The sequence below is a fragment of the Microcoleus sp. AT3-A2 genome (assembly GCF_036705685.1).
In the GTDB taxonomy this organism is placed as follows: domain Bacteria; phylum Cyanobacteriota; class Cyanobacteriia; order Cyanobacteriales; family Microcoleaceae; genus Microcoleus.
Genome location: NZ_JAUBVF010000004.1, coordinates 8,781 through 124,123 on the forward strand (window position 1 = coordinate 8,781; position 115,343 = coordinate 124,123).

Annotated in this window: 87 protein-coding genes, 2 pseudogenes and 1 CRISPR repeat array; of the genes and pseudogenes, 42 read left to right on the forward strand and 47 right to left on the reverse strand. The window is 46.1% G+C overall.

The annotated features are described in order from the left end of the window. Positions 1–98: 98 nt before the first annotated feature. Complete coding sequence (locus QUB37_RS04015; RefSeq protein ID WP_333159336.1) at positions 99–4,376, reverse strand: PAS domain S-box protein; 4,278 nt, start codon at positions 4,374–4,376, stop codon at positions 99–101. Between the two features lie 353 nt (positions 4,377–4,729). Here QUB37_RS04015 and QUB37_RS04020 point away from each other — a divergent pair, with 353 nt between their 5' ends. Then, entirely contained in the window at positions 4,730–6,097 is a 1,368-nt protein-coding gene (locus QUB37_RS04020; RefSeq protein ID WP_333106075.1) for a TldD/PmbA family protein, read from the forward strand. Between the two features lie 255 nt (positions 6,098–6,352). Here QUB37_RS04020 and QUB37_RS04025 read toward each other — a convergent pair whose 3' ends face one another. The 7 genes from QUB37_RS04025 to bioF form a co-directional block, all read right to left on the reverse strand. After that, positions 6,353–7,744, reverse strand: coding sequence for an ATP-binding protein (locus QUB37_RS04025; protein WP_333159338.1), 1,392 nt, complete (start codon positions 7,742–7,744; stop codon positions 6,353–6,355). 157 nt (positions 7,745–7,901) lie between these two features. Then, the gene (locus QUB37_RS04030; protein WP_333159340.1) at positions 7,902–9,236 is read right to left on the reverse strand and encodes an ATP-binding protein; all 1,335 of its coding nucleotides are present in this window, start codon (positions 9,234–9,236) and stop codon (positions 7,902–7,904) included. Positions 9,237–9,433: 197 nt separating this feature from the next. Next, positions 9,434–9,805 (reverse strand): response regulator, encoded by a 372-nt coding sequence (locus tag QUB37_RS04035; RefSeq protein WP_333159342.1) that lies wholly within the window; start codon positions 9,803–9,805, stop codon positions 9,434–9,436. Between the two features lie 12 nt (positions 9,806–9,817). Beyond that, a complete protein-coding gene (locus QUB37_RS04040) occupies positions 9,818–12,742 on the reverse strand; it encodes an ATP-binding protein (RefSeq protein ID WP_333159344.1) in 2,925 nt (974 codons plus the stop codon). Between the two features lie 426 nt (positions 12,743–13,168). After that, complete coding sequence (locus QUB37_RS29765) at positions 13,169–13,438, reverse strand: hypothetical protein (protein ID WP_445251284.1); 270 nt, start codon at positions 13,436–13,438, stop codon at positions 13,169–13,171. Positions 13,439–13,841: 403 nt separating this feature from the next. Next, on the reverse strand, positions 13,842–13,991 hold the full coding sequence (pirA, locus tag QUB37_RS04050) for an arginine synthesis PII-interacting regulator PirA (RefSeq protein WP_172185012.1): 150 nt from the start codon (positions 13,989–13,991) through the stop codon (positions 13,842–13,844). 270 nt (positions 13,992–14,261) lie between these two features. Continuing rightward, positions 14,262–15,434, reverse strand: coding sequence for an 8-amino-7-oxononanoate synthase (gene bioF, locus QUB37_RS04055; RefSeq protein ID WP_333159346.1), 1,173 nt, complete (start codon positions 15,432–15,434; stop codon positions 14,262–14,264). Positions 15,435–15,500: 66 nt separating this feature from the next. On the opposite strand from bioF, the gene QUB37_RS04060 reads away from it, so the two are divergent. Next, positions 15,501–16,436, forward strand: coding sequence for an exopolyphosphatase (locus QUB37_RS04060; protein WP_333159348.1), 936 nt, complete (start codon positions 15,501–15,503; stop codon positions 16,434–16,436). Between the two features lie 123 nt (positions 16,437–16,559). Here QUB37_RS04060 and QUB37_RS04065 read toward each other — a convergent pair whose 3' ends face one another. Continuing rightward, positions 16,560–16,793, reverse strand: coding sequence for a hypothetical protein (locus QUB37_RS04065; RefSeq protein ID WP_333159350.1), 234 nt, complete (start codon positions 16,791–16,793; stop codon positions 16,560–16,562). Between the two features lie 11 nt (positions 16,794–16,804). Then, a complete protein-coding gene (locus tag QUB37_RS04070; RefSeq protein ID WP_333159352.1) occupies positions 16,805–17,926 on the reverse strand; it encodes a glycosyltransferase family 4 protein in 1,122 nt (373 codons plus the stop codon). 210 nt (positions 17,927–18,136) lie between these two features. Here QUB37_RS04070 and QUB37_RS29770 point away from each other — a divergent pair, with 210 nt between their 5' ends. Then, positions 18,137–18,256: a hypothetical protein gene (locus tag QUB37_RS29770; protein ID WP_445251274.1), complete on the forward strand. Its 120-nt coding sequence runs from the start codon at positions 18,137–18,139 to the stop codon at positions 18,254–18,256. A gap of 709 nt (positions 18,257–18,965) precedes the next feature. On the opposite strand, the gene QUB37_RS04075 is transcribed toward QUB37_RS29770, so the two are convergent. The 3 genes from QUB37_RS04075 to QUB37_RS04085 form a co-directional block, all read right to left on the reverse strand. After that, on the reverse strand, positions 18,966–20,093 hold the full coding sequence (locus QUB37_RS04075; RefSeq protein ID WP_333159354.1) for a type II secretion system F family protein: 1,128 nt from the start codon (positions 20,091–20,093) through the stop codon (positions 18,966–18,968). 94 nt (positions 20,094–20,187) lie between these two features. Continuing rightward, the gene (locus QUB37_RS04080; protein ID WP_190660384.1) at positions 20,188–21,282 is read right to left on the reverse strand and encodes a type IV pilus twitching motility protein PilT; all 1,095 of its coding nucleotides are present in this window, start codon (positions 21,280–21,282) and stop codon (positions 20,188–20,190) included. Positions 21,283–21,357: 75 nt separating this feature from the next. After that, positions 21,358–23,364 (reverse strand): GspE/PulE family protein, encoded by a 2,007-nt coding sequence (locus QUB37_RS04085; protein WP_333159357.1) that lies wholly within the window; start codon positions 23,362–23,364, stop codon positions 21,358–21,360. 1,290 nt (positions 23,365–24,654) lie between these two features. Between QUB37_RS04085 and grpE the strand changes: the two genes are divergently transcribed. The 9 genes from grpE (at position 24,655) to QUB37_RS04130 (ending at position 33,726) form a co-directional block, all read left to right on the forward strand. After that, positions 24,655–25,449, forward strand: a complete 795-nt coding sequence (grpE, locus tag QUB37_RS04090) for a nucleotide exchange factor GrpE (RefSeq protein ID WP_333159359.1) — start codon at positions 24,655–24,657, stop codon at positions 25,447–25,449. A gap of 292 nt (positions 25,450–25,741) precedes the next feature. After that, entirely contained in the window at positions 25,742–27,883 is a 2,142-nt protein-coding gene (gene dnaK / locus QUB37_RS04095) for a molecular chaperone DnaK (RefSeq protein WP_333159361.1), read from the forward strand. Between the two features lie 145 nt (positions 27,884–28,028). After that, positions 28,029–29,159: a molecular chaperone DnaJ gene (gene dnaJ, locus QUB37_RS04100; RefSeq protein WP_333159363.1), complete on the forward strand. Its 1,131-nt coding sequence runs from the start codon at positions 28,029–28,031 to the stop codon at positions 29,157–29,159. 291 nt (positions 29,160–29,450) lie between these two features. Further along, a complete protein-coding gene (locus QUB37_RS04105; protein WP_333159366.1) occupies positions 29,451–29,741 on the forward strand; it encodes a sulfurtransferase TusA family protein in 291 nt (96 codons plus the stop codon). Further along, positions 29,738–30,988 (forward strand): ribosome small subunit-dependent GTPase A, encoded by a 1,251-nt coding sequence (gene rsgA, locus QUB37_RS04110; RefSeq protein ID WP_333159369.1) that lies wholly within the window; start codon positions 29,738–29,740, stop codon positions 30,986–30,988. Before QUB37_RS04105 ends, rsgA begins: the two co-directional genes overlap by 4 nt. A 241-nt stretch (positions 30,989–31,229) precedes the next feature. Beyond that, positions 31,230–32,015 carry a MotA/TolQ/ExbB proton channel family protein gene (locus QUB37_RS04115; RefSeq protein WP_333159371.1) on the forward strand — a complete coding sequence of 262 codons (786 nt, stop codon included), beginning with the start codon at positions 31,230–31,232 and terminating at the stop codon, positions 32,013–32,015. Positions 32,016–32,030: 15 nt separating this feature from the next. Beyond that, on the forward strand, positions 32,031–32,759 hold the full coding sequence (locus QUB37_RS04120) for a biopolymer transporter ExbD (RefSeq protein WP_333159373.1): 729 nt from the start codon (positions 32,031–32,033) through the stop codon (positions 32,757–32,759). A 528-nt stretch (positions 32,760–33,287) separates the two neighbouring features. Beyond that, positions 33,288–33,485 (forward strand): NblA/ycf18 family protein, encoded by a 198-nt coding sequence (locus QUB37_RS04125; protein ID WP_006635253.1) that lies wholly within the window; start codon positions 33,288–33,290, stop codon positions 33,483–33,485. Next, on the forward strand, positions 33,475–33,726 hold the full coding sequence (locus QUB37_RS04130; protein ID WP_333159375.1) for a hypothetical protein: 252 nt from the start codon (positions 33,475–33,477) through the stop codon (positions 33,724–33,726). Before QUB37_RS04125 ends, QUB37_RS04130 begins: the two co-directional genes overlap by 11 nt. Positions 33,727–33,917: 191 nt before the next feature. On the opposite strand, the gene QUB37_RS04135 is transcribed toward QUB37_RS04130, so the two are convergent. The 6 genes from QUB37_RS04135 to QUB37_RS04160 all read right to left on the reverse strand — a co-directional run bounded on the left by QUB37_RS04135 (position 33,918) and on the right by QUB37_RS04160 (position 41,151). Beyond that, entirely contained in the window at positions 33,918–34,367 is a 450-nt protein-coding gene (locus QUB37_RS04135; protein WP_242722026.1) for a hypothetical protein, read from the reverse strand. Between the two features lie 80 nt (positions 34,368–34,447). Beyond that, positions 34,448–35,650, reverse strand: coding sequence for an anhydro-N-acetylmuramic acid kinase (locus tag QUB37_RS04140; RefSeq protein WP_333159377.1), 1,203 nt, complete (start codon positions 35,648–35,650; stop codon positions 34,448–34,450). Positions 35,651–35,703: 53 nt separating this feature from the next. Continuing rightward, complete coding sequence (locus tag QUB37_RS04145) at positions 35,704–36,435, reverse strand: PP2C family serine/threonine-protein phosphatase (protein ID WP_333159380.1); 732 nt, start codon at positions 36,433–36,435, stop codon at positions 35,704–35,706. A gap of 416 nt (positions 36,436–36,851) precedes the next feature. Continuing rightward, a complete protein-coding gene (locus tag QUB37_RS04150) occupies positions 36,852–38,618 on the reverse strand; it encodes an AarF/ABC1/UbiB kinase family protein (RefSeq protein WP_333159382.1) in 1,767 nt (588 codons plus the stop codon). A 111-nt stretch (positions 38,619–38,729) separates the two neighbouring features. After that, the gene (locus tag QUB37_RS04155) at positions 38,730–39,062 is read right to left on the reverse strand and encodes a DUF6825 family protein (RefSeq protein WP_333159384.1); all 333 of its coding nucleotides are present in this window, start codon (positions 39,060–39,062) and stop codon (positions 38,730–38,732) included. Between the two features lie 520 nt (positions 39,063–39,582). Further along, positions 39,583–41,151: a serine/threonine-protein kinase gene (locus QUB37_RS04160; RefSeq protein ID WP_333159386.1), complete on the reverse strand. Its 1,569-nt coding sequence runs from the start codon at positions 41,149–41,151 to the stop codon at positions 39,583–39,585. Positions 41,152–42,339: 1,188 nt separating this feature from the next. On the opposite strand from QUB37_RS04160, the gene QUB37_RS04165 reads away from it, so the two are divergent. From QUB37_RS04165 to QUB37_RS04185, 5 genes are all read left to right on the forward strand, one after another. Beyond that, entirely contained in the window at positions 42,340–42,954 is a 615-nt protein-coding gene (locus tag QUB37_RS04165) for a hypothetical protein (protein WP_333042238.1), read from the forward strand. A 672-nt stretch (positions 42,955–43,626) separates the two neighbouring features. Next, the gene (locus QUB37_RS04170) at positions 43,627–43,956 is read left to right on the forward strand and encodes a hypothetical protein (RefSeq protein ID WP_333159388.1); all 330 of its coding nucleotides are present in this window, start codon (positions 43,627–43,629) and stop codon (positions 43,954–43,956) included. Further along, positions 43,937–44,233 (forward strand): hypothetical protein, encoded by a 297-nt coding sequence (locus tag QUB37_RS04175; protein WP_333159390.1) that lies wholly within the window; start codon positions 43,937–43,939, stop codon positions 44,231–44,233. Before QUB37_RS04170 ends, QUB37_RS04175 begins: the two co-directional genes overlap by 20 nt. Positions 44,234–44,733: 500 nt before the next feature. Beyond that, positions 44,734–45,426, forward strand: a complete 693-nt coding sequence (locus QUB37_RS04180) for a YqiA/YcfP family alpha/beta fold hydrolase (RefSeq protein WP_333159392.1) — start codon at positions 44,734–44,736, stop codon at positions 45,424–45,426. Between the two features lie 32 nt (positions 45,427–45,458). Beyond that, positions 45,459–46,166: an ROK family protein gene (locus QUB37_RS04185; RefSeq protein WP_333159394.1), complete on the forward strand. Its 708-nt coding sequence runs from the start codon at positions 45,459–45,461 to the stop codon at positions 46,164–46,166. A 179-nt stretch (positions 46,167–46,345) separates the two neighbouring features. Here the strand turns inward: QUB37_RS04185 and QUB37_RS04190 are convergent, their stop codons facing one another. Then, positions 46,346–46,630 carry a WGxxGxxG family protein gene (locus tag QUB37_RS04190; protein WP_333159396.1) on the reverse strand — a complete coding sequence of 95 codons (285 nt, stop codon included), beginning with the start codon at positions 46,628–46,630 and terminating at the stop codon, positions 46,346–46,348. A gap of 292 nt (positions 46,631–46,922) precedes the next feature. Here QUB37_RS04190 and QUB37_RS04195 point away from each other — a divergent pair, with 292 nt between their 5' ends. Genes QUB37_RS04195 through QUB37_RS04205 form a run of 3 tightly spaced genes read left to right on the forward strand, consistent with a single transcriptional unit; the run spans position 46,923 to position 49,990 of the window. After that, positions 46,923–48,101 carry a histidinol-phosphate transaminase gene (locus QUB37_RS04195; RefSeq protein ID WP_333159398.1) on the forward strand — a complete coding sequence of 393 codons (1,179 nt, stop codon included), beginning with the start codon at positions 46,923–46,925 and terminating at the stop codon, positions 48,099–48,101. Positions 48,102–48,137: 36 nt separating this feature from the next. Continuing rightward, on the forward strand, positions 48,138–49,328 hold the full coding sequence (locus QUB37_RS04200; protein ID WP_333159400.1) for a DNA cytosine methyltransferase: 1,191 nt from the start codon (positions 48,138–48,140) through the stop codon (positions 49,326–49,328). Positions 49,329–49,366: 38 nt separating this feature from the next. After that, positions 49,367–49,990 (forward strand): Eco29kI family restriction endonuclease, encoded by a 624-nt coding sequence (locus QUB37_RS04205; RefSeq protein ID WP_333159402.1) that lies wholly within the window; start codon positions 49,367–49,369, stop codon positions 49,988–49,990. A gap of 62 nt (positions 49,991–50,052) precedes the next feature. Here the strand turns inward: QUB37_RS04205 and QUB37_RS04210 are convergent, their stop codons facing one another. Beyond that, a complete protein-coding gene (locus tag QUB37_RS04210) occupies positions 50,053–50,631 on the reverse strand; it encodes a hypothetical protein (RefSeq protein ID WP_333159404.1) in 579 nt (192 codons plus the stop codon). A 58-nt stretch (positions 50,632–50,689) separates the two neighbouring features. Between QUB37_RS04210 and QUB37_RS04215 the strand changes: the two genes are divergently transcribed. Together QUB37_RS04215 and QUB37_RS04220 are read left to right on the forward strand one after the other, a co-directional pair. Then, entirely contained in the window at positions 50,690–51,115 is a 426-nt protein-coding gene (locus QUB37_RS04215; RefSeq protein WP_333159406.1) for a DUF2358 domain-containing protein, read from the forward strand. Between the two features lie 165 nt (positions 51,116–51,280). Then, positions 51,281–51,694, forward strand: coding sequence for a fasciclin domain-containing protein (locus QUB37_RS04220; RefSeq protein ID WP_333159408.1), 414 nt, complete (start codon positions 51,281–51,283; stop codon positions 51,692–51,694). 189 nt (positions 51,695–51,883) lie between these two features. Here QUB37_RS04220 and QUB37_RS04225 read toward each other — a convergent pair whose 3' ends face one another. Then, positions 51,884–53,350, reverse strand: a complete 1,467-nt coding sequence (locus tag QUB37_RS04225) for a glycoside hydrolase family 13 protein (protein WP_333159410.1) — start codon at positions 53,348–53,350, stop codon at positions 51,884–51,886. Between the two features lie 745 nt (positions 53,351–54,095). Here QUB37_RS04225 and QUB37_RS04230 point away from each other — a divergent pair. Continuing rightward, positions 54,096–55,376 carry a transposase gene (locus QUB37_RS04230; RefSeq protein ID WP_333159412.1) on the forward strand — a complete coding sequence of 427 codons (1,281 nt, stop codon included), beginning with the start codon at positions 54,096–54,098 and terminating at the stop codon, positions 55,374–55,376. A 183-nt stretch (positions 55,377–55,559) separates the two neighbouring features. Continuing rightward, on the forward strand, positions 55,560–56,849 hold the full coding sequence (locus tag QUB37_RS04235) for a glucose-1-phosphate adenylyltransferase (protein ID WP_333159414.1): 1,290 nt from the start codon (positions 55,560–55,562) through the stop codon (positions 56,847–56,849). Between the two features lie 225 nt (positions 56,850–57,074). Here the strand turns inward: QUB37_RS04235 and QUB37_RS04240 are convergent, their stop codons facing one another. Continuing rightward, positions 57,075–57,278 (reverse strand): hypothetical protein, encoded by a 204-nt coding sequence (locus QUB37_RS04240; protein WP_333159416.1) that lies wholly within the window; start codon positions 57,276–57,278, stop codon positions 57,075–57,077. 890 nt (positions 57,279–58,168) lie between these two features. Here QUB37_RS04240 and QUB37_RS04245 point away from each other — a divergent pair. Further along, complete coding sequence (locus QUB37_RS04245; RefSeq protein WP_333159418.1) at positions 58,169–59,185, forward strand: J domain-containing protein; 1,017 nt, start codon at positions 58,169–58,171, stop codon at positions 59,183–59,185. 168 nt (positions 59,186–59,353) lie between these two features. Here QUB37_RS04245 and QUB37_RS04250 read toward each other — a convergent pair whose 3' ends face one another. The 5 genes from QUB37_RS04250 to QUB37_RS04270 form a co-directional block, all read right to left on the reverse strand. Next, positions 59,354–59,629 carry a DUF1816 domain-containing protein gene (locus QUB37_RS04250; RefSeq protein WP_333159420.1) on the reverse strand — a complete coding sequence of 92 codons (276 nt, stop codon included), beginning with the start codon at positions 59,627–59,629 and terminating at the stop codon, positions 59,354–59,356. A 266-nt stretch (positions 59,630–59,895) separates the two neighbouring features. After that, positions 59,896–60,186: a DUF1816 domain-containing protein gene (locus QUB37_RS04255; RefSeq protein ID WP_333159422.1), complete on the reverse strand. Its 291-nt coding sequence runs from the start codon at positions 60,184–60,186 to the stop codon at positions 59,896–59,898. Between the two features lie 235 nt (positions 60,187–60,421). Further along, positions 60,422–61,177, reverse strand: a complete 756-nt coding sequence (locus tag QUB37_RS04260) for a DUF2993 domain-containing protein (RefSeq protein ID WP_333159424.1) — start codon at positions 61,175–61,177, stop codon at positions 60,422–60,424. 128 nt (positions 61,178–61,305) lie between these two features. Continuing rightward, on the reverse strand, positions 61,306–61,899 hold the full coding sequence (locus QUB37_RS04265; protein ID WP_333159426.1) for a pentapeptide repeat-containing protein: 594 nt from the start codon (positions 61,897–61,899) through the stop codon (positions 61,306–61,308). 94 nt (positions 61,900–61,993) lie between these two features. Then, on the reverse strand, positions 61,994–63,403 hold the full coding sequence (locus tag QUB37_RS04270; RefSeq protein ID WP_333159428.1) for an HD domain-containing phosphohydrolase: 1,410 nt from the start codon (positions 63,401–63,403) through the stop codon (positions 61,994–61,996). A gap of 439 nt (positions 63,404–63,842) precedes the next feature. Between QUB37_RS04270 and QUB37_RS04275 the strand changes: the two genes are divergently transcribed. The 5 genes and pseudogenes from QUB37_RS04275 to QUB37_RS04290 all read left to right on the forward strand — a co-directional run bounded on the left by QUB37_RS04275 (position 63,843) and on the right by QUB37_RS04290 (position 71,137). After that, the gene (locus QUB37_RS04275; RefSeq protein ID WP_333159430.1) at positions 63,843–64,580 is read left to right on the forward strand and encodes a DUF2993 domain-containing protein; all 738 of its coding nucleotides are present in this window, start codon (positions 63,843–63,845) and stop codon (positions 64,578–64,580) included. A 237-nt stretch (positions 64,581–64,817) separates the two neighbouring features. Further along, a complete protein-coding gene (locus QUB37_RS04280; protein WP_333159432.1) occupies positions 64,818–65,393 on the forward strand; it encodes a DUF6658 family protein in 576 nt (191 codons plus the stop codon). Between the two features lie 1,013 nt (positions 65,394–66,406). Next, positions 66,407–67,195 (forward strand): annotated as a pseudogene (locus QUB37_RS29775) (cache domain-containing protein); the annotation flags it as partial. A gap of 222 nt (positions 67,196–67,417) precedes the next feature. Next, positions 67,418–68,560, forward strand: coding sequence for a PP2C family protein-serine/threonine phosphatase (locus QUB37_RS29780; protein ID WP_445300003.1), 1,143 nt, complete (start codon positions 67,418–67,420; stop codon positions 68,558–68,560). A gap of 348 nt (positions 68,561–68,908) precedes the next feature. Next, positions 68,909–71,137 (forward strand): SpoIIE family protein phosphatase, encoded by a 2,229-nt coding sequence (locus tag QUB37_RS04290; RefSeq protein WP_333159436.1) that lies wholly within the window; start codon positions 68,909–68,911, stop codon positions 71,135–71,137. A gap of 401 nt (positions 71,138–71,538) precedes the next feature. On the opposite strand, the gene psb35 is transcribed toward QUB37_RS04290, so the two are convergent. Beyond that, entirely contained in the window at positions 71,539–71,751 is a 213-nt protein-coding gene (gene psb35 / locus QUB37_RS04295) for a photosystem II assembly protein Psb35 (protein ID WP_333159616.1), read from the reverse strand. A 211-nt stretch (positions 71,752–71,962) separates the two neighbouring features. On the opposite strand from psb35, the gene QUB37_RS04300 reads away from it, so the two are divergent. The 4 genes and pseudogenes from QUB37_RS04300 to QUB37_RS04315 all read left to right on the forward strand — a co-directional run bounded on the left by QUB37_RS04300 (position 71,963) and on the right by QUB37_RS04315 (position 77,603). Beyond that, complete coding sequence (locus QUB37_RS04300; RefSeq protein WP_333159438.1) at positions 71,963–75,034, forward strand: glycerol-3-phosphate acyltransferase; 3,072 nt, start codon at positions 71,963–71,965, stop codon at positions 75,032–75,034. Between the two features lie 122 nt (positions 75,035–75,156). After that, positions 75,157–76,652: pseudogene (locus QUB37_RS04305) on the forward strand (IS5 family transposase). A gap of 453 nt (positions 76,653–77,105) precedes the next feature. Further along, positions 77,106–77,408: a calcium-binding protein gene (locus tag QUB37_RS04310; RefSeq protein WP_333159440.1), complete on the forward strand. Its 303-nt coding sequence runs from the start codon at positions 77,106–77,108 to the stop codon at positions 77,406–77,408. A 36-nt stretch (positions 77,409–77,444) separates the two neighbouring features. Further along, complete coding sequence (locus tag QUB37_RS04315; protein WP_333159442.1) at positions 77,445–77,603, forward strand: hypothetical protein; 159 nt, start codon at positions 77,445–77,447, stop codon at positions 77,601–77,603. 140 nt (positions 77,604–77,743) lie between these two features. Here the strand turns inward: QUB37_RS04315 and QUB37_RS04320 are convergent, their stop codons facing one another. Next, complete coding sequence (locus QUB37_RS04320) at positions 77,744–78,727, reverse strand: GNAT family N-acetyltransferase (RefSeq protein ID WP_333159444.1); 984 nt, start codon at positions 78,725–78,727, stop codon at positions 77,744–77,746. Between the two features lie 710 nt (positions 78,728–79,437). On the opposite strand from QUB37_RS04320, the gene pap reads away from it, so the two are divergent. Together pap and QUB37_RS04330 are read left to right on the forward strand one after the other, a co-directional pair. Beyond that, positions 79,438–80,925 (forward strand): polyphosphate:AMP phosphotransferase, encoded by a 1,488-nt coding sequence (gene pap / locus QUB37_RS04325; RefSeq protein ID WP_333159446.1) that lies wholly within the window; start codon positions 79,438–79,440, stop codon positions 80,923–80,925. 270 nt (positions 80,926–81,195) lie between these two features. Then, on the forward strand, positions 81,196–82,275 hold the full coding sequence (locus QUB37_RS04330; protein WP_333159449.1) for a YdcF family protein: 1,080 nt from the start codon (positions 81,196–81,198) through the stop codon (positions 82,273–82,275). Here the strand turns inward: QUB37_RS04330 and QUB37_RS04335 are convergent. Continuing rightward, the gene (locus QUB37_RS04335; RefSeq protein ID WP_333159451.1) at positions 82,272–82,616 is read right to left on the reverse strand and encodes a hypothetical protein; all 345 of its coding nucleotides are present in this window, start codon (positions 82,614–82,616) and stop codon (positions 82,272–82,274) included. The genes QUB37_RS04330 and QUB37_RS04335 overlap by 4 nt on opposite strands. A 449-nt stretch (positions 82,617–83,065) precedes the next feature. On the opposite strand from QUB37_RS04335, the gene glsA reads away from it, so the two are divergent. After that, on the forward strand, positions 83,066–83,992 hold the full coding sequence (gene glsA / locus QUB37_RS04340) for a glutaminase A (protein WP_333159453.1): 927 nt from the start codon (positions 83,066–83,068) through the stop codon (positions 83,990–83,992). Between the two features lie 357 nt (positions 83,993–84,349). Here the strand turns inward: glsA and QUB37_RS04345 are convergent, their stop codons facing one another. From QUB37_RS04345 to QUB37_RS04355, 3 genes are all read right to left on the reverse strand, one after another. Continuing rightward, positions 84,350–86,164, reverse strand: a complete 1,815-nt coding sequence (locus tag QUB37_RS04345) for an adenylate/guanylate cyclase domain-containing protein (protein WP_333159455.1) — start codon at positions 86,162–86,164, stop codon at positions 84,350–84,352. Between the two features lie 393 nt (positions 86,165–86,557). Continuing rightward, complete coding sequence (locus QUB37_RS04350) at positions 86,558–87,664, reverse strand: FecR domain-containing protein (RefSeq protein ID WP_333159457.1); 1,107 nt, start codon at positions 87,662–87,664, stop codon at positions 86,558–86,560. 243 nt (positions 87,665–87,907) lie between these two features. Beyond that, positions 87,908–88,234, reverse strand: a complete 327-nt coding sequence (locus QUB37_RS04355; protein WP_333159459.1) for a hypothetical protein — start codon at positions 88,232–88,234, stop codon at positions 87,908–87,910. A 99-nt stretch (positions 88,235–88,333) separates the two neighbouring features. On the opposite strand from QUB37_RS04355, the gene petP reads away from it, so the two are divergent. Both petP and QUB37_RS04365 read left to right on the forward strand, forming a co-directional pair. After that, positions 88,334–88,534, forward strand: coding sequence for a cytochrome b6f subunit PetP (petP, locus tag QUB37_RS04360; protein ID WP_333054278.1), 201 nt, complete (start codon positions 88,334–88,336; stop codon positions 88,532–88,534). A 239-nt stretch (positions 88,535–88,773) separates the two neighbouring features. Continuing rightward, positions 88,774–89,868: a Get3/ArsA fold putative tail anchor-mediating ATPase NosAFP gene (locus QUB37_RS04365; protein WP_333159461.1), complete on the forward strand. Its 1,095-nt coding sequence runs from the start codon at positions 88,774–88,776 to the stop codon at positions 89,866–89,868. Positions 89,869–90,235: 367 nt separating this feature from the next. On the opposite strand, the gene QUB37_RS04370 is transcribed toward QUB37_RS04365, so the two are convergent. The 4 genes from QUB37_RS04370 to QUB37_RS04385 all read right to left on the reverse strand — a co-directional run bounded on the left by QUB37_RS04370 (position 90,236) and on the right by QUB37_RS04385 (position 95,281). Then, the gene (locus tag QUB37_RS04370; protein ID WP_333159463.1) at positions 90,236–90,385 is read right to left on the reverse strand and encodes a hypothetical protein; all 150 of its coding nucleotides are present in this window, start codon (positions 90,383–90,385) and stop codon (positions 90,236–90,238) included. Continuing rightward, on the reverse strand, positions 90,385–90,699 hold the full coding sequence (locus QUB37_RS04375; RefSeq protein WP_333159465.1) for a hypothetical protein: 315 nt from the start codon (positions 90,697–90,699) through the stop codon (positions 90,385–90,387). Before QUB37_RS04375 ends, QUB37_RS04370 begins: the two co-directional genes overlap by 1 nt. 285 nt (positions 90,700–90,984) lie before the next feature. Continuing rightward, entirely contained in the window at positions 90,985–93,051 is a 2,067-nt protein-coding gene (locus tag QUB37_RS04380; protein ID WP_333159467.1) for an elongation factor G, read from the reverse strand. 316 nt (positions 93,052–93,367) lie between these two features. After that, positions 93,368–95,281, reverse strand: a complete 1,914-nt coding sequence (locus QUB37_RS04385; RefSeq protein WP_333159469.1) for a heavy metal translocating P-type ATPase — start codon at positions 95,279–95,281, stop codon at positions 93,368–93,370. A 161-nt stretch (positions 95,282–95,442) separates the two neighbouring features. Between QUB37_RS04385 and QUB37_RS04390 the strand changes: the two genes are divergently transcribed. Further along, entirely contained in the window at positions 95,443–96,543 is a 1,101-nt protein-coding gene (locus QUB37_RS04390; protein WP_333159471.1) for a precorrin-8X methylmutase, read from the forward strand. Between the two features lie 407 nt (positions 96,544–96,950). Then, positions 96,951–101,268: a CRISPR direct-repeat array (repeat unit 37 nt; unit sequence GTTTCAATCCCTGATAGGGTTTTATGGTTTTTCCGAC). Between the two features lie 279 nt (positions 101,269–101,547). Here QUB37_RS04390 and QUB37_RS04395 read toward each other — a convergent pair. The 6 genes from QUB37_RS04395 to QUB37_RS04420 all read right to left on the reverse strand — a co-directional run bounded on the left by QUB37_RS04395 (position 101,548) and on the right by QUB37_RS04420 (position 109,303). After that, complete coding sequence (locus tag QUB37_RS04395; RefSeq protein WP_333159473.1) at positions 101,548–103,665, reverse strand: DNA-binding protein; 2,118 nt, start codon at positions 103,663–103,665, stop codon at positions 101,548–101,550. A gap of 264 nt (positions 103,666–103,929) precedes the next feature. After that, a complete protein-coding gene (locus tag QUB37_RS04400; RefSeq protein ID WP_333159475.1) occupies positions 103,930–105,699 on the reverse strand; it encodes an NACHT C-terminal helical domain 2-containing protein in 1,770 nt (589 codons plus the stop codon). 359 nt (positions 105,700–106,058) lie between these two features. Continuing rightward, complete coding sequence (locus tag QUB37_RS04405; protein WP_333159477.1) at positions 106,059–106,751, reverse strand: hypothetical protein; 693 nt, start codon at positions 106,749–106,751, stop codon at positions 106,059–106,061. Positions 106,752–106,900: 149 nt separating this feature from the next. Further along, entirely contained in the window at positions 106,901–107,617 is a 717-nt protein-coding gene (locus tag QUB37_RS04410; RefSeq protein WP_333159479.1) for a hypothetical protein, read from the reverse strand. 38 nt (positions 107,618–107,655) lie between these two features. Beyond that, positions 107,656–108,429 (reverse strand): PP2C family serine/threonine-protein phosphatase, encoded by a 774-nt coding sequence (locus QUB37_RS04415; protein WP_333159481.1) that lies wholly within the window; start codon positions 108,427–108,429, stop codon positions 107,656–107,658. Positions 108,430–108,640: 211 nt separating this feature from the next. Next, a complete protein-coding gene (locus QUB37_RS04420) occupies positions 108,641–109,303 on the reverse strand; it encodes a VWA domain-containing protein (protein ID WP_333159483.1) in 663 nt (220 codons plus the stop codon). Positions 109,304–109,547: 244 nt separating this feature from the next. Between QUB37_RS04420 and QUB37_RS04425 the strand changes: the two genes are divergently transcribed. Both QUB37_RS04425 and QUB37_RS04430 read left to right on the forward strand, forming a co-directional pair. Continuing rightward, positions 109,548–110,150, forward strand: a complete 603-nt coding sequence (locus QUB37_RS04425; RefSeq protein WP_333159485.1) for a Uma2 family endonuclease — start codon at positions 109,548–109,550, stop codon at positions 110,148–110,150. A gap of 52 nt (positions 110,151–110,202) precedes the next feature. Beyond that, positions 110,203–110,457, forward strand: a complete 255-nt coding sequence (locus QUB37_RS04430) for a DUF6737 family protein (RefSeq protein ID WP_333046688.1) — start codon at positions 110,203–110,205, stop codon at positions 110,455–110,457. A 286-nt stretch (positions 110,458–110,743) separates the two neighbouring features. Here the strand turns inward: QUB37_RS04430 and carB are convergent, their stop codons facing one another. The 3 genes from carB to QUB37_RS04445 form a co-directional block, all read right to left on the reverse strand. Further along, the gene (carB, locus tag QUB37_RS04435) at positions 110,744–114,055 is read right to left on the reverse strand and encodes a carbamoyl-phosphate synthase large subunit (RefSeq protein ID WP_333159618.1); all 3,312 of its coding nucleotides are present in this window, start codon (positions 114,053–114,055) and stop codon (positions 110,744–110,746) included. Between the two features lie 593 nt (positions 114,056–114,648). Further along, entirely contained in the window at positions 114,649–114,888 is a 240-nt protein-coding gene (locus tag QUB37_RS04440) for a hypothetical protein (RefSeq protein WP_333159487.1), read from the reverse strand. A gap of 120 nt (positions 114,889–115,008) precedes the next feature. Further along, a complete protein-coding gene (locus QUB37_RS04445; RefSeq protein ID WP_333159489.1) occupies positions 115,009–115,206 on the reverse strand; it encodes a hypothetical protein in 198 nt (65 codons plus the stop codon). Positions 115,207–115,343 lie beyond the last annotated feature (137 nt).

The following is a 115,343-nucleotide window of genomic DNA, read 5'->3' on the forward strand; positions in this document are numbered from 1 at the left end:
TAAAATCTAAAATCTAAAATCTAAAATCTAAAATCTAAAATCTAAAATCTAAAATCTAAAATCTAAAATCTAAAATCTAAAATCGACTGACGCCCCTACTATTTATACACTTTGTCGATCGGAATCTCAATCTTAAAAGTTGTTCCGCATCCTATGGACGAAATACAGTCAATCTTGCCCTTGTGCTTTTCCACCACAATCGAGTGCGCGATAGACATTCCCAAGCCCGTACCTTTCCCCACAGCTTTCGTAGTAAAAAACGGGTTAAAAATTCGCTCGACTATCCCCTCGGAAATGCCCGTACCGTTGTCCGAAATTTCTACCCTAACAGTGTTTTGGGGGGTTACACCCGTGGAAATAGCAATCCGTCCACTCTTTGTCTCTGATTGTGGAACCGATAACTGGTGATATCGTTCTTCAATAGCATCAATTGCATTAGCAATAATATTCATAAACACCTGATTCAGTTGGCTAGCATAGCACTCCACAAGTGGCAGTTTTCCAAAGTCCTTAATTACTTCAATTTCCGGGTGGTTGTCCCGACTCTTCAAGCGGTGCTGCAAAATTAACAAAGTGCTTTCAATTCCCGCGTGAATATCGACCGGCTTCATTGCCGATTCGTCCAATCGCGAGAAATTTCTGAGGGACAACACAATTTGCCGGATGCGCTCGGTTCCTACCTGCATCGAGCCCACAACTTTTCTTAAATCCTCAGCCATGAAATCTAAATCAATCTCTTGAATGCGATCGACAATTTTTGAATTAGGTTCGGGATACTCATGTTCGTAAAGAGTAACCAGATCGAGCAACTGTGTTGTATACTGGTTGAGATAATCAATGTTAGCGTGAATGAAGTTAACCGGATTATTAATTTCGTGAGCTATGCCAGCCACTAATTGCCCCAAAGAAGACATTTTTTCTGTTTGAATGAGCTGAGTTTGAGTAGCTTGCAATTCCAGCAGCGCTGACTCTAAATCTCGAGCTTTTTCTCTTTCTCGTCCCTCGCTTTGCCGCAGTGCTTCCTCTGCTTGCTTGCGAGTCGTAATATCCTGGCCCACCCCAATTATTACCTTAGCCAGACCGTCCGCATTCCTACTAAAAATAGTATCCCGACTTTGCAGCCACAAAAATCGACCGTCTGCTGCCCGCATCCGGTACTCAATTTCCCTAGTTTCGCCATCTTCAATTCCTGCAAAGCTGGCGTGATGTTTCACAATTTTAGAAAAATCTTCGGGGTGTATTAACTGAGGCATCATTGACGAATCCATCGCTGTAATTTCGTCGCTGGTATAGCCCAAAAGCGCGAACATAGAAGTATTAGTGTAGATATTTCGCTGTTCTTCCAAGTCGTAGAGATACAAAATACCGGGAGTAGCATCGGCTACTTTTTTAATGAACTGCTGGCTTTCTTGCAACGCTAACTCAGCTTGCTTGCGATCGGTAACATCAACGGCAATGCCGTCCCAAAGAAAAGCGCCGTTTTCTTTAGCTTCAGGACGCGACATTATCTGCAACCAGCGAATCTTGCCTGAAGGTAGCACGAACCGTCCTTCCCACTGCCAAGGTTGCAAAGTCTGGGCTGAAATAGCAACTGATTCGTCATGATTTTGGCGGTCGTCGGGATGAATCAAATCTGTTATTAAAGCCGCATTTTGCAGAACAGCTTCTGCTTCTCGCTCAAACATTTCTCGGCAAGCCGGACTAATGTAAGGAAAACTGAAAGAGCTATCTGTACGCAATACAAATTGATAAATTACTCCCGGCACATTACCCGACAGCTTTTGGAATCTTGCCTCGCTTTCCCGCAGTGCTTCCTCTGCTTGTTTGCGCTCCGTAATGTCAGTAATTGAACCAACCATGCGGACGGCTTTTCCAGATGCGTCCCACAAAGCTTGTCCCCGACTCAATATCCATTTGTAGGCGCTGTTGTAGCACCACAAGCGGTATTCGGTGATGTAATGCGGCGTTTTTCTCTCCAAGTGTTCTTGAAGAAGTTGCTGAGAACTCACTAAATCATCTGGATGTAAACTCGTATTCCATTTGTTATTGTAATCGCTAATGTCACTATCTTCGTAACCAGTGATTTCCTTAAAGCGCTCGGACACAAAAAATTTCCCTGTTTGCAAGTTCCAGTCCCAAATGCCGTCATTGTTGCCTTTGAGCGCTAACTGCCAGCGTTCTTCAGTTTGCATCAATTGAGCAGTTCTCTGTTTGACTCTATTTTCTAGTTCTTGATTAAGCTGTTTGAGACTTTCTTCTGCCTGGTTGCGTTCGATCGCAATTCCTGCTAAGTTTATGATCGCCTCTATCAATTCCAGCTCAAAAAAATGGGGGTGACGCGGTTGGGAATAATACATTCCAAAAGTTCCCAAAACTTGACTCTGAGATGAGAAAATAGGAGTAGACAAGCAAGCTCTCAGTCCAAAACTCAAGGCTAAATCTCGAAAATTTTTCCACAAAGGATCGCTGGCAATATCTGTAACGATCACCTGTTGACGACTAAAGGCAGCAGTGCCGCAGGAACCGACATCCGGGCCGATGGCTATGCCATCAATAGCAGCATTGTAACTGTCGGGCAAACTGGGCGCGGCTCCGTGCAGTAAATGTTCGCCATCTGGAGCTAGAAGCAATATCGAACCGATGACATCTCTAGATTGCTGTTCGATAATTTTAACTAAAGTATTTAAAGTATCCCCAAGAGTTGCGCCCTTAGCAATCATTTCTAAAATTTGTTTCTGACCGGTTAACCAATTTTCAGCTTGCTTGCGCTCCGTAATGTCGCGGGCCACCCACAGAACCGCGTTTTCTTTCATTGGCGAAATGGTCGCGGCAAACCACGTTTGTACGCTGGCAAGTTCGAGGTTATATTCAAAAGTACAGGTTTGATTTGTAGCAAGGGCGGTGCGAATTTGCTCATGACAAAAATCTGCAATTTCTGGCTCGAATAATTCGCTGACTTTTTTGCCGACAAGTTCTGCCGACGGTTTGTATAAAAGTCCGGGATTTGTCGGGGCAATTTTCAGGTAGCGTCCCTCAATATCAATCACCAAAATTACGTCGTTCATGGCAGCGAACAAAGCTCGAAGTTCCGATTCAGAAGCTTGCAGGGCGATTTCAGCTTGTTTGCGATCGCTAATATCGGTCCCGATACAAAGCAGTCCTGCCACATTTCCCTTCGCATCTAGTAAAGGTTTATTTGTCCACGCTATCCACACCCTTTCTCCATTGCTGCGGATGTTTTCATTTTCGTTTTGGAAGTATTTTTGCGACTGTGCCAAACAGTCTCGAATCTTTGTCGCGAGGTCACTTTCAAATAACTCTGTTTTCGGTATAATTGTGCCGATCGCACTTTTGCCGATGATTTCTGCTTCTGAATACCCGAAAAAAGTTTCAGCAAACTCGTTAAAAAAAGTAATCTTGCCTTCACTGTCTAACTGCACAATCATGCTGTTAGCATTCTCAACTAATTGCCGGTACTTAACTTCGCTCGATCGCAGTTTCGCACGGCCGTACACCCAGTTAAAAACCGCCGCCCCGCTCAAAAGTGCCAGCAAGCCACCTCCAAAAAGCAGCCAGCCCCGAAACGGCGAATTCGCAGGCCATCCTCCCGCCGGAATTGCTGCCAACTGCCAGGAACCGTTGGGCAAAGTCACTTCCAGCAGCACGGGATGGTGTTGAAAAATTGACTCGTCACCGAAAAACACTGGGCCGGAGGCTCCAGTCCCGTCTTTGCCCCGCAGAGCGTATTGCAGCTTCGCTGAGGAGTCGTTGAGTCCTGCTTCCTCAATCAGGGAATTTTTGTCGAGGATCAAACCTGTCAAGCCCCAGTAAACTCCTGTTTCAGGCTTGGCGCCGGAGGGTGTGAGAAAAATCGGCGATCGGCTGATCAAAGTTTCGTCCCCCTCCAATAATTTCACGGGCCCGGCAAGCAAAGTTTTTCTGGTTCGGATGACCTCTTTGACCATTTGCCGCTGTTCGGGTAGCGCCGTCAAGTCAACCCCGATCACCGCTTCATTGCCCTCCCGTGGGTAAATGTAAGCGACCGTTGTGCCTTTAACTAAAGTTATGGCGCGGATGCCCGGTTGCTGTGCCACCAAAATTCTCGCCGTCGCTGCAAACTCGGCTTCGGTGATGTTTGGGTTGTTGGAAAGGTAAGCCCCCAAACCCCGCATCAAAAACAGGCGGGAATTCAAAGATCCTTCCAGCTTAGAACGGACTGTGCTGAGCCGATCGAGGGTGCTAGCGCGGTTGTACTGCAAAAACCGTCGCTGTTCCGATCGATCTAAAATGGCAACTCCGACCAAAATTGCTATTGATGCCGAAATAGCTGCTAAATACGGTGAAATTTGGAATTTTTTAACCTTAAAGTATTCCATCTGCAGGGGGTTAAGGTATTTTTTTACGTCTTTAGATAGATTTAGTTTAGTTTGATTTCTCTAGGCAAATCCAAAATTTTCGGAATACCGGGCTTTTCGCAAGCGGGCGCGAGTTTTGTGGGTTCTAGGATACCCGCCGAACGCGGGCGATCGGCAAGCTTCTAATCATCAGTTCTGTGGATCAAGTTTTAAATCTCAAATCGACTGACTCGGGATTTACCGAGTAGGGTGCGCCGCGCCAGCACCCTACTCGGTGCGGGAACGCGCACCCGAAAGACGGGAGTTATTAGCTAAAATAAGGTTAGCAATAATTTTTTTCAGCGCTACGGCTAATCATTCATAGGGGCAATTTGATGCAAGAACAGTTGATGGAAGCGATCGCACCTTACCGCGATCGCGTAGATTATCTAGAAGTTCGCCTCGAACAAAGCGAGTCAACTGCGATTAGTTTTCGCGGCCCTCAGTTAGATGCTGTCAACCGCAGTTTTAGTCTCGCCGGTGGCATCCGCGCCTGTCACAAAGGTGGCTGGAGTTTTGTAACTTTTAACGGTTTAGATGAATTAAAAGACCGCATTGAAGAAGCTGTAGTGCAGTCTCGCTTGGTTGGCAGCGAAAAAACTCTACTAGCAGATGTCACCCCTATTCAAGATTATGTAGCGGTGGAATTGGGTCGCGATCCGCGCTCTATTACTCTAGCCGAAAAGCGGAAATTGCTCGAATCTTACAACCAGTTGCTGTTAGATTATGACCCGCGAATTCAGACGACAATGGCAGGTTACAGCGACAGATTTGGGATTACTTATTTTGTGAATTCTCAAGGTACTTGCATCGCTCAAGAGCGCTTGGACGTGACCGGGCGTTTCGGAGCGATCGCCCGTGGCGAGGGTGGTGTCGTCCGCCAAGGGTTTGAGTCTATTCACTCGCGATCGGATTACGATGTCTTGACAAATATTGAAGATCGTGTTAAGAGTGCTGCCGTTCGAGCTGTAGGCCAACTAGAGGCAAAATCGGTAAAAGGCGGTCAGTATCCGGTGATTTTAGACCCTTATTTGTCGGGGGTTTTTATTCACGAAGCTTTCGGGCATTTGTCGGAAGCAGACGGCATTTACGAAAACCCAAAAATGCAGGAATTGTTGACTTTGGGCAAGCCTGTGGCGATCGAACAATTGAATGTAATTGACGATGCAACTGTGCCGGGATTGCCGGGAACTTTAAAATATGACGACGAAGGTGTGCCGGCTCAGTGCAAGCATTTAATTAAAAACGGAGTTTTAGCGGCTCGGATGCACAATCGCGAGACGGCGGGCAAAATGGGCGAAAGTCCGACGGGAAATGCCCGGGCTCTGAGTGCTACTTTTATGCCTTTGGTGCGGATGACTAATACTGCGATCGAGTCTGGCGAACACTCTTTTGACGAAATGGTTGCTGACATTGACGAAGGAGTGTATGCAGTGCGGATGTTGGGAGGACAAACCAACGGCGAAATGTTTACCTTTGCGGCGGCTCAAGGGTTTATGATTCGCGACGGCAAATTAGCCGAACCAGTGAGCGATGTCACTTTAAGCGGCAATGTATTTCAGACTTTAAAGGATATTGAGTCGATAGGAAACGACTCGGTTTATGCTTACGGCGGTTGCGGTAAAGGCGGCCAAAGCGGTTTGCCCGTAAGTGTCGGCGGCCCCCATCTGCGGATTAAAAATGTCGTCGTCGGAGGAAGATAATCATTAGTCATTAGTCATTAAATTAGTTCAAAACATACGCAACTGGCACATGGTGAAGGCGTCCTCGCGCCCTCACGCCTCACCTTAACCAGTGCGGGATACTGACAAGTTGACAAACCACTGAAAATCTATTATTTAGGGCTTCACTGAGGTCGTTCGGTGTTTGGAGACTTCAGAAATTACAGAGAAATTGGGGAAGTGCGATCGCGATATAGATTCTACCAGGCTTTACCCTAATTTTTTGTTTAATTCCTCTTAAGTTGCCTGCATCTGTAACCGAGCGCGTTGCCTAATGGGAACCTCAATCACAAATTCTGCACCTTCATCTGGCTGTGAAAAACACTTCAAATTTCCGCCGTGCTTCTCCACCACAATCTGATAGCTGATCGATAATCCCAAGCCAGTACCATCACCCACAGGTTTAGTTGTGAAGAAAGGATTAAACAGCCGATTTCTTACATCGCTTGTCATCCCCGGCCCATTATCTTTAAAACTGATTCTTACCCACTCGCTATTCAGCATAGAAGTACCAATCGTAATCGTCCTAGGCTCGTTTTTAACTTGCTCCGGGCTGCTTTTTTTGTCATAGTGATTCAAGGCATAAATGGCATTGCTCAGGAAGTTCATAAATACCTGATTCAACTGACAGGCATAACATTCTATTTGTGGCAAATATCCGTATTCTTGAATAACTTGAATAGCCGAAGAATTCGGCTTAGCCTTGAGCTGACTATGCAAAATTACTAGAGAGCTGTCGATTCCCTCGTGAATATTAACGGGTTTCATCTCAGCTTCGTCTAGGCGCGAGAAGTTCCGCAACGTCAGCACAATCTGACGGATACGTTCTGCCCCCAATTTCATCGAAGACAGCATTTTAGGCATATCCTCTTTGATAAATTCCAGCTCGATTTTCTCAATTAAAGCGTCGATCTCAGGGTATTTATGGGCATCGTGATCCTGGTAAAGGGTGATTAAACTCAATAGCTGATGAGTGTAATCATTGACATAATTTAAGTTGCCATAGATGAAGTTAACTGGATTATTAATTTCGTGGGCAATACCGGAAATTAGTTGTCCTAAGCTAGACATTTTCTCAGTCTGAATAAGCTGAGATTGGGTGCGCTGTAAATTTTGCAGTGCCAGTTCTAGTTGGATGGCTTTTTCTCGCTCTCGCGCTTCCGATTGCCGCAATTTCTCCTCCCTTTCTTGGCGGGAGCGCTCGTTTTCCTTTAGTTGTTGCACATGGGACAATGTTTTGTTAATCGTAATTTCTAAATCCTGAAAATCTATAGGCTTTGTCAAAAAATCAAAGGCCCCACCGTTCATCGCCTTTCTGATATTTCCCAAGTCGCCATAGGCAGATATAACTACTGTTTGAACCAGAGTAACTAGCTCGTTAAGTTTCGCGAGCAAAGCCATACCATCCATGACTGGCATATTAATGTCTGTCAGTACAATATCTATATCCGGCTGTTCTAGCAACTTTGAAAGCGCTTCTACGCCATTATGTGCAAAAAAAACTTGGTATTCTCCTGTGCGGATCTTGGTTCTAAATTTCTGGGAAATTAAACATTCTAAATCTGGCTCGTCATCCACAAATAATATTTTAGCTGGCATATTGCCAGCCCTTTCGGTGGTAGGCGACATTTTTTGAACTCCTTGGAGTGATTAATTTATCCGATGAGTAATTTTGATATACTTTTATTTATATTATAAATTATTTCAAGAGTAATGAAAAGGCTGATTTCTACAATGGCAAACCGGATGGCTGAAATAGGCTCTGAGTTTGGTAGAAGTCGATTGATTAGCTAAGGTCGAGTGTCGCCCTAGTTTGTTTGAGTGGAATTTCAATCCAGAACTCTGTTCCCTTCCCTACCTCTGAAAAACAGTTTAATGCGCCCCCATGCTTCTCCTGTACAATTTGGTAGCTGATATAGAGACCCAAACCAGTACCCTCACCGACAGGCTTAGTAGTAAAAAATGGTTCAAAAATACGGTCTTTCACGTCTGCCGTTATTCCCGGCCCATTGTCCCGAATTTGAATGACGACACGGGATTTTTCCTCTAGCAGAAAAGTGCGAATAGTAATGGCGAGTGGGCAAGCGAGGATGTCATCTAGCGATCGTTGTTTGTGGTACTCATTTAAAGCATCAATAGCATTAGAAAGGATGTTGATAAACACCTGATTGAGTTCTCCAGCATAGCATTCCACTAAAGGCAGATTGCTGTACTCCTCGCTCACTTGAATCTCTGGACGCGCTGCCCTTGCTTGAAATCGATTATGCAAAATCAGCAGACTGCTTTTTATTCCCTCGTGAATGTCAACAGACTTTATGTTAGCTTCATCCAGCCTTGAGAAGTTACGCAAAGACAAAACAATCTTCTGAATGCGGTCAACACCCCCTTTCATCGAAACCAAAATTTTGGGTAAATCTGCTATCAGAAATTCCAAATCTATGGCTTCGATTTCAGCTTGAATCTCAGAATTGGCAGGGGTGTACTGCTGATAGAGATGCAGCAGGCGCAGTAGGTCTTGAATGTAATCACTGACGTGGCTGATATTGCCGTAGATAAAGTTGACGGGGTTGTTGATTTCATGGGCAATCCCCGCAACCACTTGACCCAAAGAAGACATTTTTGCGGTCTGAATTAGTTGAGCTTGGGTCTTTTTTAGGTCTTGCAGACTATAATGTAAATGCTGAGCTTGTTCTCTAGCCAAAGCTTCTGATTGCCGCAAATGCTGGTTTTCTTTTAACTGTTGCACCTCGCGCAGCGTTTTGTTGAGGGTAATTTCTAGATCATGAAAATCTATCGGCTTGATTAGAAAGTCAAAAGCACCGAAGTTCATCGCATTTCTTATATTTTTCATGTCGCCATAGGCGGATATAACTATTGTTTTGAAAGGGAGGTTTATCTGATTAAGTTTAGAGAGTAAAGTCAGGCCATCCATTTCAGGCATATTAAGATCGGTCACTACGATATCTAGATCCGGATGTTGTTTCAATTTTTCCAGGGCTTGTACGCCATTATGGGCAAAAAAAAGCTGCCATTCTTCCGCCCTGATCTTTTTTCTAAATCTCTGGGAAATTAGAGATTCTAAATCGGGTTCATCATCCACAAACAGTATTTTTGCTGACATATTAATTTTTCGTTTCAATAAGAAATAAAAATTTAGCGCTCTAGAAGGACAGAAGGAAAATGCAATCGAGCAATTTTCAATCGAGTGAAGGACTGCTTTCAATTACCAATTACCAATTACCAATTACCAATTACCAATTACCAATTACCAATTACCAATTACCAATTACCAATCATTAAATATGTTTCCTTGTGAGTTTACTCCAAATTAATTATTTTATTTTTGAGTGTATCAAAATTAACAGGCTTAGTAATATAGTCATCAGCTCCATAAGCTATCGCGGTTTGGTAATTTCTCTCATCTCCATAAGCGGTAATCATAAAAACTTTTAGGTCAGGAAACTTTTGTTTGAGAATTCTCAGCAGTTCTAGCCCATTCATTCCGGGCATATTAATATCAGACAAAATCAAGACAATAGATGCTTCGTCCTGGTTTTCTAAGTAGGTCAAAGCTGCCTCTGCTGATAGGCAAAAATGAAATTGAATCTGCCCTGCTTTAATTTCTTTCCTAAATTTCTGCTTGAAGAGTGACTGAATATCTTCCTCGTCGTCTACAACCATTACTTTCATTTTTTTAACTCCTTAATTTCGGCTACTTTTTTTTGGCAATATGATGATAAACTCTGTGTAAGTTCCTACTTCTGTTTCGACTTTTAGTTCTCCTCGATGTTGCTGGACGATAACATCCTGACTAATAGAAAGACCTAGACCAGTACCTTCCGCTGGTGGCTTTGTAGTAAAAAAGGGATTGAAAATTTTATCGAGTACCTCTGGTTTTATACCTGAGCCATTATCGCGAATACGGATTTCAATCGCCGAACCAATATTTCGAGTTCTCACGTCAAGCAGCGGTGAAAATAATTCTCCGATTTCTTGTTTCTTTTTATAGGCTGCATAACAAGCATTGCTAATAATGTTAAGAAAAACCCTGCCGATGTCTTGTGGCACGACCTCTACTTCGCCAATATCATTGTCATAGTCGGTTTCTATGGTAATATTAAAAGCAGCTTCCTTGGCTCGCATCCCGTGATAGGCTAGATTAATATATTCAGCGAGTAAACTATTTATATCTGTAGGTTCCCACTGACCGCTTTGTCCGCGAGAATGCAAAAGCATATTGCCAACGATTTTGTCGGCTCTTTGACCGTGTTGATTGATTTTTATAAGATTCGCTTTGAGATCGGTTAATAGCTCGGCAATATCCTCACTGGTTTCAGGATCTAAACGTTCTGCTTGATGTTCAATTTTTTCAAACAGTTCTTGGGTTAATTCCGCAGAAAGTTCTGAGAAATTGTTAACAAAGTTTAAGGGGTTTCTGATTTCGTGGGCAATACCTGCTGTTAAACTGCCCAGAGAAGCTAGTTTTTCTTGGACAACAATCTGATTTTGCATCGCTCTGAGATTTGCTTCTATCCGCTGGCGCTCTTCAATCTCATTCTGCAATTGCTGCACCGTATGGGTGAGTTCAGATGTACGTTCCTCGACTTTGATTTCTAGTTCCTCATTAGCTTTTTGCAGTGCTTCTTGGGCTTGCTTGCGATCGCTGATATCGCGCAGAATCACCACATATTCTTGCATACCTTGATTTGAAAGCGAAGCATTTTGAGAAAATCGATCGGAGATAGCAACTTCCAGAATGCGCGATTCGCGATCGGGTTGGTTGAGAGTTTGTTCGCTGCGGCTGGGCCACCGATCTGGCCCAAAAGCCAATCCGGGGAGTAATTTGTTCAGGTGACGCGCGATTAATTGACCCGTGCTTAACTCAAATAGACGCTCAGATGCTGGGTTAGCCTGACGAATCATCCCATTTTCATCTAGCACTACAATGGCGTCTATGGCAATTACAAACAGTTGTTCTGCCGCCTCTCGTGCCTCGTCCATCGAGACGACTTGGGGTAAGCTAGTCCAGCAGGCGACGGCCACCCCGACAAAAGTGACTGTTAAGATCAGCACTGCCAAGAGATTAGAGCCAACGCTAGAGTTGGTATCTAATTGGGATCTAAAAACCCAGCCAAGACAGACGGCGCTACAGACTAGCAAAATCAGGACTACAACCTGAAATGCCACAAAATCTTCGATCTGGCTCTGGCGCCGGGCCCTGTAATGCCTAATCCACCAAGCCCAATGGAACGGCGCAAAGGAAATGCGACGGATAGCCGCATCCACTGCCAAAATAGCCACAGGAAACAGAACGCCGATCGTCAGGTCTTCCCAACCCCAGCCCAAGCCTCCGACCACCAAAACAACTCCATCGAAGATGAAAAAGCCTGCCGCCCACCAAGGCCATCGCACTTCTGGCGAGCCTCGCTGCAGCCACATTCCTAGATAGAGTACCATCAGCATAATCACGTAACTAGCACAACACACCACCACGATCCTGGTGACATCTCCCCAAACCAGACCGATCAAACCGAGTAAAAGGGAAAATACCAGGGCCGGTTCCAGGACGCCCCGTCTGGAGATAAAAGCGAAGACGGGTGAAACGTGCCCGTCTAGAGCAAGTTGGTATAAGACGCGGGGAGAGTTGGAAACGCAGGTGGCGGAAGAAAGAAGACTGCTTGAGGCCAGCAGAAGTGTGACGATCAATGAAGCTGAAGAGCCCCAGAATGGTGATGCTGCAGCTAAGAGGTTATTAAACGAGTCATCGCCCAGCCCTGGGGAGGTTGCTAAGCGCATCAGTATCCAGGAACTCCCCAGATACACCGGTGGAATCAGCCAAGCGGTTAAGCTCAGAACCCTCAAAGCTTCCCCGGGACGGCGGCTGTCGGCGACAAACGAGGAAGCCGTTTCACAGGCGCAGGGGCCGTAGATCGCAAAGAATGACCACTTGGCCCAGTCAATAAAGGTTAAAGTTGGCCAACTGCTGGGGAAAAGTCCGGGGCTATCTGGCGAGAAAGCTAACCATCCCATGCCTTGAATGGTAAACACCAGTAGGAATCCAACTGCCGGGATAATGAAAAATGAGTGCAGGATCGCTAAGGCGCGGCTGCCGCTAAATGCCAAAATGTAAGCGATTAGTGTGAATCCAATTCTTAGCACCGTTTCCGGACAGGCAATGCCCAAGGGTTCAAGGTTAGCTTGGATCAGCGCCGTCAGGACGATCGCGTTGACTGACGGATATACTGCCCAGCCCGCGAAGTAGGTGATCGCCGCATAGCGACCCAGAAGCGGATAATTGTTCAGCAGCCTAGTTATATAGTTGGGCGTTCCGCCTGACATTTCTGGCCACTTTTCCCCTAAGCGTTTCACTTGCAGGTTCAGCATCACCCCCATCAATACGGTGGGCAGCCAGACGAAAATGGCATTTGGCCCGAGGGCCGCGTGCATTGCTGGTGCAAGGGTAACCCATGCGATATGACTACTCATACCGAAGCCCAGCGTTTCAAGGGGACTCAGGGTTCTCGGCAGGCGCATGAGCGATCGCTCATTGAGATTTTCTCGTAGGAAAGGCTGAGCTGGTTCTGAGTGGTAGCCGTTTTCCGGCTGGTGCTGGATGTCTGTCGCCATCAATTTTACCTATATATATTTTGAATATTGCAGTCGCTACCCCATGCTCGGCTTTATATATCTAAACTTTTTTCTGTTAATAATTGTTCCTAGTCTTAAATTTTGGCCAAGCTGCCTTTCCCAGTGAACCATGACGAGCTATCTCAATCCATCTTCAATATCTTATTACCTTTTATTTCTAACTTGTGACTTTTGCTAATTTGGCGTTCTTTTAGCCATGCCGTTGATGGCTTCGCCTAACCCGTTCGGTATTTAGGGACTTCAGGCATTACAGAGAAATTGGGCAGGATTTAAGCAACAGTCACACCTTTGTGTACCAGCACCAAAATATTAGACAATAAATATCGGAACCTTGGCAAGTTTTAGTTGCTCACTTAAATAATTTGATAGCAGCCGTGTTTAATTTGATATATTGTTTGACGAGTTTTATCGGCTAAACTTTTGAGCGCCTACCCCACGCAACTTCATGGCAAGCAATATGATTTCTGGGAATTCTAGCTTGACGGCACTGGCAATATTCTCTCCCGTTAGTTGCTTGATTTCCCTAGGAAATTGCTCAATTTTCCAAGGAATAGCACACACATGAGTGTACGTTATTCGTGCTGGATTGAGTTTGGTTGTTAGTCGCGACTGTCCATTTGTCAGTACCCAGGACTGCTTTAGGTGATGGGTGAGGGCGTGAACACGCCTCACCATGTGCCAGTTTCGTAAGTCCTATAGTTATTAGTAGGGTGCGCCTCGGCGCAATTTACTACTATAGATAGATAGTGTTAAAAATACAAGGAATGCAGCGTAAGTCCTATTCTTCCTTCTTCCCTCTTCGTTCTGACTTCTTAACTTACGCAAAAAATGGTTCAATCCGCTATTGGTAGAGTTTCTGTGCCCCGATACGCACCCTACAGATAGAGTTTGTGCGTGCAGGAGTGTTCCCTCTTTCTTCTTCCTTCTCAGTAAAAAATCCCGGTTTCTTGAAGAAACCGGGATTTTTCCTACCAACTAAGAGAAGAGTCAAAACTTAACAGGTAGCGGTTGCGGGAATTCTGCATTTCTCGCACAACCCTCTAAACCAAACTACGGGCAAATTCTAGTTGCAGCTTCTTTAAAGCTGTCTCATTTCCTCTTCAAGCACCCGAACCAAATCTTGATTGCCACTGGATCTCGCTACTTCTATGCGGTGCATCAGTTGCTTGTGAATGTTAGCGCGGTGGGTTTCTGCTACTTTTTTTACGTTTTGACGATTTGTGTTCATGGTGGACGTTCCTTATATTAAATTTGGTGTACCTGCTACTTCTCTAATATAGCGCTAAATTCCAAAAAGTATCTAAATTTACAAAAAATTTACAGTTGTTGACCGATCGACAAAACTCCTGTATAAGATTGGTCATAAGTCAATAGCGATATCTTGACAATCAGAAGTCATTAGTCAGTAGTCATTAGGCTGATGCCCGATGCCCGATGCCCGATGCCCGATGCCCAACATTTACATTTAGTCAAGCGGTGCGCGGTACGTACCCAACATTTACTCCAAACTCAAAACTTGCTTCAGCGCCTCTACCAACTGCTGAAGGTGTGCGAGCTCGTGAGTTGCCATCAGCGAAATCCGAATTCGACTCACGCTTACAGTCGGAGGCCGAATCGCCGGAGCAAAAATACCCATCTCCTTGAGTTTGCTGCCGACTATTAAAGCGGAGGCTGCATCTTTTAACGGAAGACTGAAAATGGGGGAGAGGGAATTGCTAATTGGTAATTGGTGATTGGTAATCGCGCAATATTTGAAAGTTTCGATATTTTCTCGCAACCGAACTCGGCGTTCTGGTTCTTGCTGTACAATCCTCACAGCTTCCAAAGCAGCCGCCGCATCAGCAGGTGTCAATGCTGTAGTATAAATCCAACTCGCAGCTCGATTACGCAGAAAATCAATTAAAGCAGCAGAGCCCGCAACGTAACCACCTAAACTTCCCAAAGCTTTGCTGAGTGTCCCCACTTGAATCAGCGGTGTTCCCGTACACCCGAAATGTTCTGCACAACCGGCACCGCTAGCACCGAAAACTCCTGTAGCGTGAGCTTCATCTACTAATACCATGCAGTTAAAGGTTTCGGCCACAGCCAACAACTGTGGCAGCGGACACAAGTCCCCATCCATGCTAAAGACGCTATCGGTAATAATTAAACACTTGCGGTATCTTGCGCGATTTTGCTCTAACTTGACCGTTAAATCCTCAAGATTGCAGTGACTGTACTCTAGGCCAGTTGCACCGCTGAGTGTGGCTCCGTTTTTCAGGCTCGAATGGTTGTACTTGTCAGATAATATCAAATCGCGCTTGCCGACAACGGATGCGATCGCCCCTAGATTCGCCAAATATCCCGAACTGAATACTAAAGCATCTTCAGTTTGTTTTAAATTAGCAATAGCTTGTTCTAGCTGTCGGTGCAAATCGCGGTGTCCGCTGACCAACCTCGAACCCGTCGCACCCGTACCAAATTCCTTAGTTGCAGCCATAGCAGCTTGAATTAACCTGTCATCGGCAGCAAGTCCCAGATAATCGTTGCTGGCAAAGTTAATCAGCCGACGGCCTGCTAATTTTACCATCGGCCCAGGGGAACTTTCGATCGATTGTGGCGATCGATACCAATCGGCACGGCGAACTGTGTCTAGGGCCTTCTCTATCCAAGCGTAAGGGTCTGCGTTCATATTGGAAAGCGATCGGGTAATACGTTATATTAGCTGGTGATCAGTTCCTCCCTATCACAGAAGCATATGCCACTCACTAAAAAATACAGATTAGTCACCCGCAGCGATTTTGACGGTCTAGTCTGTGCCGTTTTGCTCAAAGAACTCGATATGATCGACGAGATTAAATTCGTGCATCCTAAAGATATGCAGGATGGGAAAATCGAAATAACAAATAACGATATTAGCACCAATTTACCCTATGTTGAGGGAGTTCATCTAGCTTTCGATCACCATTTCAGCGAAACTCTTAGACACGAGAAAATCAAAATTAACCACATCATCGACCCCTATGCAGCTTCTGCTGCTAGGGTACTGTACAAATATTATGGAGGCCAATCAAAGTTTCCTGATATTTCTGAGTCGATGATGGCGGCAGTTGACAAATCAGATTCCGCTCAATTTTCCCAAGAAGAGGTTCTGCATCCGCAAGAATGGGTGCTGTTAAACTTCATAATGGACGCCCGAACCGGCTTGGGAAGGTTTAAAGATTTTACGGTTTCCAATTATCAGTTAATGATGCAGTTAATCGATTACTGCAAAAATCATACCATCGATGAAATCTTGCAGCTTCCTGATGTAAAAGAAAGAGTAGACCTCTACTTCGAGCAAGAAGAAAAATTTAAAGAGCAAATACAGCGATGCGCCAAAGTTTATAATAATTTAGTTGTTTTGGATTTGCGTAACGAAGAGGTGATTTATGCGGGAAATCGTTTTGTAATTTATGCTTTGTTCCCCGAATGCAATATATCGATTCACGTACTTTGGGGACTGAAACAACAAAATACTGTTTTCGCAGTTGGCAAGTCAATCTTTAACAAAACTTCTAAAACTAATATTGGGGAGTTAATGTTAAGATATGGCGGTGGTGGACACCAGAATGCCGGAACTTGTCAGATTGAGAACGATAAAGCTAGTCAAGTTTTGAAAGAGTTAATTGCCCAGATAGAGCAAAATGGTTAAATTGGCTTTATCTTTTTTGCAGTCAGGACTTGAGTCTTTGATTATTTATTTTAATTTTCAGCACTAAAGTCCTTACTACAAACGGGGATTTTTAGGACGGAACTCCTTACTGCAAACGGGATTTTAGTCCTCAAGGTTTTTAGCTGGCGGGTTCTGAACAGTGAGATTTTCTGAACTGTTGCCTTTGACTGGTGGCAAATGGTCTACCAAACCCATATCAAAAGCGATATCCGGCAACTCATCAGCGTTATATTTTCCTGGCTCAAACAATCGCCCGGGAGTAAAACAAGGCTGTTTCAACCGCACCACCTCCCCGGGTGAAAACATTCCCCTAAACATTTTGCGTTCGAGTCCCATAATTTCTGCTCCTAAAACAACTTTCGCATTAATCCTAGCAATTTTTGAGCAGCAGCTTCCCAATTAAATAAATCCGCCGTCTCTTTAGCTTTGTGAGCTACCTGAAAACGCATCGGGTCTTCAACAATTTTTCGCAACTGTTCGCGAACAGACTGAAGATTTGGCTCGGCCCAATGAGGAGCATTTCTGATTTTTAGATACTCAGTATCGTAACACTTTCCCACGGGAATTAGATCGTAAGCAATGGGATAGCAGTTATCAGCATTGGCGTACTCAGTCGGGCCGCCGTACATAGTCATAGCAACGGGCAAACCTGCTGCAAAGGCATCCAAAATTTTAATCGCAAAACCCTCGCCGCGAAACGGAGCTAAAAAAGCATCGGCTGACAAGTATAAATCAGCTAGTTCTGCTTTAGTACAAAATTTAGGCTTTACTTGAACTTTTGACTTGAACTTGCCGAATTGTTTTTCGATATTTACGAGGTGTTCAACTATAACATCAGGATTTTTGCCACCATCTTTGATAATTAACTCTACGTTAGAATCATCTTTAAACTCTTGACAAAAAGCTTGAATTGCCAAATCCGTGCCAAATCTATACAAATCAAAAGAATTGGTCATGTGCAGAATATACTTTACATCTTTTTGGGTTTTTTGCGGTCTGGGCAAATAGAGTTGCGAGATTAAAGGATTGAAACCTAGAGGCATGACTGATACGTTGGCTGCCGGACATCCAGCTTTTATTAAAACGTTCTTAGAATATTGGCTGACGGCTAGTTTGTGAGATGAAGTGTTAACAGCATCGTAAATCCAGTAATCATAATCATCAGTGTTTTTGGCGAATTCGTAATTAATCGCAAAAAGTTCTAAGTTGAGATGTCCGTTGAGTTCTTTTAAAAAATAAGGTTTCCAGTAATGAGACCATTTGATATGAAATAAATCTGAGGGTGTGGTGTTCATCCACTTCTCTAGCAGGTCGTTTTCTTCCGCTGTCGAATTGCGGCTGAGATGAGAGGCTATTGTTGAAGGTTCGACAGAAATAGGAATTCCCATTTCGTGTAAAGTTTTCGCCAGGGATAGGGTAATATCGGTAAAGGAGTTAAAGTGTTGAAAGGCAACGTTAAAGTGAACCATATTTATTGGTTATGAGTGTAGGGTAATCGCATCTAATTTGGTATAAATCGTACTTGACAAATGACCGAAAATGCACCTGCCTCTGGCAGGGCTGCGGTGGAGACGGTATCGGCGACCAACAAGCAGTTAAACTGGGAATGGACTTCCGGCAGGTATCCCTCACTGAGGCAGATGGAAAAAGGCTGCCGTGAAATCTAGCGGCAACGGAACATAGTTGAACGTACTCTCAACCAACTCAAGCAATGGAGTCGGAGTGCTATTCGATATGAGAAGCTGCCTGCCAATTATACAGCCATGATTACGATCGCCTGCATTCTGTTGTGGTTATAGTTTGAAAACACGCCCTAGGCAAGAACACCTGATGGAGATAAATTAACTAGGTGGAACCCCAGCGAGCGTGCTTAGCTGGCTATCAGCATCACACTCAATTTTCATTCCTTAGTTTACGAGCTGCGCTTGAATGATGCTGTCAAATGTTTGAAAAATTTCCCTCACCATTATACCTTAATTAAGATGCGATTCCCCTGTAATATCTCTGAATATTTTTTTATTTTTTATCTTCTGGGAGCCTTCAAATTGGAAAATTTTTCTAAAAAACTGGCATTTAATATATTCACCGAAGGCAATGAATCTGTTTGTTTTGTTGGTGATTTAAAGTTAGAGTAAAACCTTTTGCCATTGATAGCACCCATTAACTACAATAACTACATTGAAATTTACTCGGATTTAACTGTAGCATATTTTGGGTTCAAATTAAGATGCGTTTACCCTGGAGCCTAAAGCCAGGATTAGGCAGCAGTTAAATCTGTCTGCCTATCCTACTTGACTTTTGTGGCATTTTCGTAATTTTTCACCAATGGGAAGACCCTGGTAAGGAAGATTTGGAGGCAGAGCCTCCAAATTGTTTTCTCCTTTTAATCGAGGATGTGCCTCCTCCAAAAGTCTGCCAAAGAAGAGCCTGGGGACGATTGAAGTAGTGATTGGTTATGCGTTACGTTAATTACTACTAACTAATAACTAATAACTAATTCGCCCTTTTTTACAACTTCTGGAACACTGCGAACATCGGCAGATACATCGACAGCAAAATCGAACCTACGATACCACCGACGACAACAATCATCAGAGGTTCTAGCATACTGGTAAGTCCTTTTACTGCTTCTTCCACTTCCGTTTCGTAGAAAGCGCCAACTTTCATCAGCATCTTGTCAAGTTCCCCAGTTTCCTCGCCAATTGCCATCATTTGAATAGCCAAAGACGGGAAAACAGCTTGTTCTTGCAAAGCAATACTGATCATGCCACCGCTTTGAATTTCCTGTCTCGCATATTCAATCGCATTAGATATCGCCTGATTCCCCGCCACATCTCGCACAATTTCCAAAGAATTGAGAATCGGCACGCCCGATCGCGTCAGCGACCCAAATATTACGCAAAACCGAGCCACAGCCGATTTTTCTATCAAATCGCCAAAAATAGGCAATTTCATCGCAATCCTATCAATCTGTAGGTGACCTATTGGAGTTTTGTAGTACATATCGAAGGCAATTTTGAGCGCTATAATTACCCCAATCACTGTTATCTGTTGGATCGGAGGCCAAGCCGTACAAAATGCACTAATTCCCAACATTATCAGCGTAAAAGTCGGCAAATCTGCACCAATATCCTTAAATATCTTAGCGAAAGTTGGTAGCAAGAATATGGTCATTGCGAAAAAAATCACGATCGCAATAAAGAACACAGTCTTCGGATAAGACATGGCCGAATTAATTTCAGCCTCCGTCTTGTGATTTTTTTCCATCATCACCGCCAGACGGTCTAGAGTTTCATCTAGCACCCCCCCGACTTCTCCCGCCGCCACCATACTGATAAACAGTTGGTCAAAAACATCAGGAAACTTAGCCATCGCCTCCGCCAAGTTTATCCCTTCCTGCACGTCAGCATTCATGCTCCTGAGCGCTCGCTTCAACTTAGCATTAGAACACTGCTCGTGCAGCACGGAAAGGCATCTAACGATCGCCACCCCTGCATTAAACATAGCCGCAAACTGACGAGCAAAAATAGCCATATCCTTAACAGTAAGGCTGGTAAGGTTATATTCAATTTGCTCCTGAATCTTACTGAAATCAAAGCCACCTTTCGGTTTTTGGCGGATAACGTTGGTAGCCACAGCTCACCTCTGAAAATTTATTAAAATTTATGACTCATCAGTCATCAGTCATTAATTCAGTCTGCTAACTCCTGACTAATGACTGCCGACTGAATTAATGAGCTCCTACCTTGGCGCCAACAGGTGCTGGACCAATCAAGCGTTCGAGTTCGTCAGCCTTAGAAGCCTTGGCCATTGCCGATTCCCAAGTGACTTTACCGCTCTTGTAAAGTTCAGCGAGGGCCATTTCCATCGTCCTCATACCCAATTTTGCCCCCATTTGGATTTGGGAGTAAATCATGGGAGTTTTGCCCTCCCGGATCAAGTTAGCCATAGCTGGAGTATTTACCATGATTTCCATAGCGCAGCAGCGGCCGCCCCCAACTTTGATTACCAAATTTTGGCTGCAAATTCCCACCAAAGAGTTAGACACCTGGGCGCGAACTTGGGGTTGTTGAATGGGCGGGAACACGTCCAAAATCCGATCTATCGTTGCAGCCGCCGAATTAGTGTGCAGCGTTCCCATCACCATGTGACCCGTTTCAGCCGCCGAAATTGCCAGACCGATCGTTTCCAAGTCCCGCATTTCCCCCACGAGAATTACATCAGGATCTTCGCGCAAAGCAGCTTTCAGCGCATTAGCAAAGCTCTTAGTATCTTCGCCCTTTTGGCGCTGGTGAAACAAACTCTTGATATTAGGAAACACATATTCGATCGGATCTTCAACTGTTAGAATGTGTTCCGCCCGCGTCCGGTTGACCAGATCCAACAACGCCGCCATCGTAGTAGTTTTCCCGGAACCCGTTTGTCCCGTCACCAACAGCATACCCCTGGGTCTTTCCGTCAGATCCCGCAAAATCTGCGGCACGCCTAAAGCATCTGCATTAGGAATCTTAGAAGCCAGAGCCCGCATACAAGCAGCCCAAGCACCCCGCTCCCGGTAGACATTGACGCGGAACCGAGCCAATCCCCGAACCCCGTAAGCGCAGTCGAGTTCCCACTCCATTTCCAACTGCTTGCGCTGCATATTGTTGAGCATTTGGAAAATTAGGATCTGCACTTCCTCAGCAGACAGAATGTCGCCGTATTGCGTCTGAGGAGTTAGTTTACCGCTGACTCGGAAGAATATAGGCGCGCCCGCTTGGATGTGTATGTCCGAACCCCCTTGCTCTACCAGGGACTCCAGTACATCTTCAATCATCAGACCCATAGATACCTCTCCTTGATCGAATTGATAGTTATTGACCAATCTAGCTCAGTTAACAGTCAACAGTTAACTGCTGAATCAATCCACAAAGCGTGGCGTCAAGCAGTACGGACAATCCAGCATCTCCGGCTTCAATTCCGCCTGACAAGTTTTGCAGGTAAGTCCCTGCTTCCGTTTGGCTTTCATTTCCGCCTCCAGGCCCGAGTCTGTAAACGTCACCCGCTCGACTTCTTCAAAGGTAGTCGCGCCTTCTCGCACCAACTGCAAGCTGTAAGCCAACAACGTTTTCATCCCTTCTTCTACTGCTGCTTCCTTAATTTGCTCTGTGGGAGCTCCTTGAGTGATCAGAGTTTGAAGCCGCTCAGTATTTTTCAGGTACTCGTAAACCCCTACCCGTCCTTTGTAACCTAGGCCGCCACACTTCCTACAAAGTTGCTCGCGTTCTGCCAGTTCCTTCCTTTCCTCCACCGGTACGGTGTTGGCTTTGTAAACAGTTAGATCAATTTCTTGAGAAGCCGACAGACCGTACTTGCCGAGTTCTGTGGCAGTAGGCTGGTAAGGAATGCAGCATTTGTCGCAAACGCGCCGCATCAGACGCTGAGCCAACACGCCCAACAGAGCGGCCGAAACCATGAACGGTTCTACGCCCATTTCTGCCAAACGCGCCACTGCCCCGGCCGCGTCGTTCGTGTGCAGCGTCGTCAGCACCAAGTGTCCCGTCAAAGCCGCTTCCAGAGCAGTTTTGGCTGTTTCCCTGTCCCGCGTTTCCCCCACCAGCATCACGTCAGGGTCTTGCCGCAAAAATGCCCGCAGAATGTTGGAAAAAGTCAAGTCTTTTTCCCGAATTACTTGACATTGCGTAATTCCTGGCAAAGCATATTCGATCGGGTCTTCCGCCGTACTGATATTAACCCCCGGATCGTTGCGTTCCGCCAGAATCGAGTAGAGAGTAGTTGACTTGCCCGAACCCGTCGGCCCCGTCACCAAAATCAGTCCGAACGGACGGCTAGCACTCTCTCGCACTAAAGCCAGAGTTTCTTCGTCGGAGATTAACAAACCCAAACCCAACTGAGTGCTGGAACTGTCCAAAATCCGCAGCACGATTTTTTCGCCGTACCGCGAAGGCAAGCAGTTCACCCGGAAATCCACCGTGCGTCCCTCAAACACCCGGCGGATGCGGCCGTCTTGCGCTTGTCGGCGTTCGGCAATATCCATGTTGGAAATAATCTTGAAACGAGCGGTAATCGAGGCGACTACCTGCTTGGGAAACCGGAAATACTCTTGCAGCACCCCGTCTTTCCGCATCCGAATCCGCATGAACTCTTCTTGAGGTTCTACGTGGATGTCAGACACCTTTTCCGACAAAGCTTTAGCCAAAATGATATTGACGGCCTTAATTACGGGAGCCGCCTCAGCATCGTCCAATGTGTTAGCGAGGTCTTCTTGATCGGCAGTATCCTCTTCTAGCGAGAGCTCGCCAAAATCTCCCTCCCCTAAATCCATCTTTCTCTGCTTTTCGATTTCAGCTTTTTTAGCTTCCCTCTTAACTTGGTCGTCTTGATAGGCCGATGTTATGTCCTGATAGTCGTCTGGCGTAATCACCCGTCGCTGCAAAGCCAAGCCGTGAGGCTGTAAAATCCGCCGCAAATCTTCTATGGCGTTGAGGTTGTCGGGATCTACCATTGCCACTAAAACCGCCGCCGGCTCAGTTTCAGTCTTCGCTACGGGTAAAAACCGACCTTGGTGACAAATGTCGATCGAAATCTTCAACGCATCGAGCATAACTCCGAGTTGCTCGTTAGACATTTCGCTCATCTCCGGGTCAAATGCTTCAACGCCGTAGACTATCTTCCGTTCAAACATCTGCTGCTTCTTGTAAAGTCGCAGCAATTCTGGGGGTAACGGCTGCCCCGTAAGTGCTTCTAATACCTCCGTCAAACGCTTGCCCGACTTCTGGCTTTCAATTTGAGCTTGCTTAACTTGCTCGCCGTTGACGTAACCCGACAGAATCATCTTGGTGAGAGCCGGAGGAAATTGGCTCACAGAAACTAAGGATGTGGAGCGAACCGGGGATGTGCTAGTCATAAAAAACACTCAATAGGTGGGAAACTCAGTCACAAATAGTGCTGAGAGGAAAACCAACGCGGGGTTTTAACCCCCGTATTCTTTGCTTATGGATCAGCTATCATGTTGTTGCTCAATCCCTATCTCTCAAGTGTAAGCTCGCAGCCCCCTCTAAGCTTCGTCCACCAATTGACGAGACCTTGGAAGGATTTGCCTGTGCTTGCAATCAAATCTTGTTCGTTGAGTGCTAAGTTGCTTACTTACCTGATCAACTGGCGGGATACTCTCGTTATAGCGTCAGGGCACATCACTTGGGGGTTCCCCGTACCGGGAGAGAAAAGCGGGGCGGGGTGTGTCCCCTTCCCAGGCTAATTCTATTTTCCCAAATTGTTTGCTCAAATTACAGCGCCCGTGGTGGCGCGGTTAGCTGTACTAAATTAAAGATGAGCTATGTTCTGTGATGATAGCTTTTACGAAAGCCTCGATCGCCCTTTTGAAATATATTTTGATTAATTATCTGCGACCTGTTACTGCCCGATCGTCGGCTGCATGAGCCCCCAGGGCAAATTTTGAGCAACTCTAGTTTTGGGTCAGTAAATATTACTTTGATTCTACCCTGGTGTCCGAACCTTTGTGACGTAAGCTTGACCGTTCAGAAATGTTGGAAAGAGACCATTAGATATCAATCGTATTTACAGATGAGCATCGCAGCCAAACCAACTAATCTCTCTCATTTGGCTGGAAAAAATTCGAGACTTCCAGCGAATTCGGCGGTATTGAATCAGAAAAAACACAGCCCCAATTCGCATCAAGAGTAACAACCTAGTATCTGAGTTACAAAAGCACACAGATAACTACTTAGTCACTCAATACAAATTCCTCTTTCTCCCGACTTTGGAAACTCCGCAAATGGTAAAAAATGCCAGCGTCAGCTTGCAACTAAAACAGCCTGAGCGATGATAACTTTAAGTCACTATCGTTTTAAGTAAACCTTGGAACATCAAGCCTCCTAAGTGGGAAATGTGGTAGTAGACTTAACAGCAAAATATACTTATAAAAATTGTTGTCAAGGCATCGCGTTAATTAAAATTTAGTAACTAACAAACCTTGGGTTTGCCCCATTACTGCCATATTATACGTAAATATTTAAACGGGGCTTTGAAGATTTTATGGAAAGCTTTGAGCAAAGTCTCCTGATCGGGCGAGATTTCCTCTTTTCACATTGTGGCATACACAGTCAATTCGAGTCCTCTAGATTTACCGGGTTAACTGTATCTGCTAGAATTGATAGGGTTCTGTCGCGCAGCTTTTATGATTGACGAGGAAAAACAGCAAGATCAAGATCCTAACTCAACTGGGGAAACCACCCCAGAGGGTTCGCCAATGGCAAGCGAAAATCCGGCGGTATCAGGAAACTCGAACGAATCGGCGGATTGGGAGCTCGAACTTGCTCGAGCTTATCAAAGTGCTCAAGGCGATCGCACCCCAGCAAACGCATCGGGGCCTACCGTCACCGGCAGTTCAACCAACAGTCCGACTGCAGACGCGGCGGAGCCTTGGAAGAAGGAACTGGCCCAGGTAACCGAGGAAAAAGAGGCTTTAAAAACTCAGTTGCAAGTCGCCTCCGCTCAACTAGAAGAACTGAAAAATCAAAATCTCCGCCTAGCAGCAGATTTTGATAACTTCCGCAGGCGTACCCAAAAGGAAAAAGAAGAGCTAGATTTACAGGCAAGGTGTCTGACGATCAAACCCCTGTTGCCAGTAATTGACAATTTCGAGCGCGCTCGATCGCACATCAAGCCGCAAACCGACGGCGAAATGAACATTCACAAAAGCTACCAAAGCGTTTACAAGCAAATGGTAGATAGCCTCAAGCAAATCGGGGTTTCTCCGATGCGCCCCGAAGGTGAACAGTTTGACCCCAACCTCCACGAAGCTCTGCTGAGCGAGCCAACTGACGAACACGAGGAAGGAACAATTATCCAAGAACTAGAACGCGGCTACATTCTGGGCGATCGCGTTTTGCGGCACGCCAAAGTGAAAGTTGCAGCGGCTGGGCTATCTGTGGTAGCCTCAGATGAAAATCCCGATAGTTCGGAAGGTTAATCGGGATACAAGCTACTGCATTCGTCAAAGTCACTGACCCCCGAATAGAATTCGGGGGTTCCCAGGTGGCAGATTCACCAACTTCTTAATTAAAGATGACTAAAAGCAGGTCAGCGCTTTCTCCAAAAATTCTGAAAAATGTTTTTACCCGTCTTTGATATTGCTTTAGGACATCAAGTTTATTTCCTACAAATCTAGTCGGGTGATGCTTGTTTGAACAAGCTGAGTCGTTTTTCGTCCCCCAACCTGTAGTTGGAGGTTTCCAACATCCCACAAAGTTTTATGAGGCGCTATGGGAAAAATTATTGGAATTGACTTAGGCACAACTAACAGTTGCGTAGCTGTGTTAGAAGGCGGTAAACCCGTCGTGATCGCCAATTCCGAGGGCGGTCGCACAACTCCGAGTATAGTAGGATTCGGCAAGGCGGGTGATCGCTTAGTAGGTCAATTGGCCAAGCGGCAAGCTGTAACTAATGCTGTAAATACTGTCTACAGTATCAAACGATTTATCGGACGGCGGTGGGACGACACGGAAGAAGAACGAGCGCGGACTCCCTATACCTGCATAAAAGGCAAAGACGATACCGTTAACGTCCAAATTCGGAACAAGGTTCACACTCCTCAAGAAATCTCGGCAATGGTACTCCAAAAGCTCAAGCAAGATGCTGAAGCTTATTTGGGACAACCTGTTACCCAAGCCGTGATTACAGTGCCAGCCTACTTCACAGACGCCCAACGGCAAGCGACTAAAGACGCCGGTACGATCGCTGGCCTAGAAGTCCTTCGGATAGTCAACGAACCGACAGCGGCAGCGCTTTCCTACGGGCTAGACAAGCAAAATATAGAACAGAAAATCTTGGTCTTTGACCTAGGCGGCGGTACTTTCGACGTTTCGATCCTGCAACTGGGAGACGGAATTTTTGAAGTCAACGCTACATCCGGGAACAACCATCTCGGAGGAGATGACTTTGACGACTGCATTGTACAGTGGCTGGTAGAAGCTTTCCGCACTCAAGAAGGCAGTGACCTCTCACAAGACAAAATGGCCTTGCAGCGACTCAGAGAAGCTGCGGAAAAAGCGAAAATCGAACTCTCCAATCGGGAATCCACCTCAATCAATCTACCCTTCATCTCTTCTGACGAGAAAGGGCCGAAGCATTTGGAAATGGAACTCTCCAAAGCTCAGTTTGAAAAACTGGTGGCTCATTTGGTGCAAGCGACGATCGATCCGGTGACTCAAGCCCTCAAAGACGCAAGTTTGACCCCCAAAGACATAGACAGGATTATTTTAGTGGGAGGATCAACCCGGGTTCCTGCAGTTCAAAAGGCAATTAGCAAGTATTTTGGGGGCGTTTCTCCCGATAAATCGGTCAATCCCGACGAAGCTGTAGCGGTAGGCGCGGCAATTCAAGCCGGGGTTTTGGGCGGTGAAGTCAAAGACTTGCTGCTGCTCGATGTGACGCCGCTCTCCCTGGGGCTCGAAACCTTGGGCGGGGTGTTCACCAAAGTAATCGAGCGAAATACAACTATTCCCACCAGCCGATCGCAAATGTACAGCACGGCGGCAGACGGGCAAACCTCGGTAGAAATTCACGTGCTCCAAGGCGAGCGGGCATTGGTTAAAGACAATAAAAGTCTCGGCAAGTTCCTGCTCAAAGGCATTCCCCCAGCCCCTCGTGGCGTCCCTCAAATCGAAGTTACCTTTGAAATCGATGCCAACGGAATTCTCAAAGTGGCTGCTGAAGACAAGGGAACCGGAAAAGAACAAAGCATCCAAATTTCCAATACAGGTGGATTGAGCGAAACAGAAGTCGAGCGGATGCGACAAGAAGCCGAACTTTACGCCGACGAGGACATCAAGCGTGCTCTACTCGTCGAACTCAAAAATCAAGCTGACTCCCTCGTCTATAATTGTGGTGTAACTTTAAAAACCAACGCGCAACTGCTGAGTGACGAGCTCAAGGCCGAAGCGGAAACAGCCGCAGCAGCCTTGCGGGCAGCGATGACTAACCCCGACATCACTGTCGAGGAACTCACCCCCGCAATCGAATCTTTCAAGCAACTGCTATACTCGCTGGGGACAGCAGTCTACGACCAAGCCCGCAGCGGGGTAGCCCCGTCAGGAGCTGTTGTTGAAAGCGAGATGATGTCAGAAGTAGAATCATCAGAACCAGAAGAGGTTAAAGCGGACGACGACAGCATTTTGCTGAAAGAAGAGCTGCTGGTGGCTCCCCAAGCTCCGCCGGAACCAAAGCCGGAACCAAAGCCGGAACCAAAGCCGGAACCAAAGCTCGAATCAAAGCCGGAACCAAAGCCGGAACCAAAGCCGGAGCGACAGTCAAAACGACAGTCAAATCCACAGTCAAGTCCACAGTCAAAACAAAAACAGAAGGTTCCCGAACCAGAAGTTGATGATATGAATCCTTTCCTTTAAAACTGAAAAGCTAAAAATTAAAAGTTAAAAATTAACAATAAGAATTTTTGATTTTTAATCTGTAATTTCAGGAAAGGTCGCCCGTTTCTTTTTCGTGTTTCTTTTTCGTACACTTTTTGTTATTTACCTCCAGGCAAGCAGCTCTATGGCCGGTGATTACTATGAAATATTAGGCGTTTCTCGCAGCGCAGACAAAGAAGAAATTAAGCGTGCTTACCGCCGCCTAGCTCGCAAGTACCATCCAGATGTCAACAAAGAATCCGGTGCCGAGGAGCGGTTTAAAGAAATTAACCGCGCCTACGAGGTACTCTCAGAACCAGAAACCCGCGCCCGTTTCGACCGGTTCGGCGAAGCAGGCGTCAGCGGTGCAGGCGCACCTGGGTTCCAAGACTTTGGTGACAGCTTTGCCGATATTTTTGAAAGCTTCTTTCAGGGCTTTCAGGGAGGCGTTGGTGGCCCACAACAGCAAGGTCGCAGGCGCAGCGGGCCGGTGCGGGGAGACGATTTGCGCCTCGATTTGCGGCTAGATTTTCGGGAAGCAGTGTTTGGTGGGGAAAAAGAACTCCGCATCAAGCATCTAGAAACCTGCGAAACTTGCACCGGGACTGGCGCGAAACCGGGAACCAGACCACAAACCTGCTCGACTTGTACCGGCAGCGGTCAAGTCCGACGCGCTACCCGCACTCCTTTCGGCAGCTTTACTCAAGTTTCTGTTTGCCCCACCTGCAACGGCACCGGGCAAGTGATTGAGGATAAGTGCGAAACTTGTGGCGGCCGGGGACAGAAAGAAGTGATGAAAAAGCTGAAAATCACAATTCCGGCTGGGGTTGACAACGGTACTCGCTTGCGCGTTTCCAATGAAGGGGATGCCGGCAAACTGGGTGGCCCGCCCGGGGATCTTTACGTGTTCTTGGCGGTGAATGAAGACCCGCTATTTAAACGCGACGGCACTAACGTTAGCTCGGAAGTTAAGATTAGTTATTTGCAAGCAATTTTAGGGTGCCGGTTGGAAGTGGAAACCGTAGACGGGCCGACGGAATTGTTGATTCCTAGCGGAACTCAGGCAAATACTGTTTTGACTTTGGAGAAAAAAGGGGTGCCTCGGTTGGGAAATCCAGTCAGTCGGGGCGATCATTTGATTACGGTGTCTATTGACATTCCGACTAAGGTGACGGCTGAGGAACGGGAATTGCTGATGCAGCTTGCTAAGCTGAAGGGCGATCGTACCGGTAAAGGCGGTATAGAAGGGTTTCTGGGCAATTTGTTTCAGAAATAAGCAATTTTTGACACCAATTGGTGTCAAAATTTCCTGTTTGAGGATTCCCCGGCAATTTGTTTTAGTATCTGTCAAAAAATTGTGTGCAATTGCTCACAAAAATGGCAGGTGGGCCTGTTGCTGGGCATTCGGTTTCAGCAGCGCTGAAAAAAGTGAACGCAATTGCGCTCACTTTTTTCAGAAAGAATAATAGTCTGTGTCCAATTGGACACAAAATTTTAGATTCTCCAGTGTCCAGGCAACTTGTTTAAAAAACTAAGGCTTTCAGGATTGGAGATTGCAAAAAGCATTATGAATTCAACATCGAAAATTGAAAGTCCCAAATCCCCAGATGCCAAAATCGATCTGCGGGGTACACCCTGTCCTCTGAATTTTGTCCGCACTAAACTGCGCTTGGAGCAAATGGCACCGGGTGCTGTGTTGGAAGTGTGGCTGGATGCTGGGGAGCCGATCGAACAAGTGCCCGATAGTCTCAAAATGGAAGGGTACCAGATTCTGGAAACGCAATTTGTCGCCGATCAGCCGGAGTCGGGCTTTTTTTCAATGAAAGTGCAGCGCCCAGAAGACAAGGAAGCAGGATGAGCCTCAATTCACCCTCGATCGTGGGTACTGTAATTGCTGTTCAGGCTAACTTCTACCAAGTGAGGTTAGATCCCGAAGTCTCCATTGACGGGCAAAATGCTCCCCTCGCTGATTCTCCGATTCTCCTGTGCACTCGTCGCACTCGACTGAAAAAAATTGGCCAACAGGTGATGGTGGGCGATCGCGTGGTGGTAGACGAACCGGACTGGACTGACCGCCGGGGTGCAATTTCTGAAGTCTTCCCGCGCCAAACAGAACTCAACCGCCCGCCTGTAGCTAATGCCGATCGCATTCTCCTCGTTTTTGCCCTTGCTGAACCCGACTTAGATCCCGCATCATTAACTCGGTTTTTAGTCAAGGCAGAATCAACAGGTTTAGAGGTGAGTTTATGCCTGAACAAATGCGATTTGGTCACGCCCCAGGAGTTGGAACAGTGGCGCGATCGGCTTTCAGGCTGGGGCTACGAACCAATGTTTATTAGCGTCCGCAGCGGCGAAGTAGTCCAGGAAGCCACGAAAGAAACTCAAAAAGAAGTTTCTGCCCAAGAACCAGCTTCCCATGACTTAGCGGAGAAAATAGAGGGATCTAGCGTGACTTTTGAGGAGAATTCCCTACTTCTAAAGTCGGTCGATAACTTAGATCCGTTAAAGTCCGTACATGGCCCGTTGCCGAACTTCCTTCTGCAGCACTTGCAAGGGAAAATAACGGTAATTTGTGGCCCTTCAGGGGTTGGCAAGTCCAGCTTGATCAACCAACTGATCCCGGCCCTGAATCTGCGAGTGAACGCTGTTTCCGGCAAACTCGGCCGCGGGCGCCACACGACTCGCCACGTAGAACTATTTGAACTCCCCGGTGGCGGACTTTTGGCCGATACTCCGGGCTTTAATCAGCCGGCTCTCGAATGCGATCCGTCCGAGTTAGCTGAATATTTCCCAGAAGCCCGCCAGAGGCTGGCTTTGGGTAGCTGCCAGTTTAGCGACTGTTCGCACCGAGATGAGCCTAACTGTGTCGTGCGCGGCGGTTGGGAGCGCTACGATTATTACTTGCAGTTTCTCGAAGAGGCGATCGTCCGCCAGCAACAAGAGCAAAACTCCAGCAGTGCCGAGGCGAGTTTGAAACAGCAAACCAAGTCGGATGGTACGCAGCATTACGAACCGAAGCTGCAAACTAAAAAATATCGCCGCTCTTCCCGCCGCCTTCAACACCAGTCACTCCAAGATATGTGTCAAGACTTAGAGGAATTGTGAGGAAGTCGCCGCCCATCACCCGTAAGCACTAGAAAACATTACCAAGACTTACCCAGGAACCGGGTTTCCTCAACGAAAATACTTCGTTGCACCCGGACGCCCCCTTCGCAAAACCGGCTTTCTTTAGTCGCGAGTGCGTAAGTCCTGAGTACATTAATAGCTAAAATTAAATGGCCTTAGATTTGTTAAAAAAAGTAGAACAGAAGCAAAAGTTAGTGGGTACTGCAGGAGCAAAAATATTGTGAATATTCAAGAACTGTTTGAAAAAGGTGGCCCCGCCATGTGGCCCCTGTTGGTGTTATCGATTTTATCTTTGAGTACAATTATCGAGCGCTTGTGGTTTTGGGCGAGCCTCCTGAGCAAAGAAAAGCAGATAGTTAACCGCATTCTTGAAGCGGCTCGCAGCGATTGGGGGGTGGCTAACGAGATGGCCAGACAAGCTAACCGACAGCCGATCGGGCGATTTCTTTCTGCACCCCTGCGGCTCTACAATCCCGAACCAGATTTATTTCGACTCGCTCTCGAAGCCTCCGCCGATGAAGAGTTGGCTTCGATGCGCCGCGGCGACAAAATCTTAGAAGCTACGATCGCTCTCGCGCCTTTGCTGGGCTTGCTGGGAACAGTTTTGGGCTTGATTAACTCGCTCAGTTCCATCCGTCTGGGCGACATTGGCACGGCGGCCACGAGTGGCGTGACATCGGGCATTGGCGAATCGCTGATTACTACTGCTACTGGGATGGTAGTAGCAATTTTTACCTTGGTGTTTTATCGCATATTTCAAGCTTTTTTGTTCAACCAGGCAAAAATATTTCGCAAAGCTGGAAATGAACTGGAATTGCTTTACAGGCAATACTGGCCTGCCGCTAATGCTAAGGGTCGAGCACCCGGTGCAGAATACAGCAATTCTTCTTTTGGTGCAGATGGTTTGAACAGGCGTTCTCTCAATTCTCAAGAATCGGGAGAACGGAATCGGGAGCCGAAATTGAAAGGTTCCGATCCGGCTGAAGATTCCCCTTCTAATAATTAAAACTCCTGAGAACTGATGAAGATTAATCTAGATACTCCTGCTGAAGAGGCTCGGATTGAACTGGTGCCTTTAATTGACGTGATCTTTTGCATTCTGACGTTTTTTCTCCTGGCGGCTTTGCAACTGACTCGCCAGCAAGCAATTAATGTCGATTTGCCTAAAGCGAAGACTGGACAAACGCAGATGCGAGAGATGCTGATTGTCAGCATTGACGATTTCGGGCAAACTTATATCGATCAATTGCCTGTTAATTACCAACAGCTCGATCGAGTTTTAAAGAGTTTCCAAAGCCAAAATCCTACGGGGTTGATGGTGCTGTACGCTCCTCAAAATGCGAGATATGCCAAAGTTGTGGAGGTTTTAGACAAATTGAGAGAGGTAGGGGGCGATAGAGTTGCTCTGGCAACTCTTCCTAGTTCGGCTTCCTCCCCATTGCCCAATCCCTCGGTTCCCAATTCTGGCATTCCTGCGGCACCTGCGATCGGCAATTCCGGTCAACCTCTGCCGTCTCCTGTGCCTCCGGGGCAGCAACAGTTCAACCCCAATCAGTTTCAATCCCCTCTCCCCGCTCCTGGGCAGCAGCAGTTCAATCCGAATCAGTTTCAATCCCCTCTCCCGGCTCCTGGGCAGCCTAGCAACTCTGGGGCAAATCAGGGCATTCCTCCTGTTTCGCCTGCACCCGCTGCTCCCAATATCAGACCCGGAATCGCCACTCCACCGCAGGGGGGCGAGTCCTCGAATTAGTTAGAAGGAAGAAGGGAGAAGGAAGAAGGAAGAAGGAAGAAGGAAGAAGGAAGAAGGGAGAACAGAGAAATAGAAATTCTCCCACTCTCCCCATCTTCCACTCTCCCCATCTTCCGCTCTCCTCATCTTCCACTCTCCTCATCTTCCACTCTCCTCATCTCCTCATCTCCCCCTCTCCCCCTCTCCCCATCTCCCCTTCGCGGAGAGAATCTCCGCCGGATTTGGTATAAAGGGCTTCAATTCTTTTGGTTCGTACTGAGCCTTTTTTCTCTTGACAAGTAGATACACTTGTATGTGCCTGCGGAAGGAACTTTTGCAGACATCTCGCCATCTCTATCGCTAAGTAAGTTATTTCCTAGGACAGATGGTAATTTTGTCAAATAATTGTTACCTTTTGTAATATAGACTAAAGCCAGATGGGCCATCGGGCATCCCGAAACCAACTGTCGATCGCTGAAACAACTTACAAATCTGGTTAATCCAGGTGTTCACTTTTAAGTCACCTTTACTTACAGAGGAGTCAAAGTCATGAGCCAACCAGCAGAATTGTCTTTGGAACAGCAATTTAGCCTGTGTTCCTTCAAAACACAGGTAAGTGACATGAGCCGCGAACAAGCTCAGGAGTTTTTGGTCAAGCTTTACGAGCAAATGATGCTGCGGGAAACGATGTACCGCCATTTTCTGAAACACCATTGGGGTTTAGAACCTAACCCAGGTGTTGAGTAGCAAAGAGTCGCAGTCGGCGACCTCCGTCTCTTACTCTCTTCCCTCAGGCGGAAAGGAGTTGGGGGTGATGGGGCGTCACTCGAAGGCAGAAGGTAGAAGGCATCTGTACAGACGTGAGGAAAATTTGACAATTCCTTTGTGGATTTCACTGAATGTGGAAGTCGAGGTAAGCAGTTTGTCTATCGACACCACCGGACAGGGTCAAGATAATTTATCGCGCCTCGACTCGAAAATTGGATAACTCTTAATAATAAGTGTTAATTTTTTAACCCATTAAAATTTTTAACAATTTAATATATTTGTCTTTAGTTGCAGCGGATGAGGTTTGACAGCAATGGCGCTAGTCGGACATCTGAGCGCGACCTCCGACTAGCAAAACCTTCACTTTTCACCTTAATCCCTAGAACTCGCAACTGTGGACTCTAGAAAGAGTTATTCCCCCTGACGTTCGAGAGTTGCTTCCATTGTACTCGTCAAGTAATGACCAGACATGATGCCACTAGATTGGTAGTAGCGGTTGTCATCAACCCGGTGCAGGGTATCAAAACCCGTCCGCCGCTGGCGTTCGTCTCCCAATACCCAATAACGCTGGACGATCGACTGCGGAGCAATCCAACCTTCGCCCTCGACGCGGGCGAGTTCGCTGTGTTGGAGTACAAAAGTATACTGCCGTTCATCGCTGTTGAGGTGTCCTCGGTACTGCAAAATAATCTCTTCGCGATCGCCTCCAGGAAATACAAGCTTTGTCACCATACTGAACCAATCTGTTCGGTTCCAGCTCACTAAAGTTTTGCCTTTAACCGTAATTGGCACGCCATTGCGCTCAATCCAGCTTCCTTCGAGCGTCCATTGGCCAGATTCCATTAAAAACGTGTGAGCCACAGTGCTGTTCCTATGCTTTTGCTGCTGGCTACAATGCTGGTGCAACAACGCACAGCCGTTGTCCCTCAGACTCTATGCTATCACGCCCAACTGTGCCAACAAGAGTTAATTTCCCCTAAAAGTACCGGTGCCCGGGCACCAGTAACTTGAGGTAGATTGCCGGGAATGCCCCGAACCCGCCATGCGGCTAAAACCGCGAAAGCGATCGCCTCTTTAAAATCTACATTCAAGCCTGCCTCAGAAGTAGTCAACACTTGCACTGGATGCAATTGAGATTGTAATCGGCGTTTTAAGTAGAGATTGTGGCTGCCGCCCCCGCATAGTAAAACTCGATCGGGCATAGCCGGTAAAAAAGTTTGGTAACTGTGAACGATCGAGGCAACAGTCAGTTCTGTCAGAGTAGCCAGCACGTCAGCAGGACTGAGGTTGTAACCTTGGGCCTCGACCAAACACCTGTCAAAATAGTCTACACCAAATAGCTCTCGCCCCGTTGATTTCGGCGGTGCTTGGCGGAAGAAATCTGATGCGAGCCAATCCTCGACTAAAGCTTGACAGGGAGTTCCCGATGCTGCCCAAGCTCCACCTTCGTCGATCGTCTTAGTGCCGCCTGAGAAGTGTTGTACTGCCAAATCTAACAGGGAATTCGCCGGGCCAGTATCCCAGCCTGATATGCCATCCCCAAGACTGAAAATCTCAGACTCGTCATTGTTTCCCCCTTTTCCTCTGGCCGGCAGATAGGTAACATTGCCAATTCCCCCCAGATTTTGGATGCAGAGGCTGATGTTGGGTTCCGCCAGCAGGCAGGCATCAACTATTGACACTAAGGGTGCTCCTTGACCCCCGGCAGCAATGTCTGCCGATCGAAAGTTACTCACAGTAGTAATTCCTGTCAATTCCGCAATTAGCGCGCCCCGCCCGAGTTGCAAGCTGTACCCCATTAACCCACCGGCGCTGTCTTTCTGGGATTTCCCAGCAGGTCGGTGGTAGACAGTTTGACCGTGAGAGCCGATTAATTCGGCATTATCATATTCTGCTTGAATTGTCAAGGCCGCCGTGGCAAATTCTTGGGCGATGGCATCATCTAATTGGGCTAGTTCAGCCATTGACAAAGCTGATCCACTGCAAACCGAGAGAATTTGCGATCGCAAATTAGCAGGATAAGAGAAAGTCTTGCCGGCTACCAATTGCACTTTCAAGTCTGTTTGGGAACCGACCACATCCACCAAAGCAGCATCAATGCCATCCACCGACGTGCCGCTGATCAAACCGATAACGCGGGTCATTCAATTTTAGATTTTAGATTTTAGATTTTAGATTTTCCGGGGGGTTGCCCGATTTATTTGAGGTCGAGCGTCACGATCACCACAGTAATATTATCGCGTCCACCTTTATCCTTAGCTGCTTGAATTAAAGCATTTGCAGCGCCCTCGCAAGCGCGAATCGACTTCAGAGGCGAAGCAATCAAAGGATCGGAAAGTTCTTCAGTCAAGCCATCGCTGCAGAGTAGCAAGCGATCCCCAGGCTGCACGTCCACCGGCAAAATATCTATTTCCCGCAAATCATCGCGGCCCAAACACTGGGACAAAACGTGACGCCAAGGATGACTGCGAGCCTGGTCAGGAGTTAGGGCCTTTCTTTTCACAGCCTGAGCCACCCAAGTCTGGTCTTCAGTAATCTGCTCCAAGCGAGAGCCGTGTAGCCGATACAAGCGAGAGTCACCGATATTAGCGCACCAGGGTCGGTCCTCATCCCTAAACATTAGAACCACCGCCGTAGTGCCCATATCAGCACGTTCGGGGTGGTCGAGCTGATCCGTCAAAATTGCTTGATTGGCAATTAAAAAAGCCTTTTCCAACAACAGCGGAGAATCCTCAGGCCCTTCCCAATGTTCGAGCAAATAAGATTGAATCGCCTGAGTCGCTATCCGGCTGGCTTCTTGACCTCCGGCGTGTCCTCCCATTCCATCGGCCACTATGAAAAATCGCCCGTCAGAGTCTATGTAGTACGCATCCTGATTTACGGAACGAACTAACCCTGTGTCTGTCTTACCTGCGAAAGAGCGTTTCATAGATTGGGTGATTGGACTCATCGAACTTGAAAGCTTGATTTAATTGGGTGCGATGCTTTCTCCCAAAACCTAAACCCCGAACGGGAGTTGAAATTTCTGCACCCGGCGATCGCGAGTTTTGGAAAAATTGCACTACCTTGACCTCATATTGTAGATCGTATGATGGTAATCCCATCTTAAAATTTCCGTAAATCCTGTAAATTAAGCAGCACCTGCAAAAAAAACTGGATTTATACCCAAAATTAGAGGTGTGGCTGGCGAAAAATCTAGGCAGCAAAGGGGTTTTTAGCCTCAAAGCGTGTAAGTGTTGTAAATTTCAGCAATCTGTGGTCAGCCAGCCAAAACTTAACATTCGATGTCAAATTTTGGCTGGCGAGAAATCTCAAACCTGAAATTTCCAGTCCTAAATTGCACAATTATGACATTCTGTCTAAACGATCGATCCGCTTGAACAAACGCAGCATAGCAAACCCTGCACCCGCCGCCAGCACGGCAACAGCGACAGCCGGCCAGACTTGATTGCTGACAAACAAAATTGTCGCCGACAAAGTAAAAGCACTCATCAGCAAAGCATAATTCGTGCCCATTTGAGCGCTGCTCATGCGACGAAGCAAGCGCTCTGTTTCGGCAGAACGGACGCGAATCCGCAAATCTCCCTGTTCGAGTTTATCAATAGTCTCCTCAATCCGGCGGGGCAAACCCAAAGCACTCGAACTCACCTGAGCCGCCTGACGGCCGATTTCGTTAAAAATGCTGCTACTTGTATCATGGCCATTTCCATTAGTCATAAGCTGCATGGCAAAAGGTTGTGCCACCTCCATAAAGTTGAACTCGGGATCTAAACCTCGGCCCACCCCTTCGATGGTAGAAAAAGCTCGCATTACAAAAGTAAAAGTAGCTGGGAAGCGAAAAGGTTGGTTGTAGGCAATATCGTAAAGGTCGTCGGTAATCGCGCTCACCGACTGATTTTCAAAAGGCTTGTCCATGAAGTTATCCAGCATATACTGGATGCTGCGGCGCACCGGACTCATATCACCCGTAGGCACCAAAGCTCCCAAATTGATCAGAGAATCCATAATCCGCTGTCCATCCTTGGAAGCAATGCCGTAGAGAGTCTCCATCAGTCCTTCGCGGACGTTCGACTGGATTTGCCCCATCATGCCAAAATCGTAGAAAATCAGACAACCGTCAGCACTAACAGCGATGTTGCCGGGGTGTGGGTCAGCGTGGAAAAAGCCGTCGTTGAGCAACTGTCGCAAATAAGCTTTTGCGCCCAACTGAGCGATTAATTTACGATCAATACCGGCCGCTTCCAAAGCTTCGTAGTGGCTGATTTTTATCCCCGGCAGGTATTCCAAAGTCAGCACTCGCGGAGCCGCATACCGCCAATAAACCCTCGGCACCCGCACCCAGTCACAGTTGCTAAAATTGCGGCGAAAAGTATCAGCATTGCGGCCTTCATGGAGATAGTCAATTTCCAGCCACAGAATGCGACAGCATTCCTCATAAATCCCCATCCAATCGCGGCCGCGGCCCCACTTAGGATGGTTTTGAAAGTAACGGGCAATTCCCTTAAGAATTTGCAAATCGATCTCGAACAGCTTCCGCAGTCCCGGCCGCTGCACCTTGACGACCACTTCTGGGCCCGAATGCAGTTGAGCTTTGTGTACCTGACCCAGACTTGCAGCGGCCAGGGGTACCGGGTCAAAGCTGCGGTAGAGTTCTTGAACTGTCTTGCCCAAATCTTGCTCAACAATTACCTCTAACTGCTGGTAGCTGAAAGCAGGCACTTTATCTTGCAGCTTAGAAAGTTCCTCGACAAACTCTGCCGGGAACAAATCGGCGCGGGTAGAAAATAACTGCCCCACTTTAATGAAAGTTGGCCCCAAATCCAAGAGTGTTTCTCGAACCCAGATAGCTTGAAAGCGGCGTCTGGCAACTTTCTTTTCTTCAGTCACGCCTCCCCAGTAGCTCCAATTTTTGCTGTCGAGCCACAGGGAAGCCAGCCAGAGCAAAACAAAGGCCCAAATGTCGAAGAAGCGCCGCTTCCGGGAGTATTTTTCGCGATTCCAGCGATAAGCTTTACTTTTGTAGGATTTACTAGCAGTTTTTTGCTCATCGGCTTCGCCAGTGTGCTTGGGGGAGCGCTGGCGATTAACAGAGTCATCAAGGAGAGCAGACACTTGGGTTCCCAAATTGCTTATTTTATGTTGTTGCTTTGATTGGAAGTAGGAGCGCAGGAGCGCAAAGCAATGCGCTCACGTAGTAAATAATAGTTGTGGTCGAATCGATCGCTAGGGCAAACTGCTGCGGTAACGCTGCAATTCCGATCGCACCAGAGCCACTTCGGCGCGCAGATCATCAATAGTCGCTTGCAAATCGGCGGGATGGATGTCTTGAATGGTGGTGGTGCTTGCAGTGCCAGTTCTGGTCTGCATCGCCTCATCCGAAGCTCGATTTGCCCGTTCCACAACTCGATCTGTGAACTGCCGCAGGCGTTCTCTTTGTTCTGCGTCAAATTTGCCGATTTCAGAGAAAGCGTTGGTTGCCGCGCTTTCTAATTGCTCGTACAGGGCTTCGGCAAGTGCTCTGCCTACAAAAAAAGCATGAACTGGGGGTTTACTCATAAAAAATCTCTGTGCGCTTCCGCAACAAATTATAACTTGCTTGTCCCCGATGATGCTTGCTCCCAAAGGAAGGAAGTTTGGGGGAATTGACACTCCCACCCCGAGTGTCGGGGATGGGATTGTTGAGAGTTAGAACAGACTAACGCGCCACCGCTTAGCCCAAAAGCCTCGCTTACACTGGCTCAAATTCGAGGTTGGGGTTGTTTTGTACCAAAATATTTGCAGCTTGGCAGTATTAATACGCGACATCACACCACCTCAGCGCCGCGCACATATTCTAACATAATTTAAATCAAAATAGAAAACAGTCCTGCATTTTTTTGCGGGCATTTGGATTGCAGAGGGAATAGGAAATATTCGATAAACTCAGACGGCGACTGTTGGGATTTTCAGATTCGACGGAAGTTTTTGGAAGATAGTCGTTGGCTAGGTATGGTCTTATTATCTCAACTACTGAGCGGATATTTGCTGACTTATAAAACCAAGTATTTGTCCGCACTTTTAACCAACAAAAACCCTACTAATTTGTCGCAGGTTCGGGAAAAGGCATCGTGGGATATGCCACAGGGGGTGGTGAATCAGGTGCGATCGAACTATCTGAATTGCTGCCACTGGGACTTGGTATCGCAGGCTCAGGCGATCGCTCGATCGGCGACGCTATTACTGGCGACGGGGATTCCGACGACGGCAGGGTTTCTGCGCTAGCACTCTCAGGGGCAGGCGGGGCGGGTGCGGCGGGCGGTTCTGCAGGCAGGGGCGCAACTTCTGGTACTGGTGCGGCTTCTGGTTGGGGATCTGGCTCGATTTCGGTTTGAGGCTCTGGAATGGGGGACTCAGAAGGCTCCTCTGCGGGTTCGGGCGTCGGGGAGGGCTCCGGTTCGGCTTCGGGATATGGGGCGGGAGTTTCCTGGTTTGGGGACTCAGAAGGTTCGGCGCTAGTTTCTGAGGGCTCTATCTGTTCGGGAATGTTGCTGCTGTCTAAGGGGGGTTTAGGACGCTTGTTGAGTTCGATCGGGTAGAGAGGGCTGCTTTCGACAGACGGCTGCCCGAACATTGGCCCTGACAAATCGCGGGATTTGAGCAAATCTTCCAGAGATGGGAAGGACTCACTTTTGGGTCGATTACTGAGAGTCGTGCTGTTGTAGTGCGATGCTAGGTCAAAACCCATCCAGCCTGCAATTACAGCCGTTACCACAAACGCCACAAAAGTCAACTGTGGCGGGGGAGGTGCGGGCAATCTTAGAGTTTGCTTGCCTTTTCTTTTTACTGATACTCGCTCTGTTTCTTGCAGCATGGTGAGCCAATTTTCCACTGTTTGAGGGCGGTTGTGGGGGTCGATTTCGAGTCCCTGAAGGATGGCTCGCTCGATTCCTGGGCTGAGGTTGGGCTGAAATTGCCGTAACTCAGTCAAGGGAATGCGATCGCGCAGGGGTGCTGCTACGGGCGCCACGCCGGAGAGTAAGTAGTAGAGGGTGGCTGCGATCGCGTAGATGTCAGTGGCCGGTGTACATTTACCGTCATAGAGGTATTGTTCGATCGGCGCGTACCCGGGGGAGAGCAAGTTAGTGTGGGTTTGTTTGGTGCCGGCGGTAAAGCCACGGGCAATTCCGAAATCTATTAACATTACTACGTGAGAATCGGCTCGCCGGATAATATTTTCTGGCTTGATATCTCCGTGCAGCAATCCGCTGTGGTGAACTGTACTTACGGCTGAGGCTATTTGCCGAATATAGTGCAGGGCCTGGGCTTCTGGCAGCGGCTGATCGGTTTCGACTATTTGGGCGAGAGTTTGGCCCGGAATGTAGTCCATTGCAATAAAAGACTGTCCGGCTTCTTCAAAAAAGTCAATTACCCTGACTATGTTGGAATGCTGACACCGCGACAGGCGTTGGGCTTCGGCAATAAACTGCTGCTGAAATTGGTCAGATTCTGGGTGTTGGCGCAGACTTTCGTTGAGGGTTTTGAGTACGACGGTTTGGTTTAAATGGGTGTGGATAGCTCGGTAAGTGATGCCGAACCCTCCTATCCCTAAAGTCGCGTTAATTTTGTATTTGCCCTGTTGCAGGACTGTTGCTGGCGCTAAGTTCATCTTCAGTTGATGCCGTTTCCCAAACTATGCTACCGCCTTTGGGTTATTTCGCAGAGTTAGGGGTGAGGTTTGATCGATCGGCGCCCTAGTTTGAGCTTTAGCTCTGCTATATCTTTAATCTTGGCATCCCCACGTCATTTTATCGAAAAAATGGGTCTAAAACCCCGTGCTTCTAGCACGGCTTTGGATTAAAGTAGAGATGGTTGAAATCCCCAAGGTGGGCGGTTGTGAAGCGACTTTTAGTCGGCACCCTCGAACCTGAAAGCTCTTTAAAAGCACAAAGAAGGGTAGCGAAAACCTTGTAAAACACAGCTAGAGAGTCAACGAATTCTCAATACCAGAAAATCCCTAATTCGGTTCAATCAATCCAGTAGGGCGGGGCACGCCCGAACTCTAGGTCGTATCCTAGTACGCTTTTGGAGATAGACCCTCTGGGGTTGCTGTAAGTCAGACTCGTCAATTGGTGTTTTTTCACGGTTGAAAGGTTTGAGAATTGCCTGCAAGGGATATGGTGCCTAAAGGTCAGTCGCTGAATTAAGAATCTCCGGACTTGATAGACGGAGAGTGTCAACTGTAGTAGGTATTGTGAAACTTAACCCTCCGGCTTTCCCATAATAAAAATCCCGCTCTTGTGGAACGGGAAAGCCATCAGGGTGCATCTATAATATCTGACTCTAACTTATGGGGGGTACAACCCCTCATTGCTTTAGCAAGTCTTTAAAATTAGTCGATTTTTGTAAAGATTTAGGTTTTATGTTGACTTATGATCAATCTTATGAGTTATAAGATTGCCGGATGGCGATCTTGAGCTTGGGGAATTGACACTCTCAGGTCTGATGTTGCTCCCAGAGTCACACCTTACAGACCTGATTACCTTTTTGGCTCAGATGAAGTTCAGGCGAGCGGCATAAAATAACAAAGAGGCATCGTATCGGGCTTAATCTTGAGGCTGCACATGGCTCAAACCTTGTAAATAAAAAGGCTGTAAGCATTCTCCCGACATTGGTAGCCCATAGCCATCAATGCTTCAATCGCTGTTCGCGTTACACAGCAAGGCCTGGAGGCAAGCTCAAGTTCTCCGAAGGGGGGAACTTGAGCTTAAGTTGCCACCAATGGGGTCTTCCTAGTAACGAGAAGCGATCAATTAGCAATTAGCAAATTAGTAATTACTTATTCTTTGGTTTGAAAATGTCTGTTAAACAATCACATTACGAGACTTTACTAGCAGAGTACAGCGAATCTTCTGCCGCGATCGCCCTGCTGAAAAAATATCGGGTTTACATGGAAATGATTCCGAGTATCCGCCGCGCTCATGAGAGTTTAATCACAATTCCTTTGCCAATTGCCCGCTTGCGGGACGGGGTTTCTTATGCGGGAAGCAGCGGCACTAGCATATCGCCCGGGCAGGCAGTTTGTTTGCCCTGCGATTTGGCGATTTTGATGTGTGATCCTGAATGGAAAGTTAAAATTGGAGTGGAAATTTTGATTTTCATTCATCGTCCGGGCGAAGAGTTTTCTGAGTTGCTTGGCCGCTGGCGGCAGTCTCAAGTTTGGCTGGATAAAGGTTACGAATGGGTGATGCCGCAGCGCTACAGACATATTTACAGCGATGAAGCGGAGGCTGTTCATCCGCTATTTGTTTTGTTTGAGGAAACGCCGGAACTGATTCAACGGGGTTTGATGGCGGCTGGTTTGCCGTTTGTGGTGGAAAGTTTCGAGTCTGGGAGTGAGGAAGTAGAGGAAGAAGAGTTTCTGGGTAGCGGGGAACTGGGAAGTATTGGTGAAGAGAGTTTTGATTTGTAGGCTATGTGCGATCGCACATAGCCATCCTATTACTTGAAAAAAAGTAGATTTTTTTTCATCACCTAGTATGCTAAAAATACAATTAAAAACCTAATGAAAATAAAAAATATATAAAATAATGACATCAAGTGTTGACAATACTCCGGACAGTTTTAAAATTAGGGCTGCGATGCCTTCGGCAAGCTTCGCTTACGAAATACAGCAGAGAAGTGAAAAAAATGAGTGCAATCTGAAACCAAAACAAACAGAAAAAAAGGCTCTCTTTTAATTTAAGCTATAAAAATAAGCTATAAAAACACACAAGGTTAACAGATTACATTATGAATATTATGCGCTCCATTTTACAAAAAATAGCCGGGATTAGTTAACCCCAAAAGAAGTTTTTAATCACTTTATTCTTAACCATTTTGCTAGTAAGAAGGCAAGATAAACTTCACGAATCTCAGTCGTTATAGTTATTTGAGCGAAAAACCTACCGGCGTCACTTTCTCAAAAGCTTTAACTTTCCAAAAGTTAATCAATATATCTTCAAAAAAGCCTTAAATCCTGAACACACGGTCATTGCTGTTATTGATTGTTCTTTTTTAAGGAAAACTGGAAAAAAAAACTGACGGTAAGGCTTACTTTTATAATGGTGTAGCGGGTAAATCGGAACAGGGGTTGGAAATTTCTGTGATTTCTATTGTCGAAATTGAGAGTCGTTTATCTTATAGCTTAAGCATACAACAAACTCCATCACGCCCTCAAATAAAGCCCGTGAAAAAAATGCCCCAAAATCGAATAATAGCTGGTTCAAAAAAATCTCGCAAAAAACCGGAGTCTCAAAGCTCAAAACCTGGCATTACAAGAGTCGAGGACTATGCACAACATTTGAAGAATACTCGTTATTTCTTCCCAAGTTCTGTACGTTATTTGGTGGCTGATGGCTATTACTACCGCTCTAAATTCTGGGATGCTGTGCGGGAGTGGAATTTAGACTTTATTGGAAAGCGAGCGAGTTGATGCTAACTTACGCTATCTCTATACCGGTGAACAAAAGAAACTGGGAACCCCTCGTAAATATGATGGTAAGGTTGACTGCCATGATTTGAGTCGTCTGAATTTTGTTAAAGAGATAAAATCGGGAGTTTCATTATATACATTGGAGGTGGGTCGTTTTTGTTTGAATTGCCCAATTAGTTTCGCTTGTATCTCTGAGGTTCAAGCCAATAGTAAAATCAAAAATGCTTTATTATTTAGCATTAATATTCATTTACTCCCTGAGCAAATTTGTGAATAATATTATTAGGCTCATTTCCAGATTGAATCTATTTTTCGTGAGACCAAGCAATTTACGGAATTGTCTGATTGTTAAGCTCGTCATTGGGTACGGCTTGATTTTCATTTTAATGCCAGTCTTATTGCTTTAAATGTAGCCAAAAATCAACTTTATAGTTGTCATTAATCGGCCAAGTCGTTTGTGTTTTCAATGACCTCTTATAAACGTCTGGAATTCAATAAAAACCTACTTTGTACCTTTGTTGGCAAGTTAGATTTAGACCCGGATTTTATTTTAAATCACCCTAACCTTCCTTCAGTCTTGTCTGATGGTACTCTGGCTGCTTAAAAGCTGGCCGGACTATTGTCTAAAAGCATATAATTTAAATCCATGCGACTCCTTAATCTCTGCCAAATATCAGTATATACTTTCTTTGAGTTAGTGTCTTAAGTTTTTTAGTTTAGTTGATGACTCATATTAAGTTAAAATAATTAGTTGGGAAGTCTCATAAAATTTTCTGGATGAATCTACAAAACGATTCGAGTTACATTTATTTACATGGATTTGCTTCAAGTCCCGATTCAGCGAAGGCTAAATATTTCCGAGATCGCTTTTCTTACCTAGGAATTGACCTAAAAACTCCCGATCTCAATCAAAACGATTTTTCGGGGATCACTCTCACCCGCCAATTAAATCAAATAGAAACAGACTTTTTGTCAAGCGAATCCTCCCAATCTCCAACAGAAAATGTAAGAGATATAGGGGGAGTCACTATAATTGGGTCTAGTTTTGGGGGACTGACAGCAGCTTGGTTGGCCCAGCGACAATTGTCAGTAAAGCAAATAGTTTTGTTAGCACCGGCTTTTGACTTTATCTCCCACTGGCTACCACTGTTGGGACAACAACAGTTAGAAAAATGGCAGTCTGAGAAATATTTGCCCGTTTACCACTACGGCGAACAAGGTTATCTGCCGCTGAATTATCAGTTTGTGGCAGATATGGCTCAATACCCTGAAGAAAAATTAATGCGTTCAGTGCCTACGTTAATTCTTCACGGCAACCATGATACAATAATACCGATTCAAGCTAGCAGAGATTTTGCCGCTAACCGTCCCTGGGTGCAATTAATCGAATTAGAAGACGATCATTCTTTGGGAAATGTCCTAGCGGAAATGTGGGAAGCGATTCAAAAGTTTTGCCCATTCAAAAATTAAAATTTGACCAACTTGCAAGTCTTAACAATCAAATGACTGAACAAGATCGATCAACTCGCACCTTAGCCGTTGACATTGGCGGAAGTGGCATCAAAGTTATGGTTTTGGACAATGAAGGCGAACCCCAAACGGAACGCAGCCGTGTAGAAACGCCTCAACCCCCGAAACCCGAACCCGTACTAGAGGCGATCGCCTCTTTAGCCAGCGGACAAGGGGAATTTGACCGAGTATCTGTCGGTTTTCCCGGCGTTGTGCGTCTAGGTGTCATCAAAACTGCAGTGAATTTAGATCCGTCTTGGATAGATTTTGACCTAGAAACTACCCTCAAAGATCGCTTGGGGAAACCTGTGCGAGTGGCTAACGATGCCGATATTCAAGGATTGGGAGCAATTGCTGGGACGGGGGTAGAATTAGTAATTACCCTTGGCACCGGTTTCGGTTCTGCCTTATTTGTCGATGGTGTCTTGGTGCCAAATCTAGAGTTAGGACATCACCCTTTTCGTAAAGGGGAAAGTTACGAACAGCAATTAGGGCGATCGGCATTAGATACAGTCGGTTCCAAAAGATGGAATCGCCGTCTGGAAAAAGCGCTCACCTCTGTGCAAAATCTCTTTAACTGCGATCGCATTTACATCGGTGGTGGCAATACTAAAAAGATAGTTTTTGAGTTACCGCCACAGGTTAAAATAGTACCAAATGTGAGCGGCTTATTGGGCGGGATTGCTTTGTGGCGCGATTGAATAAACTTTGTGTGTGGCAAAAATGGCTATCAATACCAAAGAAACCGGATTTTTTGCTCGGATTAAAGGCAATAATCCAGTCTTTCGGTAAAAAAACCGGTTTCTGAATCCATGAGGGTTGATTTGGTTTTTGGCTTGTGCGTTAGCGCAGCCCTCGAAGAGAATAGCCGTTTAAAAAATTATTCGCCCATCGGATCGCGGTAGCGTTTGGGTTCATCCTTGCGAAACAGATTCGCCAAACCGAGGATGCCCAACAAACCCAAAGCACCCCAATGATTGTTGTCGCGTCTGCTTTCTTGAAATGGAGTTCTGTCTAGAACAACTCCATTAGAATCAGTATTATTCTGTGCCGGAGCTGACTCCGTTTGAGCTGAGGCAGGCATAGCTGAAGGGAGAACAGCCAAACTCAAAGCTATGAGGGTAGCGGCGGTATTTTTAGATATATCGGAAGGCTTGACTTTCATACTCGGTTTCCAAATATCAGGAGTTACTTTATAAGAATAATCAATTGGCGACAACCGACACATCAATCGAGCGACAGAAACTTACTTCCCTCTCTTCTGTTGCTTTCGAGATAGAAAAGGCTATATCCTAAGTTTAGACGCCTTTGATACAGCATTCGTAAGTCGGCATTAGGCAGAAATTTCAGCAGGGAGGTAAAAAATGAAAATTTTTGCCTTCGTAATTTTTCTTGACTTTTGCCTTCAGCCTTGCTTTCTAAGGTGACAATCTAAATCAAAAGTTTAAAATCATACCATGCTTCCCTTTATCCGAAAAGACTTAGCCGAACTTACCGCATACACTCCCCATCCGGGGGGCGCGTCAGGAGAATCAGCGCACTCGGAAAGTGTACTCGATCGCCTCGATACCAATGAATGCCCCTACGACTTGCCAGAAGAATTAAAAAAAAAGCTAGCTTGGACTTACCAGCAATTAATTGAGACAAATCGTTATCCCGACGGAGGCCACGCAGCGCTCAAAGAGGCGATCGCCGAATACGTCAATGAATCCCTAAATGTCCCCCCGCTTAACCAGGGGAGTGGGGGCGGTACACTACCAAAAACCTCCATTACAGCCGACAATATTTCTGTGGGCAACGGTTCCGACGAACTAATTCGATCCATCTTAATAGCTACTTGTTTGGGCGGTGGCGGCTCTATTTTTGTTGCGAATCCCACCTTTTCGATGTATGGAATAATCGCCCAAACCCTCGGAATTCCCGTTGTGAGTGTTCAGCGGAAAGAGGAGAATTTTGAAATCGATATCGAGGCTGCTAAAAGGGCGATCTTCCAAAATCAAAATCCCCCCGTGCGCGCCGTTTTCGTCGTTCATCCCAATTCCCCCACAGCCAATGCTTTGACAACCGATGAAATAGAATGGTTGTCAACTTTACCCGAAGAGATATTAGTAGTAATTGACGAAGCCTATTTTGAATTCAGCCAAAATACTTTAGCAGACCAATTGCACTATCACCCGAATTGGATAATTTTACGCACATTTTCCAAAGCGTTTCGACTAGCCTCTATGAGAGTCGGATATGCGATCGCCCATCCCGAACTCACAGCCACCTTAGAAAAAATCCGCCTCCCCTACAACCTTCCCAGTTTCTCGCAAACTGCAGCCGAGTTAGCTCTAGCGCAGCGGCAGTTATTGCTAGCAACCATTCCCGAAACTCTATCAGAAAGAGCCAAATTAATTGCAGCGCTAACTCAGCATCAAAAATTGCAAGTTTGGCCGAGTGCGGCTAACTTCGTTTACCTGCAGGTGAAAGCCGGCGATCGTAATTTAGCCGAAACTGAACACAAACAAATCATGCAGCAGCTAAAAGAGGGAGGTACTTTAATTAGGCATACTGGCGGAGGTTTGCGAATTACGGTGGGTAGCCCGGAGGAAAATCAGCGGACAGTCGATCGAATTGGAGCGATTTTCGATTAAAATTAATATCCACCGTTGCTCAATACAATGCTAATAATGAACTCTGTAGAACTATTTAGCGGAGCAGGAGGCTTAGCAATAGGCGTATCAAAAGCAGGCTTTTGTCACAAAGCAGTTATCGATCTGGACAAAAACGCCTGCGAGACAATTCGCGAAAATCAGCGGCGGGGTGTAAAAGTGCTCGCCAACTGGTCTGTTTTTGAGACAGATATCGCTAAATTCGATTTTACATCCCTAGAAGTCAAAGGTGGGGTAGACCTCCTAACTGGAGGGCCGCCGTGTCAGCCTTTTTCTGTAGGAGGAAAACACTGCGGAAGTGAAGACGAGCGAAATATGTTTCCGCACTTTTTTCGCGCCGTGCGAGAACTCAAACCCAAGGCATTTGTTATCGAAAATGTTAAAGGTTTATTACGTTCCTCCTTCACTAAATATTTTGAGTATATTGTCCTACAACTCACTTATCCAGAAGTGGTACAAAGACTGGATGAGGATTGGCTCCATCACCTGTCCCGGTTAGAACAGCATCATACCGCCGGTCGCGGTGAGGGACTATCATACCGTGTAGTGTTTCGCTTACTCAACGCGGCAGACTACGGCATTCCCCAAAAGCGCGAAAGGGTTTTTATTGTAGGTTTTCGCTCGGATTTAGGATTAGAGTGGTCTTTTCCTGAACCAACTTGTTCTCAGGAAGCCTTGCATTGGGAGCAATGGGTGACTGGCAATTATTGGGAGCGCAATCAAATCTCTAACAGCGATCGTCCAGACATACCTAGCAAGCTTTCCTCGCGCATCTTCAATCTTCAGTTCAATCTGTTTCCACCTCAAAAACAGCCTTGGCGCACTGTGCGGGATGCCATTTCGGACTTACCACAAGAAGGCAATAAAGAAAGCCAAAACAGCGTACTAAATCACATTTTTATACCAGGAGCCAGAAAGTATCCAGGCCATACAGGCAGCTTGTTAGATGAACCAGCTAAAACTTTAAAAGCAGGAGTTCACGGGGTCCCTGGAGGAGAAAATATGTTAGTTGATCCCACGGGACAGGTGCGTTACTTTACGCTTCGCGAAGCTGCTAGACTGCAAACTTTCCCTGACGAATACTTCTTTCCTCACAGTTGGACAGAAACTATGAAGCAGTTGGGGAATGCTGTACCAGTCGGTTTGGCAGAAGTTATTGCCTCTAGGATTAGATCGCGACTGGAGACAGTTAGAACAGCGAGAGTGTAGTCAATGAATTTGAGATTTTAGATTTGAGAATTTACTCTATGCTCGAAGTATTTAGAGTCCCGCCAGATTTACAAGAAAACTTAATCGCTTTCTGTGGCAGGCAAAATTGTTATAATCTCCAGGAACTCGATCGTGTCAGGGAGGATTTGATCCAATATTGCGGAGCATATTTGCTGTACTACCAGGGCGACTTCTCAATGTATAACCTTATTAAACAGGCAAACTTGAGTAAGTGCTGTCTGCCAATTTATGTAGGTAAAGCAGCTCCGGGCGGTCGTCGGACGGGGCGTACAACTATTGGCAACACTCTTTACGGACGCTTGTCAGAGCATAGAAAATCTATTGAAGCTGTAGACAATCTAAAAATTGAGGATTTTGCGTTCAAAGTCGCGCCGATGGAAATTGATTTAGTTTCATGGGGAGAAGCAGTGTTGATCCGTCACTTCAGCCCTGTTTGGAATAGAGAAATATCGGGATTCGGGATACATGACCCTGGAAGTGGGCGAGCAGGGCAAAAACGTTCTGTATGGGATAGATTGCACCTCGGTCGCACTTTTGCCACCAAGCTTCCTGTAGGGAATACTCCGCTCGATATGGATGCTTTGTCGGTTAGTATAACACAGCATTGTCAGCGGATGATAGAAGAGTTAGGGTGTCCTTAATTTGGCATCTGATTTGATAGTTTGCAGCCACAGGCTAGAATTGGGAAATAGATAAAATATTTTCATCCTCGATCGTTTCCTTGCCGTGCCGCGCGAATGGTTTGAGGAAATACGCCTACTAAAAGTGCCAAAGCTTCATCGGAAATTTGTGCCACCGTTTCCGAATCCAAATATTGTTCAAACTGAGTTAAAACCATTTGTGCGCGTTCCAAAGCTGCCGGCTTTGCCGTTAACTGTTCCATTAACCGCACCCACTGCCGCCGAATTCCAAAAGCTTTCTGTATTTCTTCGGGAGAGTGAGGGCAAACCAAACAAAAATCGCCCACGGGAATAGCCTGCTGAGAGTCAACCTCAAAAGCGCCCCCAACGGCAGCCCCAGGCCCGGCAAACTCCGCGTGGAAGCGTTTAATCAGAATTAGGCCGTTCCGGCGACGGCTATCTACCATCAACAGCTTGCCGCTGTTGATTTCTGCGAGAATGTCAGAGGAGTGGGGGTGTTCTGTCAAATCTGTGCCAAGGTTTCGATGTCGCAAGTCCGGGTCAGCAGAAAGGCCGAGGGGGACAATATAATTAGAGGTAAGATTAGAGCTGGATGAAGTATCAATTTTTTTCTCCTCCCGCTGCCGATCGAGATTATTCATTTAAAGTTATAAATTAATACTGTCACAAGGTGGTAGTTTGAGCGCGAGCGAATATCAAATGCAGGTAGAACAAGCAGTAGATACCCTGAAAGCGGATCTCCCGACGCTTTTTGAGAAAGACATCTCCTACGACATCTACACAAAAGATGTTTATTTTCAAGACCCTGTTAACAAATTTAAAGGAAAAATCAACTATCGCATTATCTTTTGGACTCTGCGATTTCACGGGCAGCTATTCTTTAACGAGATTTACTTCGACCTCCACGACGTAGGTCAGACAGCCCCTGATACTATTGTGGCAAATTGGACTGTTCGCGGGACACTGCGGCTTCCCTGGAAAGCTCGGATTTTTTTTAACGGCTACTCTACTTATAAACTGGATAAAGACGGCTTAATTTACGAACATATCGACACCTGGGACAGAGATCCCGGAGAGATTTTAAAGCAGTTTTTCCGCAAGGGAGAGGAGGGGACCCAAGTATAAGCCAAAAAGGTCGATCGGGCCGAGGCATCAGGGTCGGCAACCGAGTTAACTTATAATGACTAAAATAATCATCATCCCTCCGATTCATTTTCTGCTATTTGTAAATTGCTAAAATGATTGTCGCCTCTGATTCATTTTCTGCTATTTGCACTCCTGAAAAACATCATGGCTGATATTGTTGAGACTGCCACAAATGCCGGTTCTTTCAAAACCCTCGTGACTGTTATTAAAGCGGCTGGTTTGTTAGATTTATTGCAAAGTCCGGGCCCCTACACCGTCTTAGCACCAACTGATGAGGCATTTGCCAAAATTCCTACGAACACTATTGCCTCTTGGCTGGAAGACATACCCAAGCTCAAGAAAATTCTGACTTATCACATTCTGTTTGGCGAGGTACTAACTGAGAACTTGCTTGAGTTAAGTTCTGCTGAAACAGTGGAAGGTTCTGTGGTAGGAATTGATACTTCTGACGGCATTAAAGTCAATGATGCTAAAGTTATCACTCCAGATATTCTTGCCGACAATGGCGTCATTCATATCATTGATGCGGTGCTAATACCAGCATTGGTTGCAGCATAATCAAACTTGTGGTATCTCTAAATTTAGTAGGGTGCTTATGGGCGCACCTTACATTTTAAACTAGAGAACTTACGCAAGTGTCACAATGAGTAAGATGCGTCAGAGTCCAAACCATCGCTCATCCGTCCATAACTCGGTCTGACGCACCCTACAAGTCGATTGGATCGTGACACTTGCGTAATTGCTGAACTAATTATCCGAACCTAAAATCAATCCTGAGCGCCCCGGCAGCATCAATTCTAAAAGGCGAGTTTCCCCGTCACCTTTCCAAACAAACTCGCCTTTACCAAACAGCAATTTATCGTGAGGAGATTTCAGATTAGCTGGCTCAAAGCTAATATTAGCTTCTTCTGTCGCGACATTGACAGCAACAACTATTTCCTCATCCCCCAAAATTCGGGCAAAAACGTAAACCGTTCCCTCAGCAAACAGAACTTGGTACGATCCAGTGCGGAGGGCCGCATATTTGTGCCGCAAAGCTATCAACTGCTTGTGATAATCTAAAACATCAAGTTCCCAGCGAGCTTGTAAGGGAAAACTGCGGCGAGAATCGGGATCGAGAGCACCGGGCAAACCAACTTCATCGCCGTAGTAAATGCTAGGAGCTCCGGGAAAAGTTAACAGCAGCAAAGTTGCGAGTTCGACGCTAGCTTTATCGCCTCCTGCAATTGTTAACAACCTCGCAGTATCGTGACTGGCCAACAAATTAAGTTGAGTTAGCTGTATCGGCCACGGGTACATTTCCAAAACCTGCTGAATTTTGTCGCCGTACTCTTTAGCAAAAAGCGGCGGATAGGGATGGTAAGCACGGCCTTCAATTTGAGTTAAATCAACCCTGTCGCCCGCTGCAAAAGCAATAGTCGGTGCAGCAAAAAGATAATTCATTACCCCGTCAAATTGAGTGCCGTCGAGCCATTCTGTCGCATCTTCCCAAACTTCGCCCACAATGTAAGCTTCGGGATTAACTGCTTTAACTCGGTCTCGAAATTCCTGCCAAAATCCCGGGGTTTTAATTTCAAAAGGAACGTCCAGGCGCCAGCCATCGACGCCGAATTTAATCCAATATTCGGCGATTTCCATGATGTATTCTCGCACTTCTGGATTCTCGTGATTGAATACAGGAAGGGCTCGATTCCCATCCCAACCGGCATAATTAGCAGGAAAATTGCCGTCGTAGGCAGATAACGGCCAGCCTTCAATTTTAAACCAATCGAGCCAAGGAGAACCGGGGCCGTTTTCGAGGATGTCGTGGAAGAAGAAAAAGCCGCGGCTGGCGTGGTTGAATACGCCGTCTAGGACGATTTTGATATTGCGATCGTGAGCTGCGTCTAGAAGCTCTTTAAAAGCTGGATTGCCACCCAACATCGGATCGACTTGATAGTAGTCGTGGGTGTGGTAGCGGTGATTGCTGGCCGACTGAAATATGGGGGTGAAGTAAATTGCGTTAATGCCTAAGTCTTGCAAGTAGTCTAGCTGTTCCATCACGCCCCACAAGTCGCCACCTTTGTAGCCTTGCAGGGTGGGGATTGCGTGCCATTCTTCCCACATGAAGTTTTGCAGCATGCGTTTGCGGGGCTGTTTGCTTTTGGCGAAGCGATCGGGGAATATTTGGTAGAATACTGCGTTTTTAACCCAGTCCGGCGTTTGAATTTGCATACACTTTTTCTAGCTTTTACGGCTTAGGCTACAGTAGCAGAGGTTTCTAGGGGATCTAACTTTTGGTAGAGAATAGACACTTTATCCCATTTTGTCGATCGACAAATTGTAAAAAATTACACAAATTTGCACTCAATCTAAGATGGAAAACTGACTCTACCTAAAAATTTATCGTCCCGGCGGGCGGTGCTTTCTGACTGGTGTGGAGTCGGACCAACTCAGATAACAGGAGCGCCAGCCAAAAGAACCGGATCAAATTCCAGCAGAACCAGAGTGCGAAGAAGGGCCCATACAGAGTGTCAGCGGGCGTGGCGGTGCGATCATCAACCTGCCTTGAAAAAGAACAATACCGCCATGAGCCTCGATCGAGAAATTGCCAAAACGGGGAATTTACCCAAAAAACTTGTAATTAACAGCCCAAACCCCGAACCTTATTCTTTTGTTAAACTGCCCTTATTTATTCAGGGGTGTTTTAACTCACACATCCCAATTTTTTTTAAAATCAATTATTGATTGAGGGGTATTTTAACTCACAACTCAAAAGCCATAACTCCAGCCCCGGACACACTCCAACTCTTCTAAACCGGTTTTTTTTAACTCTTATTGAGCAATACTTCGGACAGTTTTGGAACAGGGACGCTCCCCGAACAGAGACAAAAAATTCCTGGAATTTTAACCGAAACTCCCAAAAAAAGGCACTTTTTAGATTAAGCTCAAAAAATAGACGAACTTAAAAAAATGCCTGATGAATATTCTAGAATCAATTTTACAACAAATGTCAGGGATTAGTCAATCCCAAAAAAAGTTTATGGTGACCTTGTTTTCCACCATATTGCTTGTTTATGGCAAGGTAAACTTTACCAATCTGAGCCGTTACAGTTCGTTGAGTGAAAAAACTTATCGTCGGCATTTTTTGAAAAACTTTGATTTCGCAGAATTTAATCAATACTTTATCAATAAAGCCTTGGATTCTGAGCAAACTATTATTGCTGTAATCGATTGTTCATTTATTGACAAGAGTGGCAAAAAAACTGAAGGGAAAGCTAGCTTTTATAATGGTGTAGCTGGCAGACCAGAAGAGGGATTAGAAATTTCTGTAATTTCTGTGGTCGAAGTCGAAACTCATTTGTCTTATAGTGTGAGTGTACAACAAACACCCTGGCGTCCTCCCACAGAACTACCCAAAAATCCCCTCACTGCTCAAAGGAAAAGAAAATCAAAAAAACCAACTAAAAAAAAAGCACGACTATGCTCAACGCCTGAGATAACAAGAGTTGACGACTATGCTCAACATTTAAAAAAAACCCGTTCTTTATTGCCAGAATCTGTACGCTATTTGGTAGCTGATGGTTATTATTGCCGCGCTAAGTTCTGGGATGCTGTACGAAATTCAAATTTAAATTTGATTAGTAAATTACGCTCAGATGCCAACTTAAAGTACCTCTATACAGGTGAAAAAAATAAAATATGTGCACCTCGTAAATACGATGGAAAAGTAGAATGTAATAAGTTAAAAAACTTAACCTTCATCAAAGAATTTCAACCGGGAGTTAAGCTTTACTCATTAGTAGTATGGAGTGTTTCTTTAAAATGCAAAATACGTTTAGCTTGTCTTTCAGAACTCCAACCCAATGGTAAAATCAAAAATATTTTATTATTCAGCACTGATATCGAGCTGACGGGTGAGCAAATACTTGAGTATTATCAGGCTCGTTTTCAGATTGAGTTTATTTTTCGTGATGCCAAACAATTTACGGGCTTATCCAATTGTCAATCTCGTAGTGGTCAATGCCTTGATTTTCATTTTAACGCCAGTCTAATTGCTTTAAATTTAGCCAAATATGAAGCTTATAATCGTCATTCATCTCCCAAGCCATTCGTGTTTTCCATGACCTCTTATAAACGCCGTGAATTCAATAGGCATATACTTTACACCTTTATTGATAAGTTAGATTTAGACCGGAATTTAATTTTAAATCACCCTAACCTTCCGTCAGTCCTATCCTATGGTACTCTCGCTGCTTAAAAACTGTCCGAAGTATTGATTGAGGGTGCGAAGAAGTATTTGGATTAAACAACCCGGTTTGTGGGTAAGCGACTCAACTCATAACTCAAAACTCAAAACTTCCTTGCTCCCCCCCCTTGTCAAGAAGCCCTCACCATCCGACACTGTACTTGGAGAGTTAATCGACCCTAGGGAGAAAGTTCCTTGAAAAAAGTTTTAGCCATCATCCTCGGTGGCGGTGTAGGCACCCGCCTTTACCCCCTAACCAAACTGCGAGCCAAACCCGCAGTTCCCCTCGCAGGCAAATATCGCCTCATCGATATTCCTGTCAGCAACTGCATCAACTCGGAAATAGTCAAAATCTACGTCCTCACGCAATTCAACTCGGCATCCCTCAACCGTCACATCGCTCGCACCTACCAGTTTTCCGGCTTCACCGAGGGATTTGCCGAGGTGCTTGCTGCCCAGCAAACTCAGGAAAACCCCAACTGGTTTCAAGGGACAGCCGACGCAGTTCGCCAATATCTCTGGCTGCTAGAAGAGTGGGACGTTGACGAATACTTGATTCTTTCGGGCGATCACCTCTACCGCATGGACTACCAGAAGTTTGTGCAGAGACACCGCGAAACCAACGCCGATATCACCCTCTCGGTTTTGCCAATGGACGAGAAGCGGGCCTCGGATTTTGGTTTGACGAAAATCGACGACAACGGTCGCATTATTTCATTCAGCGAAAAGCCAAAAGGCGATGCGCTCAAACAAATGCAGGTGGATACTACTAAACTGGGACTGACACCGCAGCAGGCTCAGGAAAGTCCTTACATTGCTTCGATGGGGATTTATGTCTTCAAAAAAGAAGTTCTGATTAAACTCCTGAAGGAATCTCCCAACCAAACAGATTTTGGTAAAGAGATTATTCCGAATAATGCAAAAGACCACAACGTTCAAGCTTATTTGTTTGACGATTACTGGGAAGATATCGGAACCATTGAGGCTTTTTACGATGCTAACTTGGCTCTGACAAAACAGCCTAAGCCACCTTTCAGTTTCTACGATGAAAATGCGCCGATTTATACTCGCCCGCGTTTCTTGCCGCCGACTAAGCTTTTAGATACTCACGTGACGGAATCGATTATTGCTGAAGGCTGCATTCTGAAACAGTGCCGGATTGACCATTCTGTGTTGGGAGTTCGATCGCGGATTGAAGCTGGATGTACGATTCAAGACACCCTGGTAATGGGTTCTGACTTCTACGAACCCGACGCCGAACGGCATTCGAGTTTGGACAGCGGCGGCGTCGCCCTGGGTATCGGTGCAGATACTACAATTCGGCGCGCGATTGTGGATAAAAATGCCCGCATCGGCCGCAATGTTCAAATAATTAATAAAGACGGAGTGGAAGAAGCCAACCGCGAAAACCAAGGTTTTTACATCCGCAGCGGCATTATCGTAGTTCTGAAAAATGCCACGATTCCTGATGGAACTATCATTTAGTTATTAGTCATTAGTCATTAGTCGTCAGTCATTAGTTTTTTAAGTTAAAATCTGTTACCTCTCAGCAAGTGACTGATGATAAATAAGTAAATTAGTGACAGATCACCAATGACCGATGACTGATGACTGATGACGAAATTCATTCTTTTTTTTGTTGATTATTAATTTTCACCGCTGATGCGAGGTTGTCGAAATAGTTGGCTTTGTTTAAAGGCTCGCGCATTATCAATAAGCGACAGTCTCTGTTACTGTCTGCCGTGATATAGATATGTCCGATCGCCTGCGTCTGGCGAATAGCTTCTGATTCTTGTATTTGCGCTGGTAGCACGACTGACAAATGCGCTGCCCGTTTCTGAGTACAACCGAACTCTCGGAACTATCTTTCCAATCGTCGCAGCAGCCGCAAGGCCAACTTAGCAAATAATTCATAATGTTATGACCCTGGTACAGTTAAAAGCTTATCGCTCTACTATCCTATCTTAATGTTTTATAAAAGTGTGTGATTTAGCTAACAGACAGGGGAGAAATTATGTTATATTACTTGGATTTAAATCTCTTCAGAGGTTGTAAAAATAAAATTTTATAGCACGGGTCTGGGGTGAATAAAAAATATCTAGAAATTTTGTGGAAGAACGGCGCAATTTAGGGTATTATATAGTCACAATTCAGACACCAGATTTGACCGAACTTGCTGATGAAAACCTGCTAAGATTGGGATTGGGTGATCAACTCATATCGAGAAGTTCGTAGGCGTAAGCCGGGGCGTAGCCATCGCAACGCGCCCCGGAAAAAAAGACCAAAAAAAGCTCGATCGTCCGCGCCAGTCAACCATCCTGGGCTCGCGCCCGCAACAGCAGCAGCTTTCCCCGCCTCACCTCAATCGGGCTGCCGCCTCCCGAAAGCCCTAAACCTCATAACTCCCCAAAAGTTGGCGCCGCAGGAGTTTCACCGTCTCAAAGGTCACAGGTATAGCAACGGCCCAGATGGTAAGGACGTTCTTAATTGATGAAAGCATTGTTTTTGCTGTCGAATGCCAAAAGCATTTCTAGAGGCGGCTGCTCCGGCTCCCTTGTGCACGAGAGAGCCGAATGCTATAAAATCTTAAACAGCAGCGGAGTGCGGAAATTGCGATCGAACGCCAAGCAACAACCGAACTCGATCGAGTCCAAACCTTTGATAACCTATAATTTGAATGAGATGCCGCAGGCACTTCGGCTCCTGACATTATACTAATGCGCCATCCTGCGGCTAATTTGGGATTTATTCTTTCTAACAACTAACAACTAACAAATAACAACTAATAAAGAGGGGATTGGTTAATGGCTGCAACAGATTTTAAAGACTATTACGCTATTTTGGGACTCAACAAAAGTGCCAGTTCTGACGAAATTAAAAAAACTTTCCGCAAACTAGCCCGCAAATATCACCCGGACATGAACCCCGGCAACAAAGAAGCCGAAGCTCGTTTTAAAGAAGTAAACGAAGCTTACGAAGTGCTCTCTGACCCTGAAAAACGCAAAAAATACGACCAATACGGTCAATACTGGAAGCAAGCTGCCACAACTCCAGGCGGATGGCCACCAGGCGGGGGCGGTACGACTGTAGACTTTGGCGGGGTTGACTTCAGCGAGTACGGCAGTTTTGACGAATTTATCAATGCCTTGCTCGGCCGCGCAGGTAGCCCGGGCGCTAGTGGTGGTCGCAACGGTAAGTGGAATTACAGTAACTACCGCACCAGCAGCGGCGGGCCCACCGGGTTTGGCGGATTTGAAGATTTCGCGGGGTACGAAAACCGCACCGCCGGAAGCTCTCTCGACACCGAGGTCGCCATTTCCCTGACTCTAGGGGAAGCATTTCGGGGAACTTCTAAGCGAGTCGCCACGGGCGAAGTTTCGATTCCAGCCGGAGTGAAAACTGGCAGTAAAATTCGGGTAAAAGGCAAAGGCCAAGTTGACCCGTACAGCAAGCAACAGGGAGATTTGTACCTAAAATTAGAAGTTTTGCCTCACGCTTTCTTCCAGTTTGAGGGAGAGAATTTGGTCTGCGAAGTGCCGATAACTCCCGATGAAGCGGTGTTGGGAGCTTCCATTGAAGTGCCGGCGCCTGAAGGTATGATCACTGTGAAATTTCCAGCCGGGATTCGTTCGGGTCAGTCTTTGCGGTTGCGGGGCAAAGGATGGCCGAAACCGAAGAAAGACGAGCGGACTGATTTGTTAGTAAAAATTGCGATCGTGACACCGAAAGAAATTAGCACTGTAGAACGCGAATGCTATGAAAAAATCAAAGCCAATCGCACTTTTAATCCCCGGAGCAATTTAAACCAAGCGCTACTTTGAAAAAATTTGCATTGCTCGTACCAAACAAAATTAGGAAGAGGAGCGAATCATCCCTTGGGTTTAGGCGGGTTTACAAATATCCTGGCTCTGAACTCATCGATATTGGTGAACCCGCGCCCGAGGAGATTTAGGTTGAGCAACCTATTCATAGTTGAGCATTCCACTTTCTCAAGACTCTTCGCTAGCTTTTAGCTGACTTGGTTGGCGACCTTGCTTGATGTTGATGCTAATGTTTTTAGCTCCTTTCTTTTCCAAGTCTGTGATGTAGGCGTTAGTGTTATTAGAAGCTTCATCCTTGGTGTCGTAGGGACCAAAGTAATAGGTGTGCTTGGGCGAATCTGTGTCAACTTCCACCCACCACTCGCGACCTCTACCGCTGGCCATCGGTTGAGTCAGTATCGAAACCGCCGCCAGGAACATACCGAACATATAAATTTCAAACATAATTCACCTCTGCAACAAATTAAGCAGTGTTTACTCTTCTCAACTTATCCGGGCAAATAACTTGATCGGCTCGTCCTTAGTGCTGATTTGACGCAGGTAATTTTTGAGAGTTGGTGCTGTCTAAAATCAGCATTTCGGTGGAGAAGAGTTTTAGACTGGGTGGCTGTAAGTGACTGCTAGACATACAAAGTCGGCAAGGTAAGGAGTAGAAGAAGAGTGTGTTTATATTATTGTTGAGGTTTGAGTTAACTCAAAACTCAACATCCTTAAATCGCTACAGTTTCTGAGAATTCTTCTTCGCAAATGGTAAGATGCGAAGGCTGACAGCGTTTGATGCGGATGCTAAGCCTTTTGGCTCCCTCGCTTTCCAAGTCTTCTATGTAGCCGGGAGTATTGCTGGAAGCTTCTTTGTCGGTGTCGAAGGGGCCAAAATAGTAGGTACAGTGGGGCAAATCGGTGACAATTTCTACCCACCATTTCTCAGACCGGCGGTGGTTCGACCCGGCAAATACGGACAAGACTGCGACGTAGATACAAAATAAATAAAATCCGAGCATCTTTATTCTTGAGGGTGGTTTAATTTATTATTTAAATCTATCAAAATAATTTGCCCGACCGAATCAACCTCAGTGCTGATTTTGCGTCGATCGACTTTAGATGTGAGATTTTAGATCTGAGATTTTTCTTCCCATCTAAAATCTAAAGCAAAACCCGCCGGTGCGGGTTGTTTGCTAACTGAAAAATGCTCTTTTTCCAAACTAGATGGCTGGGCAAACCTCAGCCTGCTGAGGTTTAGCGCTTGCCTTTGGGGAACTGTTCGATACCAGCCCAACCGTAGAAAACCAGCTCGTCGTTCTGAACTCGGCAGCGGTCTACTCGCAGTTGAGTGCCTTCTAAGGCAAATTTGTCTAAGTCTAGCAAGTTATTTACGTGGGCAATTATAGCTTGGCCCAAGTCTACTGCTTGCTCGTCACCGCCGTAAGTAACGCTGACAAATTGGATTTTGCGTCTGTCTTCTACTTGCAACTGAGCTGTAATATCTATTGTGACCGGTTCGCTGGCATCGCCTACGGTAATTTCGGACTGAAGCCGAATTGATTTGTCGGTTCCGAAGCTGACTTCAGTGTTTTGAAAGTGCAGAGATTGCTCTTGGTACTTCAGCTTCTGGAGTTTTTCAACTACAAAAGGTGTATTGAATGAGGTGGTTAAATCCGATCGACTTAAGACTACTCGCATATTTGCCTGGGTAGGCTGCCGCAATTTCACTTGACCTGCAAAAATCGCCCCAAAATCAATTGAGACTGCTTGCAGATAGAGTTCCATCACTTCTATGCGGAGGCCGTTGTACATCAACATACCTTTGCCAACAAAGTCGAAACCGTCGATGCTTCCCTGCAAGAGTTTGGCTACTGGTTCGACTCGGATGTTGGCCTCGGCCTTTTCAGAACGCTTGAATAAGGCTGCGATCGCAGCTCCTGCTACTTTACTAACAAGGCGATCGCCACTTTGACCTTGAAAGGATGTACCGCTAAACAAAGCTGCTACCATTTATTCGTTTGCTCATCTACAGTCGCCATTATAACCCTATATTAAGAAATGTAAAAATCGCTTGTGCTTATTCACTCTATAAGCAGATCTTGTTTTTTTGTCTGTCTTCAAAACAACATTGTTGAAATTTAAAGGCTCAGGGGGGTGCCTTCGAGACAAGCGCGATCGAGCAACGCTCCATCCCAAAGGGTTTGTTCGATCCTGGCGCAAAGCAAATTAGCCCCCGTCAGGTTAGCGCCCCGCAGTACGGCTCCATTCAGGATCGCTTCTTCCAAGTCAGCTCCCGACAAATCAGCGCCGGACAAATTGGCATGGCTCAAATCGGCACCAAGCAAAATTGCCCTAGCCAAAGCAGCGCCCCGCAAATCGGCACCGCGCAAATCGACACCGCTCAAATCCAAATTGCCGATGGATGCCGCCGTCAAAAAAGCACCCCCAAAACTTGCGTCGCGGACTAAAGCGTTAGCGAAGGAAGCGCCCCGCAAATCGGCATTGCGAAAATCTGCGCCTCGCAAGTCAGCGCCGCTCAAGTCAGCGCCTCGGAGGTTGGCTCGCAATACGGCCCGCTGCAAGTTAGCGCCGGCGAGATTAGCTCCACTCAAGTTGGCTTGAGACAAGTTAGCACCGGCGAGATCGGCTCCGGCTAAGTCTTTGCCGGCTAAATCAGCGCCGGCCAACATCAAAATTTTGCCTTTGCGTATGGCTTCGAGGTCATTAGTCATTAGTCAGTTGTCAGTTGTTGGTTGTCAGTTGTTGGTTAACAGTCAACAGTCAACAGTCAACAGTCAACAGTCAACAGTCAACAGTCGAGTTATTTTATAATGCCGGAGCGGCCGAGGTCGTTCGATCGCCCTCCTCCAACCACACGTTAGGCAGTTGGCTTGGGCGAGTTGGTAACTCCATCAAACCCATTTCTGCCAGCCTGACGACGTTGCCCAGAGTTTCCACCAAAGCCGGATCGAAGCGAGTGCCGCACAGTTCGCGGCACTCTTCCAAAGCTTCGCTCAAACTCAAAGCCGCACGATCGCCACGCGGTTGAGTCAGTTCTTGAAAATAAGCGACCAACCCCAAAATCCGCGAAGCAATCGGTATCGCTTCCGCTCGCAAACCCTCTGGCCTGCCGCTGCCGTCCCAATATTCAAGTTTGTACTTGACAATTTCGGCAACAGGTGCTAACTCCGGCATTGCTTGCAGCAGTTGGGAACCGATGAAACTGCGATCGCGCCAAAATGAGAAAGTTGCTTGGTCAAAAGCATCGGGAGTGCGATCGAACACCTCATTCGGCGCCGAAACTAAGCCGACTCGAAATAGCAGTCCAGCCAGCCGCAGCCTCCGCAACTGCAAAGCCGGCAAATCCAGCAGTTGACCCAAAGTTTCCGACAAAGCCGCCACCTGCAAAGACGCTGTAGGATTTGCGGTATCGCGTTCGTCCACGCGCTGGGCCATCCGCAGAAAAGCTTGAAGTTTGTTAGCGTTCAAATTGCGGCTGACGCGCAAAGCTTGACCTTCCAATTCCCACAACTCGCGGGTTTGGCGGTTAATTGCTACCATTTGCTGCTGAGAACTTTGCAGGTAAGTGACTATCCGCGATACCACGCCACTAATGTCTGCCAAGGGCGGGCCTTTGGTAGCCAGGATTTCGTGGTACATTTCCAGCAAACTGTCGGCCAGGGGGGAGTTGTAATGTCGCGTCTGTTCTATAAAAATTTCTGCAGCAGCCGACACCAAAGACTGGTCAAACGACCACAAACCGTAGAACTTTCGTTCTGTATCTACTTCCGGCTTGCCTTCTGGCAAGTATTCCTGGTCTGAAAGTTCGCGGCAAAGCACCATTGCTTTGTATGTCGGGGCGAGGATGATTAAATTCCATTCTTGGATTAAGGGGTCGATCTCATCGAGATTTATTAAAGATACATTTTCTAATTGCCCGGTTTTGTGGGTAGCGAAACCGCTGTCGGCTACTGCACCGATGACAACGCGCCGAGAGGCATTAGCAATATCTAGGTAGCGATCGGCTTCCTGTAAATACCATTTACCCTGCTGAAACGTTACCAAAACTAAGGGTTGGAGTTCGCTTTTGTCCCCGCCACTGGTTTGCAAAATGTGGTCTTCTAGGGCGTGACATAGGGCTACTAGGGTGTTTTTGAAGTATACCCCGTAGCTAGAAGGCAGTTTTCCGTCGGGAAGTGTAGCTTGTAGTCTAGCGAGAGTTGATTCTGAATTCATTGCAAAAAGCGGTGCCGGCTCTTACTTATTGTAGCGGGCGATCGAACTTCTCGAAAAGACTTTTGGCAAAAATCCGAGTTTTTGATTTTTCACCGCTTCGCCACCGAGTCAATCGATTTTAGATTTTAGATTTTAGATTTTAGATTAAATAATTGAAGCATTGACCCCACCGATAAATTCGGCGACTTTTTTATCGGATACAGGTTTTTTATTTCGGGGTCCTGAGTCTCCGAAGGAATGAATCCGGGGGCTTGTATCCTGGATGCTTGATTGTCAATGTAGAGTGCGCCGAAGAGTACCTGATTAATTTTAGCAATTTTCTGGAAACCCTCTGTCTTTGGCTGAGTTTTTTTCAGACGTGAAACCTACCGAGAGGAAGACGCTAACTTTATTAAGTATTAACTACTATTTTTAAACAATATTATTAGGAATTCTGAGCGTGCTTCAACAAAATAGAAGTTTAGGGGAACAGGCGATCGACAAAGTGGCAGAGATTGCTATTGCGAGCAAATTAGACGAATCCGAAACTTTGTCTGTCACAGTTAACACCGATCCTGGCCAGCTAGCCCAGGGAGAAGTAGAGGCCGTTGCCGTTGAGGGCAAAGGATTGGTAATGCAACAAGATTTGCGCGTGGAAGAATTGCAAATTCACGTCAAGGATATTGCTGTCAATCCCCTCACCGCTATGTTTGGCAAAATTGAACTGAACGGGCCTGCCTTTGGTGGGGCGCGCGCAGTTTTAACAGAAAGCGATATCAACCGCGCTTTTAATTCCGAATACATCAGCAGGAAACTGAAAAACTTACAAGTTACTGTTGACGGACAACAGCGGACAATAGACGTTAAAACTATTGAGTGCCAATTGCTAGCCGGAAAAATCGCTTTAAATGCTGAGGTATTGGTGCGGGAAACTTCCTCCACAGAAAAAATTTATTTTACATCACAACCTCAGATTGCAGCGGGCGGTTGGGCAATTTCTCTTCAAGATGTCGAGTATCCCGAAAACAAGGAATTTTCGCCGGAGTTAACAGCAGCTTTGGCGGACAAAGCTGGTGAAGTTTTAAACTTGCGAAATTTTGAACTTGAGGGAATATCCCTGCGAATTCAGCAGCTAAATGTGGAAGCTGGTGTGCTGACTTTGCAAGCTGAAGCGAAAGTCGAAAAATTCCCAGATTAGGAGCTTGTAGGGTGGGTCAAAAACAAGAAAGCTCTTCAATTCCAGCAACTATTGGAACTGGCGCACCCTACCATTATTATGCTTGGCTTTGGAAAAATCTCCGCAGTTGATGAAATCCCTCTAAAGTTATAAAAAAGTCGGTAGCAACCCGCACCAAAATATCACCGCCGTGAGAGGCAGGCATGGGGAGTTCACTTTTACTCTTGACAAGTAGTAGTAAAAAATTGGAAAAATTTTGTGAACACTGTAACTGCTTTTTTTAAAAGACTGCGTATCGGTCAATTTTTGACTGTATTGATGGCAGGTGTGCTGCTGTTTACCAGCACTGCTTGCAATGCGGGCGATGTTCGAGGTGCTCGGCCTGAGAATCCTCCCGTTCAAGCTGGAGGAATGAATAACCCTCACAAGGGTGGCGGTGATGGATACACGAATTATAAAACATCCACCGATCCTAAAGTCAATCAATCGCCTGCTCAAGCACAAAAGAATCGTGCTGATTTGTCGTCGATCGTAGGCGATCGTCTCCTGGCCTCGACTACGGGTGAATCTAATTCCTCAAAGCTGCTTTATCCGGGCTCTGCACCGATGGAAACTGACAAGTTCGACCTCGAACTCGGCGGAGATAAAACTCTGTTAGAATCGCCAGACGGACAGCCGGCTAAGGCTCAACCCGTATTCGATCGCAGCGATCCCGATGCCAATATTTTAGAGAGAGTAGGCGCCGCCTTTAAGGATGCTTCTGGTTTCCTGAAAGATAGCGCTGAAGATGCCAAGGAAAGCTCGGTTACGAAACTCAATCCGCTGCAAAAATAAGCCAGTGGAACCAAAAATGGTGTAGGGGCTGTCTGAAATTAGCCCCTACATAAATAATATAATTTATTGAAACTAGATAAATGCTTGTAGAGCTGCTTTCTGCTCAACCTGACTTACACTATTTCTGTATTTTTGATAAATTCCAGATTAAGATTTTTTAAATTTTAGGTAATTTCTGGTGCGAATTCGGGAGAGTATTTAGGGTAAATTTAATCATGTTGGAGAAATATAAAACAGATGGATGAAAATGAACTATTTTGCTGTAAATAAAACTGGCTGGATTCTTAATGTCGTGAACTCTTTCTGCTACCAACTGTGCTAAACTCGAATATCTTGAGTAAATTATCTCAAAATTCCCAGGCAAGTTTCGTTACTAAACTTAAATTTTGGGGTCGTTCTGCATAGCCAGGAAAAATCCTAAACACTTTTAGGCGTAAAGAAGCGTTGTAATGATAGATAAAATACCAGATATCCCCATATGATGGGACAGCTTTTTATAAAATGACAGAGTTTTTATTACAATAGCGAGGTATCCTGGGAAGCAGGGTGTTATTAAATCTTTCGATATCAAAATTTTTGCCCGTATCTCTCCAGCCAGATTAGTGTCGCTTGCGAGGAAAAGCTTTTTCATATATGACCCAAATATCTGTATAATACAGTACATATTGCCTGTAAACTGCTGAGAGCAAATCCCATAAATATGCTGGGTACAAGAAAACAGGGATTTCTACAGCTTCCTATAAAGCCAGTGTAGGCTTTGTTTGGGCTTAAAACGCAGTTTGTGTCCCGCTAAGCCAGTGATGATCTTCCCATGCTGGTTGTGAAGCAACAGGTAGAAACTCCTAATAACGTACTGCAACAACTGGAACCCATGGTGAACGGGTGAATTATTTTTAGCTAATCACTATAGCAATCCTAAATCAGTCGCAAAATTGATTGAGACCAGAATCCTTGCAATGTGAGCATCTTGCTCATGTATAATTTTGCAAATCATTTAGGATTGCTATATCCCCATGAAATCTGTGAAAAATACTTCTCGTAAATTGCGTCTCCGTACAGCCCTCGTCGTTCCCTTCGTTTTGCAAATTGTAGCGGCTGTTGGGTTAGTTGGTTATCTCTCCTTCCGCAATGGGCAAAAATCCGTTGAGGACTTGGCAAACCAACTCAGTAATCAGGTGAGTAGCCGCGTCAGTCAGCAGTTAAGTAACTACCTAGCAACACCCCAACAAGTGAATGGAATTAATGCACAGGCGATCGAGCTGGGGATGCTAAACCCAGAGGATTTCGATACAAACAGACGATTTTTTTGGCGGGAAATGAAGTTGTCTGAAAAGCTCAGTAATATTGTGTTCTGTAGCCAGCAAGGAGAGTGTGTCGCCCTTGAACGAGGAGACGATGGTTCTTTATATACAGAAAGGATAGAAGCACCCGATGTAACGCACACCAAACGCTATTCCCTTGACGAAAGGGGCAATCTAAAAAAACTTTTGTCAACGGGGGGAACCTGGAATCCCAGGGAAGATGGATGGTACAAAAATACGGTAGCTAAGGGTAAACCAACCTGGAATCCCATCCATCAATGGGTGGATCGCCCTGACATCATTTCCGTTGTTTCTACCTACCCGGTGTATGACTCATCGAAGCGATTGAGGGGTGTACTGACAGCAGATTTCATTCTGTCCCAAATCAGTGATTTCCTACGTAATTTACACATCAGTTCGTCTGGCAAAATTTTTATCATGGAACGGGATGGCATGATTATTGCCAGTTCCAGCCAGGAGAAATCCTACAGGGAAGTTGATGGCAAAGCCCAACGCCTGAATGTATTTCAAAGCCAAGAACCCCTGCTGCGCGAGTCGGCTCAACAGTTGCGCGATCGCTTTGGCACTTTTGGTCAGATCAGCACTCCCCAAATGCTTTCAATGAAAATTAACAATGAAAAAACGTTTGTGTCTGTCACACCTTGGCAAGATAAGTTGGGACTCAACTGGGTAGTCGTCCTAGTGATTCCAGAGTCCGATTTTATGGGGGAGATTAACCTTAATACTCGCAACACAATCTTACTGTGTTTAGCAGCACTAGCTTTGGCAATTGTACTCGGTGTCCTGACTGCCCGCTCGATTACCATTCCCATTATCCGAATCACTAAAGCTGCTGAACAAATTGCTGCTGGTAACCTCGACAAGCGAGTAGACACTACTCACTTTATGGAAATTCAAGAAATTGATACACTGGAACGTTCCTTCGACAGCATGGCAGGGCAACTGAAGGAATCGTTTGAAACACTAGAAGATAAAGTTAAAGAACGCACGGCAGAACTGGCAACTGCCAACGACGAAATCATTGTCCTCAACGAGAGACTCAAGGAAGACAATCTTCGCATGGGTGCTGAATTGGATATCGTGCGTCAAATGCAGCAAATGATTCTGCCCAATGCTGATGAACTGGAAATTGAAGGACTCGATATTGCCGGATACATGGAGGCTGCCGATGAAGTCGGAGGCGACTACTATGAGGTGTTAAACAGTGATGGTGTTGTTACTCTGGGCATCGGTGATGTTACTGGACATGGACTCGAAAGCGGTATATTGATGCTGATGGCGCAAACAGCCGTTCGTACCCTCAATGAGATCCGCGAAACTGATCCGGTTCGGTTCCTAGATGCGCTCAACCGCACCCTGTATAAAAACGTGCAGCGCATGAAATCTGAGAAAAGTCTCACCCTAGCGATTTTAAATTATTCCGAAGGACGGGTCAGCATTAGCGGTCAGCATGAAGAAACAATCATTGTGCGCCTTGGCGGACAGGTTGAGCGAATAGACACGATGGATTTAGGTTTTCCGATTGCTCTTGACGATGACATTGCTGAGTTCATCAGTCAAATTTCAATAGAGCTACAGTTAGGAGATGGTATCGTGCTATATACCGATGGTATTCCTGAAGCCAAAGACATTAACAAAAAACAATATGGCATTGAGGCGATGTGTGAAGTCATCAGCAAAAACTGGGATTTGTCTGCTGAAGAAATTAAGCAAGCGGTGATTGACGATGTGCGGCGACATATCGGCCATCAAAAAGTGTTTGATGATATTACCCTGTTGGTTGTGAAGCGGAGCCAATTAGGTGTAGAAAAAAAGTCCCAGCCTCAAACAGCCACTTTGGTTTAGAGCGATCGCCAATACCTCGAAACCATAAACTTATGGCATCAAAGTGGAAATGGTCGTCGGGGCGATCGCCTTAGCAGTCAAATTTACGAGGAAGTGGTAGGATATCTCAAACGCAGTGCCACAAAAGAGGCTGAATCTCAAAAGAACTCCAAAAGCCGTAGTCACCGCCTCAATTTCTATAATTAAATCTATCCGTCCTTATAAATCAAGTCTTTTAGTCAATCTAAAATCCCGTAGTTGAGAGCAAGATGCTATCTCGTCCGACTTACGAAAGCCCCTAGTGGCAGCTTCGCTAGAGCCACGCCAACCTATTGTTTTTAAACTCAGCCAGGAAGGAAAAGTTATCCCATGCTAACCAATATTCAAAAAACCCAACTTTCTGAACCGCCCCTTCCCCAATCACCTGAGAAAGCTTCTCCCACCAAAGTAATGCGGTTGAACAAGTTTCCCCTCCGTACGGTTCTAATTATTCCCTTCATTATTCCTATCCTTGCTTCAACGGGATTGGTAGGATGGCTGTCTTTTCGTAATGCACAGAAGGCGATCGATGACTTAGCAAAACAGTTAAATAGTGAGATTAGTAGCCGTATAGAACAACAGGTCTTGACCTATTTCAACCAACCCTATGATGTATTACAAACCACTTATGCAAGTGTCCAAAGTGGCAATCTCAAGCTCGACGAATTTGACGGATTGAGGCGCTATTTCTGGCAAGTGGTGCAAAGTGAGTTGGCAAATTACCCCTCCTTTGGAAATGAACAGGGTGAGTTTGTCGGAGTTGAACGTTTGGAGAATGGAACTTTTCAGCTCAAAATAAGGACAAACGCCACCGCACCCGATCGAGAAATATACGAGCTAGACGGTGAGGGCAATCAAAAAAAATTCCTGAAAAGTTCAAAATATGATCCCCGCGAACGACCCTGGTATAAAGCCGCCAAGCAGGCTGGTAAATCCTCTTGGAGTCCCATTTTTCCAGCCTTCTCTCGCCAGAATACCTCTCTGGAGCTTGCGTCAGTCAAGCCCATTTACGAATCAAACGGCAAGCTTTTGGGTGTTCTATGTATGAACATTACCTTGGTGCGAATCACTCAATTTATTGAAAAGCTATACATCAGCCCGAATGGCCAAAGTTTCATCATTGAGCGCTCAGGCGATTTAGTCGCTAGCTCAACCATTCCGCAGCCGTTTAAAGTAATTGGTCAGGAGAACGATCGCAAAATCGAGCGTATTCCGGCAGATAAAAGTTCAAATGCTACCCTGAAAGCGACTGCTCAGCATTTACTTGAGCGTTTTGGTAACTTTAAGGCTATCAACGGCAGCCAACAGTTGAAAGCTCAGATTAATGGAGCATGGCACTATATTCAAGTATTACCCATTCAAGATGGCCGGGGAATTGATTGGTTGGCAGTGGTCGTTGTTCCTGAAAACGACTTCATGGCTAGAATCAATGCCAACACACATACTACAATTCTACTGTGCTTGTTGACGTTTGCTGGAGCGACGGTGATTATAATTCTGACTGCTAGTTCAGTGACTCGTCCCATTCTTAAACTGACTAAAGCCTCAAAAGAAATTGCTGCTGGTAAGCTCGACAACCAAGTAGACATTACTAACTTTATTGAAATTAAGGAAATTGATACACTGGAAAATTCCTTCAACAGCATGGCATGGCAACTGAAGGAATCGTTTGAAACGTTAGAAGATAAAGTTAAAGAACGCACGGCGGAACTGGCAAGTGCCAATGAGGAAATCATTACCCTCAACAAGAGACTTAAGGAAGACAATCTCCGCATGGGTGCGGAATTGGATATCGTGCGTCAAATGCAGCAAATGATTCTGCCCAATGCTGATGAACTGGAAATTGAAGGGCTTGATATTGCCGCATACATGGAGGCTGCCGATGAAGTCGGCGGCGACTACTATGATGTTTTAAACACCGATGGCGTTGTCACTCTGGGCATCGGCGATGTCACAGGACATGGACTCGAAAGTGGCATCTTGATGCTGATGGCGCAAACAGCCGTTCGTACCCTCAATGAAATCCGCGAACTAGATCCGGTGCTGTTTCTAGATGTAATCAACCGCACCCTCTACAAAAACGTCCAGCGGATGAACTCCGAGAAAAGTCTCACCCTAGCGATTTTAAATTACTCAAAAGGATGGGTCAGCATCAGTGGTCAGCATGAAGAAACAATCATTGTGCGAAACGGTGGACAGGTTGAGCGAATCGACACTATGAATTTAGGTTTTCCGATTGCTCTTGACGATGACATAGCGCAGTTCATCAGTCACATTTCAATTGAGCTACAAGTAGGAGATGGTATAGTGCTATATACCGATGGTATTCCCGAAGCAAAAGACATTAACAAAAAACAATATGGCGTGGAGGCGATGTGTGAAGTCATTAGCCAAAACTGGCATTTGTCTGCTGAAGGAATCAAGCAAGCGGTGATTGACGATGTACGGCGACATATCAGCACTCAAAAAGTATTTGATGATATTACCCTGTTGGTTGTGAAGCGGAGCCAATTAGGTGTAGAAAAAAAGTCCCAGCCTCAAACAGCCACTTTGGTTTAGAGCGATCGCCAATACCTCGAAACCATAAACTTATGACATCAAAGTGGAAATGGTCGTCGGGGCGATCGCCTTAGCAGTCAAATTTACGAATAGGTGGTGAGATATCTCAAACGCAACCCCCCAAAAGAGTCTTAATTTCAAGAGAACTCCAAAGCTGTAGTCAACTTCTAAATTTCTATGATTAAATCTATCTAATGATATATTGCATCAATGTAAAGAAAGCGATCGATCGCGGGATGAGCGCTCCCTTTATTGACATTAGTGCTTGCGGTCAATTAAAACTATTCACTCAAAGCCTTTCTACATAGCGTAAGGCGCGCCAAGGCGCACCCTACCGGAGCGATCTGCAAGGGTAATTCCTATTCCTCTCAAAGCTTTTTCCGAGCTAAAACAGCTTTATTCTATTTTTTATTTGACTCAGAAACATCAGCAATCAAATCGTCTTTATCAACTTTCGGTACAAAATCAGGGCGTTCTTTGGCTTCCCAACCGGGTGGGCGCTTGGAGTTGTACCACGCGATCGAGCCGATCGTAACTGCGGCAAGAAAGCCAGCAACAAGAACTAATATTGGAGTGGTCAAGCTGACACTTGATTCCGGCACTGGCTGCTGCATCAGCAGCTCAATCATTACTCGCTTGATGGGTGCAACAACAACTGCCATGGGAGTGGTCAAGCTGAGATCTATCATTAGGCTAAATCCTTATCTACTCTACTTTTACATTATTTTAAGTGCTAAGGGCGGTTGGTTGATATATCTGAAGGCTGAAAAAGTGGCAGAATTGCGGTCATAATGTTTAGAGCTTGAAAATAGGAGAGCTGATTTTATGCCGTTGGGGACAATAGCATTGCTGTTGGCTGCTAGTTTCAGCCTGGGTGCTTTACCGCTAACGGGATGGGCGGTGCGAGTCTTTACCCGCCGAGATTTGAGGGCGCTGGGCACGGGGAATGTGGGGGTGTCGGCAGCTTTCATTCACGGGGGGAAATTAGCGGGAATTGTGGCGGTGTTGGCGGAAATTGCCAGGGGTATTTTGCCGGTGTTGGCGGGGCGATTTTGCTTCCCGGATGCACCTGCGATCGCGATCGCCCTGTTAATTCCTCTAGTTGCGGGCAGATATGCGATCGCCCGAGGTGGAGGCGTGACCAACGCTGTTTGGGGTCTTTTGGTATTTTCGCCGCCGGTGGCTGTATCATCGGGGATTTGGGGGCTGCTGGTGTGGGGTTTGGCACAGCGGTGGTGGGGTGAGGGCGATCGGGCGAGACTCTTTGCTTCCCGTTGCGGGTGTCTGTGTACGCCAATCTGGGTTTGGGTGTGGCGACAATCAATGCCAGAATTTTTAGCAGCAGCAGGATTAGCTTTGTTGTTAGCAGCAATTAACTTCACTCAGGGTGATGATATGGCTTTATCTAAATCAGAGCAATTGTTTTCTCTTGATGACTCGTTAGATGCTGCAATCTGCGGCGATAAAGCGGCTAAATTGTCTCAACTCAAACGCGCCGGTTTTAATGTACCCTCTGGTTGGATATTGTCATCGAAGGAAGAAGGAAGAAGGAAGAAGGAAGAAGGAAGAGGGAAGAAGGAAGAGGGAAGAAAGAATGAGGAAAATCCCGCTCTACTGTTAATCAGTAATTCTGTAATCCAAATTCTAAAATCCAAAATCCAAAATCGAATGATTGTGCGTTCTTCTGCTGCGGGAGAAGATGGCGATACGAGTTCTGCCGCCGGACAATATCAAACTATTGGCCCAGTTTTCACTGAAGCAGAATTGCTCGATGCAATTAATCGCTGCCGCCAGTCTTATTGGACTTCCGAAGCTGTGGCTTACCGCCGCCAACGGCAACTCCCCGATACCCAAATGGCTGTATTAATTCAGCCTTATATTGACAGCGAATTTGCGGGAGTTATGTTCAGTCGCAATCCTTTAGATGGTGGTTCCCAGGTAATTATAGAAGCTTTACCGGGAGGAGCAGAAGCGGTTGTCGGCGGACAATCTACTCCGGTTCATTTAGAAATTAATTTTAGTACACCTGAATTATTAGAAAAAAAATTAACTGAAATTAACAGTAATTCACTTATTGCTCAATCCATTTTAGCAGAATTGGTGAAACAAGCCCAAGCGATAGAAGCATTTTTTCACGGAATCCCGCAGGATATTGAGTGGAGTTGGGACGGGGAAAAAGTTTGGATTTTGCAAAGTCGCCCGATTACTAATTTGCAGCCATTCTGGACGCGAACTATTGCAGCCGAAGTGATTCCTGGTGCAATTCGTCCGTTAACTTGGTCGATTAATCGGCCGCTGACTTGCGGGGTTTGGGGAGAGATTTTTCAGGTGGTTTTGGGCGATCGCGCCAGCAATTTAAACTTTAACGAAACGGCAACTTTGCTTGGTTCTCACGCCTATTTTAATGCGACTTTGTTGGGCGAAATTTTTCGGATGATGGGATTGCCGGAGCAGGGTTTGGAATTTTTGCTCAGAGGGCAAAAAATGGGCAAGCCGCCTTTGGGGAAGATTTTGCCTTCTTTGCCCGGTTTGTGGCGTCTGGTGCAGCGGGAGAGGGCGCTGAATGCAGAATTTAAGGGCGATCGTACTTCTATTTTCCTCCCGGCACTCCAAAGTCTGGAGAAGGAAGAAGGAAGTTCGGCAACGAGCACTGTACAAGATGTAACGGATGTAACGGATGTCCGTCCGATGGAAGTCGGAAGAGGGAAGAAGGAAGAAGGAAGAGGTTCGAGCGAAGAAGAAATATTAATGCCCAATGCCCAAGGCGCAATGCCCGATTATCAATATTTAAAGGAATTATTGGAGAGAGCGGAGCAAATTCAGGAGTGGCTGAAACCGATTACTTACTACAATATATTAGGGCCGATCGGGTTGGCTATTCGCAAGGCAATTTTTCGCGTTTCCGATGACTGGCTGGTTAATGATAGCGCTCCTGAAATTGCTTCGGTGCGAGCTTTACAGCAGTTGGCTCACAAATTGCGGCAAGCTGCTGTTTCGCAGTCTGACAAAACTGTTTCTGTCGCAGATTTAGCACAGACATTTGCGGAAACTCCGGCTTTACAAGCAGATTTTGAAAAGTGGCTTGATATTTACGGATATTTGAGCGAGGTGGGAACGGATATTGCTGTTCCTACTTGGCAAGAACAACCGGAAATTTATCAAAAGTTGCTAATAACTATGGCTCAAAAAGCCGAAACTAATTTAGTTGAAAAGCGTGAAATAAAATTGACTTTTTCGCAGAAGTGGCGATTAGATAAATGTCAAGAAAGAGCGCTCGTCAAAAACGAAATTAGCGAAATTTACGCGCGGTTGTTGGCTCATTTACGGTGGAGTTTTTTGGAGATTGAAGCTTACGGATTGGCAATGCAGGTGTTTCAGGAAAGCGGGGATATTTTTTATCTGGAATTTGGGGAAATTCAGCAGTGGATTCGTAGCGGTGCGAGTGTTTCTCTTCAGGATACAATTAGAGAAAGGCGCGATCGCCTGGTAGCCGATCGCGATCGTCCGATTTCCCCTGTGGTTTACGGCAATTTGCTGCCAAATTCTCAGACAAGGGCGATCGAACTGGCAACATCGGAAACTAATATCATGCAGGGAATTCCAGCAAGTATTGGTCGTGTCGAAGGCTTTGTCAAGATTTGCCGCACCGCGAGCACAGATTTAGGAGAAAATGCGATCGCAGTAGTCCCATACACCGATGCAGGTTGGGGACCCCTGCTATTAGGAGCAACAGCAATTATCGCCGAAGTTGGTGGACAATTATCTCACGGAGCAATAATCGCTCGCGAGTACAAAATTCCCGCAGTTATGAATATTGCTGAAGCTACAACTCGCTTGCGAGACGGTCAAAAAGTGCGAGTAGACGGGTATCTCGGCACTGTAGAACTGCTGGAATAATTAGGGTTTGCTGAATCAGTGAGAAAAGTAAACAGTGTAGGGATTTTCCGACCAAAAAAGTAGTAAGGGTGCAAGAAAAACAGGTATAATAACTCAAAACCCGTGCATCACCACCTGCGATCGTGTATAGAAAAGCTGAGCTTGCCCTAAGCCCACCATCCGACTTTGAACTCCCATTTGAAGGAAGATTGTCAAAAGATAACCGTTGGGTGAAAATGGCGCAACTAATCCCGGGCGTCAGAGTTTGAATCAGAATATGCTGAAAATTTCCCCACCGAAATGGGAGCACCCGCCAAATTATTGAGGATGGCATTAGGGGCATTAATTATTAAAGAGAAGCTGGGAATCAGCGACATAGAAATAGTAGAACAGATCCGAGAAAACCCATACCTGCAATACTTTATCGGTCAATTAGCCAAAGCGTAATGAGCCCCCATTTGACCCATCACTATTAGTCCACTTTCGGCAGCGGATTAGTGGGAATTTAATCAAGAAAGTCAATGAAGGAATGGTCAATAAAATACGGGAATCCACCTCAAAGCCACCCGAAAAAAAAAGGATTCGGAGGTAAAAAATGAGTCAGCAAATATAGGAAAATTAATCGTAGATGCGACCTGTGTTCCAGGAGACATTAGCTATCCGACGGACTTAGGACTATTAAACCGAGCCAGAGTTCACACCGAAAAAACCATCGACATTCTCTATAATTCTCTCAAAGTAAAAATTCCTAAAAAACCCAGAACCTACAGTAATATTGCCAGAAAAAACTATTTAGCAGTAGCCAAACAACGACGACCTCAACGAAACAAAAAAAACCAAGCAATTAAAAAACAACTGCAATATATCAAAAGAAACCTCGCTCATATTGAACAACTAATCGAGTCAGATGCCACCCTACAAAGTCTGAGCCAAAAGCAGTATAAGACCTTGCTAGTCCTCACAGAAGTATATCAGCAACAACTGTGGTTATTTGAAAATAAGAAACAGAGCAGGACAGTTGGGGTAAGTTTAAGACAACCGCACATCCGTCCTATTGCCAGAGGAAAAGCAGGGAAACCCGTAGATTTTGGAGCCAAACAGGAGCGCGAGTTGCATTAAAGGATATGTATTTTTAGACCGGATAAGTTGGGATAACTTTAACGAATCAGGAGACTTAAAAGCACTCATTTGAAGCATTTAAAAGTTACACAGGATACTACCCAGAATCAGTCCATGCGGAGCGAATTTATCGAACAAGAGAAAACCGAGCGGGCGTGTAAAGAAAGAGGAATTAGAATTAGTGGCCCCCCTTGAGGAAGGCCACCAGCAAATGTTAGTAAGGAAACAAAGAAACAAGACTGCTTAAGATGAAAGAATTAGAAATGCAATTGAGGACAAGTTTGGAGAAGGAAAAAGAAGATTTAGCTTGAACCGAGTGATGACAAAACTTGATAATACTTCGGAAATAGCCATTGCTATTACTTTTTTAGTAATGAACCTTTCTACCTGGTCAAGACGGGTTTTTTGTGTGTTTTTATGTCAAGAACCGAAAATCACACCTATTTACGATTCAATGATTATTAAAAGCTATAACTGGGCAAGTTATAGTCAACAAAAAGTCATGTTTCGCCGAGTCTGAATTGCCCATCAAGTGCGATGCCTACGGCTGGCTACGCCTACGCGATTTTTCCTAACTTATTCAGCAAGCCCTAAGTATGTTTTGTTTTCTAAATGTTAGTAATACTTCTCTTTCCGAAATAACACGTTATCTGTTTTCAGTAAAATGTCTTGAACTATTACCTCTTCATAACCCTTAAATTCTGAATCGAATGGTAGTTCTGCTTCAGGATACTCCAGGATTTTTTCTAGGTCAACTTTGACCAGAGATTTTTACTACTTTTAATGTGCTTTTTTGGTGCTTTTCGCTCTTTTTCGGATGAGTAGTTCTCTTTTAACTTTTTCGCTCCATTAGCTTTGACCTCTGGTTTGCCTTGTTCTCCTTTCAGGCGATTGTTTTCGTCTTTTAATCTTTGATTTTCTGACCTTAATTCTCTGGTTTCTGCTTGTAATTGCTCGAATTAGGTTCAGCAATATGGAAACTGTACGACGCAATGAAGGGAATGACATAGTGCTTGGTAGTCAGGGAGATGATTACCTGTTTGGAAACCAGGGCTCGGATACTATCTGTGGCGGTGAAAGTAATGATTTCATCAGTGGTAACGAAGCAGCAGATATCCTGGGAGGGTGCGAAGGAAATGATACTCTTTACGGAGGGCTAGATAACGATACTCTCATGGGTGGGAAAGGCTCTGATATTCTTTACGGAGACTTGGGGAATGATAGTTTGATTGGCGGTAGCGGCAACGATATCTTTGCCTTAAAAGCTGGTCAATGATTTGATATTATCGCTGATTTTACCATCGGTCAAGACTTGATTGGATTAAGCGGAGGTTTGAGTTTTGGTCAGTTAGCAATCACTCAAAATACTCAGGGAACTCTCATCAAAAATGTCTTGACAGGAGAGGAGTTAGGTGTGATGATTGGAGTGAGTGCCAATGCGATTACATCCGCTAATTTCCGGTTGATTTAGGAAAGGAAGGAAAGTGCGAGATCCCCTTGAGTAAAAAAGAGATCTCGCATCAAAACCAAAGAAACCGGGTTTTTAACCGAATTTGCAGGCTGTAACGCAGTATTTTCGCAAAAACCCGGTTTCTGACCACCCTAACGAATTTACGCTGTCTTAGCCCACTCGATCCAAGTTTCCATCGGGCGGAAACCGACTGATTTGTAAAGCTTTGTGGCCCCCGTCAAACTGTCAGCATCGACGCTGAGTTTCGCAGTATTTGCACCTGCTGCTTTTAAGGAGTGCAAACCCGCCAGCAGCATCGCTTTTCCTAAACCCATTTTCCGAAACTCGCGCCGCGTACCCAACAATTCAATCCAACCGTCTTTTGTGCCGCTGCGGGCGTTTTTTTGGGGTTTTATTTGACAGTCGCAAAAAGCAGCAAATTTGCGTGAAGCGAAGCTATCCCGCAGGGAATCGCCCGAAACAGCAATCAAATCTAATTCGGGTTGATAATTCGGATCTTGCATCCAATAACGCACGGTTTCCGCAGTTAAATCGTGGTGATTCCAGTGATCGATAAATGACTGGTTGAACATCTCTACCCAAGGTTGGATGTCTTGTTCTCCTGATACGTGTGTCAGCGCAAAATCTGCGGGAAATTCGGGCGTGGGAATCGGTTCCGCGAGGGATCTGGCCATTGTCCAAAAATAGCGATCGACCTCAAAGCCCTGTTTTCGTAACAGCCGCATTTCATCTGTTTTATCCTCCCGGCTGTAGGTACGCAATTTCGCGGGCAAATTCCGTTCTTTTCCTACTTCGCCCAGCCGCTTTTCGCCCCACTTAATTATGTCTTTTTCTAAACCTTCGCCGCGCAGGTTTGGATGCACGTAAAACCAGAGACAAGCGTCTATTTTCTCTGGGGAATCTGGCATATCTAGGAGTGCTAAACCGATTAGTTTGTAATTACCATCTTCCCACAACTGCACGTCGCGGGCTTGGTCGAGTTTGGGTGCATCAAGTATTAGCTTGAGTTCAGTTGCTGAGACTTCTTCGCCGAGTCGATCGACTGCTTCGCAAGCATCGATTAAATTTGCGATCGCGCACCAGTCAGTTTCGCCCTTGTAGGAGCGTGTTGTCAAGATATTCATAGAAAACTTGCAATCCGTAATTTCGGACTGTTCCTCTTAATTGGTATGGGCAAACAAGTACAGTGAATTTCTTGCAAAAATCCGAGTTTTTGATTATTAACCGCAGATGAACGCGGATAAACGCGGATGCAATGCAGATTTATTGTGGTGTCGATAAAACTCAGAAACCTGTTTATATCACCCAGGCTTTCAGGTTTTATCTCATAGCGCAATCATAAAAATTGGTTTGCCCTTTTGGGCTAGTTTTGTATGGGAGTTTATGGCTGGATGTCGATGAGTCGCGCTCTCTTTCGTTACAAGCTTGGTGCTTAAGTAACTACTATTGTTTGAATAAATTTTCTACAGCTAAGTAAAGAAGTTGTCACCCCCACCGGGTAGTTGATTTTTACTTTTGCTCTGTTTTACAATAAATCCTTTTTCAGGGATTTGTGGCTCCTCCTGTTAACTCGCCCGATCGGGGGAGGGGAGAAATTGAACTTATTTAAAAGTTCCCTATTTCAACTATAACCTGAGCTATTTTTTTTTGCAAGTTTGAAATCGAGGGATTCTTGCTAGTATTAACGAGGCTGGCATTTGATTGCAGGAGCGCTCCGGCTTTTAACCAGCCGTAACTGTAATTTTTATAACGTTTTTCCCGGAGGTAAGGATTTAATTTTATCCAAACGTTAAACTAACCTTAAACTGTTTTTTCAGATTTATATGAGGTAAATATGCTCGACAACCTCGATTTAGATATCTCCCTCGATAAAGAAACCTACGAGGCCAAGATAGAAGTTTTAATGAAACAGTTGCGATCGCTCCAACTGGCCTGCAGGGAAAAAAAATTGCCTGCAATCATCGTCCTCGAAGGCTGGGCCGCCGCCGGTAAAGGCGCGCTGGTCAAAAAAATGGTGGGGTATATGGACCCGCGGGGGTTTGCCGTCCACCCGATTTGGCCGCCGTCAGATGCAGAAATGGGCTATCCTTTCCTGTGGCGGTTTTGGCAGAAACTTCCTGCCCGTGGCAAAATTGGTTTTTTCTACCACAGTTGGTACACTCACATTTTAGAAGACCGATTGTTCGATCGAGTCTCCGACGCAGAAGTACCGACAGTTATCCGGCAAATCAACGCCTTCGAGCGGCAGATGGTTGATGACGGCGCAGCAATTGCCAAATTTTGGATTCACTTGAGCAAAAAAGAACTCAAGCATCGGCTCAAAAAACTAGAAGACGACACCTTACAAGCTTGGCGAGTGCGGCCCGAAGATTGGAAACAAGCCAAAAAATACCAAGAATACACAAATTTGGCAGAAGAAATGATAGCCCAAACCGGCACGGGCCGCGCACCTTGGACGGTAGTAGAAGGCGATTGTCAACGGTGGGCGAGAGTCAAAGTTTTAACGCAAATGGCAGCGACAATTACAGAAGCATTGGACAGACTGCCGATGCAATCTGCACCCGTGGAATTGCCACCTCAAGAAAGCTTGCAACCCACCGAACCCGACTTGCTGGCCCAAGTAGATTTAACTCAATCGCTGTCGCCCGACGAATACAAACAGCAACTTCGCGAGGAACAAACCCGTTTTGGGAAACTGCAACAAAGCATCTACGAAGAGGAAATCCCCGTATTAGTGCTGTTTGAAGGTTGGGACGCCGCCGGTAAAGGAGGAGCAATCAAACGCTTGACCGACATATTAGACCCCCGCAGTTACATAGTTAATGCCTTTGCGGCGCCGACAGACGAAGAAAAAGCGCACCACTACCTCTGGCGGTTCTGGCGACGGCTGCCAACGGCTGGTAAAATCAGCATTTGCGATCGCAGTTGGTATGGTAGAGTGCTGGTCGAGCGAGTCGAAGGATTTGCCACCGAACCCGAGTGGCGCCGAGCTTATCAGGAAATTAACGAATTTGAGGAGCAACTCACCAGTTTCGGTTGTGTCTTAGTTAAATTCTGGCTGCACATCAGTCCTGACGAGCAACTAAAGCGGTTTACAGAGCGACAAAACAATCCATTTAAACAATACAAACTCACCGAGGAAGATTGGCGGAATCGCCAAAAGTGGAATTATTATGAAGTGGCGGTGAATCAAATGATTCAGCGCACCAGCACGCCGCTTGCTCCCTGGACGCTAATTGCGGCGGATAACAAGTATTATGCTCGTGTTAAAGTAATTCAAACGGTAACGCAGGCAATTCGGAATCAACTGAAGCGCCGATAAATTGGGATTGGTGAATCGGTAACAGGTAATGGGGAAAAAAATAGGCAGAACAAAGCAGGGTTGAATTGTCAATTCCACCTGCGGCGTGCTCGATCCATTACCAATTACCAATCAACTATTACCAGTTATCAATTACCAATTAACTGTCAGCAATCTGTGACTGGAAGTAGCGGGTTTCACCCTGCAACCAATGGTTGATAGCTGACAGGAAGCGAGCATTAGGATAAATGCGATCGGACTGCGTTATTCGCGAAAGTTAAAAACCCACCGATGCCCGTATTTCCTCCCGCAGCTAAATTCGCGCTCGTTTCCAAAACTTCTGTACTAATTTATGAAGACACAGAATATTGCAAGATGCCAGAACTATTAGCTCGCATTCTATTTCTATTCCTCCTGTTCTCATTGATCAAATCGTGGTGGGATCAATCAGGGGGCAAAGACAATCCGTTATTAGACCGGCTGCGCGTTTTGCTACTGATCAGCCTTTTGATCCTAGCTTTTTTTGCGCCAGACACCCCGGTCGGAGCAGCGATTTTCGGCCTAATAGCCTTCTTCTTTAAGCCGCTGGGTTTTTCCATCACTCTGCTGGTGATTGCATCGGCGCTGATCACGAATGGAGGCATCCGCAACCCGGCGCCGAGAATGATCCTGGCAGCGCTGCTAGTTTTGATCCTTTCGAGTATGCCAGTTGTCGCTTACTGGTTCGCCGAACAAGCAGAACGGGACGCCGCTGCCGCCGTCCGCACAGCTTGCTGCGATGAAACTGCCGCGGCGATAGTTCTCCTGGGCAAGGGAACCACTCAGCCTCACATCCCCAACCGAGTAGCGATTCAACTGACAGATACAGGCAATCGCCTGCCCTATGCTGCCGTTTTGTACCGCCAAAAAGTGGCACCGATGGTCATCGTTACCGCTGGCCCTAGACCAGAATTGGAGGGTTATGTTGGCGAAGCGAAGGATATCGAGACTTTGCTGGCAAACAACATGGGCGTGCCGCGCAGCAGTATCGTTCTCGACGATAACGGCAGCAACATACGCACCAGCGCCCAAGAGGTGAGAAAGATACTCGACAGCCGTGGCGCCCCGCGCAAAGTCATCCTGGTAACATCTGCGATTCAGATGCGCCGTGCCAGCCTCGCTTTTGCCAATATGGGAATCCAGGTGATTCCTAGGGCTACCGACTTCTACACTTTTCAACCCACATCAGGAGGGAAATCCAGTAGACTCCGCTTAGACGCGGGAGATTTTTTGCCTAGTGCAGAAGCTTTGGTAACTACGACGCGAGTATTCGATGAATATTTCGGGTCTTTCTATTACTATTTGCGCGGCTGGCAGGCTCCCAGGGCCTAAAGTGGCAAGTTGCTGGTGTTTTTCTTAGCCAACAGCGACTGCTCCCCAGATTGGTTTAAAATCTGATGAGAATGAGACCTTTGTGGGGAGCTGTATTTTTTTCTCATTCCGGCGGGGTCACCGACGATCAAGTTTGCCATGAATGCAAACAAAACCCAAAAGATAACTGGCTCCCACTGGGATTTTTTGGGCGTTGCTTCTGGGGTGGTGACAGATTCGACATTGACTTTGATATCTAATTTGCCTTCAATTTCTTTGCCTTTGAGAACTCCCTCCTTGCACACACCCTTAAAAATCATCGGAGCGGGCTTTGGTGCTTCTGCTTTCGCTTCATCTGCCATTTTTTTATCCTGGTTTTGGTGAATCCGGTTGGATAGTACATTCTTAAAGGTTCGGGGGTTTTCCGGACAGGATTTGACGAACTCTGAAAGAATTAAGTTAAATATGCACCCCGCCCCTTGCTGGGGCTTAAATATAAGAATCTGAAGGCATTTCCAGCTAGTGCTTCTTTGTTTTGGCTAGCAGCGTTGCCTTGAAGCTGCTACTTATATATCGGGGTGAAGGGGAGATTTTTATGCAAAGTACAGGTTTTTTATGAAAAATTTATTTGCTACCGGCGGGCCGAAACGTCAATAGCCTGAAGTTCGAGCTTGGTTTATCTCCCCGAAGAAACCCAGTTTCTTTCCGCAGCGGGCCCAAGTGACGCAATTCGGTTAATAAACGGGGTTTCTGGCTCACTATTGCGCCAGGAATGCCAATCTAAAATTTAAAGTGATCGAAATAATCGAGAGTGAAAATCTCCAGCAGCCAACTATCTTCCTTGCAACCGGAACAACTGGAAGCTTGGGCAAAAGAGGCAATTAATCGCAGTAAATCTGGTCAAATCCCTGGGTACATACCTCTCCTAGCGCAAGCTGACAGACAAGGGTTTGCAGTGCAAATTCGGGCAATTGACGGTCAATTTTTGAGCTGGGGTAGTATTCCTCAAACATTCCCGCTGATGAGTGTAGTCAAGCCTTTTGTGCTGCTTTATTTGCTGTGCGAATTGGGCGAAAAAAGGGTATTTGACTGCGTTGGCTGTGAACCTTCGGAGCTGCCTTTCAATTCCCTAACTCAACTCGAAATAGACCAAGGAAAGCCGAGAAACCCGATGATTAATAGCGGGGCGATCGCCCTAGCGTCTTTGATTCCCGGTCAAAATGCTGTGGCGCGCTGTCAAAACTTGCTCGAATGGTTAAATCAACAGGCAAACAGTCAGTTATTTCTTGATGAGTTAATGCTCGATTCAGTGAAGACAAATCCGAATCCAAACAATTGGAATCTAGCCTTGAGAATGGTAGAATCTGGTTATATTCAAAATGCAGAAATTGCTTTAGAAACCTACAACCGCGTCTGCTGTTTGTCGGGAAGTGTGGAGGATTTAGCTAAGCTGGGGATGGTTTTGGTAAAAAGTGGCGATCGACAAATCGGCGAAAACAGCCGTACAGTCAAAGCACTGATGGCAACTTGCGGTTTGTACGAAGCATCCGCCCGCTTTGCGCTGCGGGTGGGGTTGCCGGCCAAGTCGGGAGTTAGCGGGGCTTTGCTGTCGGTAATTCCGGGCCAGGGGGCGATCGGCTTTTACAGTCCGCCCCTGGATAAAGACGGAAATTCTGTCGGTGGCTTATTTCTGTTAGAAAAAATAGCTAAAACTTTGCGGCTCAGCGTATTTGATTAGATTGGGAATTGGGAATTGGGAATTGGTCATTGGGAATTGGTCATTGGTCATTGGGAAACAATATAATTCCGTAGGGTCGGGTTTTACGACAATATCTAATCAGTAAAAACCAGCTTTATAAACCTGCCCCCACACCGCTAATAATCTACCTCAACCAACACGGGCGATCGCCTGAAAAAATGTATATTTCGATTTACCGTGGGGCGACGGCGGGTTTTTGAGATTATTTGTTTGAGGCGTAGATTCTCGAAAAACCCGCCCCTACAACCAATATTTTAATTCCCCAGTATGAAGTAATTGGGCCTAATTAACAGGACATAATATCACAACTAATGCCCCATGCCCCATGCCCGATAACTAATGCTTTTCACCCAAAATAGCATAAACCACAGTCTCTTCTTTTTTGCCGCGCAATTGAATAGATCCAACTTTTTGGCCTTCGTAGCGATCGCGCACGTAAGAAAAAGTCCTCGCCGTCACCAACAAATTAAAAGGACTGTCAGAAACAATTTCCTTATTCATCGCCTCCAATCTAGCAGCAACGTTGACAGCATCGCCGATCACAGAATAATTCAAACGCCGGGAACCGCCCACGCTGCCAGCAACTAACTGCCCGGTATGCAAACCGATGCCAAACTTAATTAAAGGTTTGTGTTCACTTCTAAGCTGCTGATTAAGTTGGTGCAGCCGTTCGTGCATCGCAATACAAGCCGCAACTGCATTCAAAGCATCTTGTTGAATTTCTGCATATTCGGTATGACAAAAAGGCACTCCAAAAACTGCCATAATTGCATCACCGATGTATTTATCTACAACGCCACCGTGATCCATAATACAGTCAGTCATCGCTTCCAAATAATTGTTCAACCAGGTGAGTAAATCTCGCGGTCGCATTTTTTCGGAAATCGAAGTAAAACTACGAATATCCATAAACAGCACCGTTGCTGTAAGTTCTTGAGGTTCCAGTTCTCCCTGTTCAAATATCTCAGCTTTGCGTTGCCAAATAAGCTGAGCAGTCTCTGGATCGACGTGCTTTTCAAATAACCTCATCAACTGCTGCTTTTCGTACTGTTCCCGCAGTTGCAAAGCAGTGCCAGATAAAATGAGGGTGCCGATAGGCGCGGCAATCGGCACCCACCAAAAAAAGAAGCCAAATAACAAAGCTGCAGCCCCAATCCAAATTATAGGCAAACCGAGAGCGATCGCAATTCTCTCTTTAACACCTCGGTTGCCCAGAACCAAAGCGGTAAGCGGGCCAATCCCCAACAATAACAAAATTTCTAGCAGTACCGGCAGCCGCCGTAGCAAGCGTTGATTGAGCAAATTGTCAACCAATGCTGCATATAAATAAACCCCAGCCGTAGTCTTGTTGAGAGGTGAAGATATCGGATCGAAACCGGTAGCAACTATGCCCACTAAAACTAACTTATTGGTCAGAGCATCTGGGGGAATTCTGCCTTCTACGACATCAACAAAAGCATAGGTAGATAGATTTTCTGTTTTACCCGGCCAGTTAATCCAAACTTTTTTTGCCTGCTTATTTTTTGACTTTGGAAGCAATACTGGATCTTGGGGATTAGCAGCATTGTACCTGTGAGTCATTGCTAAACCGAAATTAGGAATCCCGTTGAGAAAGATTTTTGACTCGCGGGTAATACCGTCGCTATCAGCTTCTTGGCCGATGTGGCCGACACCTGCGGCGGCTGCTTTTAAAGATGCTACGGGTTCTTCTTTGATGGTGCTGGCGAGTACAACTTTGCCGTTAGCAGCGATTGCAGTGGCTAAAATATCATCTTTCGGACTGGGATCGAGGAAAAGAATGTCAAAACCAACTGCTGTAGGGGGAGATTTTTTCAGCGATTCTAGGAGTTGGGCGTAGCGGTTGCGGGGCCAAGGAAATTGACCGTATTCTTGCAAGGAATTCGGTTCGATCGCAATTACCACAATTCTCTGATCCCATCCGGGATTTGGCAAAATTCCCGATTCTCGAATTTGAAATAGCGTTTTGTATCCCAAATATTCAAGGGGTTTCCACATTCCCAATTGCAGCATGGCGACAGACATTATACCTACTACTGCCCCTGTTATCCAGGGAGGGTTTGTTGCTATATATTGCCGGAGGCCGATTAGTTGATTGTGTTTTAGATAATCAATCCATTCTTTGAACTTCATGCAATTAATTTGACGCAATAATTCACATTCGAGTCCGAACTTCGAGAGGAGTGAGAGTCAATCGATTTTAGATTTTAGATTTTAGATGTTAGATTTTAGGGGCGACCCCACGGATAAATTCGGCGACTTTTTTATCGGATACAGGTTTTTTATTTCTGGGTTCTGAGTCTGCGAAGGAATGAATCCGGGGGCTTGTATCCTGGATGCTTTCGGTCATGAAGTTTTACAATACCGTAAGGGCGAAGGGTGGGGGCAAAATTGATTTATTTTGACTCCCGATATTCACCGCAAAATGCTTCGCACCTACACAAAATAATCAACCCAGAAAGGACTTAGGATCTAACTCACGTCCTCAGAGACTGCCCGCGTATATTACTCGCGACGATAGGTTGTTTAGCGAACTGCGAAGCTGTAATGCCTTTCTGTGACTGACGGGCCTCGCACTACGATTTTGAGGCGACGGCTTGGAGGTAAAATTCCTTGGATTTTGAAGTTACCATTTCGATCGATCTTAATTTCTTCGTTGTTGACATAAACCGTGTCGATCGGGTTAATTTGAGCGCTGAGGCGATAGATATTGCCGCTGAGTCTCAACAACCTGCGGACTTTGAGTTGAGCTAGGCGAGGACTCGCGGAGGGCACCACGGGCGAGGTTTGAGGGAAAATTGTCGTGGCGTTGCCGCTGTTGACAACTACTTCCGAGTCGGTGTTGTCCGATACTACTACTGCACCTTCAATGGTTTCGACTGCGGTTTTGCCGCCACCGACGCTGACGCCAAAGGATGTGCCGCGAACTCCGGCAACACCTTCTGGGGTTTCAACCCTGACTGGGGCAGTTTTGGCAGAACGGGTTTTTTGGGCAATTTGACTGGATTTGCCGAGTCCGCTGAAGGTATTGAGGGCTGCTATTTGGTTCGGCGGGATAATTGTTGAGGTGTTGGCTGCGGGAGTTGCAGCAGCAGTTTTGCCGATCGACAACCTGACTCGCCCCCTGCTGACAAAAATCGCTGTGTCTTTTTCGCCACCTGCACTGCTTGACAAATTGGATATTCTGACTGCGGTTTTTTCGCCAACTTCCACGGTGCCAACGTTATTGTCGATGCCTAAACGGGCTGTGGAATTGCGGCCGGTGATGATTTCGTCTCCGGGGGCAAGTAGCCGATCGCCCACGACCGCTGGCCGCCCTTTAAAACTGACTGTACCGCGAATTTCTTCTATTTCGAGCGATCGCCCCGTCGCTGTTCCCTGAGCCTTTATCGTCTCTGCTGGGGATGGATTCGCTGCCACTGTTGCCGGATTTTTGGGAGATTTTGAGCCTATTGGCAATGCTGGCGGTCGATCGACTGAGACAATTTTAGTAGTGTTGGACGGCTGTTGGGGGGATCGAGAGAGCGGACTGGCGATCGTCCCACGAAAGGGCGACAGACTCGCCAGTACAGCCAAGGACAAACTTAGGAGGGGAATTTTGGTCGATCGCCCACACGTAAAAATTTTATTCATAATTTCAATTTTCTCATATTGAAGTTCCTCGACTTCATTTCCTGTATCAGACGGCATACATCCGGAAATCGTTCCATTTTTTATGCCGTAAAAAAGCCGCAAAAATAAACTTTATCAGCCTGAAAGTTTAGCATTAAAACTTTTTTTTAGGGTCATATTTTAGTAAACTGTTACAACATGGCAGTTTCCTAAACTCTGACCTTCGGAATTTTGTGCCAAGCTGACTCAAAGTGTTCTGCAGCATCAACTTTCGCCGATGTCAACGTTAGAGAGCGCAGATTTATATATAGCAAACATAAAATTAATTACTGCCTGTGAATGCCTTTTGGCTTCTGCCGGAAGGATGACTAATTGGGGATAAATTGTGTAGTTGTGGCAATTAATGAAAAGATGCTTTTTGCGAAGCAATAAAAAATAATTATCTAAGTGGTGAACAGCCTCTGCCAGTGGAGCTTGCCGCTGTGAAACTTTATGAAGCAAACCCAAGCGAATCAGGGTAGACGATCGACGCACTCCGACTAGAATACCGTCTTTTAGGGAAAGTTGGTGGAAATTTCGATGGAAAATCATAGGGAGCGATCGCCTGCGGGTGTTGCTGTTCCGAAGTAGACGCCAAACTGTAAAATAAACGGTTGTATATAGGTTATATAGAGCAGGAGAACAATTTCAGTGGCAATAGAAGTAGGTCAGAGAGTTAAGGTGCGCCGTCTCAGAGATCGGATACCTGCAAATATGGTGGGCAAGATAAAGGAGAATCCAGTAGGCACTGTTGACGGATTCAGAATGGTTGACGGTAGCGGAGTAGGCGTGGTTGTCAAGTTTGACGGTTTTGCGACTTGGTTCTTTGAAGATGAGCTAGAACCCGTTTAACAGATGTAGAAGGAAGAAGGAAGTTCGGCAACGGATTCTGTAACGGATGTAACGGATGTAACGGATGTAACGGATGTCAGTCCGATGGAAGAAGGAAGAGGAAAAATTTTCCCAATTCTTCCCCTCTCCCACTCTCCCACTCGCCGACTCTCCTCTTCCTCCACTCTCCCCCCTCCCCCACTCTCGCTGAAGGTTGCGCTTAAATGTTAAAGAGTAAGCTTTGGCAGTGAGAACAGAAAATGGCTTTGATTTTGACATTTTTGGGCAAAGGCGGCACTGGCCGCAGTACGATCGCGATCGCAACAGCTAAAAAATACGCGGCTCAAGGCAAGCGAGTTCTGCTGCTCGGTCAAGATCCGGGCCCTGCATTAGGTATTCTGCTGGGGGTTCCCCTGACTCTCAACCCCCAGGAAATCGCCCCCAACCTCAAAGCAGTTCAGGTGCAAAGCGCGCCGCTGCTAGAACGCAGGTGGGACGAAGTTAAACAACTAGAAGCTCAATATGTCCGCACTCCGTTTTTCAAGCAGATTTACGGTCAAGAATTAGGAGTATTGCCGGGAATGGACAGCGCGCTGGCGTTGAACGAACTTCGGGAATACGAGGACAGCAAACAATACGATGTAATTGTTTATGACGGCAATGGCGGCATGGATACGCTGCGGATGCTGGGAATGCCGGAAATTCTGAGTTGGTACATCCGCAGATTCCGTCAAGCTTTGGTAGATTCGGATTTGGGGAAAGCGCTTTCACCTTTTATTCAACCGGTTGTCAGTACCGTGTTGACGGTGGATTTGTCGGGAGACAATGCTTTTCAATCTACTAAGCAAGTCGATAATCTTTTGGATAAGGGTAAGGAAGCGCTGGCAGATCCGAACCGCACGGCGGCTTTTTTGGTGACGACTGGGGATGCAAGTGCGATCGCAACTGCTCGTTATCTTTGGGGAAGTTCTCAACAAGTTAGTTTGACTGTGGGCGGTGTCATTGTTAATCAAGCACCGGTTACAGAAGCTATTACTGGCGATTTTGATCCTTTGACGGCTGTTTCGGTTCCGGCGCACAGTGACAATAATTGGCAGCCGCTAATTGATGCTTTGCCAGATTTTTCGGAGGCTGCAAAAGCTCCTAAACCGATTAACATAAACATTGCACAGCGTCAAGTTAGTTTGTTTTTGCCTGGGTTTGACAAGAAAGAAATTAAATTGATTCAATCCGGGCCGGAAGTGACGATCGAAGCGGGCGATCAGCGGCGCAATATTTTGCTGCCTCCGGCGCTAACTGGAAAGTCTGTTACTGGTGCTAAGTTCCTAAACGGTTACTTGATTATTTCTTTTTAGGGTAAGGAAGAAGGCACTCTAAGAGATTTTGACACGGAGACACGGATGAATTATCGAGTTCTCTAATATCCTGTGTTGTTGATTCGCGATCGTATAATTTGTGCGATCGTAGTGGCGGGTTTCACAAACCAGAATCGCTGAGAAAAAACAATCTCGAAAACCCGCCCCCACCCAACGAACAATCGAAATGTACATTCAGATTGGCCGTGGGGCGGGGGCGGGTTTATTTATCCTTTGAATGATTGCCAATATTTCTGGTGAAACCAGCCCCTACGAACGACGGAATTGATATCATTTACAATACAATATTATTAGCAGGCAATTTGGGGAAACAGTAATGGTTACACAACAGCAATCTCCCGACAAATCAAATATTATCTACCCGGATGACGTGGTTGCCGTAGCGATTTAACAAGATTCCGATTAATGTTGAGTAATCGCCAACTCCAGTATTTGCAAGCAGTTCATCGGCTAGAGAAACGAATTTAGATGGCATTAATGCCCGAACTTGTGCCATTAAAATTGCTCCTCTTCATCATCTAAATTTTCTTTTGCTTTCTTTCCTTTTGCTTTCTTTTCGTAAGTAATTTCGCTAACAACTTGATTGACCATCATCAGACCCAGAATTGCAGATTCTACGCCGTTAAGCGCTTGAGTAATGGCATTTTGACCTTCTGATGTATTTGAAAGTTGAGAGTTCTGATTTAAGCGTCTTTCCAAATTATCCAAAAAGGTAATTGCTTGATTGATTTCGTCAAGGTTACAAAAATCACTACCCTCCTCTATTTCTACAGTTTCAGCGGTTCTTGTGCGGATGTATTCAATTGTCATTAGTTTTGCTCCTTGTTTACACCGTAAAGATTAAAAAACTGAGCTTTCGGAGCGGTTTTAAAGCGCCCTTTTGATGCAGCACACATTGGCTATAGCAGGTTTGCACTACGACCAATGATGAGCAGTTCTCCGATGAGGCACAAACTTTGCTGGAACAAGAACGATCGCGATCGCAAGCTTTAGAATTAAGACTCCGAGAAATGGGAATCGATCGCAATGAATTGTAATTGCAACTCGTGCAAAAACCCGGTTTATTCAAGAAACCGGGTTTTTTAAGACAATTACCTAACTTTTGCCGTTACCATTCCCATTGCCGCCAGTCGTTAGCAAAACCCGCTTAGCTAAAGGTTCCGGCACTTCTTGCAATCGATCGAACTCCCAATTAAAAAATCCGACTCCCATGGTCTGCGATCGCAATTCTACGATCAAATTCTGCATTTCTGCGATCGGCAAATAAGCAGAAACTGCATCCCATCCCTTCCAGCCTTTTTTACCTTCGTAGCCGAGAATTTGGCCGCGGTGTCCGCTGACCAACTGCAACACCTTTGATGTACACTCGTTCGGAGCGCAAATTTCAACTTTGGCGATCGGCTCCAGCAATGCCGGTTCGCACTTGGCCATTCCCTCCTGCATCGCCAAACGCGCCGCTTGCTTGAAAGCTTGTTCGGAACTGTCCACAGAATGATAGGAACCGTTCGTCAGCGTCACCGCTACGTCTACCACCGGGAAACCCAGCGGGCCGCGATCCAAATACTCGCGCACTCCCACTTCCACGCCGGGAATGTACTGTTTTGGGACGACGCCGCCGACTATTTTGTCGCTAAAGGTGAAACCTTCTCCGCGAGGCTGCGGTTGAATGTCGAGGTACACGTCGCCGAATTGTCCGTGTCCACCGCTTTGGTGTTTGTAGCGCCCGTGGATGGAAGATGCAGGTTTGCGGATGGTTTCTTTATAGGGCACTTGCGGTAAGTGAGTTACCATCGGCAAGTTATACTTGCGGCGCAACCTGTCTAAAGCTACTTTCAGGTGGATTTCGCCTTGACCCCAAAGTATACTTTCGTGAGTGTCGCCGTGCTGTTCCCAGACTAAAGATGGGTCTTCTTCTAGCAATTTAGCTAAAGCAGAGCTCAGCTTAACTTCATCGTTGCGCTTTTCTGGGACGATAGCCAGTGCGTAGACAGGCGGGATGATTTCGGCTTTTGGCAATTCTTCCGATCGGTCTAGGGCCAGCGTATCGCCTGTTTTCAAACCTTCTAGCCTTCCCACAGCCACAATTTCCCCCGCGCTGACGGATTGCAAACTTTGCGTTTGCTGGCCGGTCAAGCGATACAAACCGTTAACTCGAACGCCGTTCAAAATTGCTCCATCTGCCAGCGTCCCCCGCCACATTCTCACTAACGATAGTTTCCCTCCCTGCGGTGTGTAATAGGTTTTGAGGATTTGAGCCAGAACTTTGTTTTCACTTTGTATAATGCCACGGCGATCGGCTGTAGTTTCCGGTGTCGGCGCTTCCCTCAGCAAAGCTTCCAGCAGAGGCCGCACGCCGAAATCTTGTTCGGCCATGCCGATGAATACTGGCACAATTAAATCTGCGCCTAATTCCATCTTTAAATCGCGGGTAATTTCTTCGGCGTCGGGATTGATTTCTTCGAGCAATTCTTCGAGTAAATGGTCGTCAAAATTCGCCAATTCTTCGAGCATTTGCTGCCGCGCTGCGCTTTCTTGTGCTTTGAGGTGTTCTGGAAGCGGGACGGGATCTGCGGCGGCGCCCGGATGGTAGTGATAAGCTTGTTCGGTTACTAAGTCGATAAAACCGATGATTTGTTCGTTTTTGCCGATCGGATATTGGTGAGGTACGATCGGTCTGCTGGAAACGGATTTGAGCGCGTCGAGTACCTCGGTGAAGTTGGTGCCGCAAGTAGTTTCGTCTGTGTAAGCTCGATCGATCTTGTTGATGAAAACTAAGTGGGGAATTTCCCAATCGTCGAGGAATTTAAACAGGGGTGCGAGGGTTAAAGTGCGATCGGCAACGGGTTCGCAAACAATTATCGCCGCATCCACACCAATCAGCGCATTGTAAGTTTCTTGGGCAAATTCTACCGAGCCCGGACAGTCGAGAAATGTGAAGCGGACGCCTTCATATTCAGCGGTGGCGGCGTTTACTTCTACGCTCATTTGGCGATCGCGCGCTTCCGGCGAACTATCACCTATTGTGTTGCCATCTTTGACATTTCCTTTGCGGGTAATTGTCCCTGTCACCGACAGCAAACTTTCGAGCAGTGCGGTTTTACCGCTTAAATAAGGGCCAACAATTGCAACGTTCCGCGCGGCCCCAATGACTTTTTCGTTCATAATAGCCTCCAACAGAAAACTTGTTTTCCATTGCTCTTGGTGCAATCTGTTCTATACCATTTTCTAGACTTTTTCTAGGTTAATTTTTATTGCAGTGTCGAGCAATTTCAGATTTTGGTATGATTCTATACTTTTGACGCTAGCGTATTTTGAGGGACGCAAACACAAATTGTAGTTTTTCTTAATGTTTTGAATTTTTAACCGCAGATGAAGGCAGATTGACGCAGATGAACGCAGATAAAACTCTCGTTCCCAGGCTCTGCCTGAGAACGCATTTCCAGAGGCTCTGCCTCGATTAAATCGCGGTTTTTGGTGTCTAATTTCTCAGGAGGCGCAAACCGCTTAAGGTTACTATTACTGTAGAGCCTTCGTGACCGATGACGCCCAAAGGCATGGTGATATTTCCGAAAAAATTAGCCGCCAATAACAGGACAATGCAACTGAGTGCAAAAACAATGTTTTGTTTGACAACTTTTTGAGCGCGGCGGCCCAAACTAATTGCTTTAGCTAGTTGCTCTAACTTGTCTGCCATTAATACTATATCAGCAGTTTCTAAAGCAACATCGCTGCCGGAAATTCCCATCGCAATGCCCACGGAAGCTTGGGCGAGGGCGGGGGCGTCGTTGATGCCGTCTCCCACCATTGCTACAGTTTGATACTGGGTTTGCAGTTGTTTAATTGCCTGCACTTTGTCTTCTGGCAAAAGTTCGGCGTACACTTCTTTGATGCCTATTTGACTGGCGATGTGTTGAGCTGTTTGCTCGTTGTCGCCGGTTAGCATAATTATATGTTCTACGCCTAATTTTTGCAAGCGTTTTACCGTTGCTGCTGCTTCTGGGCGGATGGTATCTGCTACTGCAATGATTCCCAAAAGCTGCTCGCTTTTTGCCACCCAAACAACGGTTTTACCTTCGGCTTGCAACTGCTGGCTGATTTGAGCTAATTCGGAAGTTGCTTCGACAAATCCGGCTTTACCAATGGCAATGATTTGATTGTTGACTTTGCCTATAATTCCTTGACCGATTTTTGCTTGTACATCGGTAGCGGTTGACAATTGTAACTGTTGCTGCTGGGCGGCGCTGACAATTGCAGAGGCGATCGCGTGTTCGGAATGAGCTTCTAGGGCTGCTGCCAATTGCAGAACTTCTGTTTCAGTATATCCGGCTGCTGGTACAATTTGGATAACTTCAGGTTTTCCCGTGGTGAGAGTTCCGGTTTTGTCAAAGGCGATCGCCCTGACTTTACCAATCATCTCTAATTGCGCGCCACTTTTAAACAAAATCCCCTGTCTCGCCCCATTAGCAATTCCCGAAAGCAGCGCGGGCATAATCGAAGCCATCAGCGCGCAGGGGGATGCTACTACTAGGAAAATCAGCGCCCGATAGATTGTCTCTTCCCAATTCCAGCCCAAAACAAAGGGCGGCAAAGTTGCCAGCAGCAAGCCTAAACAGACAATTAATTTGGCATAACCGCGCTCGAATTTTTCCACAAACATTTGAGAAGGCGGCGCTGCTGTTTGCGCTTCTTGAACTAGCCGAATCACTCGCTGAATCAAGCTGCTTTCTGGAGTTTTATACACTTCGAGTTTCAGCGCGCCGACACCGTTAATTGTACCTGCATAGACTTCATCGCCGCTGGTTTTTTCCACGGGCATCGATTCGCCGGTAATCGAGGCTTGATCGATCGCACTGTAGCCTTCAATAATTATCGCATCTGTGGGGATGATTTCTCCGGGCTTGACTAAAATGTAATCGCCAATTTCCAATTTGTCGATCGCCACGAACCGTTCCCCGCCGTACATTACCACCCTAGCAGTATCCGCAGTCAAACTCATCAAACTGCGGATGCTGCGTTCAGTCCGCTGCATAGCATAACCTTCAAGCGCGCCGCTAATTGCAAAGATTAAAATCAACACCGCACCGTCAACAATTAAATGATATTCTTGCCGCCACAGCCCCAAACCGGCCGCGCCCAAAGCAGCGACAATCATTAACAAATCTACATCTAATTCGCGTTCTTGAAAAAGCGTAGTTAAGCCTTCGCGGGTACTGGAATAGCCGCCGATAACATAAGCTGCGGGCAAAATTAACACGGCTACACCCAGCCAGCCGAATTGCAGCGCTAGCGAACCCAAGATTACTAGAATTCCGCACAGGGCGGCAGTCACAGCATCTGGATGTTCTTCGGCTACGTGGGAGATGCGAGAAAGTGACAAAAAATTAGAAGTCATTTGTAAAGCTTGATTTGGTAGAATGACTCCTGTAGCCTAAACATTGACATCAATGTCAATGTCAAGAGTAAAACCAAACAAAATTACAAAACTCAATAACCATCCATACCCATCTGCGTCCATCCGCGTTTATCCGCCCATATCTGCGGTTAAAAAATCCAATGCAAGAATACCTGACAATCAAACAACTTACAGAAGCGGTAAAAGGCACAATTACCCCTCGGATGGTGCGACATTATCACGCTTTGGGGCTGCTATCTCCGGCTGTACGATCGACCTCTAACTACAGACTGTACACCCGCAGCGATGTGCAAAGACTGCAAAGAATAGTTGCACTCAAGCAGCAAGGCTTTCAACTGTCTCACATCCGCAAACTGTTAGAAACTGACGCGGATGCTTCGCCAGACCCGCTGATGGCGACTCTGCAACGGCAATATCTGTCGGTTATTCAGCAAATTGTTCGCCTCAGAGAAACGGCTTCGGCGCTGGAAGGATTGCTGGGGCGGGATATTTTCTGTCAAGCGGTGCAAGCGGACGCCTTGGCGCAATTAAGGCTGTTGCAGGCGGAAACTGAGGGGGGGTTGGATGAGTTGGAACAACTTTGGGAGGGTTGGGATGCGGGGGCGCACACTCACCCGGAGGATTTTGGGGAGTCGTTGCAGCTTTTGTTGCCGGATTTGCCTGATCGCTCGGAAATTGAGGTAGACTTGCTTTCTAAACTGGTGTTAGCTTGCGGAGATTGTTCGCTGCTGCCGTTTGTGAAGTTGAGCGCAACGGCGATTAAATCGGCGCGGGAAGCTTTGAAAAATCAGTGTCAAATTGTGGCTGATGTGCCGCCTGTTTTTGCTGCTTTGGATGGGACAAGATTGGCGCATTTGGGAACAAGTATTGCAACTTTAATTGATGATCCGCACATCAATGCTGCGGCAGAAGCTGAACAGGAATTCTGGCGGCAGGGTGAGTGGTTTGATAAGTTGTTGAAACTGGAAAAAGGATGTATATTAGTGATAGGATATGCGCCGTCTGTGCTGATGGCGGTTTGCGAGGCGATCGAGTGTGGGCAATTGCAACCGGCTTTGGTAGTTGGAATGCCGATCGGTTTTAGTCATTCTCCGGTGGCGAAACGGCGGTTAGTGCGATCGGGTGTTGCTTATATTACGACTGTGGGAACTTTTGGCGGCGGATTGTTGGCGGCGGTTGCTTTGAATGCTTTGGTTGAGTCTTTGATTGAAAAGCCGAATTGTCACTGTCATCTCAATTGAAAATGGGATTTAGGTTTATTGTGGCTTAATTTGTATTTTGCTGCTGCATCTCAATTCCCGATGCGCCGGAATCATATCAAATCCGCGCTTCATAGTGCGTCCTGGTAAAGTCGAGTCAAGCTGCCAAAAAATATCAGCCCAATTTTCAGTTTTTCGAGTCACAGTCAACAGTCATGTCTGAGTGCAACCGCGAATGATATCATACCCGATTTAGTTTCAATCTTTGAGAGGGATTTAGGTTTATTGCAGCGCGCTTGGACTTTGTTTCAATCCCTGATAGGGATTTATGGTTTTTCCCGCTACATTGTCCGAGGCGAAAGCCTTCCAATACAGGGTTTCAAGCCTTATATCGGGAAATATGGTTTTTCCGACACGATTGGCAGGCGATCAATACAATCTTCAGTTAAGTTTCAATCCCTGATAGGGTTTTATGGTTTTTCCGACTTTAAATGTTGCCGATCGCGCGGATGAGTTGATATTGTCGGTTTCAATCCCTGATAGGGTTTTATGGTTTTTCCGACACTTTACAAGTGACGGCGGATCGCCTATGCCTAAAGTTTCAATCCCTGATAGGGTTTTATGGTTTTTCCGACTTACTACAGGAGCGTCGAGTCGTCCGGGGATGCCTTCGTTTCAATCCCTGATAGGGTTTTATGGTTTTTCCGACGCTAAATCGTCCACACCGTACATATTCCTTTCAGAGTTTCAATCCCTGATAGGGTTTTATGGTTTTTCCGACCTAATTTCCTCCTTGCAAGTATTACTCATTATACTGTTTCAATCCCTGATAGGGTTTTATGGTTTTTCCGACTTCTGGTTGGGTATCAATCAGCCGCCAGAGAAAGTTTCAATCCCTGATAGGGTTTTATGGTTTTTCCGACGGAAGAAGGTAGATTGTCTTGTGTCTGGCATTCCGGTTTCAATCCCTGATAGGGTTTTATGGTTTTTCCGACTTTATTCGGGTAAGCTTACAGCTTTACAAGCAAGTTTCAATCCCTGATAGGGTTTTATGGTTTTTCCGACTTGTGTCTGGCATTCCGAACGTCGCCAGATTGTGTTTCAATCCCTGATAGGGTTTTATGGTTTTTCCGACTTGTCTCAGTTTCCTAGACCGTTTGACACTGAACGTTTCAATCCCTGATAGGGTTTTATGGTTTTTCCGACTTTCGACCCTACCAATCATGCTCAAATCTTTACCCCGTTTCAATCCCTGATAGGGTTTTATGGTTTTTCCGACCGGTTTTGCTGCTGAAAGCGCATACCAAATGGCAATGTTTCAATCCCTGATAGGGTTTTATGGTTTTTCCGACACCCGAATCTAATCCAGAAATCTGGGCAATATTGCGTTTCAATCCCTGATAGGGTTTTATGGTTTTTCCGACCGACAGGATATTCCAAAACATTTAAAAACGCCAATGCTGTTTCAATCCCTGATAGGGTTTTATGGTTTTTCCGACGTCAAAGCAAGAGCCTACGCCATTGATGATAATGCTTTGTTTCAATCCCTGATAGGGTTTTATGGTTTTTCCGACGCAGTCCAATCACCTTTATAATTGCGATAACCGAGTTTCAATCCCTGATAGGGTTTTATGGTTTTTCCGACCTGGGGCGGAGATGCCGCACCATATCAAGGAGTGATTGTTTCAATCCCTGATAGGGTTTTATGGTTTTTCCGACATATGGATATTGAGTGCAGAGCAAACACTCCGCGTTTCAATCCCTGATAGGGTTTTATGGTTTTTCCGACCAATTTTATAAAATTTCGAGCCTTCCTTCCATTCGTTTCAATCCCTGATAGGGTTTTATGGTTTTTCCGACACTGATTGAAAATCAGACCGATTCTCAGTTGCAGGTTTCAATCCCTGATAGGGTTTTATGGTTTTTCCGACCGTATATCATTTAAGCACTCACTAGCTTCATCTGACGTTTCAATCCCTGATAGGGTTTTATGGTTTTTCCGACCTGACAATTACTAAGGCGGATTTAGTTCCCCCTACGGGTTTCAATCCCTGATAGGGTTTTATGGTTTTTCCGACTTCAAGATATCGGTGTAATACACGTCTAACCCGGTTTCAATCCCTGATAGGGTTTTATGGTTTTTCCGACATTTGCTGGTAGAATTTTTGGCTCGCCCTGAGCGAGTTTCAATCCCTGATAGGGTTTTATGGTTTTTCCGACACGATTACCGTGAATGGTCAAGCGCAGGGCGGTGAGCCTGGTTTCAATCCCTGATAGGGTTTTATGGTTTTTCCGACACGTTGACCCTACTCCGCCTCCAGCACCATTACCAGTTTCAATCCCTGATAGGGTTTTATGGTTTTTCCGACACCGTGAATGGTCAAGCGCAGGGCGGTGAGCCTGGTTTCAATCCCTGATAGGGTTTTATGGTTTTTCCGACTTGTCATCTTCGGCAGTAGCAACTTGATCCGATCCGTTTCAATCCCTGATAGGGTTTTATGGTTTTTCCGACTCTGAGAGAAAAAGGTTTCAACAATTTTATAGTGTTTCAATCCCTGATAGGGTTTTATGGTTTTTCCGACTTAGGTATGGCTTCGCTCGGACTATCAATTTTGGTTTCAATCCCTGATAGGGTTTTATGGTTTTTCCGACTTTTCGGAGCCTGGTTTTTTAGCTGAAGTTGGATTTAGTTTCAATCCCTGATAGGGTTTTATGGTTTTTCCGACTATAGATCGTGGGAGATCCATTAATCATTTTTGCAGTTTCAATCCCTGATAGGGTTTTATGGTTTTTCCGACTCATCAGAATGCAATCAGTTAATTGGGCGATCGCGTTTCAATCCCTGATAGGGTTTTATGGTTTTTCCGACTGCAGTTATCCCGTTTTGCGACGATGGACTGATTGTTTCAATCCCTGATAGGGTTTTATGGTTTTTCCGACTTCTGTAACAACGGGCTCGACTGCTAATTCTGTGTTTCAATCCCTGATAGGGTTTTATGGTTTTTCCGACAATATTACGCTGGTGATGGTAGCACTCAATACATGGTTTCAATCCCTGATAGGGTTTTATGGTTTTTCCGACGCGACTTACATAGACTTCCGTAGCGATTTCATCCTCGTTTCAATCCCTGATAGGGTTTTATGGTTTTTCCGACGTTCGTCCACGATTCTTTGGCTGACAACCGGTAGTTTCAATCCCTGATAGGGTTTTATGGTTTTTCCGACTTTTCCCCTTGTGCTACCCACACCTAGCCCTACTCCTGTTTCAATCCCTGATAGGGTTTTATGGTTTTTCCGACTCAGATAATCTTTAATAGATTCGTCTACCTTTACTTGCGTTTCAATCCCTGATAGGGTTTTATGGTTTTTCCGACACCAGGGCTGTGAACACTGGTTTTAGTAAAATCGTTTCAATCCCTGATAGGGTTTTATGGTTTTTCCGACCTGGGCAGGCACTCGCCGGAGGATTTAGCTACCGTGGTACGCGTTTCAATCCCTGATAGGGTTTTATGGTTTTTCCGACCTTTGTCGCTTTGCAACCAATCAGTATTTACAATGTTTCAATCCCTGATAGGGTTTTATGGTTTTTCCGACGTGATACCCCTTCAGTCGAAAATGCCAGCGCGCTATCGGATAACGTGTTTCAATCCCTGATAGGGTTTTATGGTTTTTCCGACCCGCAAGTGTATAGTTTCAGTTCTTACAAAACGGGTTTCAATCCCTGATAGGGTTTTATGGTTTTTCCGACTCATTCGTTCGCAACAGTTTGTACCGTTTAGTTGCTTGCGTTTCAATCCCTGATAGGGTTTTATGGTTTTTCCGACTGGTCGGTTTGCCCGATCGCCTTCCCTTGCGAATTTTGTTTCAATCCCTGATAGGGTTTTATGGTTTTTCCGACATTAGCAAGTTAACTGGGTCGTTAAGTTTCACCGGGTTTCAATCCCTGATAGGGTTTTATGGTTTTTCCGACTCCTTTATTTCGTAAGTGTCTATTTCATCACCGAAGTTTCAATCCCTGATAGGGTTTTATGGTTTTTCCGACTGGGCTTGGTACATCGCGACGAGCGCCCTCAGTGTTTCAATCCCTGATAGGGTTTTATGGTTTTTCCGACTTGGCAAGGAGTTGATTGCGATCGGCAGGGTCGAGGTTTCAATCCCTGATAGGGTTTTATGGTTTTTCCGACTATATATATATGTATTTCATCATATATTGACATGTTTCAATCCCTGATAGGGTTTTATGGTTTTTCCGACTATCAATGGAAGCTCGATCGCGCGTAATGGGTCTGGCTGTTTCAATCCCTGATAGGGTTTTATGGTTTTTCCGACCGGTGAAAAACAGATCCGGGAAGGCGATCGCATTCCGTTTCAATCCCTGATAGGGTTTTATGGTTTTTCCGACAGTAATGTCGCGTCTACTTCTTCCAATTTGTTGGTTGTGTTTCAATCCCTGATAGGGTTTTATGGTTTTTCCGACGCAGTGTACTAGGTAGCAGTTTCAGGGCTTCGGCGTTTCAATCCCTGATAGGGTTTTATGGTTTTTCCGACTCCGCCATGCTCTAGCAGCGCAAGGGAAGCCCACACAGGCGTTTCAATCCCTGATAGGGTTTTATGGTTTTTCCGACAAAACTCAGAAAAACTGTGAATGCGGCTAGGTTGGTTTCAATCCCTGATAGGGTTTTATGGTTTTTCCGACACAGCCGAAATTCCAGGAATGACGGGAATGGGTTGTTTCAATCCCTGATAGGGTTTTATGGTTTTTCCGACAGCCCGTTCCAGAAGCCTTGCTGTATTTGGTTTTCAACGTTCATTTGCGTCTGCATAAAACAAAAGTACCATTTCAGCCTTCGACTTGTCAATACCCAACTTTTCAGACAGCCCTCAAACCCTTGCCCCGCATAGATTTCAGCGATTGCGTCTACCATTTTATTGCTTGAAGTGCCTCTAACCCTTACAGCATCTACATTATAGCCCCCCAATTTAACACCTCGATTTTTACACCTACTCATAGACGCATTTTCAACCCAAAAACAGACATCAACCCGATCACCACTTCCCCAAAGCCCCCCAAACAGTACCCGAAACCACGCCCCAAATCGCCCCCAAACCAGCGCCCACGATCGCCCCCGCCACAGGCCCCAACTCCACTGGCACCCCAGCGCTAACAGCCGGAAACATCGCAGACACCCCCGCCCCCAACACAGCACCCGCAAAAGTCCCCAAAAAACTACCCCAAATCGCCCCCAAAGCCCCACCCTTCAAGCCCGAAGGCTGAAACGAAATTGGCAGCTTCGGCGAAAACCCGCAAAAGCCCAACAAACCCCCAGAAACCACACCTCCAACAGAACCCACACCAGCAGCCACGATCGCCACACCCAGCAGCAAACCCGCAAACTCATTCACCGGCCGCATCTGGACACCGTATTGCTGCCAAACCACCAGCCCAGCCCCCAAAAAAACACCAGCCAGAGTCCCCACAAACGAGCCCCAGACCGCCCCCAAATACCCTCCCCGCCGGCCCCACACCCTCCCCGCCGGCAGCGCCAGAGGAGGCCGAAAACTCGCCCAAACACAGCCCCAGACAGCACCAACCACCGCCCCAGCCAAAATCCTCTCACCGATCCCCGGAGTGCTATTAATCGCCCCAAACACCGCACCGCCGATCGCCGCCAACAAAAAAGCCCCCCAAGACGCCCCCACCAAAACTCCGCCCCACTTCCGCCAAATCTGATTCGGCGGCAAAGTAAAAACGCCCCACATCACCCCAAAAAAACAGCCCCAAATGGAACCAACAAAAATCGCCCCCAAAATAGCACTGCCGCCCTCAGCTATTACCGAATAAATCCCCCCAATCGCCGCCAAACACAAACTACCCCAAACACCTCCCCAAGCAGCATCCTGAAAAATGCGCTCAAACTTGCCCACCGGAAGCTGAGGCGCAGGAGTCCGACTCCGAGGAGACATCGGCATCGGTAGCAACGGCACTGCGTACTGGCCGAGGGGACGTGGCAGCCCCGTGGCTGGCTGTTGCCGACGCATTGCGGGCTGGGCCACGACAGGCGGTGGTTGGGGCTTTTTACGCTTGATTTTCGCAGGCTGCAAGTGCAATCCGTTGTTGACTGCTTGCCGCGAAGGAAACGGATCGCGCCCTTTCAGGAGTTTTGCCCGATCGCACCAAGGACACCGACTGAGATGATTTCCGTATTTATGCTGACTGTTTTTGCTGCAAGTTACCAAAGCATCTTCCGCTTCCCGAATCGCATTCACCCAAGTTTTCGCATCCGGGCGCGCCGAAGGATTGCCGTGCCCTTCCTCAAAACAGCGGATAAACATCTGCCGCAGCCGGGGATGCAGCATCTCAAAAGGAGGCGCAGCCGGCATCGGGCGGTAGGGAATCCGTTTCGTACCTGTGGGGAAATGGCCCGATCGAATTCTCGCTTCCAAAGACGGCGGTTCATCGCTACCGAGATAAACTCCCGCAAACGGGTGCGTACCTTCCATCAGCAATTGAAAAATTAATACCGCTAAACCGAATAAATCGTGCTCAGGAGATCGATCGATATCGCGGAAAGTCTGCCCCTGCAACTCCGGCGGCGTAAACTCCGGTTTCCCCACGGGACACCGATAAACGTAACCCGTATAAGGATCACGCACTTGAAACGAATCCGTGTCTACCAGCGTTACCAACGCCGTATCCGTCACGAGAATGTTCGACTCGTTTACGTCCCCGATGACGTAACCCCTGATGTGGAGGGCGTTTACAGCCGAGGCGAGATTTCGGGCGGTACGGTGGAGGTAAAGATAGCTAAATAGCGGTTTTTGTTCGCGCCTGGTTTTGGGGGTGTAGAAAGTGTGTACCGGCATCACTTTGTTGACGCGCGGCATCACAAAACCGACGATTTTTTCTCGCCCGCCCACAGTATGCAGCAAATCGATCGGCCAAGCAATGGAAGCGTGCCCGGGTTCTGCGATCGGCGCATCCGGCGGCATACTGAACATGACTGTGAGTTTGTCGCCGTCTTCGTCTGTCGGTTTGTGGTAGATTTTTGCTACAAGGGACGAGTCTTGGGCGATCGGGTAGATGCGACCTTCACCCCCACTGGCGATCGCGTTTTTGGTGTCGATCGCAATCAGTTGTCCGCTAAATTGGCGCTGCAACTGCATAGAATTCCGTTATGGGATACAGGATTTGGAAGCCATCACTCAATAAATTTGACTTGCCCATTAAATCTTACCTTTCTTAGGACTTAGGCACCGGTGCGTCGAAACCGGGTTTTTCACCAAAAGACGGGTTGCAGCCCGCAGATTCGGTTAAAAACCCGGTTTCTTGGGTGGGAGTGCGTAAGCCCTGTTTCTGTTAGTGGGATGGGCGTCCCGCCCGTCCATCCATTAGTGGGATGAGCGTCCCGCCCGTCCACGCTATCAAAATTAAATGTGAACCAGCTTCAAATCCACCGACAATAACAACATTTTATCCTCAATTTTTTGTCTGACGGCCGGTGTCACCTGACAATTATCGCTGTTGAGGCATTCCACCAGCAAGTTGTGGGCATAGTAATACTGTTTCAGCAAAGTTTTCTGTTGGGGGCAAAAGTTTCGATTGTAGCCGATCGCAGTTTTGAATTTTGCCAGCCAACAGCCACCGAATTCTTTGCGCCAGTTTTTCCAGTTTTGCAAATCCGGCATCTCAGTCTGAAATTGTGCCAGCAGTTGTTTAAGTTCGGGTTCAATATCCAGCGCCCAAATGTCAACCAAGATACCCGCCACATCATTATTATCAAAAGCCAATTTCAGAGACTCGTTAACCTCTGCAAATTCTACATTTTTTCCCACCTTTACCAAACAATTCCGCAACTTGCGAACTTTCGATCTATCAAACTTCAAACTCGGATCGAGGACGCTAGTCAAAGCCAAATCGAGCACGCAAACTAAGGCAACATAAAAAGCCCTAATTTCCGCCGGTTTAAAATTCCTTTGCACTAACTGAGACTTGTGATTTGCCCAGATTAGCAACTGCTGCAAGGTTTCATCCTTAGCCACCATACTGTCTAATTTTTGTTGCATCAGCAGCAAAAGTTCGTCAGCAGGTTGCAAAATGCTGACAACTCTCACAAATTCATTTTTCCACTTTTTGTCTGTAATCCGGCTGACCAATTCTGGCAGCGATTCCGGGTTCGCACTGTCAATCACATATTCTGGTTGAGTGTCGGTTTCCTCTAGCAGTTCGTCAACTGCGCTTTTGATAAAGTTATCCACCAACCAGTCGCGGGTACGCGAGAAATTGCTCTCCAATTCTAGGTAATGACTGCCTAATTTAGCCTTAAAGTCTTTGGGAAAACTCTCTTTGGCCACTAACATATTTTTCCAGCGAGTTAGCTGGCTGGCGTTGCGTTCTGGAAAGCGGTTGTACAAATAGTCGATCGCGATCGCATCTAGAATATCCGCACCCAGGATTTCCCGCCGTTTCACCTCGTTTGCGGGGCCTATTTGTCGCCACTGAGTTAGATCCCCATGCTGGCTAACATTTGGTTCAATCAAGTGCTGAATCAGCCAGTTTCCCCCACGGGAAAAATCGCGATCTAACTCTAAGTAAATCGCCGCAAACAAAGCCTCAAAACTTTCGGAGAAAGATATATTGTACTCGCTTTTCTCTGTTTCTTTCCCGTTCCATACTAGCCAACTAAGCTCGTTTAATTTCAACTTTTGTGCAAATTCCGCAGTTCTTTTCGAGTCTGCTAAACGAGCTTTTAAGGTTGAGATAGCATCTGGATCGAGTTCTGGATATTCGCGGTAGAGGTAATCGGTAACAACCGCACCGAAAATCGCTCCCCCTAAAAGTGACAGCCGTTTGTACTTAACCTCTTGCCAAGCGGCAGACTCCTCGGGGCGATCGGGGTAATAGTTGGTAGAGTAACGGCAATTCAAGGCAATTTCCAGCAGTTTTGTCTGCTGAAATCTGGGAATGTCGATCGCTGCTTTGACTGCTTCAATATCTACCTTTTTATGTTTAATTCGCTCTAATTCTTCTTCACATTTTCCCCACTTTTCCAACCAATCACCGCCCGCATCTTCCACATACAAATCCACAAAATCAACCCCGTAATTCATCCATTCATCCTGCATTTTTCTGGCGGCTTCCAGTTCTTCCCAAACTTTCTGCAAGTTATTTTCAACGGTGTGTGTACCTTGTACTGTCATAGTATTTGATTTTGATGTAATTAGATTTTATTTCCAACAATTTCACCGCACTTAAATCAAATCTCATCTCACTTCAATTTAGGCCGAGTTGCTAGTTATTTCACCCGATTGATTGCTGCGGTAAATGTTCCCATTGCTTAGCCTTCGTCTCAAGCACCTATTGCCAGCGTCTGGCAGACTCCTCCCGGAAACAGAAAAGGGGAGGGAAAATCTTGGTCTGTTTTACCTTTTCCAGAAGCAGGCTGGGGGTTAGGTTTTTGGCATTGTCGAAAATTGTGCAATATGTGAGTTAGTCAAAAAATTTTTTTTTCACAGAGTTTGGAGCAGTCGAACTATTCTCAGCAGCAGATATGCTTGATTTACGGGAACTTGAGGTAACGACCTGCGGGCAAATTATCACTATTATATAATGCTATATTAACTAACTGGTTCAGGAAATTTGCATCGTTTTTATCATAACTTAAAAATAATCCTCTGTCAATCCCCCAATCTTGAAGAGTTTGTTGCCAATTTTGATATTTTAGTTCAGAGAATTCATCCGAAAGAGTAGTGACTTGAATGCAGAGGGGCTGCTGTTGGCGGTTGCTAACGATGGAATCGGTTGCCATAGAAAGATCGGCAACATATCGATACAAAACAGTGCCTTGGCGATCGACAATTCGGGCTGCGATCGCACGAATGACGAGATCGTCAGCCGGATCAAATTTACCGGCTTTCAGTTTTTGTTTCCAGATGTAAAATTTGCGATCGTTTTCGCTCAGCCATTTAGGAAATAGATAGCTGTACCAATACCTCTCCCCCGGAGTCATTAACTCAAAAGCGGCTTTTTTTTCTATTTCCGAAGGTATAGATTGAATAGCCAGCCAAACCTGAGAATCTCGGATAAGCTGCAGCAAAAAAGCCATCACAAATTTTTTAGCCGTTAGCGAACCGGGTTTAACATCTTTCACCCAGCGATTGATTTCATCCAATCTTCTCGCCAAACTCGGATCTATTGGATCTGCTGCGCTAATTAGGGAGTTGAGCTTATCCTTAATCTCTTGTGCTTGCAAACGACGACCTACTGTACAAACTAAAGCAGAATTGTTGACACCTCGATTTTATTATAGAACCGCACCAAATTTTCACCGCTCATTACACATCTCCCAAAATTGTTGTGGGTAAGTATCCTGCCAGCCCTTGACTTTATTTGAGTAGATGCCTATTCAATAGTTGCTGCCGATTCCCGCAGCTCCTTGTACAATAAAACCATATAAACAGTCATCAACGGCCCGACTAAGAATCCCAGTAGGTTACTCACCATCTGAGATGCTAGCGAATTCCCCAATCTTGAACCGATTAGTCCCAAAATCAAGATGGCTGGCACAAGAGCCACAATAGATATCAGAAAGTTGGCGCGAAATAACAACCACCAGCGCCCTTGAGTTAATTTCCAACTGCTGTTAAGACTATCCTGTACTGAAGAGTTATTAATGACCGTAACGTAAGATGAAAACATTAAACGATATAATATATAACATCCGAAAATTACTATTAGGAGTAGAATCAAGCCTGGCAAAAACAAATGGAACAACCTAATCCCTATCATCCCTGCTAAAATAAGAACCATAGGAATAAAATAAGCCAAGATGAGTTGCAGCAATCTCCTGTTTGCTTGATTAAAAGCCTCACTCACAGTTACTTGATTTCCTGTCAAACTTCGGTAACTGTAGAAAATCATAGCTCCCGATAAGAAGGGAATTAGCACGAACAAGTAGATAATATTCAAAGGAATAGCTGCCGAACCCAAACCCAAATTATTCAGCAGCAGAATTATCAAACTGGGAGAGTTGATTATCAACAGAGGAGCGTATATAGCTCCCATCTTAGCAAAGGTTTCTCGTAACAAGTATATTGCACTAATTGGTTGATCTATCATTATTGTGTAACCACACTTTATCAGTGGATTTAAACAGATTAAACATTGCTCGAAAAACTTGCTAACAATAATGTTAAGTCATCATCGGTGCGTTCGGAAACGCGGGGCGATCGCAAAAATGACTCTAACTGCTGTTTCGCATCTTCCTCTTCTTTCCACTCGCCAGAAAACCGAAACAAAGGCGCAAAAAACGGCTTGTGCGGCGTCCCTTCCGGGATTTTGAGCGCTAGCATTTGCAAGCCGTCGGAAAACACGGCTAAGTGCTGCAGTTTTTCCCGCAGTACCTGAAATTGTGCTGTTTCTATCGCATTCGGCGAAATCAAAAAGATAGTTTCGTTGATGTATTCGCCGCAGGGAGGTACAGTCAGGGCGATCGCATTTCCTGCACTATCACCTGCTACCGCCGCACCGTCGCCGATTTGAGCAACTGCGATTAATTCCGGCGTAGCAACAACAGCAATTAAAGTGCAGGCTAAATCTCTCGGCGCCACTGCCCGCGCTGCCGCTTCTGCTTCCACCTGTGCCCGCGCAACTTGCAGTGATGCTGTCAAGAATACCTGCCATTCGTCGTCATTTTCAGGTAGCCTTTCCTGTTGCTGGCAAATCGTTTCGACAACCGCTTCCACAGCAATTTTTGCCCCAACTTCCGCGAGTGCTGCCGAGCCCGCACCATCGGCAACCGCTGCCGCTAAAATACCGTTTGGCAATAGACGCCAGCAGTGGGCATCTTGACAAGGCTGCGATCGTTTTTCGTGGCTCGTACCTATCACTGACGCCCCTACAACTTGCCAATTAAAGGATGAATTCTGCATTAATAACTCTTTAACTCAAAACTTCGTAAATTCACAACTATGCAAAGTCTGGACGGGTTTATTTATCCCTAATTACAGCACTTTTCTGGGTTCGTAGGTACTAGCCATTATAGGGACACGACAGTGCCGTAGGGACACGGCACTCTTACTAATGACCAATGACTAATGACTAATGACCAATGACCAATGACTAATGACCAATGACTAATAACTAAACAGTTCCCCATCCGGGTGGCGGCAGTGCTACTTGTTCATCAATTTTTGAGTGAGAAACTCTCTGCATACTAGCCGACAGCCAGATGAACATCTCTCTAAAGTCTAATCCTCTCAATTTTACAGGCGTGCGCTCCACAATTTGCGCGAGACGAGGGATATTAGCACCTTCCACTCCGACTGCAAAAAATGCGACGCGCTTGTTAGTTTCTTCCTCTTTAATCCGCTGTGCTGCTATTTCCACAACATCGTCGGATTCACCTTGAGGTTCACCGTCAGTAATCATAAATACCCACGGGCGGTAGTAGGTAATGCCGTTGTTGCGGTAGTCGGATTTGCGGGCTGCAATGGTATCTAATGCTAGCTGAATGCCTGCGCCCATGTGGGTTTGTCCTTGAGCTGTCAGCAGTGGCGTCTCGAACTGGTCGGCGGTCACGAAGTCTTGTACGACTTTGATATGATTGTCAAATGAAATAATCGCGACTTCGACTCGCTTTTTAGCTAGTTCGTCTTTAATTAGGTCATTCCTAAAGATTTCCAGCCCCTCATTCAAGGCATCTATGGGTGCGCCTTGCATGGAGCCGGAGGTGTCCAGCAGGAGGACGCAGGGACAGCGCGGCTCTGGGTTTTCGGCAAATTCTACGGCTTCGTCTAGTCTCATGGTTCGGGGTTGACCTGGGAGTGGCTCGATTTCTAGGTTTGTTACTTTACTGTATCAAGTTAGTAACAAATTTAAGTGCAAATTGCTAGGGCGATCGTATTTTACCATTTACCTGAATCGATTTGAGATTTTTAATTGTAGATTTTAGATTTTAGAATTGGATGTCTGCGGTCAAAAAAACAAATTCCTTCCTGCCTGTGGTAATATAGACTAATAGTATTACTGCAAAATAAGGATAAATCTTATGATTGCAACAGTCACGCAAAAATTAACCTTTGACCAATTCCTTGTAGAATGTCCCGAAGATGGACTCTATGAACTGGTAAATGGAGAAATTGTAGAGAGGAATGCCACAAGAAATCATGATGATGTTGCTAATTTCATGTTATTTGGCTTCAATGATGAAATCCGGCGACTAAATTTGAATTATGTAATCCACACTACAGCCGTTATCAGAACTGTAAGTAAAGCCGGCATCGAACAAGGGCGAAGACCGGATGTCAGCGTAATCGATCGCGATTCGTGGCGATCGAACCGTTCTGCTTATGCTGCATTGCGGGAACCAATTCAACTGGCAGTGGAAGTAACATCAACAAATTGGGAGGACGATTATATAGACAAATTGGACGAATATCGGCGCCTCGGAGTTCCTGAGTATTGGATTGTCGATTATTTAGCAATTGGCAGCAGGGAATTTCTGGGCAATCCCAAAGTTCCAACTGTATTTGTCCACCTTGTGGATGCAGATGGCAACTATCAAAGAAGCGCGTTTAAAGGCAGCGAACTAATTGTGTCGCGGACTTTCCCCGAATTAACGCTGACAGCAGAAGAGGTGATGAATGTTTAACTTCTGCTAATCCAGGTAGCCAGACTATTTTCCATAAACAATCACTAAAAATATGAAATCTATTTCTGATAAAAAACTTTCCAATCAAAAAGCTATTAGTCCTTGGAGTTACAAACCTTGGTGGTGTCAACCTTGGTCGATTCTTTTGACAGGCACGAGCCTGATTAGCGGTAGTTGGTTTTTATTAAAAACTGTTTGGATAACTGTTTTAGTCGCGATTCCTTTATTAGCTTGGATGGGTTTTTTCTTGTTAGTTTGGCCGAGGTTGATGCTGTCTAGCGGAGTTTTAGATTCTGATGCAGATTAGGTTTTGGTGGCGCGCACCTTATGTTTAGGGTAAGGTGCGCGGTCATTGGTGTCAACTTAGCGTTAAACCCTCATTCCGGCAGCGTTTGAAACAAGAGCCTCAAAGCGAAAGTCCTCGCTATGAGGACTAATGAGTTCTTCAGTCCTCTTCGAGAGGACTTTCGCTATAAGACAGGGAATTCATTCCCTGGCGGACTGCCGGGTGAACGCGAGGACTGGCGGACTAAAAGCTTCATTTGACACTAATAGTCCGCGCTGCACACCCTAAACATAGGGTGTTTCGCCCTCTAGGTTTGCGGGTAATAGTCTTGAATTGCTTTTACTTCCATTGGGTAGGATTTGAGCGATCGAATTCCCGCTGCTGTGGCTTTGGCACCGGCTATTGTGGTAATAATCGGGATTTTGTAAGTCAAAGCTGTGCGGCGGATAAAGATGCCGTCGGCGCGGGATTCTTCCCCGGAAGGTGTGGTGATAATTAGTTGAATTTTCTCATTCTTGATCGAATCCAACAAATTCGGCCGCCCTTCGTGCAGTTTCAATTCCAAATCTACCTCTAAACCTTGCTCTTGCAAAACTTTGCGTGTCCCGTGGGTTGCGACTACTCTGAAACCCAATTCTAAGAATTCCTTGACAACGGGTACAACCGCTAGTTTGTCGCGATCGCGCATCGAAACCAGCACAGTTCCAAACAGCGGCATCATTTGTCCAGCGCCGAGTTGAGCTTTGGCAAATGCTTTGCCAAAATCGGTGTCAATTCCCATGACTTCACCGGTCGATCGCATTTCTGGCCCTAACAAGGTATCAGTTCCCGGAAACTTAGCAAAGGGCAATACTGCTTCTTTTACCGAAACATGAGTGGGTATAATCTCTTCAGTAAAACCTAAAGCTTCTAGAGTTTTGCCAGACATGACTCGCGAGGCCATTTTTGCTAAGGGAACTCCGATCGCCTTGGAGACAAAAGGCACTGTTCTAGAAGCGCGCGGGTTAGCTTCCAAAATGAAAACTTCTTCCCCTTGAACAGCAAATTGAATATTCATCAACCCGATTACTTTCAGGGATTTTGCTAATTCTACAGTCCAGCGGCGGATTGTTACCAAAGCTGCATCAGAAAGCGTTTGGTAAGGGATAGAACAAGCAGAGTCGCCGGAGTGGATTCCCGCTTCCTCGATGTGTTCCATAATACCGCCGATCGTCACATTGCCAGTAACATCGGCGATCGCATCGACATCAACCTCGATCGCATTCTCCAAAAACTTATCAATTAAAATCGGATGATCGGGTTCTACTAGCACGGCATAGGTCATGTAACGTTCCAATTCAGCATCGGAATAAACAATTTCCATTGCTCGCCCGCCTAATACGTAACTGGGTCGCACCACTACCGGATAACCAATCCGTTGAGCTACTATTAAAGCATCCTCAAAACTACGAGCCAAACCGTTAGCAGCTTGCTGAATATCCAACTCCCGCAGAATCTTTTCAAATCGCTCCCTGTCTTCAGCAGTATCAATGGAATCCGGCGAAGTTCCCCAGATTTTTGTTTGTACATCGGGGTGATTTTCCAGAGCTTTTTGTAAAGGAAGCGCTAATTTCAGTGGGGTTTGTCCGCCAAACTGAATAATTATTCCTTCGGGATTTTCGGCTTCGATGATGTTGAGAACATCTTCTTTTGTTAGCGGTTCAAAATACAGGCGATCGCTCGTATCATAATCCGTCGAAACCGTTTCCGGGTTCGAGTTGACCATAATTGTCTCAAAGCCATCTTCTCCTAGGGAATAGGAAGCGTGACAGCAGCAGTAATCAAACTCAATTCCCTGTCCGATCCGGTTCGGCCCGCCACCTAAAATCATCACTTTTCGCTTGGTAGAAGGCAAAACTTCCGACTCCGGCGCGAGACTGTGGCCTACAGACGAAACTTTCTTTTCTTCATCGCCCACTTCCCAAATTGCCGCTCCCGCTTCGTAGGTGGAATAATAATAGGGTGTAAACGCTTCAAATTCAGCGGCACAGGTATCGACGGTTTTGTAAATCGGAATTACGCCTAACTGTTTGCGGTAAGCGCGGACTTGATCTTCCGATGTTTTGGTGGCATAAGCAATTTGGCGATCGCTAAAACCCAATTGCTTTACTTCAAACATTGTCTCTTTTGTCAACTCTTCCAACCGCGTTCGTTTCAAGAACTTCTCAGTTTCCAGCAATTCCTGCATTTTATCCAAAAACCAAGGATCGATTCCTGTAAACTCGAAGATATCTTCCACCGACATTCCCATCATCATCGCGTGGCGAACTGTAAAAATGCGATCGGGATTTGGCGTCCGCAATCCGGCGCGAATTTGTTCCAAACTCGGCAATTTTTCCGGTTTGTCGCACCCGAAACCTGCGCGGCCTGTTTCCAATCCCCGCAGGGCTTTTTGGAAGGATTCATTGAAGCTGCGCCCGATCGCCATTACCTCCCCAACAGACTTCATTTGCGTTGTTAGAGTCGGTTCGGAACCGGGGAACTTTTCAAAGGCAAATCGGGGAATCTTCGTCACCACGTAGTCAATTGTCGGCTCAAAAGACGCCGGAGTTTTCTTGGTAATATCGTTGGAAATTTCGTCTAGGCTGTAACCTACCGCTAATTTTGCCGCCATTTTTGCAATAGGGAAACCAGTTGCTTTCGAGGCCAAGGCGGAGGAACGGGAAACCCGAGGGTTCATTTCAATAACGATGAAATCTCCGTTAACAGGATTGACGGCAAATTGAATATTGGAACCGCCGGTTTCAACTCCTATCTCGCGAATAATTTTCACCGAAGCATCCCGCAGGCGCTGATATTCTTTGTCTGTGAGAGTTTGCGCCGGGGCGACGGTGATAGAATCGCCGGTGTGGACGCCCATCGGGTCGAGATTCTCGATCGAACAAATAATCACTACATTATCTGCCAAATCCCGCATTACTTCCAGTTCGTACTCTTTCCAACCAATCAAAGATTGTTCGATCAAAATTTGCGATACTGGACTGGCGTCAATCCCGCCTTGTGCCATTTCTTCAAACTCTTCTTGATTGTAAGAAATGCCGCCTCCCGTGCCGCCCATTGTAAAAGCAGGACGAATAATTAACGGATAACTGCCGATTTGGTGACCAATTGCTTTGGCTTCGTCGAGAGTGTTGGCAATTCCAGAAGGGCAAACAGCGACCCCAATTCGCGCCATGGCTTCCTTAAATAATAGCCGATCTTCTGCCATTTCAATTGCTGGCAACTTAGCCCCAATCAACTCGACGTTGTATTTTTCTAAAACGCCATTTTTAGCCACGGCAACTGCTAGATTTAGCGCGGTTTGGCCGCCCATAGTCGGTAAAATTGCTTGAGGTCTTTCTTTAGCGATAATTTGTTCGAGGATGACCGGCGTTAGAGGTTCGATGTAAATGCGATCGGCAGTTTCCGGATCGGTCATAATCGTTGCTGGGTTGGAATTAACCAACACTACTTCAAAACCTTCTTCTCGCAAAGCTTTGCAAGCTTGGGTTCCTGAATAGTCAAATTCGCACGCTTGACCGATAACAATTGGGCCGGAACCAATAAGAAGAATCTTTTTTAAGTCTTGACGACGGGGCATAGGTTCGTAATTAGTAATTGGACAAGGTGGAGGATTAATTTGATATTTTGCATCAGTCTTAGAAACAGGCTTTCTAAGCTGTTCCCCCCAAAGCTTACTCAAAATAGTGCAAGTTTTGTTGTTAATTTGAAATTGTGCACCATTCTCAGCATTTTGGAAGCAGAACCTCGCAACTCCGGCCCACAGACACCCCCAGCTAACCAGAAATATTGATGAGAAAAGGGTGCAGTCGATCGGTAAATCAAGACTATTTTAAGTGTTGCGGTCAAATCGTGTTCTAAAATACACAATCCCTGTATTCCGCACGATTAATCATTGTAGAGACACTCCAAGAACCCATTGGTGCCAACTTAACGTCTAACCCAATCACAGACTGTTGTTTGAGTATTAAATCTAGATCCCCCCTAGCCCCCCTTAAAAAGGGGAGTAGGGGGTGGGACAAGAGTATTCTCAAAGTCAACCCCTACTCCCCTTCTTAAGGGGGATTTAGGGGGATCTAGACTTAGCTAAAAGCGAGATTTATCAATGGTTTCAGGCGATTGTTGACACGAAGAAGGGATCTTGGAGTGTCCCTACCGCATTTGATCCTATTTTTAGGCTTTGCGCGATCGGCGAATGAGTAGGCTTATCACTTGTCCCGGCTTTGCACCTCGCTGCGGCGGACTCCAATCGCCGACTTGGGCAAATCCTAGTCGGTACAAAGTGTGGATGGTTTCTAACACGGCGGCGCGGGAACCGACAACCGTGATCCGCACGACTTCCTGTTCGGATACTGCTGAGTCGTCATTTGGACGTGCGGAAAAGTTATCGTCAGGTACGAATTCCTGTGACATAATATGGTCTCCTGGTTTTTGGTTTTCTAGGAAAACCCAAAAACCCAGCCGCCCCGCACGTTAACACAGAGCAGGGCGGCTACAGAGAATGTTAAAATTCTCCATTAGCCTCCATACTGCTTACTCAGTTTGGCGGTTAGCTGTCCATTGCTGTTGGTAGCAGCTTTGGGCAGTGCAACTAGATTTTTGAGCGACGTGGGCTGCTTCCTCTTTGAGGAAAGCAGCCTTAATTTCACAGCGTAGCCGCAGATGGGGGCCGCCGTCAATCGATTTAAGATTTTGGATTTTAGATTTTAGATTGGGGTTTTCCTGCAACAACTCTATCGGTTTTAGATTTTAGATTTTAGATTGAGATTTTCCTGCAACAACTCTCCGGTCTCTCCGGTCTCTCCCCTTCTCCCACTCTCCCCCTCTCCCACTCTCCCCCTCTCCCCCTCTCCGGTCTCCCCCTCTCC

What these genes read in the sequence shown, in the direction of transcription:
- QUB37_RS04125 (WP_006635253.1), top strand. Translation starts at nt 33,288, where the DNA reads ATGAGCCAACCAGCAGAATTGTCTTTGGAACAGCAATTTAGCCTGTGT.
- QUB37_RS04310 (WP_333159440.1), top strand. Translation starts at nt 77,106, where the DNA reads ATGGAAACTGTACGACGCAATGAAGGGAATGACATAGTGCTTGGTAGT.
- QUB37_RS04035 (WP_333159342.1), bottom strand. Translation starts at nt 9,805, where the DNA reads ATGAAAGTAATGGTTGTAGACGACGAGGAAGATATTCAGTCACTCTTC.
- QUB37_RS04060 (WP_333159348.1), top strand. Translation starts at nt 15,501, where the DNA reads ATGCCACTCACTAAAAAATACAGATTAGTCACCCGCAGCGATTTTGAC.
- QUB37_RS04070 (WP_333159352.1), bottom strand. Translation starts at nt 17,926, where the DNA reads ATGGTTCACTTTAACGTTGCCTTTCAACACTTTAACTCCTTTACCGAT.
- QUB37_RS04385 (WP_333159469.1), bottom strand. Translation starts at nt 95,281, where the DNA reads ATGACTTCTAATTTTTTGTCACTTTCTCGCATCTCCCACGTAGCCGAA.
- QUB37_RS04300 (WP_333159438.1), top strand. Translation starts at nt 71,963, where the DNA reads ATGCCGTTGGGGACAATAGCATTGCTGTTGGCTGCTAGTTTCAGCCTG.
- QUB37_RS04400 (WP_333159475.1), bottom strand. Translation starts at nt 105,699, where the DNA reads ATGACAGTACAAGGTACACACACCGTTGAAAATAACTTGCAGAAAGTT.
- QUB37_RS29765 (WP_445251284.1), bottom strand. Translation starts at nt 13,438, where the DNA reads ATGGTGAGGCGTGTTCACGCCCTCACCCATCACCTAAAGCAGTCCTGG.
- QUB37_RS04080 (WP_190660384.1), bottom strand. Translation starts at nt 21,282, where the DNA reads ATGGGTCTGATGATTGAAGATGTACTGGAGTCCCTGGTAGAGCAAGGG.
- QUB37_RS04420 (WP_333159483.1), bottom strand. Translation starts at nt 109,303, where the DNA reads ATGAGACTAGACGAAGCCGTAGAATTTGCCGAAAACCCAGAGCCGCGC.
- QUB37_RS04270 (WP_333159428.1), bottom strand. Translation starts at nt 63,403, where the DNA reads ATGAATTCAGAATCAACTCTCGCTAGACTACAAGCTACACTTCCCGAC.
- QUB37_RS04390 (WP_333159471.1), top strand. Translation starts at nt 95,443, where the DNA reads ATGCAAGAATACCTGACAATCAAACAACTTACAGAAGCGGTAAAAGGC.
- QUB37_RS04190 (WP_333159396.1), bottom strand. Translation starts at nt 46,630, where the DNA reads ATGAAAGTCAAGCCTTCCGATATATCTAAAAATACCGCCGCTACCCTC.
- QUB37_RS04140 (WP_333159377.1), bottom strand. Translation starts at nt 35,650, where the DNA reads ATGACCCGCGTTATCGGTTTGATCAGCGGCACGTCGGTGGATGGCATT.
- QUB37_RS04030 (WP_333159340.1), bottom strand. Translation starts at nt 9,236, where the DNA reads ATGTCAGCAAAAATACTGTTTGTGGATGATGAACCCGATTTAGAATCT.
- QUB37_RS04200 (WP_333159400.1), top strand. Translation starts at nt 48,138, where the DNA reads ATGAACTCTGTAGAACTATTTAGCGGAGCAGGAGGCTTAGCAATAGGC.
- QUB37_RS04415 (WP_333159481.1), bottom strand. Translation starts at nt 108,429, where the DNA reads ATGCAGAATTCATCCTTTAATTGGCAAGTTGTAGGGGCGTCAGTGATA.
- QUB37_RS04320 (WP_333159444.1), bottom strand. Translation starts at nt 78,727, where the DNA reads ATGAATATCTTGACAACACGCTCCTACAAGGGCGAAACTGACTGGTGC.
- QUB37_RS04370 (WP_333159463.1), bottom strand. Translation starts at nt 90,385, where the DNA reads ATGGCACAAGTTCGGGCATTAATGCCATCTAAATTCGTTTCTCTAGCC.
- QUB37_RS04230 (WP_333159412.1), top strand. Translation starts at nt 54,096, where the DNA reads ATGAATATTCTAGAATCAATTTTACAACAAATGTCAGGGATTAGTCAA.
- QUB37_RS04215 (WP_333159406.1), top strand. Translation starts at nt 50,690, where the DNA reads ATGCAGGTAGAACAAGCAGTAGATACCCTGAAAGCGGATCTCCCGACG.
- QUB37_RS04345 (WP_333159455.1), bottom strand. Translation starts at nt 86,164, where the DNA reads ATGAAGTTCAAAGAATGGATTGATTATCTAAAACACAATCAACTAATC.
- QUB37_RS04155 (WP_333159384.1), bottom strand. Translation starts at nt 39,062, where the DNA reads ATGAGTAAACCCCCAGTTCATGCTTTTTTTGTAGGCAGAGCACTTGCC.
- QUB37_RS04240 (WP_333159416.1), bottom strand. Translation starts at nt 57,278, where the DNA reads ATGAATTATTTGCTAAGTTGGCCTTGCGGCTGCTGCGACGATTGGAAA.
- QUB37_RS04255 (WP_333159422.1), bottom strand. Translation starts at nt 60,186, where the DNA reads ATGCTCGGATTTTATTTATTTTGTATCTACGTCGCAGTCTTGTCCGTA.
- QUB37_RS04105 (WP_333159366.1), top strand. Translation starts at nt 29,451, where the DNA reads ATGAATTCAACATCGAAAATTGAAAGTCCCAAATCCCCAGATGCCAAA.
- dnaK (WP_333159361.1), top strand. Translation starts at nt 25,742, where the DNA reads ATGGGAAAAATTATTGGAATTGACTTAGGCACAACTAACAGTTGCGTA.
- pirA (WP_172185012.1), bottom strand. Translation starts at nt 13,991, where the DNA reads ATGAACACAAATCGTCAAAACGTAAAAAAAGTAGCAGAAACCCACCGC.
- bioF (WP_333159346.1), bottom strand. Translation starts at nt 15,434, where the DNA reads ATGAACGCAGACCCTTACGCTTGGATAGAGAAGGCCCTAGACACAGTT.
- QUB37_RS04220 (WP_333159408.1), top strand. Translation starts at nt 51,281, where the DNA reads ATGGCTGATATTGTTGAGACTGCCACAAATGCCGGTTCTTTCAAAACC.
- QUB37_RS04180 (WP_333159392.1), top strand. Translation starts at nt 44,734, where the DNA reads ATGAATCTACAAAACGATTCGAGTTACATTTATTTACATGGATTTGCT.
- dnaJ (WP_333159363.1), top strand. Translation starts at nt 28,029, where the DNA reads ATGGCCGGTGATTACTATGAAATATTAGGCGTTTCTCGCAGCGCAGAC.
- QUB37_RS04245 (WP_333159418.1), top strand. Translation starts at nt 58,169, where the DNA reads ATGGCTGCAACAGATTTTAAAGACTATTACGCTATTTTGGGACTCAAC.
- QUB37_RS04380 (WP_333159467.1), bottom strand. Translation starts at nt 93,051, where the DNA reads ATGAACGAAAAAGTCATTGGGGCCGCGCGGAACGTTGCAATTGTTGGC.
- QUB37_RS04195 (WP_333159398.1), top strand. Translation starts at nt 46,923, where the DNA reads ATGCTTCCCTTTATCCGAAAAGACTTAGCCGAACTTACCGCATACACT.
- QUB37_RS04375 (WP_333159465.1), bottom strand. Translation starts at nt 90,699, where the DNA reads ATGACAATTGAATACATCCGCACAAGAACCGCTGAAACTGTAGAAATA.
- QUB37_RS04065 (WP_333159350.1), bottom strand. Translation starts at nt 16,793, where the DNA reads ATGGGACTCGAACGCAAAATGTTTAGGGGAATGTTTTCACCCGGGGAG.
- QUB37_RS04335 (WP_333159451.1), bottom strand. Translation starts at nt 82,616, where the DNA reads ATGGCAGATGAAGCGAAAGCAGAAGCACCAAAGCCCGCTCCGATGATT.
- QUB37_RS04145 (WP_333159380.1), bottom strand. Translation starts at nt 36,435, where the DNA reads ATGAAACGCTCTTTCGCAGGTAAGACAGACACAGGGTTAGTTCGTTCC.
- QUB37_RS04250 (WP_333159420.1), bottom strand. Translation starts at nt 59,629, where the DNA reads ATGTTTGAAATTTATATGTTCGGTATGTTCCTGGCGGCGGTTTCGATA.
- QUB37_RS04210 (WP_333159404.1), bottom strand. Translation starts at nt 50,631, where the DNA reads ATGAATAATCTCGATCGGCAGCGGGAGGAGAAAAAAATTGATACTTCA.
- QUB37_RS04440 (WP_333159487.1), bottom strand. Translation starts at nt 114,888, where the DNA reads ATGTCACAGGAATTCGTACCTGACGATAACTTTTCCGCACGTCCAAAT.
- QUB37_RS04350 (WP_333159457.1), bottom strand. Translation starts at nt 87,664, where the DNA reads ATGAATAAAATTTTTACGTGTGGGCGATCGACCAAAATTCCCCTCCTA.
- QUB37_RS04165 (WP_333042238.1), top strand. Translation starts at nt 42,340, where the DNA reads ATGTCTGTTAAACAATCACATTACGAGACTTTACTAGCAGAGTACAGC.
- QUB37_RS04120 (WP_333159373.1), top strand. Translation starts at nt 32,031, where the DNA reads ATGAAGATTAATCTAGATACTCCTGCTGAAGAGGCTCGGATTGAACTG.
- QUB37_RS04395 (WP_333159473.1), bottom strand. Translation starts at nt 103,665, where the DNA reads ATGCAGTTGCAGCGCCAATTTAGCGGACAACTGATTGCGATCGACACC.
- QUB37_RS04205 (WP_333159402.1), top strand. Translation starts at nt 49,367, where the DNA reads ATGCTCGAAGTATTTAGAGTCCCGCCAGATTTACAAGAAAACTTAATC.
- QUB37_RS04225 (WP_333159410.1), bottom strand. Translation starts at nt 53,350, where the DNA reads ATGCAAATTCAAACGCCGGACTGGGTTAAAAACGCAGTATTCTACCAA.
- rsgA (WP_333159369.1), top strand. Translation starts at nt 29,738, where the DNA reads ATGAGCCTCAATTCACCCTCGATCGTGGGTACTGTAATTGCTGTTCAG.
- QUB37_RS04260 (WP_333159424.1), bottom strand. Translation starts at nt 61,177, where the DNA reads ATGGTAGCAGCTTTGTTTAGCGGTACATCCTTTCAAGGTCAAAGTGGC.
- QUB37_RS04330 (WP_333159449.1), top strand. Translation starts at nt 81,196, where the DNA reads ATGCCCGTATTTCCTCCCGCAGCTAAATTCGCGCTCGTTTCCAAAACT.
- QUB37_RS04425 (WP_333159485.1), top strand. Translation starts at nt 109,548, where the DNA reads ATGATTGCAACAGTCACGCAAAAATTAACCTTTGACCAATTCCTTGTA.
- QUB37_RS04040 (WP_333159344.1), bottom strand. Translation starts at nt 12,742, where the DNA reads ATGGCGACAGACATCCAGCACCAGCCGGAAAACGGCTACCACTCAGAA.
- QUB37_RS04015 (WP_333159336.1), bottom strand. Translation starts at nt 4,376, where the DNA reads ATGGAATACTTTAAGGTTAAAAAATTCCAAATTTCACCGTATTTAGCA.
- QUB37_RS04025 (WP_333159338.1), bottom strand. Translation starts at nt 7,744, where the DNA reads ATGTCGCCTACCACCGAAAGGGCTGGCAATATGCCAGCTAAAATATTA.
- grpE (WP_333159359.1), top strand. Translation starts at nt 24,655, where the DNA reads ATGATTGACGAGGAAAAACAGCAAGATCAAGATCCTAACTCAACTGGG.
- QUB37_RS04085 (WP_333159357.1), bottom strand. Translation starts at nt 23,364, where the DNA reads ATGACTAGCACATCCCCGGTTCGCTCCACATCCTTAGTTTCTGTGAGC.
- QUB37_RS04365 (WP_333159461.1), top strand. Translation starts at nt 88,774, where the DNA reads ATGGCTTTGATTTTGACATTTTTGGGCAAAGGCGGCACTGGCCGCAGT.
- QUB37_RS29780 (WP_445300003.1), top strand. Translation starts at nt 67,418, where the DNA reads ATGGGGGAGATTAACCTTAATACTCGCAACACAATCTTACTGTGTTTA.
- QUB37_RS04430 (WP_333046688.1), top strand. Translation starts at nt 110,203, where the DNA reads ATGAAATCTATTTCTGATAAAAAACTTTCCAATCAAAAAGCTATTAGT.
- QUB37_RS04410 (WP_333159479.1), bottom strand. Translation starts at nt 107,617, where the DNA reads ATGATAGATCAACCAATTAGTGCAATATACTTGTTACGAGAAACCTTT.
- QUB37_RS04290 (WP_333159436.1), top strand. Translation starts at nt 68,909, where the DNA reads ATGCTAACCAATATTCAAAAAACCCAACTTTCTGAACCGCCCCTTCCC.
- QUB37_RS04265 (WP_333159426.1), bottom strand. Translation starts at nt 61,899, where the DNA reads ATGACTAATGACCTCGAAGCCATACGCAAAGGCAAAATTTTGATGTTG.
- QUB37_RS04160 (WP_333159386.1), bottom strand. Translation starts at nt 41,151, where the DNA reads ATGAACTTAGCGCCAGCAACAGTCCTGCAACAGGGCAAATACAAAATT.
- QUB37_RS04355 (WP_333159459.1), bottom strand. Translation starts at nt 88,234, where the DNA reads ATGATTTTCCATCGAAATTTCCACCAACTTTCCCTAAAAGACGGTATT.
- carB (WP_333159618.1), bottom strand. Translation starts at nt 114,055, where the DNA reads ATGCCCCGTCGTCAAGACTTAAAAAAGATTCTTCTTATTGGTTCCGGC.
- QUB37_RS04185 (WP_333159394.1), top strand. Translation starts at nt 45,459, where the DNA reads ATGACTGAACAAGATCGATCAACTCGCACCTTAGCCGTTGACATTGGC.
- psb35 (WP_333159616.1), bottom strand. Translation starts at nt 71,751, where the DNA reads ATGCAGCAGCCAGTGCCGGAATCAAGTGTCAGCTTGACCACTCCAATA.
- QUB37_RS04020 (WP_333106075.1), top strand. Translation starts at nt 4,730, where the DNA reads ATGCAAGAACAGTTGATGGAAGCGATCGCACCTTACCGCGATCGCGTA.
- pap (WP_333159446.1), top strand. Translation starts at nt 79,438, where the DNA reads ATGCTCGACAACCTCGATTTAGATATCTCCCTCGATAAAGAAACCTAC.